The sequence below is a fragment of the Streptomyces sp. NPDC014006 genome (genome assembly GCF_043088925.1).
GTDB lineage: Bacteria > Actinomycetota > Actinomycetes > Streptomycetales > Streptomycetaceae > Streptomyces.
Genome location: NZ_JBICAJ010000001.1, coordinates 592,874 through 704,711, shown reverse-complemented (window position 1 = coordinate 704,711; position 111,838 = coordinate 592,874). Strand labels below are relative to the sequence as shown.

103 protein-coding genes, 1 tRNA gene and 2 pseudogenes (2 of these 106 cut by a window edge) are annotated in these 111,838 nt (G+C 71.2%); 58 read left to right on the top strand and 48 right to left on the bottom strand.

Features of this window, described 5'->3' with window-relative positions:
• Both ACF1GV_RS03195 and ACF1GV_RS03190 read left to right on the top strand, forming a co-directional pair.
• On the top strand, positions 1–791 hold the 3' portion of the coding sequence (locus ACF1GV_RS03195; RefSeq protein ID WP_391677258.1) for a ketopantoate reductase family protein. 121 nt of this gene lie to the left of the window's left edge; the window shows 791 of its 912 coding nt (coding positions 122–912); its start codon lies beyond the left edge, outside the window; its stop codon occupies positions 789–791.
• A gap of 107 nt (positions 792–898) precedes the next feature.
• Positions 899–1,261 carry a hypothetical protein gene (locus ACF1GV_RS03190; RefSeq protein ID WP_391677257.1) on the top strand — a complete coding sequence of 121 codons (363 nt, stop codon included), beginning with the start codon at positions 899–901 and terminating at the stop codon, positions 1,259–1,261.
• Here the strand turns inward: ACF1GV_RS03190 and ACF1GV_RS03185 are convergent.
• From ACF1GV_RS03185 to ACF1GV_RS03175, 3 genes are all read right to left on the bottom strand, one after another.
• Positions 1,258–1,926, bottom strand: coding sequence for a DUF305 domain-containing protein (locus tag ACF1GV_RS03185; protein ID WP_391677255.1), 669 nt, complete (start codon positions 1,924–1,926; stop codon positions 1,258–1,260). The two genes, ACF1GV_RS03190 and ACF1GV_RS03185, sit on opposite strands and share 4 nt — an antisense overlap.
• 89 nt (positions 1,927–2,015) lie before the next feature.
• Positions 2,016–2,417 carry a DUF6153 family protein gene (locus ACF1GV_RS03180; RefSeq protein WP_391678472.1) on the bottom strand — a complete coding sequence of 134 codons (402 nt, stop codon included), beginning with the start codon at positions 2,415–2,417 and terminating at the stop codon, positions 2,016–2,018.
• A 205-nt stretch (positions 2,418–2,622) separates the two neighbouring features.
• A tRNA-Val gene (locus ACF1GV_RS03175) sits at positions 2,623–2,694 on the bottom strand.
• A gap of 325 nt (positions 2,695–3,019) precedes the next feature.
• On the opposite strand from ACF1GV_RS03175, the gene ACF1GV_RS03170 reads away from it, so the two are divergent.
• Complete coding sequence (locus tag ACF1GV_RS03170; RefSeq protein ID WP_391677253.1) at positions 3,020–4,396, top strand: hypothetical protein; 1,377 nt, start codon at positions 3,020–3,022, stop codon at positions 4,394–4,396.
• Between the two features lie 9 nt (positions 4,397–4,405).
• Positions 4,406–4,627 carry a zinc ribbon domain-containing protein gene (locus ACF1GV_RS03165; protein WP_391677251.1) on the top strand — a complete coding sequence of 74 codons (222 nt, stop codon included), beginning with the start codon at positions 4,406–4,408 and terminating at the stop codon, positions 4,625–4,627.
• Between the two features lie 224 nt (positions 4,628–4,851).
• Here ACF1GV_RS03165 and ACF1GV_RS03160 read toward each other — a convergent pair whose 3' ends face one another.
• The 3 genes from ACF1GV_RS03160 to ACF1GV_RS03150 are packed head-to-tail and all read right to left on the bottom strand — an operon-like array spanning position 4,852 to position 9,357.
• Positions 4,852–5,670, bottom strand: coding sequence for an HAD family hydrolase (locus tag ACF1GV_RS03160; protein ID WP_391677250.1), 819 nt, complete (start codon positions 5,668–5,670; stop codon positions 4,852–4,854).
• Entirely contained in the window at positions 5,667–8,174 is a 2,508-nt protein-coding gene (locus ACF1GV_RS03155; protein ID WP_391677248.1) for a phosphoribosyltransferase, read from the bottom strand. Before ACF1GV_RS03155 ends, ACF1GV_RS03160 begins: the two co-directional genes overlap by 4 nt.
• 13 nt (positions 8,175–8,187) lie before the next feature.
• Positions 8,188–9,357 carry an HpcH/HpaI aldolase/citrate lyase family protein gene (locus tag ACF1GV_RS03150; RefSeq protein ID WP_391677247.1) on the bottom strand — a complete coding sequence of 390 codons (1,170 nt, stop codon included), beginning with the start codon at positions 9,355–9,357 and terminating at the stop codon, positions 8,188–8,190.
• A 189-nt stretch (positions 9,358–9,546) separates the two neighbouring features.
• Between ACF1GV_RS03150 and ACF1GV_RS03145 the strand changes: the two genes are divergently transcribed.
• Positions 9,547–10,374: a TerD family protein gene (locus tag ACF1GV_RS03145; RefSeq protein ID WP_391677245.1), complete on the top strand. Its 828-nt coding sequence runs from the start codon at positions 9,547–9,549 to the stop codon at positions 10,372–10,374.
• Between the two features lie 10 nt (positions 10,375–10,384).
• Here ACF1GV_RS03145 and ACF1GV_RS03140 read toward each other — a convergent pair whose 3' ends face one another.
• The 6 genes from ACF1GV_RS03140 to ACF1GV_RS03115 all read right to left on the bottom strand — a co-directional run bounded on the left by ACF1GV_RS03140 (position 10,385) and on the right by ACF1GV_RS03115 (position 14,842).
• The gene (locus tag ACF1GV_RS03140) at positions 10,385–11,122 is read right to left on the bottom strand and encodes a Tellurium resistance (protein ID WP_363268524.1); all 738 of its coding nucleotides are present in this window, start codon (positions 11,120–11,122) and stop codon (positions 10,385–10,387) included.
• Positions 11,123–11,227: 105 nt separating this feature from the next.
• A complete protein-coding gene (locus ACF1GV_RS03135; protein WP_391677243.1) occupies positions 11,228–12,373 on the bottom strand; it encodes a DUF475 domain-containing protein in 1,146 nt (381 codons plus the stop codon).
• Between the two features lie 48 nt (positions 12,374–12,421).
• Positions 12,422–13,000 (bottom strand): TerD family protein, encoded by a 579-nt coding sequence (locus ACF1GV_RS03130; RefSeq protein ID WP_363268526.1) that lies wholly within the window; start codon positions 12,998–13,000, stop codon positions 12,422–12,424.
• A gap of 108 nt (positions 13,001–13,108) precedes the next feature.
• Positions 13,109–13,684: a calcium homeostasis/redox stress adaptation protein gene (locus ACF1GV_RS03125; protein WP_116151371.1), complete on the bottom strand. Its 576-nt coding sequence runs from the start codon at positions 13,682–13,684 to the stop codon at positions 13,109–13,111.
• A 132-nt stretch (positions 13,685–13,816) separates the two neighbouring features.
• A complete protein-coding gene (locus ACF1GV_RS03120) occupies positions 13,817–14,275 on the bottom strand; it encodes a peroxiredoxin (protein WP_391677241.1) in 459 nt (152 codons plus the stop codon).
• A 129-nt stretch (positions 14,276–14,404) separates the two neighbouring features.
• Entirely contained in the window at positions 14,405–14,842 is a 438-nt protein-coding gene (locus tag ACF1GV_RS03115; RefSeq protein WP_361631961.1) for a DUF3052 domain-containing protein, read from the bottom strand.
• Positions 14,843–15,273: 431 nt separating this feature from the next.
• Here ACF1GV_RS03115 and aceE point away from each other — a divergent pair, with 431 nt between their 5' ends.
• Positions 15,274–18,021: a pyruvate dehydrogenase (acetyl-transferring), homodimeric type gene (gene aceE, locus ACF1GV_RS03110; RefSeq protein ID WP_391677239.1), complete on the top strand. Its 2,748-nt coding sequence runs from the start codon at positions 15,274–15,276 to the stop codon at positions 18,019–18,021.
• Positions 18,022–18,124: 103 nt separating this feature from the next.
• Complete coding sequence (locus ACF1GV_RS03105; protein ID WP_391677237.1) at positions 18,125–18,862, top strand: potassium channel family protein; 738 nt, start codon at positions 18,125–18,127, stop codon at positions 18,860–18,862.
• Positions 18,863–18,984: 122 nt separating this feature from the next.
• Here the strand turns inward: ACF1GV_RS03105 and ACF1GV_RS03100 are convergent, their stop codons facing one another.
• A complete protein-coding gene (locus tag ACF1GV_RS03100) occupies positions 18,985–19,296 on the bottom strand; it encodes a small hydrophobic protein (RefSeq protein WP_391677236.1) in 312 nt (103 codons plus the stop codon).
• Positions 19,297–19,606: 310 nt separating this feature from the next.
• Positions 19,607–21,229: an MFS transporter gene (locus ACF1GV_RS03095; RefSeq protein WP_391677234.1), complete on the bottom strand. Its 1,623-nt coding sequence runs from the start codon at positions 21,227–21,229 to the stop codon at positions 19,607–19,609.
• Positions 21,230–21,341: 112 nt separating this feature from the next.
• On the opposite strand from ACF1GV_RS03095, the gene ACF1GV_RS03090 reads away from it, so the two are divergent.
• The 3 genes from ACF1GV_RS03090 (at position 21,342) to ACF1GV_RS03080 (ending at position 24,212) form a co-directional block, all read left to right on the top strand.
• Positions 21,342–22,001, top strand: a complete 660-nt coding sequence (locus tag ACF1GV_RS03090; RefSeq protein ID WP_391677232.1) for a TetR family transcriptional regulator — start codon at positions 21,342–21,344, stop codon at positions 21,999–22,001.
• A gap of 81 nt (positions 22,002–22,082) precedes the next feature.
• Positions 22,083–23,300 carry an alpha/beta hydrolase gene (locus ACF1GV_RS03085; RefSeq protein ID WP_391677230.1) on the top strand — a complete coding sequence of 406 codons (1,218 nt, stop codon included), beginning with the start codon at positions 22,083–22,085 and terminating at the stop codon, positions 23,298–23,300.
• Positions 23,301–23,366: 66 nt separating this feature from the next.
• Positions 23,367–24,212 (top strand): DUF4429 domain-containing protein, encoded by an 846-nt coding sequence (locus ACF1GV_RS03080; protein WP_391677228.1) that lies wholly within the window; start codon positions 23,367–23,369, stop codon positions 24,210–24,212.
• Positions 24,213–24,239: 27 nt separating this feature from the next.
• Here the strand turns inward: ACF1GV_RS03080 and ACF1GV_RS03075 are convergent, their stop codons facing one another.
• The gene (locus ACF1GV_RS03075) at positions 24,240–25,256 is read right to left on the bottom strand and encodes an aldo/keto reductase (RefSeq protein WP_391677226.1); all 1,017 of its coding nucleotides are present in this window, start codon (positions 25,254–25,256) and stop codon (positions 24,240–24,242) included.
• Positions 25,253–25,747, bottom strand: coding sequence for a MerR family transcriptional regulator (locus ACF1GV_RS03070; RefSeq protein WP_391677224.1), 495 nt, complete (start codon positions 25,745–25,747; stop codon positions 25,253–25,255). Before ACF1GV_RS03070 ends, ACF1GV_RS03075 begins: the two co-directional genes overlap by 4 nt.
• Before the next feature lie 96 nt (positions 25,748–25,843).
• Between ACF1GV_RS03070 and ACF1GV_RS03065 the strand changes: the two genes are divergently transcribed.
• Both ACF1GV_RS03065 and ACF1GV_RS03060 read left to right on the top strand, forming a co-directional pair.
• Positions 25,844–26,311 (top strand): GNAT family N-acetyltransferase, encoded by a 468-nt coding sequence (locus ACF1GV_RS03065; protein WP_391678469.1) that lies wholly within the window; start codon positions 25,844–25,846, stop codon positions 26,309–26,311.
• 18 nt (positions 26,312–26,329) lie between these two features.
• Positions 26,330–27,148, top strand: coding sequence for a serine hydrolase domain-containing protein (locus tag ACF1GV_RS03060; RefSeq protein WP_391677222.1), 819 nt, complete (start codon positions 26,330–26,332; stop codon positions 27,146–27,148).
• Between the two features lie 92 nt (positions 27,149–27,240).
• On the opposite strand, the gene ACF1GV_RS03055 is transcribed toward ACF1GV_RS03060, so the two are convergent.
• Positions 27,241–27,903 (bottom strand): pirin family protein, encoded by a 663-nt coding sequence (locus ACF1GV_RS03055; protein ID WP_391678467.1) that lies wholly within the window; start codon positions 27,901–27,903, stop codon positions 27,241–27,243.
• Positions 27,904–28,364: 461 nt separating this feature from the next.
• Here ACF1GV_RS03055 and ACF1GV_RS03050 point away from each other — a divergent pair, with 461 nt between their 5' ends.
• The 5 genes from ACF1GV_RS03050 (at position 28,365) to fabF (ending at position 33,308) form a co-directional block, all read left to right on the top strand.
• Positions 28,365–29,570 (top strand): PucR family transcriptional regulator, encoded by a 1,206-nt coding sequence (locus ACF1GV_RS03050; protein ID WP_391677219.1) that lies wholly within the window; start codon positions 28,365–28,367, stop codon positions 29,568–29,570.
• A gap of 89 nt (positions 29,571–29,659) precedes the next feature.
• Entirely contained in the window at positions 29,660–30,571 is a 912-nt protein-coding gene (locus tag ACF1GV_RS03045) for an ACP S-malonyltransferase (protein WP_391677216.1), read from the top strand.
• 24 nt (positions 30,572–30,595) lie between these two features.
• Positions 30,596–31,597 carry a ketoacyl-ACP synthase III gene (locus ACF1GV_RS03040; protein WP_391677214.1) on the top strand — a complete coding sequence of 334 codons (1,002 nt, stop codon included), beginning with the start codon at positions 30,596–30,598 and terminating at the stop codon, positions 31,595–31,597.
• A 102-nt stretch (positions 31,598–31,699) separates the two neighbouring features.
• Entirely contained in the window at positions 31,700–31,948 is a 249-nt protein-coding gene (locus ACF1GV_RS03035; protein WP_004931691.1) for an acyl carrier protein, read from the top strand.
• Positions 31,949–32,036: 88 nt separating this feature from the next.
• Complete coding sequence (gene fabF, locus ACF1GV_RS03030; RefSeq protein WP_391677212.1) at positions 32,037–33,308, top strand: beta-ketoacyl-ACP synthase II; 1,272 nt, start codon at positions 32,037–32,039, stop codon at positions 33,306–33,308.
• 137 nt (positions 33,309–33,445) lie between these two features.
• Here the strand turns inward: fabF and ACF1GV_RS03025 are convergent, their stop codons facing one another.
• Entirely contained in the window at positions 33,446–33,940 is a 495-nt protein-coding gene (locus ACF1GV_RS03025) for a DUF3145 domain-containing protein (RefSeq protein ID WP_391677210.1), read from the bottom strand.
• 329 nt (positions 33,941–34,269) lie between these two features.
• Here ACF1GV_RS03025 and ACF1GV_RS03020 point away from each other — a divergent pair, with 329 nt between their 5' ends.
• Both ACF1GV_RS03020 and ACF1GV_RS03015 read left to right on the top strand, forming a co-directional pair.
• Entirely contained in the window at positions 34,270–35,154 is an 885-nt protein-coding gene (locus ACF1GV_RS03020; RefSeq protein WP_391677209.1) for an SGNH/GDSL hydrolase family protein, read from the top strand.
• Between the two features lie 36 nt (positions 35,155–35,190).
• The gene (locus ACF1GV_RS03015; RefSeq protein WP_391677208.1) at positions 35,191–36,162 is read left to right on the top strand and encodes an aldose epimerase family protein; all 972 of its coding nucleotides are present in this window, start codon (positions 35,191–35,193) and stop codon (positions 36,160–36,162) included.
• Positions 36,163–36,250: 88 nt separating this feature from the next.
• Here the strand turns inward: ACF1GV_RS03015 and ACF1GV_RS03010 are convergent, their stop codons facing one another.
• Positions 36,251–38,695 (bottom strand): glycoside hydrolase family 3 C-terminal domain-containing protein, encoded by a 2,445-nt coding sequence (locus ACF1GV_RS03010; RefSeq protein WP_391677207.1) that lies wholly within the window; start codon positions 38,693–38,695, stop codon positions 36,251–36,253.
• A gap of 102 nt (positions 38,696–38,797) precedes the next feature.
• On the opposite strand from ACF1GV_RS03010, the gene ACF1GV_RS03005 reads away from it, so the two are divergent.
• Positions 38,798–39,379, top strand: coding sequence for a TetR/AcrR family transcriptional regulator (locus ACF1GV_RS03005; RefSeq protein ID WP_391677205.1), 582 nt, complete (start codon positions 38,798–38,800; stop codon positions 39,377–39,379).
• A gap of 3 nt (positions 39,380–39,382) precedes the next feature.
• Here ACF1GV_RS03005 and ACF1GV_RS03000 read toward each other — a convergent pair whose 3' ends face one another.
• Positions 39,383–39,769: a RidA family protein gene (locus ACF1GV_RS03000; protein WP_391677204.1), complete on the bottom strand. Its 387-nt coding sequence runs from the start codon at positions 39,767–39,769 to the stop codon at positions 39,383–39,385.
• Entirely contained in the window at positions 39,766–40,587 is an 822-nt protein-coding gene (locus ACF1GV_RS02995; protein ID WP_391677202.1) for an NAD(P)-dependent oxidoreductase, read from the bottom strand. Before ACF1GV_RS02995 ends, ACF1GV_RS03000 begins: the two co-directional genes overlap by 4 nt.
• A 58-nt stretch (positions 40,588–40,645) precedes the next feature.
• Between ACF1GV_RS02995 and ACF1GV_RS02990 the strand changes: the two genes are divergently transcribed.
• Positions 40,646–41,578 carry a LysR family transcriptional regulator gene (locus ACF1GV_RS02990; RefSeq protein ID WP_391677201.1) on the top strand — a complete coding sequence of 311 codons (933 nt, stop codon included), beginning with the start codon at positions 40,646–40,648 and terminating at the stop codon, positions 41,576–41,578.
• Between the two features lie 93 nt (positions 41,579–41,671).
• The gene (locus ACF1GV_RS02985; RefSeq protein WP_391677200.1) at positions 41,672–42,922 is read left to right on the top strand and encodes a pyroglutamyl peptidase; all 1,251 of its coding nucleotides are present in this window, start codon (positions 41,672–41,674) and stop codon (positions 42,920–42,922) included.
• Here ACF1GV_RS02985 and ACF1GV_RS02980 read toward each other — a convergent pair.
• Together ACF1GV_RS02980 and ACF1GV_RS02975 are read right to left on the bottom strand one after the other, a co-directional pair.
• Positions 42,873–43,700, bottom strand: a complete 828-nt coding sequence (locus ACF1GV_RS02980) for an EI24 domain-containing protein (RefSeq protein ID WP_391677198.1) — start codon at positions 43,698–43,700, stop codon at positions 42,873–42,875. The two genes, ACF1GV_RS02985 and ACF1GV_RS02980, sit on opposite strands and share 50 nt — an antisense overlap.
• A gap of 141 nt (positions 43,701–43,841) precedes the next feature.
• The gene (locus tag ACF1GV_RS02975) at positions 43,842–44,279 is read right to left on the bottom strand and encodes a MarR family winged helix-turn-helix transcriptional regulator (protein ID WP_391677197.1); all 438 of its coding nucleotides are present in this window, start codon (positions 44,277–44,279) and stop codon (positions 43,842–43,844) included.
• Positions 44,280–44,409: 130 nt separating this feature from the next.
• Between ACF1GV_RS02975 and ACF1GV_RS02970 the strand changes: the two genes are divergently transcribed.
• Positions 44,410–45,438: an NADP-dependent oxidoreductase gene (locus ACF1GV_RS02970; protein WP_391677196.1), complete on the top strand. Its 1,029-nt coding sequence runs from the start codon at positions 44,410–44,412 to the stop codon at positions 45,436–45,438.
• Positions 45,439–45,536: 98 nt separating this feature from the next.
• The gene (locus tag ACF1GV_RS02965) at positions 45,537–45,956 is read left to right on the top strand and encodes an organic hydroperoxide resistance protein (RefSeq protein ID WP_391677195.1); all 420 of its coding nucleotides are present in this window, start codon (positions 45,537–45,539) and stop codon (positions 45,954–45,956) included.
• Positions 45,957–46,074: 118 nt separating this feature from the next.
• On the opposite strand, the gene ACF1GV_RS02960 is transcribed toward ACF1GV_RS02965, so the two are convergent.
• Positions 46,075–47,223, bottom strand: coding sequence for a serine hydrolase domain-containing protein (locus tag ACF1GV_RS02960; protein ID WP_391677193.1), 1,149 nt, complete (start codon positions 47,221–47,223; stop codon positions 46,075–46,077).
• A gap of 129 nt (positions 47,224–47,352) precedes the next feature.
• Positions 47,353–48,174 carry a hypothetical protein gene (locus ACF1GV_RS02955; RefSeq protein ID WP_391677191.1) on the bottom strand — a complete coding sequence of 274 codons (822 nt, stop codon included), beginning with the start codon at positions 48,172–48,174 and terminating at the stop codon, positions 47,353–47,355.
• Between the two features lie 200 nt (positions 48,175–48,374).
• On the opposite strand from ACF1GV_RS02955, the gene ACF1GV_RS02950 reads away from it, so the two are divergent.
• From ACF1GV_RS02950 to ACF1GV_RS02915, 8 genes are all read left to right on the top strand, one after another.
• Complete coding sequence (locus ACF1GV_RS02950; RefSeq protein WP_391677189.1) at positions 48,375–49,532, top strand: mandelate racemase/muconate lactonizing enzyme family protein; 1,158 nt, start codon at positions 48,375–48,377, stop codon at positions 49,530–49,532.
• Positions 49,529–50,533 carry a zinc-binding dehydrogenase gene (locus tag ACF1GV_RS02945; protein WP_391677187.1) on the top strand — a complete coding sequence of 335 codons (1,005 nt, stop codon included), beginning with the start codon at positions 49,529–49,531 and terminating at the stop codon, positions 50,531–50,533. Before ACF1GV_RS02950 ends, ACF1GV_RS02945 begins: the two co-directional genes overlap by 4 nt.
• Positions 50,534–50,685: 152 nt before the next feature.
• On the top strand, positions 50,686–51,654 hold the full coding sequence (locus ACF1GV_RS02940) for a hypothetical protein (RefSeq protein WP_391677185.1): 969 nt from the start codon (positions 50,686–50,688) through the stop codon (positions 51,652–51,654).
• 166 nt (positions 51,655–51,820) lie between these two features.
• Positions 51,821–52,927 carry a multiple monosaccharide ABC transporter substrate-binding protein gene (gene chvE / locus ACF1GV_RS02935; RefSeq protein WP_363269049.1) on the top strand — a complete coding sequence of 369 codons (1,107 nt, stop codon included), beginning with the start codon at positions 51,821–51,823 and terminating at the stop codon, positions 52,925–52,927.
• 32 nt (positions 52,928–52,959) lie between these two features.
• Complete coding sequence (gene mmsA, locus ACF1GV_RS02930) at positions 52,960–54,519, top strand: multiple monosaccharide ABC transporter ATP-binding protein (RefSeq protein WP_391677184.1); 1,560 nt, start codon at positions 52,960–52,962, stop codon at positions 54,517–54,519.
• Complete coding sequence (mmsB, locus tag ACF1GV_RS02925) at positions 54,516–55,763, top strand: multiple monosaccharide ABC transporter permease (protein WP_391677183.1); 1,248 nt, start codon at positions 54,516–54,518, stop codon at positions 55,761–55,763. Before mmsA ends, mmsB begins: the two co-directional genes overlap by 4 nt.
• Before the next feature lie 64 nt (positions 55,764–55,827).
• Positions 55,828–56,994 carry an aldose epimerase family protein gene (locus ACF1GV_RS02920; protein WP_391677181.1) on the top strand — a complete coding sequence of 389 codons (1,167 nt, stop codon included), beginning with the start codon at positions 55,828–55,830 and terminating at the stop codon, positions 56,992–56,994.
• Between the two features lie 106 nt (positions 56,995–57,100).
• On the top strand, positions 57,101–58,489 hold the full coding sequence (locus tag ACF1GV_RS02915) for a pyridoxal phosphate-dependent aminotransferase (RefSeq protein ID WP_391677179.1): 1,389 nt from the start codon (positions 57,101–57,103) through the stop codon (positions 58,487–58,489).
• 13 nt (positions 58,490–58,502) lie between these two features.
• On the opposite strand, the gene ACF1GV_RS02910 is transcribed toward ACF1GV_RS02915, so the two are convergent.
• Positions 58,503–59,471: an arabinan endo-1,5-alpha-L-arabinosidase gene (locus ACF1GV_RS02910; RefSeq protein WP_391677178.1), complete on the bottom strand. Its 969-nt coding sequence runs from the start codon at positions 59,469–59,471 to the stop codon at positions 58,503–58,505.
• Here ACF1GV_RS02910 and ACF1GV_RS02905 point away from each other — a divergent pair.
• The gene (locus ACF1GV_RS02905) at positions 59,470–60,096 is read left to right on the top strand and encodes a DUF397 domain-containing protein (protein ID WP_391677177.1); all 627 of its coding nucleotides are present in this window, start codon (positions 59,470–59,472) and stop codon (positions 60,094–60,096) included. The two genes, ACF1GV_RS02910 and ACF1GV_RS02905, sit on opposite strands and share 2 nt — an antisense overlap.
• Here ACF1GV_RS02905 and ACF1GV_RS02900 read toward each other — a convergent pair.
• Positions 60,050–60,700, bottom strand: coding sequence for a DUF4360 domain-containing protein (locus ACF1GV_RS02900; protein WP_391677176.1), 651 nt, complete (start codon positions 60,698–60,700; stop codon positions 60,050–60,052). The two genes, ACF1GV_RS02905 and ACF1GV_RS02900, sit on opposite strands and share 47 nt — an antisense overlap.
• A gap of 174 nt (positions 60,701–60,874) precedes the next feature.
• On the opposite strand from ACF1GV_RS02900, the gene ACF1GV_RS02895 reads away from it, so the two are divergent.
• On the top strand, positions 60,875–61,555 hold the full coding sequence (locus ACF1GV_RS02895) for a hypothetical protein (protein ID WP_391677174.1): 681 nt from the start codon (positions 60,875–60,877) through the stop codon (positions 61,553–61,555).
• Positions 61,556–61,564: 9 nt separating this feature from the next.
• Here the strand turns inward: ACF1GV_RS02895 and ACF1GV_RS02890 are convergent, their stop codons facing one another.
• From ACF1GV_RS02890 to ACF1GV_RS02865, 6 genes are all read right to left on the bottom strand, one after another.
• Entirely contained in the window at positions 61,565–62,026 is a 462-nt protein-coding gene (locus ACF1GV_RS02890; protein ID WP_363269058.1) for an Rrf2 family transcriptional regulator, read from the bottom strand.
• Between the two features lie 31 nt (positions 62,027–62,057).
• Entirely contained in the window at positions 62,058–63,572 is a 1,515-nt protein-coding gene (locus tag ACF1GV_RS02885; protein ID WP_391677173.1) for an alpha-N-arabinofuranosidase, read from the bottom strand.
• An 81-nt stretch (positions 63,573–63,653) separates the two neighbouring features.
• Positions 63,654–64,619: an arabinan endo-1,5-alpha-L-arabinosidase gene (locus tag ACF1GV_RS02880; RefSeq protein WP_391677172.1), complete on the bottom strand. Its 966-nt coding sequence runs from the start codon at positions 64,617–64,619 to the stop codon at positions 63,654–63,656.
• A gap of 22 nt (positions 64,620–64,641) precedes the next feature.
• Positions 64,642–65,505, bottom strand: coding sequence for a carbohydrate ABC transporter permease (locus ACF1GV_RS02875; protein WP_391677170.1), 864 nt, complete (start codon positions 65,503–65,505; stop codon positions 64,642–64,644).
• Positions 65,502–66,443, bottom strand: a complete 942-nt coding sequence (locus ACF1GV_RS02870; RefSeq protein ID WP_391677169.1) for a carbohydrate ABC transporter permease — start codon at positions 66,441–66,443, stop codon at positions 65,502–65,504. Before ACF1GV_RS02870 ends, ACF1GV_RS02875 begins: the two co-directional genes overlap by 4 nt.
• Positions 66,440–67,789, bottom strand: a complete 1,350-nt coding sequence (locus ACF1GV_RS02865) for an extracellular solute-binding protein (RefSeq protein ID WP_391677167.1) — start codon at positions 67,787–67,789, stop codon at positions 66,440–66,442. The genes ACF1GV_RS02870 and ACF1GV_RS02865 overlap by 4 nt, the downstream gene beginning before the upstream one ends.
• A gap of 264 nt (positions 67,790–68,053) precedes the next feature.
• Between ACF1GV_RS02865 and ACF1GV_RS02860 the strand changes: the two genes are divergently transcribed.
• The 6 genes from ACF1GV_RS02860 to ACF1GV_RS02835 all read left to right on the top strand — a co-directional run bounded on the left by ACF1GV_RS02860 (position 68,054) and on the right by ACF1GV_RS02835 (position 74,431).
• Positions 68,054–68,626 carry a toxin-antitoxin system, toxin component family protein gene (locus tag ACF1GV_RS02860; protein WP_391677165.1) on the top strand — a complete coding sequence of 191 codons (573 nt, stop codon included), beginning with the start codon at positions 68,054–68,056 and terminating at the stop codon, positions 68,624–68,626.
• Positions 68,623–69,855 carry an MAB_1171c family putative transporter gene (locus ACF1GV_RS02855; RefSeq protein WP_391677163.1) on the top strand — a complete coding sequence of 411 codons (1,233 nt, stop codon included), beginning with the start codon at positions 68,623–68,625 and terminating at the stop codon, positions 69,853–69,855. The genes ACF1GV_RS02860 and ACF1GV_RS02855 overlap by 4 nt, the downstream gene beginning before the upstream one ends.
• A 119-nt stretch (positions 69,856–69,974) precedes the next feature.
• Entirely contained in the window at positions 69,975–70,481 is a 507-nt protein-coding gene (locus tag ACF1GV_RS02850) for a toxin (protein ID WP_391678466.1), read from the top strand.
• The gene (locus tag ACF1GV_RS02845) at positions 70,478–71,812 is read left to right on the top strand and encodes an MAB_1171c family putative transporter (RefSeq protein WP_391677162.1); all 1,335 of its coding nucleotides are present in this window, start codon (positions 70,478–70,480) and stop codon (positions 71,810–71,812) included. Before ACF1GV_RS02850 ends, ACF1GV_RS02845 begins: the two co-directional genes overlap by 4 nt.
• Positions 71,809–72,987, top strand: a complete 1,179-nt coding sequence (locus tag ACF1GV_RS02840) for an MAB_1171c family putative transporter (protein WP_391677160.1) — start codon at positions 71,809–71,811, stop codon at positions 72,985–72,987. The genes ACF1GV_RS02845 and ACF1GV_RS02840 overlap by 4 nt, the downstream gene beginning before the upstream one ends.
• Before the next feature lie 28 nt (positions 72,988–73,015).
• A complete protein-coding gene (locus ACF1GV_RS02835; RefSeq protein WP_391677159.1) occupies positions 73,016–74,431 on the top strand; it encodes an FAD-dependent monooxygenase in 1,416 nt (471 codons plus the stop codon).
• A gap of 38 nt (positions 74,432–74,469) precedes the next feature.
• Here ACF1GV_RS02835 and ACF1GV_RS02830 read toward each other — a convergent pair whose 3' ends face one another.
• Both ACF1GV_RS02830 and ACF1GV_RS02825 read right to left on the bottom strand, forming a co-directional pair.
• Positions 74,470–75,321, bottom strand: a complete 852-nt coding sequence (locus ACF1GV_RS02830; RefSeq protein WP_391677158.1) for an SMP-30/gluconolactonase/LRE family protein — start codon at positions 75,319–75,321, stop codon at positions 74,470–74,472.
• Complete coding sequence (locus ACF1GV_RS02825) at positions 75,318–76,091, bottom strand: IclR family transcriptional regulator (protein ID WP_363269073.1); 774 nt, start codon at positions 76,089–76,091, stop codon at positions 75,318–75,320. The genes ACF1GV_RS02830 and ACF1GV_RS02825 overlap by 4 nt, the downstream gene beginning before the upstream one ends.
• A gap of 137 nt (positions 76,092–76,228) precedes the next feature.
• Here ACF1GV_RS02825 and ACF1GV_RS02820 point away from each other — a divergent pair, with 137 nt between their 5' ends.
• Together ACF1GV_RS02820 and ACF1GV_RS02815 are read left to right on the top strand one after the other, a co-directional pair.
• A complete protein-coding gene (locus ACF1GV_RS02820; protein WP_391678464.1) occupies positions 76,229–76,846 on the top strand; it encodes a hypothetical protein in 618 nt (205 codons plus the stop codon).
• 142 nt (positions 76,847–76,988) lie between these two features.
• Positions 76,989–77,168, top strand: a pseudogene (locus tag ACF1GV_RS02815) (PucR family transcriptional regulator); the annotation flags it as partial.
• 64 nt (positions 77,169–77,232) lie between these two features.
• Here the strand turns inward: ACF1GV_RS02815 and ACF1GV_RS02810 are convergent.
• Positions 77,233–77,727 (bottom strand): nuclear transport factor 2 family protein, encoded by a 495-nt coding sequence (locus ACF1GV_RS02810; RefSeq protein ID WP_391677157.1) that lies wholly within the window; start codon positions 77,725–77,727, stop codon positions 77,233–77,235.
• Positions 77,728–77,940: 213 nt separating this feature from the next.
• On the opposite strand from ACF1GV_RS02810, the gene thrS reads away from it, so the two are divergent.
• Positions 77,941–79,974, top strand: a complete 2,034-nt coding sequence (thrS, locus tag ACF1GV_RS02805; RefSeq protein WP_391677156.1) for a threonine--tRNA ligase — start codon at positions 77,941–77,943, stop codon at positions 79,972–79,974.
• 60 nt (positions 79,975–80,034) lie between these two features.
• Here the strand turns inward: thrS and ACF1GV_RS02800 are convergent, their stop codons facing one another.
• The 8 genes from ACF1GV_RS02800 to ACF1GV_RS02765 form a co-directional block, all read right to left on the bottom strand.
• Positions 80,035–81,315, bottom strand: a complete 1,281-nt coding sequence (locus tag ACF1GV_RS02800) for an MFS transporter (protein WP_391677155.1) — start codon at positions 81,313–81,315, stop codon at positions 80,035–80,037.
• A complete protein-coding gene (locus ACF1GV_RS02795; RefSeq protein ID WP_391677153.1) occupies positions 81,312–82,619 on the bottom strand; it encodes a peptide ligase PGM1-related protein in 1,308 nt (435 codons plus the stop codon). Before ACF1GV_RS02795 ends, ACF1GV_RS02800 begins: the two co-directional genes overlap by 4 nt.
• 55 nt (positions 82,620–82,674) lie before the next feature.
• Positions 82,675–83,904: a hypothetical protein gene (locus ACF1GV_RS02790; protein ID WP_391677152.1), complete on the bottom strand. Its 1,230-nt coding sequence runs from the start codon at positions 83,902–83,904 to the stop codon at positions 82,675–82,677.
• A gap of 145 nt (positions 83,905–84,049) precedes the next feature.
• The gene (locus tag ACF1GV_RS02785) at positions 84,050–85,108 is read right to left on the bottom strand and encodes a radical SAM protein (protein WP_391677151.1); all 1,059 of its coding nucleotides are present in this window, start codon (positions 85,106–85,108) and stop codon (positions 84,050–84,052) included.
• Between the two features lie 44 nt (positions 85,109–85,152).
• Entirely contained in the window at positions 85,153–85,587 is a 435-nt protein-coding gene (locus ACF1GV_RS02780) for a GFA family protein (RefSeq protein WP_363269081.1), read from the bottom strand.
• Positions 85,580–86,512 (bottom strand): fatty acid desaturase family protein, encoded by a 933-nt coding sequence (locus tag ACF1GV_RS02775; RefSeq protein WP_391677150.1) that lies wholly within the window; start codon positions 86,510–86,512, stop codon positions 85,580–85,582. The genes ACF1GV_RS02780 and ACF1GV_RS02775 overlap by 8 nt, the downstream gene beginning before the upstream one ends.
• On the bottom strand, positions 86,503–87,459 hold the full coding sequence (locus ACF1GV_RS02770) for a 2OG-Fe dioxygenase family protein (protein WP_391677148.1): 957 nt from the start codon (positions 87,457–87,459) through the stop codon (positions 86,503–86,505). The genes ACF1GV_RS02775 and ACF1GV_RS02770 overlap by 10 nt, the downstream gene beginning before the upstream one ends.
• Positions 87,460–87,534: 75 nt before the next feature.
• Positions 87,535–87,732, bottom strand: a complete 198-nt coding sequence (locus tag ACF1GV_RS02765; RefSeq protein ID WP_391677145.1) for a hypothetical protein — start codon at positions 87,730–87,732, stop codon at positions 87,535–87,537.
• 888 nt (positions 87,733–88,620) lie between these two features.
• Between ACF1GV_RS02765 and ACF1GV_RS02760 the strand changes: the two genes are divergently transcribed.
• The 9 genes from ACF1GV_RS02760 (at position 88,621) to ACF1GV_RS02720 (ending at position 98,370) form a co-directional block, all read left to right on the top strand.
• The gene (locus ACF1GV_RS02760; protein ID WP_391677146.1) at positions 88,621–89,625 is read left to right on the top strand and encodes a LuxR C-terminal-related transcriptional regulator; all 1,005 of its coding nucleotides are present in this window, start codon (positions 88,621–88,623) and stop codon (positions 89,623–89,625) included.
• Positions 89,626–89,932: 307 nt separating this feature from the next.
• The gene (locus ACF1GV_RS02755) at positions 89,933–90,130 is read left to right on the top strand and encodes a hypothetical protein (RefSeq protein ID WP_391677145.1); all 198 of its coding nucleotides are present in this window, start codon (positions 89,933–89,935) and stop codon (positions 90,128–90,130) included.
• 202 nt (positions 90,131–90,332) lie between these two features.
• Entirely contained in the window at positions 90,333–91,247 is a 915-nt protein-coding gene (locus ACF1GV_RS02750) for a phytanoyl-CoA dioxygenase family protein (protein ID WP_391677143.1), read from the top strand.
• 73 nt (positions 91,248–91,320) lie between these two features.
• Positions 91,321–92,697 carry a cation:proton antiporter gene (locus ACF1GV_RS02745; protein WP_391677141.1) on the top strand — a complete coding sequence of 459 codons (1,377 nt, stop codon included), beginning with the start codon at positions 91,321–91,323 and terminating at the stop codon, positions 92,695–92,697.
• A gap of 106 nt (positions 92,698–92,803) precedes the next feature.
• Complete coding sequence (locus ACF1GV_RS02740) at positions 92,804–93,535, top strand: ferredoxin--NADP reductase (RefSeq protein WP_391677139.1); 732 nt, start codon at positions 92,804–92,806, stop codon at positions 93,533–93,535.
• Positions 93,532–94,734: a MalY/PatB family protein gene (locus ACF1GV_RS02735; protein WP_391677138.1), complete on the top strand. Its 1,203-nt coding sequence runs from the start codon at positions 93,532–93,534 to the stop codon at positions 94,732–94,734. The genes ACF1GV_RS02740 and ACF1GV_RS02735 overlap by 4 nt, the downstream gene beginning before the upstream one ends.
• Before the next feature lie 16 nt (positions 94,735–94,750).
• Entirely contained in the window at positions 94,751–96,046 is a 1,296-nt protein-coding gene (locus tag ACF1GV_RS02730) for a trans-sulfuration enzyme family protein (RefSeq protein WP_391677137.1), read from the top strand.
• A gap of 7 nt (positions 96,047–96,053) precedes the next feature.
• Positions 96,054–97,103: an OsmC family protein gene (locus ACF1GV_RS02725; RefSeq protein ID WP_391677136.1), complete on the top strand. Its 1,050-nt coding sequence runs from the start codon at positions 96,054–96,056 to the stop codon at positions 97,101–97,103.
• A 55-nt stretch (positions 97,104–97,158) separates the two neighbouring features.
• Positions 97,159–98,370, top strand: a complete 1,212-nt coding sequence (locus tag ACF1GV_RS02720; RefSeq protein WP_391677135.1) for a hypothetical protein — start codon at positions 97,159–97,161, stop codon at positions 98,368–98,370.
• Between the two features lie 51 nt (positions 98,371–98,421).
• Here the strand turns inward: ACF1GV_RS02720 and ACF1GV_RS02715 are convergent, their stop codons facing one another.
• The 3 genes and pseudogenes from ACF1GV_RS02715 to ACF1GV_RS02705 all read right to left on the bottom strand — a co-directional run.
• Positions 98,422–99,225, bottom strand: a complete 804-nt coding sequence (locus ACF1GV_RS02715) for a class I SAM-dependent methyltransferase (protein WP_363264601.1) — start codon at positions 99,223–99,225, stop codon at positions 98,422–98,424.
• 73 nt (positions 99,226–99,298) lie between these two features.
• Positions 99,299–100,624: a tryptophan 7-halogenase gene (locus ACF1GV_RS02710; RefSeq protein ID WP_363264602.1), complete on the bottom strand. Its 1,326-nt coding sequence runs from the start codon at positions 100,622–100,624 to the stop codon at positions 99,299–99,301.
• Between the two features lie 310 nt (positions 100,625–100,934).
• Positions 100,935–101,150 (bottom strand): annotated as a pseudogene (locus ACF1GV_RS02705) (transposase); the annotation flags it as partial.
• Between the two features lie 98 nt (positions 101,151–101,248).
• Between ACF1GV_RS02705 and ACF1GV_RS02700 the strand changes: the two are divergent.
• A complete protein-coding gene (locus ACF1GV_RS02700) occupies positions 101,249–102,697 on the top strand; it encodes an acyl-CoA synthetase (protein WP_391677134.1) in 1,449 nt (482 codons plus the stop codon).
• Positions 102,690–104,048, top strand: a complete 1,359-nt coding sequence (locus tag ACF1GV_RS02695) for a carboxyl transferase domain-containing protein (protein WP_391677133.1) — start codon at positions 102,690–102,692, stop codon at positions 104,046–104,048. Before ACF1GV_RS02700 ends, ACF1GV_RS02695 begins: the two co-directional genes overlap by 8 nt.
• 257 nt (positions 104,049–104,305) lie before the next feature.
• On the opposite strand, the gene ACF1GV_RS02690 is transcribed toward ACF1GV_RS02695, so the two are convergent.
• A complete protein-coding gene (locus ACF1GV_RS02690) occupies positions 104,306–107,941 on the bottom strand; it encodes a S8 family serine peptidase (RefSeq protein WP_391677131.1) in 3,636 nt (1,211 codons plus the stop codon).
• 157 nt (positions 107,942–108,098) lie between these two features.
• On the opposite strand from ACF1GV_RS02690, the gene ACF1GV_RS02685 reads away from it, so the two are divergent.
• The 4 genes in view from ACF1GV_RS02685 to ACF1GV_RS02670 are tightly spaced (at most 24 nt apart) and all read left to right on the top strand, a layout consistent with a single transcriptional unit that may run on beyond the window.
• Entirely contained in the window at positions 108,099–108,563 is a 465-nt protein-coding gene (locus tag ACF1GV_RS02685; RefSeq protein WP_391677129.1) for a CU044_2847 family protein, read from the top strand.
• On the top strand, positions 108,560–110,209 hold the full coding sequence (locus ACF1GV_RS02680; RefSeq protein ID WP_391677128.1) for a trypsin-like peptidase domain-containing protein: 1,650 nt from the start codon (positions 108,560–108,562) through the stop codon (positions 110,207–110,209). The genes ACF1GV_RS02685 and ACF1GV_RS02680 overlap by 4 nt, the downstream gene beginning before the upstream one ends.
• 24 nt (positions 110,210–110,233) lie before the next feature.
• A complete protein-coding gene (locus tag ACF1GV_RS02675; protein ID WP_363264609.1) occupies positions 110,234–111,244 on the top strand; it encodes a MoxR family ATPase in 1,011 nt (336 codons plus the stop codon).
• Positions 111,234–111,838, top strand: the start of a protein-coding gene (locus ACF1GV_RS02670; RefSeq protein ID WP_391677127.1) for an SAV_2336 N-terminal domain-related protein. 3,709 nt of this gene lie beyond the right edge of the window; the window shows 605 of its 4,314 coding nt (coding positions 1–605); the start codon lies at positions 111,234–111,236; its stop codon lies off the right edge, out of view. The genes ACF1GV_RS02675 and ACF1GV_RS02670 overlap by 11 nt, the downstream gene beginning before the upstream one ends.

Here is a 111,838-nt window from a genome sequence, read left to right as displayed (position 1 = left end):
GCACGGCTGGCACGCTGCGCGCGACCGGTATCAGCGTCCGCAGCGGCCGGTTCGGCGACTTCACCGTCCCGGTGGAGGCGGACACCGAGCTGCGCGAGCCGGTCGACGCCTGCCTGGTCGCCGTCAAGCACACCGCGCTGGACGCGGCCCTCACCCGTGTCCCGCCCTCCGCCCTCGGCGACGGTCTGCTGGTCCCGCTCCTCAACGGCGTCGAGCACCCGGAGCACCTGCGCGAGCGCTACCGGCCCGACCACGTCGCCCCGGCCGTCATCCGCGTCGAGTCGACCCGGACCGCCCCCGGCATGATCGAACACGGCACCGACTTCGCCGAGGTCGACCTCACCGGCGACCCGGTACCGCAGGACCGCCTCACCGCACTCGCCCGGGCATTGTCGGACGCCGGGATCACCGCGCGCGTACTGACCGACGAGGCCGCCACCCTGTGGGCGAAGCTGGCCTTCCTGGCTCCCATGGCCCTGCTGACCACCCGCCACGGCCTGCCGATGGGCGAGCTGCGCACCCGCCACCGCGACGAGCTCACCGCCCTCGCCGAGGAATCGGCGGCGGTCAGCCGTGCCTGCGGCGGCCCCGGCGACGCGGTGGCCTCCCTCGCCCGTTACGACAGCTTCCCGGCCGCCACGAAGTCCTCCATGCAGCGTGACGCCGAGGCGGGCCGCCCGCTCGAACTCGACGCGATCGGCGGCGCCTTGCTGCGTGCGGCACAGTGGCACGGTGTGCCGGTCCCGGTGGCGGCGCGGGTGGTGCGGGAGCTGCGGGAAGCGGGGCACTGAGCACGGCGGCGGGAGGGGAACGCACGTACCGGAGCCTCGTGCACTCATTCGAGTGAAGCCACGGAAGCAGCTCGCTGCCTCAATTCGAACAGGCGTAGCATTGTGCCGTGGCTACGACCTATGAATTCCCCAGTGACCTCCTCGCCGGCCAGGAGGAGCTGCATCAGGTCCGGGCCGAACTGTCGGCCCTGCTCAAGCGGCTCCCCTGGTCGGTCGAGCCGCTGGACGGCTTCAGCGACGACAACGGCTGGCGCAGGCTGGAACGCCCCGCGTCCCCCGGCTGGACCGCCGACGAGCAGGCCGAGGTGGAAAAGCTCCGGCGCCGCGAACACGAGCTGGCGGTGTTCGTCACCACGCACCGCTTCTGGTCCGAAATAGCGCCCGAGAGCCGGATGGAGGCCCGTTCGCGGCTCAAGCACGCGCACGAGACTCCACCCGGCGAGGGCGAGGCCCGGACCGAGGGCTACTAGCGGAGCAGCCCGTTCATCTCCGCGATCTCGGCACTCTGGCCGGTGACGATGTCACCGGCCGTCTTCTTCGCGGGCCCGTAGGCGCCCTTGGCCTGTTCGGCCTTGGCCATCTCCAGGGCACCCTTGTGATGCTCGACCATCATGGTCAGGAACAGCCGGTCGAAGTCCTTGCCCGAGGCCTTCCGCAGCTCGGCCATGTCCTGCTCGCCCATCATCCCGGGCATCTCCGCCATGCCGGACGCACCGGAGTGCGACGAGTGGTGCTCCATACCGGGCATGTCCGAGCCGCCGCCGTCCTGGGGCACGTCCTCGCCCCAGGCCCGCAGCCAGCCGCTCATGGTCCGGATCTCCGGGTCCTGCGCCTTCTCGATACGCGCCGCGAGGTCCTTGACCTGCGCCGACGACCCCCGCTCAGCGGCGAGCCGCGCCATCTCCAGCGCCTGCCGGTGGTGCGGGATCATGCCCTGCGCGAAGGCCACGTCCTGCGCGTTGTGCGCCCCGGCGCTCACGCCCCCGGAGGCGGAGGCAGAGGCGGACGGGGCGGCGTGCCCCTCGTGCCCGCCGTCACCGCTGCCGCCCCCACAGGCGGCGAGAAGCAGCGCGGCACTCACGGCCGCGGCGACGAGACCGGCGCGGCGCGCGAGGGTACGGGTGGTGTTGCTCATGGATGAACTCCTGCAGGTGGAAAGTGGATCTGCCGACACGCGGACGCACCGCACCGCGGAAGGAAACGGCGGCGCGGTACGGGAGGTGTCTAGATCCGCAGGAGTTGGAGTTCGGCCAGAGAGGGCGGCGCACGGGCCCCGTCGGGCGGGGCACCGACATACGCACACCCGGTCCCGGGCGGTACGACGACGGGGCCCGGGGCGGCGACCGGCGCGGGCAGCTCGGGGCCGCCGCTCACCGCAGCGGAGGCACAGGTGACGTCGGCATGGTGCACATGCCCTCCGCCACAGTGCCCGTCACTCCCCGCACACCCGTCCCCGGCGACCACGCCGGCGACGGCCGGGGCGCTCATGTGCCCATGCCGCTCCGGCACGACCCCACCGGGCGCGAGCGCGTGCATCCCCAGCAACCCGGCCAGCAGTCCGAGCACGGCAACCACCCGCCGCCACCGCACCCGCGGCACAACGGAAAGCCCCACCTCGAACCGGATCACGCCCCACATCGTAGGCAGCCCGCCCCGACGACACGACGAAGGGCCCCGGAGCGTCACCGCACCGGCGGCGGGAGCTGTCCGGCGAAGGAGGAGAAGACCCAGGCGCAGGAGTGACCGGGCGCTGACAAGCGCAACGACTTGACGCGCCGCCCGGGACACGACAACGGCCCCTCGGAGAATCCTCCGAGGGGCCGGCGATCAGTGGGCGCGGACGGTTTCGAACCGCCGACATCCTGCTTGTAAGGCAGGCGCTCTACCCCTGAGCTACGCACCCGAGACGAGTCGACAGCCTACCTTGCCTGGGGCAGTGCACGGCAAACCCGTAACAAGGGGCTGCGTGCCGTACCGGACCGGGTCGAGGCCGTCCTACGCGAGGGGTCGGTGACGGCCGGCGCTGCCGTCGGCCCGGTACAAGGTCTTCGCCCCCGTCCGTGCCGCGGGGCGGCTTCGGTGGGCGGGTCGTGTTCGCGGGGAGCGGTGACGCTGAGCGGTGACGGGAAAAACACCGGGGGCACGGCGAACTGACCGGCCCGTGTGTTCGTCTTCAACCGGTGGGAGAATGACAGCGGTCAGGGCCGAACGCAGCACGGGAGAGGGATGTGACGGCGACACCAGCGCAGCCGTACTCGTCGCCGTCGGTGTCGTACGCGCGCGCCCTGCGGGACACGCTCACCTTGGTGGGGCTGCCGCTGGTCGCGGTGCTGGCGCTGCCCGCGGCCTTCGCCGGCGGCGGCACGCGGCGGTGGTTCGGCGGGCGGGCGGAGAGCCAGCGGGCCGAGGCGCAGGCCGCGAAGGACGCCGCCGCCGCGGCTTTCTACGAACTGGACACCGCCCAGCGGGACCTGCGGATCTCCGTCGAGACGATCGCGGCCGTGGACGACTCCCCGGCCGCCCGGCGCGCGATCGGCGATTTCGAGGCGCTGGGGCGGCGCATCGACGAGGTCTCGCAGCAGTACATCGCGGCCGTGGACGCCCACGAACTGGACCGCGACGACCTGGAGGCGTCGGCCGCCACGCGGGCGCGCACCGAGCTGAGCGGGGCCAAGGACGAGCTGGAGCGGGTCAAGCGGGAGCTGGAACGGTTCGGCGAGGGGCTCGGGCCGCTGCTCGGCAAGGCCGAGACGCAGCTGGCGCGGGTCGCGCCGGCCGTGGAGCGGGCCCGGCAGGCGCTGCTGGCGGCGACGGGCGCGCTGGACGCCGTACGGCAGTCGGGGCTGAAGGCCGATGATCTCGCGGCGCGGCTGGCCGCGCTGTCCCCGGAGCTGACGAAGCTGCATCAGGGGGCCGGGCAGCACGGGGTGGCGCCGACGCTGGAGCGGGCCGAGCGGGTAACGCGGGAGGCGGAGGCGGTCCGGGCGGAGGCCGGGCGGCTGCCGGAGCGGGCGGCCGAGATCGACCACCGGCTGGTGTCGCTGCGGACCCGCGCACAGGCGCTGACCACCCGGGCCGGGCAGGTCGAGCCGGTGCTGAGCGAGTTGCGGCGGCGGTTCACGGTGGCCTGCTGGCAGGACCTGCAGCCGGTGCCGGAGCAGGCCGCGGAGAACGTGCGGCAGGCGGAGCTGAAGCTGCGGGAGGCGCAGGGCGCGCGGGACGGGCAGCGGTGGGCCGACGCGACGGCGCTGCTGTCGACGGTGCGGGCGCTGCTGAACGCCACCGACGAGGCCGTGTCGGCCGCTGGTGACCGGCTGCGGCGGCTGAACGCCGTGCAGAAGGATCCGCGGCAGGAGGTCGAGCGCACCCGGTTCGCGATCCGGGACGCGCAGCGGCTGGCGATGACGGGCCGTACGACGCCGGATCCGCGGCACGCCCGGCCGCTGGACGACGCGGTGGCGCGGCTGGACCGGGCGGTCGCCGGTCTGGAGGGCGGGCGCCATCCGGACTACTGGCACTTCCTGACCGAGACGGAAGCGGTACGGCAGTCGGTGGCCCGGGTGGTGGCGCAGATCCGCGAGGAGCGCGGCCACGGTGCCGGTTAGTCTTCTGTCATGCCTCGCTATGAGTATCGGTGCCGTACCTGTGGTGACACTTTCGAGCTGAGCCGGCCTATGGCGGAGTCGTCCGCGCCGGCGCAGTGCCCTGCCGGGCATGACGACACGGTGAAGTTGCTGTCGACGGTGGCTGTGGGCGGTGCGGCCTCCGCGCCGGCGCCCGCCCCTGGTGCGGCGGGCGGGGGCGGCGGTTGTTGTGGTGGGGGTTGCTGCGGGTAGGCGGCGTCCAGGCCCTGTCGTTTGGATCACCCCGGCATCGCAGGGCCTGGCACGCACTCCCCCGAGCTCTTCGAGCAGGGGGGACCCCCAGCCGCGTCGTCGGTTGCCGACTCCCCCAAGCTCTTCGAGCAGGGGGACCCCCACCGCGTTGGCGCCCTCCTCCGCCTTGCAGCCGCACGCACCAGACCCCGCTCCCTGATCCGGCCTGATCCAAACGAGAGGCCCTAGGGGGTTGCGCTCCTGGTTGACTTCAGGAACTCCCGTACGATCCTCTCCCCCGCCAGCACCCCGCGCTCCGGCAGTGCCGTGATGTGCGGGGCCGTCCAGCCCTCGTCGGCCAGTTCGCCGTGGCCGGGGCGCCAGCCCCGGTCGGCGGCGAGCAGGAGGTCGGCGTCCAGGAGGGAGTCGCCGGCGGCCAGGGTGAGGTCCGTGCCGGTGCGGCGGGCGACCTCGCGTACCGCCGCGCTCTTGGTCAGCGGCTGGGGGACGGCGTAGATCTTGCGGCCTTGCAGGGACACCGTCCAGCCGCGGGGTTCCGCCCAGGTGGCGAGTTCCTTCACCCATTCCTCGGGCAGCAGTTCGCGCTCGACGACGAGGTAGGCGAAGAGGTCCTCGGCGGTGCGGTGCTTGCGGACCCAGACGGGGTCGGCGGTGCGCATCAGGTGGTCCTGGATCTCGGCGAGCGGCGCGCACTCGTCGGCGAGCCGTGCCTGTACGCCCGCGTGCCAGTCCTCGTCGGTCACCCCGTCGACCAGCAGATGGCCGCCGTTGGCGCAGATCGCGTATGCCGGGGACGGTCCGGGCAGGTTGATGCGCAGGTACTGCTTGCGGGTGCGTGTCGTCGTCGGGACGAAGACGGCCGTGTCGCCGAGGTCGGTCAGCAGCTGGGCCGCGGTCTCCGTCAGGTAGGACAGCGGCTTGCTCTCGTGGACCTCCACGCACAGCAGGCGTGGGGCCCGCGCGTCGGGCATGGTCAGGGCGAGGGCCGCCGAGGAGTAGATCAGCGTGCGGTCGAGGTCGCTCGCCACCAGCACCGGCGTCACAGGGTCACCGCCTTGCCGTCGGCGCCGGTCGCGCCGCGCGTGTACCGGGGGTGGATCAGGCCGACGCAGGTGTAGGGAAGGTCGCCGACCTCCTCGAGGGGGACGCCGCGCTGCTCGGCGAGCAGGCGGACGTGGTCGAGGTCGGCGCCGGCCCCTTCGCGGGCGAGGATCTTCCACGGCACCCGGCGCAGCAGCACCCGGGTGGTCTCGCCGACGCCGGGTTTGACGAGGTTGACGTCGTGGATGCCGTACTCCTCGCTGATCCGCTCGACGGCGTCCCAGCCCGCCCAGGTGGGGGTGCGGTCGCTCGCGAGGAGTTCCTTGACCGCCGTGTCGACGGTGTCGGCGACCTCGGGGTAGCGGGCGGCGACGGCGTCGAGGAAGGCGTTCGAGAGGTCTGCGCCGGCGAGTTCGCGGTAGAACTTCGCGCCGTGGAAATCGTGCGGGCCGACCAGGTCGGCGCGCAGTACGGTGCGGGAGATCAGGCCGGAGACGGTGGAGTTGAGGCAGGCGGAGGAGATGAGGAAGTCCTCGCGGGTGCCGTAGGTGCGCACGCAGGAGCCGGGGTCGGCGAGGACGGCGATCTCCGGATCGAAGCCGGTGATCCCCTCCTGCGTCTCGAACTTTTCTATGGCCTGGGCGAGTTCGCGGGTGATGGCGCCCTTGCCGGTCCAGCCGTCGACGAAGACGATGTCGGCGGGGTCGTGGTGGGCGGCCAGCCAGCGCAGCGCGTTGGCGTCGATGCCGCGCCCGCGCACGATGGACACGGCGTAGTGCGGCAGGTCGAGGCCGTGCCGGTACTGCGCCCAGCGGCGCATGAGGATGCCGACGGGGGTGCCGGCGCGGGCGAGCGAGACCAGCACGGGGCGGGGCGAGCGTTCGGCGAGGACGCTTTCGGTGACCACGCCGACGGCGTGCGCGATGCGGGCCGCGGAGACGTCCAGGGCCTGGTGGAAGAGGTTCTGGTACTGCTCGCTGGGCTGGTACTCCACCGGCAGCGACTCGGCGTAGTGGGCGCCGCCGCTCTGGATAGCCTCCTCGCGTTCCTCGGTGGGCGCCTCCAGCGTGACGTCCGAGAGGTCCTGCAGCAGCCAGCCGACCTCCTCGGGCGCGTAGGAGGAGAAGGCGGGGCCACGGAGTGGCTCGGGCAGCATGGCGGGCCTTTCGGGGGCGGGCGCGGGCTCGGGGACGTACGACGGTACGACGGTGAGGAGCACGTGCGGCGTGTGCGCGGCGAGCCGGTCGAGCAGTCCGCCGGGTGCGTGCAGCGCGTCCGTGTCGCCGGCGGAGTCGACGACGGCGACGACGGCGTCGAAGCCGGCGCCGGCCACGTTGTAGGCGTAGCGCTCACCGGGGCCGTCGGCGGGGTTGTCGTGGGCGGGGAAGACCAGGCGGGTGCGGATGGCGTAGCCGGGGTCGTCGACGGCGAGGACGGGTGAGCGGGTGGTGGTGGAGAAGCGGACCGCTGCCGAGGGCAGCAGGTGTTCCAGTTCCCGGGCGAGCTTGAGCGGGGTGTACATCAGCTCTTCGTTGCCGAGGACGAGGACTCGGCGCACATCACAGGGCAGTGCTTCGGCCAGGCGGGCCGCCATGGCCGGCAGGGCGGCGTCCAGTCGTCGGCGGTGGGCGGGGGTGAAGCCGTGCCGGCCGCCGTCGGGGAGGCCGTGGGGCCAGTGCAAGTCGACCCGGGTGACATGGCCATCCGGCGTCTGCGAGCCGGTGGGCGTTGATCGCGCCCACGTGGCGGAGCCGCATATGTCACCGCCCCGCGCCCCCAGGTGGGCGTCCTCATACTTCTTTACAAGGTCCCGCCCCTTTTCCAGCACCCCTTCGGGCAGCTTCACGGTGCCCGACGCCGCTGCCACCAGGTCCACGCGCGCGCCGATCTCCCGGGCGAAGTCCTCCAGGCGCGCCGTGTCCTGCGGTGAGCGCATGTCGACCAGGGCGACGACCACGTACCGTCGCCGCGGATAGCGTGCGTGCAGGTCGCGGATCGTGTTGAGGACCGTGCTGCCCGTGGAGAACTCGTCGTCGACCAGGACCAGTGGGCCCGGCCCCGCCAGCAGGGACGGGTTCTCGGGCAGCAGCAGGTGGGTGGTGGCGTGGGAGTGGGACTCCTCGAAGCCGCCGGCCCGGGCGACGCCGGGCACGGGGCGGCGGGTGGAGTGCAGGCAGGGCGCGGTGCCGAGGCCGTCGGCGACGGAGTGGCCGAGTCCGGTCGCGGTTTCCGCGTAGCCGAGGACGACGGCGCGGCCCGCCTCGTCGGCTCCGAGCAGTTCCCGGACCCTGCGGCCGAGCGCCAGGCCGGAGCCGTAGACGACCGATGGTGACTGCGGGACGTGCTTGCCGAGCACGTGGGACACGAGCAGGTGCGCGCGCTTGGGGTTGCGGCGCAGCGCGAGTCCCAGCAGCTCGGTGAGCCCGTCGTCGCCGACGAGTTCGACGCCGAGCCGCTCGGCGACCCAGGTGCCGGACCAGACCCCGTTGTTCACTGCTTTTTTCATCCGTCCTTGTGTTTCATCGGCCGGGTATGCCGGCGGCGAGCAGTTCCACGAAGCTGACGCCCTCGTCCGCGACGCCGAAGACCTCGGCGCGCAGCAGGGTGCGTTCGGCCCAGGCGCGGTGCGGCTTCACTTCGTTCATCTTGTTGGTGTAGGCCGATCTCAGGACGCCCCCGCCGCCGCGTTCGGGCTTCAGGATGTCCTGGGCGTCGCTGTACTCCTCGTGGCTGACGACGGACAGCGCGTGCACGGGCAGCACGTGGGAGGGGTGGATGCAGGTCTTGCCGAGCAGGCCGTTGGCCTGGTCGAGGGAGATCTCCCGCAGCAGTCCGTCCATGGCGTGCTCGATCAGTGTCTCGCGCAGTTCGACGGCCTGCCCCTCCAGGAAGGGGCTGGTGCGCAGCATCGGCTTGAACATGCGCTCGGAGACGCGGAAGTACTCCCAGACGGGGCCGGTGACGGTGAAGCCGGTGCCGTCGGCGCGGGCGAGCATGTTCACGACGTCGGCGATGACGGAGGCGACGATCTGGACGTCGTAGGCGGTCATGTCGGGGGCGCGGCGCAGACCGTAGGAGGAGCAGAAGTCGGTGACGCCGAGGCGCAGGGCGAGGACCCGGTCTCGGTACTTGTCGACGGCGCGGAAGATGCCTTCGAGGGTCTCCACGCGGGACTCGCGGTAGAGCAGCTCGGGGGATTCCAGGACCGGCATGGCGAACAGGCGGCGGCCGCAGCCGGCCTCGGCGACGGCGAGGGCCTCGAGGAAGGGGATGCCGCGTTCCTCGGTGAACTTCGGCAGCACGAATCCGGACAGCAGACGGACGGTCGCGCCGAGGCGGCGCACCAGGTCGGGGATCTGGCGGGGGGTGCGGACCCGGATGAACAGCAGGGGCCGGTCGCCGTCCGGGAGGCCGGCGAGATCGGCGAACTGGCGGACGAGGTTGTCCTCGCCGTGCGCGACGTCCTCGTCGCCGATGGAGTCCTCCAGGCACAGCACCATGGACACGACTCCGCGTGCGGCCTGCTTGACGATGTCGTCGGCCAGGTGGGGGCGGGTCGCCGGGCTGTACAGGGTGGCGCCGAGGGCGGCGGACAGCAGCCGGGCCGGGGAGTCGGCGGTGAACTCGCAGGGCTGGCGGTGGAACAGGCGCTGCCGCACCTCAGGGGCGATGTGCCCGAAATGACGCATGTATCTCCCCCGGGGCGCAAGGTTCTGGCCTGTGGTTGCGGTAAAAGGTGGCCGGTAATAGTACGTACGGACCCATGTCCTGAGTTCCCGCGGGGCATGAATTTCCGGTAACACACCCGAGGCAGCGCCGTGTCGGCGCGGGACCACCCCGCATTGTCGTGAACAGGACCCAGAAGGCAGGATGACGGCATGACGCACGCGATGCTGAAGGGGTCGAACGTCCCGGTCGAGGCCGCGACGGTCCGTGCCGTGCTGCGCTGGTCGCCGGGGCAGGGTGTGCCGGACGTGGACGCCTCGGCGCTGTTGCTGGGCTCCGACGGCCGTGTGCGCTCGGACGAGGACTTCGTGTTCTACAACCAGCCCCGGCATCCGTCGGGGGCGGTGTGGGGGCTGGGCAAGAAGCGGCTGGCCGAGGGCCTGACCGACACGATCCAGACGGACCTCACGGGGGTGGAGGCGGAGGTCTCGCGCATCGTGCTGGTCGCCTCGGCGGACGGGGTCGCCTTCGACCGGGTGCGGGACCTGACCATCCTTCTGTACGACGCGGCGGTGGACGGGGAGGCGCTGGCGTCCTTCGCGATCCGGCCGGAGACCGGCGAGGAGACGGCGCTGATCTGCGGGGAGCTGTACCGGCGGGGCGAGGGCTGGAAGTTCCGCGCGCTCGGCGAGGGCTACTCCAACGGTCTGAAGGGCCTGGCGACGGACTTCGGCATCTCGGTGGACGAGTCGGAGGAGGCGGCCGGGGAGCAGCCGGCGGCCACCGCACCGCCGTCCCAGCCCCTGCCCCCGGAAGCGCCGTCGGCGGTGCCGGCCCAGCCGGGGTACGGCTATCCCCAGCAGCCGCCGCCCACGGCCCCGCTGCAGCCGGCGTACGGCTATCCGCAGGCGGAGAGCCGGCCGGCGTACGGCTACCCCCCGGCGGCAGCGGACGGCTACGGCTATCCGCAGCCGGTGACGGGCGCCCCGGACCCGGACTTCCGTCTGCCGCCGATGGGGCCGCAGTTCGTCGGGCGGTGACGTCGCCCGGCTACCGTTCGGCCTTGGCCTTGTAGCCCCTGCCCCACTGCAGCCCCCAGCCGTACAGCCGGTCGATCTCGCCCTGGAAGCCGTACACGAACTTCACCTCGCGCCGGACGACCAGTTCCCCCTTCACGTTCTCGATCATCACCACCGCGCAGGAGCGGGCCTGCGGGTGCCGTTCGTCGAGGCCGATCTCGATCCGCGGCCCGTTGCTGGGGTACAGCGTGACGATGGCGTGCGTACGGTCGAAGGCCGGTGTCTGGTCGTAGATGTAGACGAAGACCAGCAGCCGTTTGATGGCCTCGCGGTGGTCGAGGTTGACGTACATCGTCTCCCCCGATCCCGAGCCGAACCGGTCGTCGCCGCTGAGTTTGACGTACGGCGGTGCGTTGACGTCGCCGAGATAGCCGCCCAGCGGCTGGACGACCCCCTTCGTGCCGTCGGTCAGCTCGTACAGGCAGCCCAGGTCGAGGTCGACGTTGACCATGGACTGGCTGTGTTCGAGTACCTCCGGTGGCTTGAGGGCCTGGAAGGGGTGGCGCAGCAGGCTCTCGCGCTGGGAGCCGCCGATGTCGGAGGTGCGCATCCGCCAGGCCAGGTTGATCCGCAGGTTGCCGGTGGCCGCGCCCTGCTTGGTGAGGGAGACCTGGCGGTGCCGTTTGGTCAGCTCGATGGCGTTGGTCGCGGCGTTGCCCGAGTCGAAGTCGGCGGCGCGTCCGCCGAGCAGCCCGTCGAAGAGTCCCATTTCCCGCCCCCAGGTGTCACAGCACAGACCGGCGGGACGGCTGTCCGGGAGGAGTCGTCCTCCGCAGCCGCCCCGCCGTGAAGCGTTCCCTCGCCGGGGAGGTCGTCACACCCCGGAGGGGACCTCCGTCTTGTCGTCGGAGCCCGCGTCTCCCCCGGCCGCCGCGAGTGCCTTGTTGCGGCGCACGGAGGACCAGAAGGACCAGGCGATCAGCACGACGCCGACGAGACCGGTGATGACCTCGTTGATCTCGTACTGGATGGTGACCATGAGGATCACAGCGAGGGCGCCGATGGCGTAGTGGGCGCCGTGCTCCAGGTAGACGTAGTCGTCGAGGGTGCCCTGGCGGACCAGGTAGACGGTCAGCGAGCGGACGTACATCGCGCCGATGCCGAGGCCGAGGGCCATCAGGACGATGTCGTTGGTGATGGCGAACGCGCCGATCACGCCGTCGAAGGAGAAGGACGCGTCCAGGACCTCCAGGTAGAGGAACATGAAGAACGCGGCCTGGCCGGCCAGGGTGACCGGGGAGCGCTTCCTGCCGGTGCGGGCGGCCTCTTCCTCCTCCTCGTGCTCGCGTTCCTCGTCTTCCTCCAGCTTGTCCTCGAAGTAGCCGGACAGGCCGCCGACCACCATGTAGGTGATCAGGCCGGCGATGCCGGCGATGAGGACCGTCTGTGCCTTGTCGGCGTGCGCGCCGCCGTGCTGGTGGGCGTGGGTGGCGAAGGTGAAGGAGGTGATCAGCAGGACGATCAGGGAGATGCAGACCGACAGCATGTCGACCTTGCCGAGCTTGGCCAGCGGCCGCTCGATCCAGCGCAGCCACTGGATGTCCCGGTCCTCGAAGATGAAGTCGAGGAAGATCATCAGCAGGAACATGCCACCGAACGCGGCGATCGCCGGGTGGGCGTCGGTGACCAGCTGCTGGTAGCGGTCCTTGTTGTTGAGCGCGAGGTCGACGGCCTGCAGGGGGCCCATCTTGGCGCTGATCGCGACGATGACGACGGGGAAGACCAGCCGCATGCCGAAGACGGCGATGAGGACACCCACCGTGAGGAAGATCTTCTGCCAGAAGGCGCTCATCTTCTTCAGGATTCCGGCGTTGACCACCGCGTTGTCGAACGACAGCGAGATCTCGAGGATGGAGAGGATCGCCACGACGCCGAAGGCCTCCCACCCCCCGTAGAAGACCGCAGCGACCAGGCCGAGCGCGGTAATCGCGAACGACCAGCCGAAGGTTTTCAGAAGCACTGGCTACCCAATCCGTAGGTACGGGTCTCCCCCGCGCCGTACTCGGCTTTACGAAACGTTGACCCCGAAGTCTAGAGCGATGCCCCGGAGCCCCGACGCGTACCCCTGCCCCACGGCTCGGAACTTCCATTCGCCCTGGTAGCGATAGACCTCGCCGAAGATCATGGCCGTCTCGGTGGAGGCGTCCTCGCTGAGGTCGTAGCGGGCGAGTTCCTGGCCGTCCGCCTGGTTGACCACACGGATGAAGGCGTTGGAGACCTGGCCGAAGGTCTGGCCGCGCTCGTCGGCCATGTGGATGGAGACCGGGAAGACGATCTTCTCGCAGTGCGCCGGGACCTTGGCGAGATCGATCAGGATCGACTCGTCGTCGCCCTCGCCCTCACCGGTGAGGTTGTCGCCGGTGTGCTCCACCGAGCCGTCCGGGCTCTTGAGCTGGTTGTAGAAGACGAACCACTCGTCGCCCAGCACCCGGTTGCCGGCGCCGCACAGCAGGGCGCTGGCATCGAGGTCGAACGGTGCGCCGGTGGTGGAGCGCGCGTCCCAGCCGAGTCCGACCATGATGTGGGTGAGGTTCGGTGCGGCCTTGGACAGGGAGACGTTGCCCCCCTTGGCGAGCGTGACGCCCATGATGCTGGTCCTCCCCTGGTGGTGCCTGTGTGGTGGTCCTGCGCGTCCGGCGCCGCGCGCAAACCGCGCGGCGCCGGACGGTGACGTTCAGGCGGGTGTGTCTGCGGCTCAGACGTTCACGCCGAAGTCCTGCGCGATGCCGCGCAGACCCGAGGCGTAGCCCTGGCCGATGGCGCGGAACTTCCACTCGGCACCGTGCCGGTAGAGCTCGCCGAAGACCATCGCCGTCTCGGTGGAGGCGTCCTCGCTCAGGTCGTACCGGGCGATCTCCTGCTCGCCCGCCTGGTTGACGACGCGGATGAAGGCGTTGCGGACCTGACCGAAGGACTGCTGGCGGTTCTCGGCGTCGTAGATCGACACCGGGAAGACGATCTTCTCGACGTCCGCCGGGACGCCGGCGAGGTTGATCTTGATCTGTTCGTCGTCGCCCTCGCCCTCACCGGTGATGTTGTCGCCCGTGTGCTCCACGGAGCCGTCCGGGCTCTTGAGGTTGTTGAAGAAGACGAAGTGCTGGTCGCTGGCGACCTTGCCGGAGTTGTTCAGCAGCAGCGCGCTGGCGTCGAGGTCGAAGTCCGTGCCGGTGGTCGTGCGCACGTCCCAGCCCAGACCGACGATGACCGCGGTCAGGCCCGGGGCCTCCTTCGTCAGCGATACGTTGCCGCCCTTGCTGAGGCTGACTCCCACGAGTCCTCCATTGGTGTTCGGGGGCGGGGAGCCCCGTCGTGCTGTGACATCGGATCAACGAACCGATCCTAGTAACGGGTTCCCGCACCCCGCAGGCCCTGGAGAGCAACAATCGCCGGGTGTCGGCCCGGATCAGAGGGTGTCGAGGGCCTTGACGTACTCGCTCAGGTCCCGGGCGTCGGGCAGGGCGTTGACGACGCTCCAGCGCACGACGCCCTCCTTGTCGATGACGAAGGTGCCGCGCACCGCGCAGCCCTTGTCCTCGGCGAAGACGCCATAGGCGCGGGAGGCCTCGCCGTGCGGCCAGAAGTCGCTGAGCAGCGGGTACTCCAGGCCCTCCTGCTCGGCGAAGACGCGCAGGGTGTGGATGGAGTCGTTGGAGACGGCGAGCACCTGGGTGTCGCGGTCGGAGAACTGCGGCAGGTTGTCGCGGACCTCGCACAGTTCGCCGGTGCACACGCCGGTGAAGGCGAACGGGTAGAAGATCAGGACGACGTTGCTGCTGCCGCGGAAGTCGGACAGCTTCACGGTCCGGCCGTGGTTGTCCTTCAGCTCGAAGTCGGGGGCCTTGTCGCCGACCTGGATCGCCATCGTCGTTACGTCCCTTTCGGTGCGCTGTTCGGGTGAGAACGCTCGGTTCCACCCTACGAGGCGATCACCTGGGGGCGACGGCAGGCCTGCGGGCGGGCCGGCGTCGGCCGGCCCGCCCGGGCACTTGGTTCATCGCTTCGACTTGGCCGCCTTCGGCGTGGCAAGCCGGCTGCCGCTCCAGTCCTTGCCCACGCTGACACTCTTGGACGCCGTCAGCCCTGCCGTGGTGGCGGCTTCCGAGATGTCGCTGGGCTCGACGTATCCCGAACGGCCGGTCTTCGGCGTGAGGAGCAGGATCGCCCCGCCCTCCTCGATGTACGTGGTGGCATCCACCAGCGCATCCGTCAGGTCGCCGTCGTCGTCACGGAACCACAGCACAACGGCGTCGGCCACGTCGTCGTAGTCCTCGTCCATCAGGTCGCCCTCGATGGCTTCCTCGATGGCCTCGCGGAGCTCCTGGTCGACGTCGTCGTCGTAGCCGATCTCCTGGACCACCTGCCCGGGCTGGAACCCCAGCCTGCCGGCAGGGTTCGTCCGCTCCTCCGCGTGGTCCGCGGTCGCGCTCACGGGTTGCCTCCTGATCATGTCTTGGTCGGGGGTACCCCCTGCTCCTCAAGAGCTTGGGGGATTTCTCAGCCACGCGCGTGCGCGAAGCATTGGCCGTAGTCCACACGGGCGGGACGGATCGCGCAAGTACCCGGCGGTTCGGACCGCCGAAACGGTGACGTTCCAGGCCGTGTCGCCGCAACTTACGGCACAGGATCTCAGACCCGGGTGATGCGCACCACACCTTTCTGCCCCCTTTGGGCGTTTGGGAACCACGCGTGGGTACGAGACTCGAATGAGTTTCCCACCCCGGCCGACCCTCGGATTACCTCGCGGTAGTGACGGCGTCGGAGATGACGTGCGCCCCACCCGGGGTGGACGATGGGGGCGGCGGCAACACGGCCAGGTGGACAGGTTCCTTTCGACAGGTCCCTCGACAGGTAAGGATCAGCGTGGCTCCCGGATCCGATCGCACCCCGATCATCATTGGCGGCCTTCCGAGTCAGGTCCCCGACTTCGACCCAGAAGAGACCCAGGAGTGGCTCGACTCGCTCGATGCCGCCATCGACGAGCGCGGCCGGGAGCGGGCGCGCTATCTGATGCTGCGGCTGATCGAGCGGGCCCGCGAGAAGCGCGTGGCCGTGCCCGAGATGCGCAGCACGGACTACGTCAACACGATCGCCACCAAGGACGAGCCGTTCTTCCCCGGCAACGAGGAGATCGAGCGCAAGGTCCTCAACGCCACCCGCTGGAACGCGGCCGTGATGGTCTCGCGCGCCCAGCGCCCGGGCATCGGCGTCGGCGGGCACATCGCCACGTTCGCCTCCTCCGCCTCGCTCTACGACGTGGGCTTCAACCACTTCTTCCGCGGCAAGGACGAGGGCGACGGCGGCGACCAGGTCTTCTTCCAGGGGCATGCCTCGCCGGGCATCTACGCGCGCGCGTACCTGCTCGACCGGCTCACCGAGGAGCAGCTGGACGGCTTCCGCCAGGAGAAGTCGAAGTACCCCAACGCCCTGTCCAGCTACCCGCACCCGCGCTCGATGCCGGACTTCTGGGAGTTCCCTACGGTCTCCATGGGCCTCGGCCCGATCGGCGCGATCTACCAGGCGCGCATGAACCGCTACATGGAGGCGCGCGGCATCGCCGACACCTCGGGCTCGCACGTGTGGGCGTTCCTCGGCGACGGCGAGATGGACGAGCCGGAGTCGCTCGGCCAGCTGTCCATCGCCGCGCGTGAGGGCCTGGACAACCTGACCTTCGTGGTGAACTGCAACCTGCAGCGCCTGGACGGTCCGGTGCGCGGCAACGGCAAGATCATCCAGGAGCTGGAGTCGGTCTTCCGCGGTGCCGGCTGGAACGTGATCAAGCTCATCTGGGACCGCACCTGGGACCCGCTGCTCGCCCAGGACCGCGACGGTGTGCTGGTCAACCGGATGAACACGACGCCGGACGGGCAGTTCCAGACGTACGCCACCGAGTCCGGCGCCTACATCCGCGAGCACTTCTTCGGTGACGACCACCGGCTGCGCGCGATGGTCGAGAACATGACCGACGACCAGATCCTGCACCTGGGCCGCGGCGGCCACGACCACCGCAAGATCTACGCGGCGTTCAAGGCGGCCAAGGAGCACAAGGGCCAGCCGACGGTCATCCTGGCCAAGACGATCAAGGGCTGGACGCTGGGCCCGAACTTCGAGGGCCGCAACGCCACGCACCAGATGAAGAAGCTGACGGTCGACGACCTCAAGGGCTTCCGCGACCGGCTGCACCTGCCGATCTCCGACAAGGAGCTGGAGAGCGGGCCCCCGCCGTACTACCACCCGGGGCGGGACACCGAGGAGATCCAGTACATGCACGACCGGCGCAAGTCGCTCGGCGGGTACGTCCCGACCCGCCTCGTGCGCTCCAAGCCGCTGTCGTTGCCGGACGAGAAGACGTACGCGACCGTGAAGAAGGGCTCCGGTCAGCAGTCGATCGCCACGACCATGGCGTTCGTACGGCTGCTCAAGGACCTCATGCGGGACAAGGAACTCGGCAAGCGCTTCGTGCTGATCGCGCCGGACGAGTACCGCACGTTCGGCATGGACTCCTTCTTCCCGAGTGCGAAGATCTACAACCCGCTGGGCCAGCAGTACGAGTCCGTGGACCGCGAGCTGCTGCTCGCCTACAAGGAGTCGCCGACCGGCCAGATGCTGCACGACGGCATCTCGGAGGCGGGCTGTACGGCGTCGCTGATCGCGGCGGGCTCGGCGTACGCCACGCACGGCGAGCCGCTGATCCCGGTGTACGTCTTCTACTCGATGTTCGGTTTCCAGCGCACCGGCGACCAGTTCTGGCAGATGGCCGACCAGCTGGCGCGTGGTTTCGTCCTGGGCGCGACCGCCGGGCGTACGACCCTGACCGGTGAGGGGCTGCAGCACGCCGACGGCCACTCGCAGCTGCTGGCCTCGACGAACCCGGCGTGCGTGGCGTACGACCCGGCCTTCGGGTTCGAGATCGCGCACATCGTCAAGGACGGGCTGCGCCGGATGTACGGCAGCTCCGAGGAGCACCCGCACGGCGAGGACGTCTTCTACTACCTCACCGTCTACAACGAGCCCATCCAGCACCCGGCCGAGCCGGAGAACGTGGACGCCGAGGGCATCGTCAAGGGCATCCACCGGTTCGCCGAGGGCAGCGCCGGCTCGATCCCGGCGCAGATCATGGCCTCCGGCGTGGCGCTGCCCTGGGCGATCGAGGCGCAGAAGATCCTCGGCGAGGAGTGGAACGTCAAGGCCGATGTGTGGTCGGCGACCTCCTGGAACGAGCTGCGCCGCGAGGCGGTGGCCTGCGAGCAGCACAACCTGCTGCACCCGGAGGAGGAGCAGCTCGTGCCGTATGTGACGCGCAAGCTGTCCGGGGCGCAGGGGCCGTTCGTGGCCGTCTCCGACTGGATGCGGTCGGTGCCGGACCAGATCGCGCGGTGGGTGCCGGGCACATACCAGTCCCTCGGCGCGGACGGGTTCGGCTTCGCGGACACCCGGGGCGCCGCCCGGCGGTTCTTCCACATCGACGCGCAGTCGATCGTGGTGGCGGTGCTGACCGAGCTGGCGCGTGAGGGCAGGATCGACCGGTCGGTGCTCAAGCAGGCCGTCGACCGGTACCAGCTGCTCGACGTCACGGCGGCGGACCCGGGGGCGGCGGGCGGCGACGCGTAACCCCTTCCGCGGCGAGGCGCGGTGGGGCTCGGGGCTCCGCCGGACCTGAGGGCGGTGGAGCTCGAGTCTCCACCGCCCTTACGGGTTCTTTACGATGCGTGGCATGGACGCACAAACGGCGCAGACCCGCTGGGAGCAGCGCACCCAGCGGCCGCTGCTGGCGCTCGCCGTGCTGTTCGCCGTCGCCTACGCCGTGCCCATCGTGGACGGTTCCGCCGGGCGGCCCGTGACCTACGCCTGCACGGTGGTCGAGTGGGTGGTGTGGGGGGCGTTCGCCACCGACTATCTCGTCCGGCTGGTGCTCGCCCCCGACCGGATGCGCTTCGTGCGCAGGCACTGGCTGGACCTGTGCGCGGTCGTGGTGCCGGTGCTGCAGCCGCTGCGCCTGCTGCGGATCGTCGCGACCCTGCTGCTGGTGGGCCGGCGGGCGCGGATGGCGAACCAGATCCGGCTCACCACGTACGTCGTCGGGGCGGTCGTCGGGCTGCTGATGTTCGGCTCGCTGGCGGTGCTGTCGGCGGAGCGGTCGGCCCCGCACGGGAACATCCGGACGCTGGGTGACGCGCTGTGGTGGTCGTTCACGACGATGACGACCGTGGGGTACGGGGATCACGCGCCGACGACCGGACTGGGGCGGCTGATCGCGGTCGGGCTGATGCTGTCCGGGATCGCGCTGCTCGGTGTGGTGACGGCGAACATCGCGGCGTGGTTCATCGCCCGGTTCGAGAAGGACGACGTGGAGGAGCGGCGCCAGACGGAGGCGATCGAGTCCCTGACGCAGGAGGTCCGGGCGCTGCGTGCGGAGGTCGCGGAGTTGCGGGAGCTGTCGGGGCGCGGATGACCGGGTGGCCGTCGCGGCCGTCCGCGCAGGGGTGGGCCCCCGGCCGGTGCCAGGGGTCCTTCCCTTTTCCTTCCGGTTCCTCCCCGGCTTTCTTCGCCGGTTCGCTCCCGGTTTGTCCCCGGTTACAGCAGACCGTTGCCCGGGGTGGTCGCTCCGATCAGCCACAGCAGGGCCAGGAGCGTGTCGATGGCGCCCAGCACGAAGGCGACCAGGGCCGGGGTCTGGCGGGAGGCGCCCGACCAGGTGCGGCCCAAGGAGAGCCATCCGCAGGCCATCGCCGCGGGACCGAGGACGATCCCCAGGGTGAAGAAACCGGCGACCGCGCAGACGGCTCCGATGATTCCGAGCGTCGCGCGGTCCGGCCCGGTCCGTGACCACATCCGGCCACGTGACCGGGGGTATCCGCGCGTTCCGTCGCCGAAGCTCGTCATCATCAACTCCCAGAACCCCGGGGTAAGTTGGAGTGCATCGGGGTTCTGTCGCTTCGGGTAACCCGGCTTGGCGCGGTCATGCCGCCGGGAGTTCGGATTTCAAGAAAAGACCCGGGCGTCGGCGCGCTGTCCCCCTCCGGCAGCGCGGCGACGCCCGGGGCCGCCTTCCGGAGGGGGCGCGCACATGCCGGGCGAGGATGCCCGGAGAACGTGCCGTACCGGAGGGCTTGACCCAATGTGACGTGTGCCCGGCGCCGGAGGGGCGGGATCCTCCGCGCTGTCACCCTGATGAGCGAACTTTCCTGACGATTTGTCAGATGTGGGCCGCACCCGCACCCGCGTCGGCGTTCTCGCCGCGCTTGGTGAGGAAGGCGACGAAGACCGCGACCACGGCCACGCCGGCGGCGACCAGCGACGCGAGGCTCATGCCGGAGATGAAGGTGTCGTGCGCGACGCCGGCGATCTTCTCGCCGATCTGCGCCGGGGTGCCCGGCGGGACCGGGGCCACGCCTACCTGGACGGCCTCGGAGGCCTGGCCGAGCTGTTGGCCGGTGAGCGGCGGCAGGCCGGCGTCCTTCCAGTTGGCGGGAAGGTCGCTGTCCACCTTGGAGGCCATCACGGCGCCCAGCACGGCCGTGCCGAGGCTGCCGCCGATCTGCATAGCGGCCTGCTGGAGACCGCCGGCGACGCCGGACAGCTCCATGGGCGCGTTGCCGACGATGACCTCGGTGGCGCCGACCATGACCGGGGCGAGGCCGAGGCCCAGCAGGGCGAACCAGAGCGACATCAGACCGCTGCCGGTGTCCACCTTCAGCGTCGACATGCCGTACATGGCGATCGCGGTGACGGCCATGCCGCCCGCGAGCGGGACGCGCGGGCCCAGCTTGGTGATCAGCGCGCCGGCCAGCGGCGAGCCGACGATCATCATGCCGGTGAGCGGCAGCAGGTGCAGGCCGGCGTCGATGGGGCTCATGCCGTGCACGTTCTGCAGGTAGAAGGTGACGAAGAACAGGCCGCCCATGAAGGCGATGGCCATGAGGACCATCAGCACCACACCCGCGGACAGCGGCACCGAGCGGAACAGCTTCAGCGGGATGAGCGGTTCGGCGACCTTCGTCTCCCAGAGGGCGAAGAGGCCGAAGCCGAGTGCGGACGCGCCGATGAACAGCCACGTCTTCCCGTCGCCCCAGCCCCACTCGGGGGCCTTGATCAGCGCCCAGACCAGGCAGAACATCGCGCCCGACAGCAGGGCGATGCCGAGGATGTCGAAGGAGCGCGGGGCGTTGGCGGCGCGGTGGTCCAGCAGGATCAGCAGGCCGAGGAGCAGGGCGAGGACACCGACCGGCACGTTGATGAAGAACACGGACTGCCAGCTGACGTGCTCGACCAGCACACCGCCGAGGATCGGGCCGCCGGCGGTGGAGGCACCGATGACCATGCCCCAGATGCCGATCGCCATGTTGAGCTTCTCGGCCGGGAAGGTCGCCCGCAGCAGGCCCAGCGCGGCCGGCATCAGCAGCGCGCCGAAGAGGCCCTGGAAGACCCGGAAGGTCACGACGAGCGCGATGGAGTCGGACAGGCCGATCGCACCCGAGGCGGCGGCGAAGCCGACGACACCGATCAGGAAGGTCTGCCGGTGACCGAAGCGGTCACCGAGCTTGCCGGCCGTGATCAGCGAGACGGCGAGGGCAAGGAAGTAGCCGTTGGTGATCCACTGCACCTGCTGGAACGTGGCGCCGAGGTCCTTCTGGATCGCCGGGTTGGCGATGGCCACGATCGTGCCGTCGAGGGCCACCATCATGACGCCGACCGCGACGGTTATGAGGGTGAGCCACGGATGGCCGCGCAGGCCGCTGGCGCCCGGCGCCTGCCCCGACGCGTCCGACGGGCCGCCGTCCCCCGGTCCCGTCTTGTCGAGGGTGATCTGACTAGTCATGTGTTCGAGGCTAGTGACAGTCACTGACAATTGACAAACGAATTCACAAGTCGGTAACTGACACGACACTGACGGATAGCCTGAACTGGGGCAACCGTTGTGAAGGAGGACTGTGGGCACGCTCGGGACCCCGCGCACGGCACCGCGGCCGGGGCTGCGCGAGATCAAGAAGCAGCGCACCCGGGACGCACTGGTGCGGGCCGCCCTGGAGCTGTTCACCACCCAGGGCTACGAGCAGACGACCGTCGACGAGATCGCCGAGGCCGTCGACGTCTCGCAGCGCACCTTCTTCCGCTACTTCGCGAGCAAAGAGGACGCCGCCCTCGCCCTGCAGGCCATGACGGAGGCCTACTTCCTGGAGGCCGTGCGCGGCCGCCCGCCGCACGAGACGCCGATGCAGGCGCTGCGCCAGGCGATCGTGGAGGGCTGGGACCGGATCGGCGAGTCCATCGAGGCGGTCGTCCCGGTCGAGCTGTACCTGCGCATGTACCGGATGATCGAGTCGACCCCGGTGCTGCTCGCCGCGCATCTGCGCCGCTCCGCCGAGACGGAGGAGAAGATCGCGCGAGTGCTGGCCGACCGTGAGGGCATCGACGTGGACGCCGACCCGCGGCCGCGGCTCGTGGTGGCCGTCTTCGGCGGGGTGATAAGGGTCACCGAGCGGCAGTGGAGCGTGGGCGAGGACGGCAGCGTGGAGGCGATGCGCGAACTCACCGCCCGGTACCTCGATCAGGTGGGCCCGGCCATCAGGGGTCACTGGCGCGCCACTTGAACCCCGCGGCGCGTTCACGAAACGTGATCCCCGTCACTCGGTTCACGCGAGACCCTCTCGTTCTCCTAGTGTGTCCTCCCAGTGACTTCCTTCGACACCTCCCCACACCTGAACGTCTGGCGCACGCTGCTCGCGCTGGCCGTCGTCTTCGTGATGCTGGCGACCACCGGCTGGACGGCCCTGCGCCACGGGCCGGAGAGCACCGCGCTGCAGGCGTCGCTCTCGGACTGGGAGCACGGCCGGGTGCACGGCCACCGGCTTCCCGACCCGGCCGCCGGCCCCGCCCGCCTCACGCGGTTCTTCACCTCGCTGACCGCGCAGGAGCGCGCCTCGCTGGCCCGCCGCTATCCGCTCGCCGTCGGCAACATGAACGGCGCCCCGGCCCAGCTGCGCTACCACGCCAACCGCGTCGCGCTCGCGCAGGCCGCGAGCACCGAGCGCGAGCGCATGCACGACACCCGGCTCAGCAGGGCCGGGCAGCAGGCGGCGGGCAAGCGGATGCACCGGTACGAGTCGATGCTGCGCGACGGGCGGCAGATCCTCGCCTTCGACCCGGACGGCTCCGGCCGCGCCGCCGAGGTCTTCGGCGACCTCGACAAGGCCGAGCGCATCTCGGTGATCGTCCCCGGCGTGGACACCGACCTGTCCACCTTCCAGCGCACCTACCGCAGATACTCGGCCCCGGTCGGCATGGCCGGCTCGCTGTACGCCGCCGAGCGGGCGGCGAGCCCGTCGACCCGTACGGCTGTCATCGCCTGGGCCGACTACACCGCGCCCGCCGGCCTCGGCATCGACTCGGCGACCGCGATGCGCGCCCAGGACGGCGCCGTACGCCTGAACGCGCTGGTGCGCGCGCTGCCCGGACGCTCGCCGGTCTCGCTGTTCTGCCACAGCTACGGCTCCGTGGTGTGCGGGGTCGCCGCGCACACGCTGCCGGGCCGGGTGTCCGACATCGCGGTGGCGGGCAGCCCCGGCATGCGGGTGACGAAGGCGGCACAACTGGGCACCTCCGCCCGGGTGTGGGCGATGCGGGACGCCACCGACTGGATCCAGGACGTGCCGTATCTGGAGTTCGGCGGTCTCGGCCACGGCGCGGACCCGGTGTCGTCGGCGTTCGGCGCGCGGGTGCTGTCGGCGCGGGACGCGGACGGACACGCGGGCTACTTCGAACCCGGCACGGACAGCCTGCGCAACTTCGCCGACATCGGCGTCGGCGCATATGACTCGGTGAGTTGCGGTGACGACGACGGCGCCTGCCGGGTGGGTTTGTCCGGTGCCTCGATGGCCGGACGCGCGTAGAGACAGCAGGAAGTGCGGTCTGCGGGGGGATGGGCCGAAGAAGCGGAGCCGCTTACGATGAGCCGCATGGGTGACGTACTGGCCGGATTTCATGCCGCCTGGGAGTTCGAGTCCGACTCCGTGCTCATCCGTTACGAACGGGGGATTCGAACACCGAAGCTGTTCCAGGCGCTCGGCGAGCGGCGCGTCCCGCTCGCGGCGCTGGAGTCGGTGACGCTGACGCCCGGCAAACGGGGCACGGTCGTACTGCGTGCCGTGCCGCGGCCCGGGGCCGATCCGCTGCTGGAGGCGGCCGACGGTCAGCTGAAGGAGGCCGGCGACCCCTACCGGCTGGTGCTGCCGGCCGAGAAGGAGACGCTCGCCGAGTACTACGCCGACGAGCTGCGCGGCCTGCTGACCGAGTCCGGCCCGGCCGGGCGGTTCCTGATCGAGGCGCCGGGACCGCCGCGGGCGTTCAAGGCGTACGACGCGAAGGCGTCCTTCGACGGGACGACGGTCCGTTTCCGCTGGTCGTGGACGGGTGCGTCGTCGGCGAAGTGGAAGGCCGGCGATCAGAGCTTTCCGGTGGACGGCCTCAGCGGGGTGGAATGGCGCTCCCCCGAGGTCTTCGAGGGGCACCTGCGGCTGATACCGAGGGACGGCGACACCGGGGCATCCGTCCCCCCGGATCAGGATCCGGCCGCGGTCGTGTTCGGACTGGGGTACGGGCCCGTGCACGAATCGCTGCCGTTCGCGGCCGCCGTACTGACCGCGGTGCGGGACCGCCGGCCGGCGGTGTCGGTGCCGGCCGCTCGGCGTGACCCTGCGGATATCGCCGAGCGGATCCGGCACCTCGGGGAACTGCATCAGGCGGGGCTGGTGACCGACGAGGAGTTCTCCGTGAAGAAGGCGGAACTGCTCTCCGAGCTGTAGGCGCCTTCTCGTCCGCGGGTGTCCCCGCTACTCCCTGCCCGCCGACGTGAACGTCATGTCCGCGTACCTGTCGCCGGCGACCTTCGCCGCGATCGGGTCGAGCAGGGACAGCTCCTCGTCCGTCAGCGTGATCCTCGTCGCCGCCGTGTTCTCCTCCACCCTGCTCCGCTTGCGCGTGCCCGGGATCGGGATCACCGGGAGACCGTGGACGGCCGCCTGCTGCTGGACCCAGGCCAGGGCGACCTGGCCGAGGGAGACGCCGTGAGAGGCGGCCACGGTGCGGACCGGGCTCAGCAGGGCCGCGTTGGCTGTGGCGTTGTCGCCGGTGAAACGGGGCTGCTGACGGCGGAAGTCGTCGGCACCGAGGTCCTTGTCGGCGCTGGTGAAGGCGCCGGTGAGGAAGCCCCGGCCGAGCGGGGAGTACGGCACGAGGGCCACGCCCAGCTCGCGGGCGGCCGGCACCACCTTCGCCTCGATGTCCCGGCTGAACAGCGACCACTCCGACTGCACGGCCGCGATCGGGTGGACGGCGTGCGCGGCGCGCAGCTCGTCGGCGGTGACCTCGCTCAGGCCCAGGTGCTTGACCTTGCCCTCGCGCACCAGCTCGGCCATGGTGCCGACGCTGTCCTCGATCGGTACGTTCAGATCGCGCCGGTGCATGTAGTACAGGTCGATCACGTCGACGTCGAGGCGCTTCAGGCTCGCTTCGACGGCCTGGCGGATGTAGGGCGGGTCGTTGCGGATGATCCGCTTCGTCGGGTCGTCCGGCGGGATCGACAGGGCGAACTTGGTGGCGATGACGAGGTCGTCGCGGTGCGCCTTGACGAAGGGGGCGAGGAAGCGCTCGTTGTCGCCGTCGCCGTAGGCGTCCGCCGTGTCGTACAGCGTGACGCCCAGGTCCAGCGCCCGTTCCAGGGTGGCCCTGGCCTCCTCGGCGTCGGTGGGGCCGTAGGCGAAGCTCATGCCCATGCAGCCGAGCCCCTGTACGCCGACCTCGGGGCCGTGGTCGCCGAGTCGTGCCGTGGGGATCCTGGGGTCGGTCATCGTGTCCTCTCCGCCTCGCGGGGCCGTCCGGCCTCCGCGTAGAAACCGATCTTCCTGTCGAGCACCGCGAGGGTGTCGTGCAGCTCGGCGATCCTGGCCAGGACGTCCTGGCGGGTCGCCTCGAGCAGCTCGTGGCGCTCGGCGTACGTGCTGTCCCCCTCGCGCACGAGCTGCGCGTACCGGACCATGTCGGCGACCGGCATCCCGGTCAGCCGCAGCTTGCCGACGAGGTCGAGCCAGTCCAGGTCGCGGTTGCTGTACCGGCGCTGGCCGGTGTGCGAGCGGTCGATGTGGTCCATCAGTCCGATCCGCTCGTACCAGCGCAGGGTGTGGGCGGTCAGGCCGGTGAAGGCGACGACCTCGCTGATCGTGTAGCGGTCCTGCCCGTCGGGGCGGGGGTGCCGCGGGGGCGGGGCGGAGCAGATGTTCGTTCGGGTGGCTGTGTCCTCGGCCTCCTGAATGGCCGTGACCGTGGTCTGCATCACCGTCATGACCCCCACGCTATGGCCTTGGAGTGCACTCCAAGCAAGCGGATTCCGTAAGAAAACAGGGGGACATGAGCGCGCGATGTAAGTACCGTAGGCCGTATTAGCCTAGTACGCCGTGCTGTGGCGGAGGACGCCGGGGAGTTGCTCCGGCTGCGCCAGGTGATGATCGACGCCGTGCGCCGCGAGCCCGCCGCCGACTGGCACGCCGAGTCGCTGCCCGGTCTGCGGGCGCGTCTGGCCGACCCGGACGGGGACTTCGCCGCCTTCGTCGTGGACCACCCCGAGCGGCCCGGCGCGCTGGCCGCGCTCGTCGTGGGCACGCTTGAGTACCGGATCGGGCGGGCGGGTCATCCGCGCGGGGCGGCCGGGTTCGTCTTCAGCGTGGCGACCGACCCGGACGTGCGCAGGCGCGGGTACGCGCGCGCGTGCATGGAGGAGCTGCTGGCGTGGTTCCGGGAGCGGGGCGCGGGCCATGTGCATCTCACGGCGTCGGCGGAGGCGGAGCCGCTGTACGCGTCGATGGGCTTCGTCCGCAAGCCCGACCCCTTGATGGAGCTGACGCTGTGAGCGCTTAGGCTCGTCGGCATGTCGCTGAACAGCCTCGCGTTGATCGAGAACTGGCCGGTTCCCACCGCCGCGGCGGGCGTCGTACGGGCCGACGGGACGGTGCTCGGCACCCACGGGCCGGCCGACCGGCGCTTCCCGCTCGCCTCGGTGACCAAGCCGCTCGCGGCGTACGCCGTGCTCGTCGCCTACGAGGAGGGCGCGATCGAGCTCGACGAACCGGCCGGTCCCGCCGGGTCGACGGTGCGGCATCTGCTGGCGCACACCTCCGGTCTCGCCTTCGACGAGCACCGGGTCATGGCCGCGCCCGGGGAGCGGCGGCTGTACTCCAACGCCGGGTTCGAGCAGCTGGGCGACCATGTGGCCAAGGCGACGGACATCCCGTTCGCCGAGTATCTGCGGCAGGCGGTGCTGGAGCCGCTCGGCATGACGGCGACCTCGCTGGAGGGCTCCCCGGCCAAGGACGGCGTGTCGACGGTCGCGGACCTGCTGCGCTTCGCCGCCGAGGTGCAGGCGCCGCGGCTGCTGGATCCGCGCACGGTCGCCGAGGCGATGACCGTGCAGTACCCGGGGACCAAGGGTGTGCTGCCGGGCTACGGCCACCAGAACCCGAACGACTGGGGTCTCGGCTTCGAGATCCGCGACGGCAAGTCGCCGCACTGGACGGGCGCCTCGTCGTCTCCGCGCACCTTCGGGCACTTCGGGCAGTCGGGGACGTTCGTGTGGATCGACCCGGACGCGAGCGCGGCCTGTGTGGCCCTGACGGACCGGGCTTTCGGGCCGTGGGCGACCGAGGCGTGGCCGGCGTTCACGGACGCGGTGCGGGGGGAGCTGCGCTAGGCATCTCCGGCGGGCATCCGGCGGGCATCTCCCGCGGGTCATTTCCGACGGGCCGTCCCCGCAGCCCATCTCCCGCGGTTGTCTGCCGCTGGTCATCTGCCGCTGGTCATCTCCCACAGCAGTACCTCCGCGGCCGACTCCGCCGGAAGCCGAAGGTCCTTCGCGTCCGTGACGCGGGCCGCGTCGCCCGGCCCCAGCCGCTCCTGCCCGAGCCGGACGTGGCCGCGCACGACGTGGACGTACACATGAGCCGCGTCCGGCACCGCGGTGCGCTCCCCCGCCGCGAGGCGCCGCACGTGCAGCAGCGCGCCGGCCTCCGGTACGGCGTACGGGGTGGAGTCGGCGATGCCGCGGACGATCTCGTACGACGGCTGGCCGCCCGGCTCCAGCGGGGCCAGCCACATCTGCACGAAGGTCAGGGGCGCGGTGCCGTCGTTGCGTTCCACGTGCCGCACGCCCGCGGCCGAGCTGAGGCGCTGCACGTCGCCGGGGCGCACCCGCGTCTCGTGACCGGTGGAGTCGCGGTGCGTCAGCTCGCCCTCGACGACCCAGGTGACGATCTCGGTATGGCTGTGCGGGTGCTCGTCGAAGCCGGCGCCGGGCGCGAGGCGCTCCTCGTTGCAGGCGATCAGCGCGCCGAAGCGGAGGTTGTCCGGGGCGTAGTGCGGCCCGAAGGAGAAGGAGTGCCACGACTCGATCCCGACCGCCGGATCCCCACCGGGGTAGCGCGCGCCCGCACGCTGTACGTCCACCATCACGAACCCCACGGTAGCCCTGCCGGGCGACACCGGACGGCATCGACGGGCGCCTCCCGGGGCGGGCCGCGAAAAGGGGCGATGCGCCGCCCAGGGGGCCGTGGCGGGGGGCGAGCGCAGGGGCTGCGGATTGGGCGCTCGCCTGGCCCCTGGCGTGTGATCGCCTCGGCGGCGACCGGCCCATGGGCACGCGGGCGTGCCGGCCCGAGGGCATGCATGGGGCTGCCTCGGGGCATCGGCGCCACGGACCCTGACCGCCGGACTTCGGGCAGCGGTCCGTGGGCAGCCCGGGCACCGGGCCGAGGGCCGTCAGGCACCAACCCGTGGGCACCCCGGGCGCGGCCCCGAGGGCAACCCCCGGAGCAGGGGCGGCGGGCCGCGGGCGGCCGTGGGTGTCGTCGGGTGGGGGTGAGCGGACCCGGCGGCACACGTCGGCGGCCCGATAAGGCAGTCTTGTCCCCGTGCCCGAACCCGAATCCCGTCATGCCGACCCCGTGCCGCGCCCCGTCCATCCGCACGCCGCGACGCTGAAGCGGCTGGAGAAGTCGTCCGGTTCGCTCGCCGCGCAGGCGATCGCGCGGATGGACGAGACGCTGCCCTGGTACCGGGCGATGCCCCCGGAGAACCGCTCCTGGATCGGGCTGGTCGCCCAGGCGGGCATCGCCGCCTTCACCGAGTGGTTCCGGCACCCCGAGACCCCGCAGGCGATCTCGACGGACGTCTTCGGCACCGCGCCACGCGAGCTGACCCGGGCGATCACGCTGCGCCAGACGGTGGAGATGGTGCGGACCACGATCGAGGTCATGGAGTCGGCCATCGACGAGGTGGCCGCCCCGGGTGACGAGAGCGTGCTGCGCGAGGCGCTGCTGGTGTACGCCCGCGAGATCGCCTTCGCCACCGCCCAGGTGTACGCGCAGGCCGCCGAGGCACGCGGTGCCTGGGACGCCCGCCTGGAGTCGCTCGTCGTCAACGCCGTGCTGAGCGGGGAGGCCGACGAGGGCGCCGTCAGCCGGGCCGCGGCGCTCGGCTGGAACTCGCCGGAGCATGTGTGCGTGGTGCTGGGCACCGCGCCCGACGGGGACAGCGAACTGACCGTGGAGGCGATCCGGCGCGCGGCACGGCACGCCAAGCTCCAGGTGCTCACCGGGGTGCTGGGCAGCCGGCTGGTGGTCGTCGCGGGCGGCAGCGACAACCCCCTCGCGGTGGCGAGGTCGCTGATCGGCCCCTTCGCGGCGGGCCCGGTGGTGGCCGGCCCGATCGTGCCGGACCTGCTGGCGGCGACCCGGTCCGCGCAGGCCGCGGCGGCAGGCCTGAAGGCCTGCTCGGCCTGGCAGGACGCACCGCGGCCGGTGCTCGCGGACGATCTGCTGCCGGAGCGCGCGATGGCCGGTGATCCGATGGCGCGCGAGCAGTTGGTGGAGGAGATCTACAGACCGCTGGAGGAGGCGGGTTCCGCGCTGCTGGAGACGCTCGCCGTCTACCTGGAACAGGCGAGCAGTCTGGAGGGGGCCGCCCGGATGCTGTTCGTTCACCCCAACACCGTGCGCTACCGGCTTCGACGTGTGACTGACGTCACCGGCTGGTCGCCTTCCGATGTACGCTCGGCGTTCACCTTGCGCATCGCACTGATTCTGGGACGTCTGGCCGACGGTGATCCCCAGACCTAACGTTTTGTCGGGGGCCCACAAAACCCCCTCGTGTTCTTCGTCCTTGTCCCCACGGGCGGCCACGGCCGTCCCCAAGAGAGAGTGTGAGAGTGCTCGTACTCGTCGCTCCCGGCCAGGGCGCTCAGACGCCCGGCTTCCTGACTCCCTGGCTCGACCTGCCCGGCGCGGCCGACCGCGTCGCCGCCTGGTCCGAGGCCATCGGACTGGACCTCGCCCACTACGGCACGAAGGCCGACGCGGAGGAGATCCGCGACACCGCGGTGGCCCAGCCACTGCTGGTGGCGGCCGGCATCCTGTCCGCCGCGGCACTGGGTGACGTGAGCCCCGGCGCGGTCGCCGGGCACAGCGTCGGTGAGATCACCGCGGCCGCCTTCGCGGGCGTCCTGGACGACACCGCCGCCCTGACCCTGGTGCGCACCCGGGGTCTCGCGATGGCCGAGGCCGCCGCGATCACCGAGACCGGCATGTCGGCGCTGCTCGGCGGCGACCCGGAGGTCTCGGTCGCGCACCTGCACCAGCTCGGTCTGACCCCGGCGAACATCAACGGCGCCGGCCAGATCGTGGCGGCCGGCACGCTGGAGCAGCTCGCCGCGCTGAACGAGGACAAGCCCGAGGGCGTCCGCAAGGTCGTCCCGCTGAAGGTGGCCGGTGCCTTCCACACGCACCACATGGCCCCCGCGGTCGACAAGCTGGCCGAGGCCGCCAAGGCCCTGACGCCCGCCGACCCCTCGGTCCCCTACGTCTCCAACAAGGACGGGCAGAGCGTCACCACCGGCGCGGAGGTCCTGGACCGCCTGGTCGGCCAGGTCGCCAACCCGGTCCGCTGGGACCTGTGCATGGAGACCTTCCAGCAGCTCGGCGTCACCGCCCTGCTGGAGGTGTGCCCCGGCGGCACCCTGACCGGCCTGGCCAAGCGTGCCCTGCCCGGAGTACGAGCGTTCGCCCTGAAGACCCCCGACGACCTCGACGCGGCCCGCGAGCTCATCGCCGAGCACGCCTGAGACGCCCAAGGAGCCGAATCGAACATGTCGAAGATCAAGGCCAGCAAGGGCGCCCCGTACGCGCGCATCGTCGGCGTCGGCGGCTACCGCCCGATCCGCGTGGTTCCCAACGAGGTCATCCTCGAGACGATCGACTCGTCCGACGAGTGGATCCGCTCACGTTCCGGCATCCAGACCCGGCACTGGGCGAACGACGAGGAAACCGTCGCCGCGATGTCCGTCGAGGCGTCCGGCAAGGCGATCGCGGACGCCGGGATCTCCGCCGAGCAGATCGGCGCGGTGATCGTCTCCACCGTCTCGCACTTCAAGCAGACCCCGGCCGTGGCCACGGAGATCGCCGACAAGCTCGGCACGAACAAGGCCGCCGCCTTCGACATCTCCGCGGGCTGCGCCGGCTTCGGCTACGGCCTCACCCTCGCCAAGGGCATGATCGTCGAGGGTTCGGCCGAGTACGTCCTGGTCATCGGCGTGGAGCGGCTGAGCGACCTGACCGACCTGGAGGACCGCGCGACGGCCTTCCTGTTCGGTGACGGCGCCGGCGCGGTCGTGGTCGGCCCCTCGCAGGAGCCGCACATCGGCCCGACGGTCTGGGGCTCGGAGGGCGACAAGTCCGAGACCATCAAGCAGACGGTGCCGTGGACGGACTACCGCGAGGGCACGGTCGAGAAGTTCCCCGCCATCACGCAGGAGGGCCAGGCGGTCTTCCGCTGGGCCGTGTTCGAGATGGCCAAGGTCGCCCAGCAGGCGCTGGACGCGGCGGGCATCACCGCGGCCGAGCTGGACGTCTTCATCCCGCACCAGGCCAACGAGCGGATCATCGACTCGATGGTGAAGACCCTGAAGCTGCCGGAGACGGTCACGGTCGCCCGTGACGTGCGCACCACCGGCAACACCTCGGCAGCCTCGATCCCGCTCGCGATGGAGCGGCTCCTGGCGACCGGGGAGGCGAAGAGCGGCGACACCGCGCTCGTCATCGGATTCGGGGCGGGTCTCGTCTACGCCGCGACGGTCGTTACCCTCCCCTAGGCACTCCGTGCCGGATCATCGTCTCCGGCACGGCGCAGCACCACCCTGCCGCTCCCGCGGCGGGCGCCACACACTGAAGAACACCAACGAAGGAGCGCCATCATGGCCGCCACTCAGGAAGAGATCGTCGCCGGTCTCGCGGAGATCGTGAACGAGATCGCCGGGATCCCGGTTGAGGACGTCCAGCTGGACAAGTCCTTCACCGACGACCTGGACGTCGACTCGCTGTCCATGGTCGAGGTCGTCGTCGCCGCCGAAGAGCGTTTCGACGTCAAGATCCCGGACGACGACGTCAAGAACCTCAAGACCGTCGGTGACGCGACCGACTACATCCTCAAGCACCAGGCCTGAGTCCCGCTCGGGCCGGACAGCTCCGGCCCCGCCACCCGGCGGTGGCGCCGTGACGAATCCTCGTTCAATCGTTGGAGAAAGAATTCCCGTGAGCTCGACCAATCGCACCGTGGTCGTCACCGGTATCGGCGCAACCACACCGCTGGGTGGCGACGCGGCCTCGACCTGGGAGGGTCTGGTCGCCGGACGTTCCGGCGTCAAGCCCCTGAAGCAGGACTGGGCGGCCGACCAGGCCGTCAAGATCGCGGCCTCGATCGCGGTGGAGCCCACCGAGGTCATCCCGCGGCCGCAGGCCCGCAAGCTGGACCGCTCGGCGCAGTTCGCGCTGATCGCGGCTCAGGAGGCCTGGAAGGACGCAGGGTTCGAGGCCAAGGCCGGCGAGGACCCGGCCATCGACCCCGACCGGCTCGGCGCGGTCATCGCCTCCGGCATCGGCGGCGTGACGACCCTGCTGGACCAGTACGACGTGCTGAGGGAGAAGGGCGTCCGCCGCGTCTCCCCGCACACCGTCCCCATGCTGATGCCGAACAGCCCCTCGGCCAACGTGGGTCTGGCGGTGGGCGCCCGGGCGGGCGTGCACACGCCGGTCTCCGCGTGCGCCTCCGGCGCCGAGGCCATCGGCTACGCCATCGAGATGATCCGCACCGGCCGTGCCGACGTCGTCGTCGCCGGCGGTACGGAGGCGGCGATCCACCCGCTGCCCATCGCCGCGTTCGGCAACATGATGGCGATGTCCAAGAACAACGACGACCCGCAGGGCGCCTCGCGTCCCTACGACGTCGCCCGCGACGGTTTCGTCCTCGGCGAGGGCGCCGGTGTGCTCGTCCTGGAGTCGGCCGAGCACGCCGCCAAGCGCGGTGCCCGGGTGTACGCCGAGGCGGTCGGCCAGGGCATCTCGGCCGACAGCCACGACATCGTGCAGCCGGAGCCGGAGGGCCGCGGCATCGCGCACGCCCTGCAGAACCTGCTGGACCGCACCGACCTGGACCCCGCCGAGATCGTGCACGTCAACGCGCACGCCACCTCGACGCCGGCCGGTGACATCGCGGAACTGAAGGCGCTGCGCAAGGTCTTCGGCGACGACGCCGACCACATGGCGGTCTCGGCGACCAAGTCGATGACCGGTCACCTGCTCGGTGGCGCCGGTGGTGTCGAGTCCGTCGCGTGCGTGCTCGCCCTGTACCACCGGGTGGCGCCGCCGACCATCAACGTCGACAACATCGACCCCGAGGCCGAGGCCAACGCGGACGTGGTCCGCGGGGAGGCGCGCAAGCTGCCCGTCGAGGGCCGTCTCGCCGCGCTGAACGACTCGTTCGGGTTCGGCGGTCACAACGTGGTGCTGGCGTTCCGGACGGTCTGATCTACGCCGTTGACGGCGATGGCCCGGGATTCCCTTCGGGGGGTTCCGGGCCATCGCCGTTCTGTCTTCGGTTCTCCGCCGGGTGCGGGCCGTCCTCGGTTGCTCGCGCAGTTCCCCGCGCCCCTTTCGGGGCGCCTTCACACGACCTGGTGCAGCCAGCGGACCGGGGCTCCTTCGCCCGCGTACCGGAACGGCTCCAGTTCGTCGTCCCAGGGCTTGCCGAGGAGCTTGGCGATCTCGGCCTCGAGGTCGGTCTCGTCGCGCTGTGAGCGCAGCAGCGCGGCGCGCAGGCGGTCCTCGGGGATGAGGATGTCTCCGTGGATGCCGGTGACGGCGTGGAAGATGCCGAGGTCGGGGGTGCAGGAGTAGCGCTCGCCCTCGGCACTCGCGCAGGGCTCGGCGGTCACCTCGAAGCGCAGCAGGTGCCAGCCGCGCAGCGCGGAGGCGAGTTTGGAGGCGGTGCCCGCCTCGCCCTGCCAGGAGAACTCCGAGCGCCAGGTGCCGGGCGCGGCGGGCTGCCGGATCCAGTCGAGGTTGACGCGCGTGCCGAGCACACCGGCGACGGCCCACTCGACGTGCGGGCACAGCGCGCGCGGCGCGGAGTGCACGTACAGAACTCCACGTGTCGTCACCGGGACCTCCGGGCAGGCGGGTCGTCTTGCGGGCGGGCGGCGGCCGTCAGGCCACGTTGAGGGCGAGGCTACCGTGCGGCGCCGCAAGGAGTGTGACGTACCGTCGGTCCCGGCGCCGTCAAACGCCCGCCATTCACCCGGGGGGACGCTTGTGGACGGGCCCGGTGGATCGGCGGCGGGCACGGCTCGCACGGGCGTGCCGTGGCGTAGGCCACCCGCCGGGCAGGCCCGAATGGTGGGTGTGAGCGGTCGCACGGCACGGTGGGGAACTCCCGTGCGTTGTCATGCTGGGAGGAGTCTGCCGGACGAGGTGAGGGGAACTGCTGCGCATGCGGAAGCGAAGCCATCGGGCGCGGGCCGTCGCGGCGGCCGTAGCGGCCGTCGTGCTGGGCGCCGCGGGCTGTGACGCGGTCGGCGGGGACTCCCCCGGCGGTCGGGCGCACTCGGCGCGTCCGTCGCCGGCGCCGTCGTGGAACACCAGACCGGACTCGGTCGCGGCGGTGGGTGACTCCATCACGCGCGGTTTCGACGCCTGCTCGGTGCTGTCGGACTGCCCGGAGGTGTCCTGGGCGACCGGCAGCAGCCCGGGCGTGGACTCGCTGGCCGTGCGGCTGCTGGGCAGGGAACGGGCGGCCACCCACAGCTGGAACTTCGCCGTGACGGGCGCGCGGATGGCCGACCTGCCGGCCCAGATGGCGCAGGCGGCGGCGCACAGACCCCAGTTGGTGACGGTGATGGCGGGCGCCAACGACGCCTGCCGGGACAGTACGGCGGCGATGACGTCGGTGGCGGACTTCCGCGCCCGGTTCGAGGAGGCCCTGCACACGCTGCGTGAGACCCTGCCCAAGGCCCAGGTGTATGTGGCGAGCGTGCCCGATCTGAAGCGGCTGTGGTCGCAGGGGCGCACCAACGCGCTCGGCAAGCAGATCTGGAAGCTCGGCATCTGCCCGTCGATGCTGGGGGACGCGGACTCCTTCAGCGCGGCGGCGATCCTGCGCCGGGACACCGTGCAGGACCGGGTGGAGGCGTACAACGCGGTGCTGAAGGATGTGTGCGCCAAGGACCGCTCCTGCCGCTTCGACGGCAACGCGGTGCACGACTTCCGGTTCGGCACGGCGCAGTTGAGTCACTGGGACTGGTTCCACCCCAGCACCGACGGCCAGGCCAGGCTGGCGGAGATCGCCTACCGCACGGTGACCGCGAAGAGCCGGTGACGTGAGATCCGTACGACAGGGCCTAGGGTTTCCCACATGGGTGAACTTTTCGGCACACTTTCCGACGGCACACCGGTGCACCGCTGGACCCTGGAGCGTGCGGGGGTGCGGGTGCGGGTCCTGTCGTACGGCGGGGTCGTGCAGTCGGTGGAGGTCCCGGACCGTCAGGGGCGGGCCGGGAACGTGGTTCTGGGATTCGACGACCTCGAAGGGTATCTCGCCCATCCCGAGCCGCATCTCGGTGCGCTGATCGGGCGGTACGCCAACCGGATCGCCGGCGCCCGCTTCACCCTGGACGGGCGGACGTACCCGCTCGTGGCGAACGAGGGCCGCAATACGCTGCACGGCGGTGAGCGCGGCTTCGACAAGCGCGTGTGGGACGTCGAGCCGGTGGAGCACGGGCTGCGTCTGACCCGGGTCAGCCCGCGCGACGAGGAGGGCTTCCCGGGCCGCCTGGAGGTCACGGCGACGTACACCCTGGACGCCTCCGGTGCCCTGCACCTGGCCTACGAGGCGGTCACCGACGCGCCGACCGTGGTGAACCTGACCAACCACAGCTACCTCAACCTGGCCGGGTCGGGGCACGCGGGCGGGCACGAACTGCGCCTCGCGGCCTCCCGCTACACCCCGGTCGACGCCGCTTCGATCCCGACCGGCGAACTCGCGGACGTCACCGGCACCCGCTTCGACTTCCGTACGCCGCGCAAGACCGGCTCCGGCTACGACCACAACTTCGTGCTGGACAAGGGCGTCACGCGGGCCCCCGTGGAGGTGGCCGAGCTGTACGACCCGGCGTCCGGGCGGGTGCTGACGGTGGCGACGACCGAGCCGGGTCTGCAGCTGTACACCGCAGACCACCTGGGTGAGCCGTTCCTCCCCGGGGGCGGCGTCGCGCTGGAGACGCAGCACTTCCCGGACTCCCCGAACCGGCCGGAGTTCCCGAGCACGGTGCTCAGGCCGGGCGAGGTGTACCGCTCGCAGACGGTGTACGGGTTCTCCGCACGCTGAACGGCGTGAGCCCCGGTCCGGGCGTCAGGTCCCGGACCGGGGCTGCTGGTGGGGGGCCGCCCCCCGTCAGGTGGGGCGGCGTCCCGGATCAGACGTTAATCGTGGCGGCGATGCGGCGGTCGGCGATCGAGCGTCCGGCCTGGATCTCGTACGAACCCTTCACAAGAGACCATGAGTTGGTCGTCTCGTCCCAGATCTCGAAGGCGCGGCGCGGCAGTTCGACGACCGCCTCGGCGACCTCGCCCGGCCCGGCGTCGACGCCCGCGAAGCCGGCCAGCCACCGCGCCGGGCGGCTCGCGTCGGGCTCGACGGGCGCGAGGTAGACCTGCACGACCTCGTGCCCGGCCCGGGTACCGCGGTTGCGCACCCGCACGGTCACCGTCGTCCCGTCCGTCTCGACCGCCTCGTAGGTCCAGTCGGTGTAGCCGAGGCCGTGGCCGAAGGGGTACGCCGGGGTGCGGCCCTCCTTCTCCCAGGCGCGGTAGCCGATGAACACGTCCTCGTCGTAGTCGAGCCGGCCGTCGGTGGGCACGACCCGGGTGACGGGCGCGTCCTTCAGGGAGCCCCAGGTGGTGGGCAGCCGGCCGCCCGGCTCGTGCGCGCCGGTGAGCACGTCGGCCAGGGCGGCCCCGCCCTCCTGGCCGGGGAACCAGCTCAGCAGGACGGCGGCGACCTGGTCGCGCCAGGGCAGTTCCACCGGGGAGCCGGAGTTGACGACCACGACGGTGTCGGGGTTGGCGGCGGCGACCGCGCGCACCAGGTCGTCCTGGCGGCCGGGCAGTGCCAGGTCCGTGCGGTCGAAGCCCTCGGACTCCACGCGCTCGGTGGTGGCGACCACGACGACGGCGGTGTCGGCGGCGCGGGCCGCCTCGACGGCCTCGGCGATCAGCTCCTCGGGGTCGCGCTGCGGCGCCTGGTGGGCGAGCGCGAACAGGACGGCCCTGATCGGCGAGCCCTCCGGCTGCTCGACGATGTGGATCAGGGAGACCTCGACGGGCTCACCGGCCCTCAGTTCGGGCTGGGCGCGCGGTACCGGGGAGCCGAAGAAGGCCTCGAAGGGGTCGCTGTCGGCAGCCGGGGGCTGGTGGTCGTCGAAGTACGTCGTGCCGTCGACGCGGAGGGTGAAGGTGCCGGTGCCGCGGATGCCGAAGGTGTGCGGGCCGCTCTCGCGCGGGGTGAAGGTGCCGGTCAGTTCGACGGAGTGCAGCGTGTCGTAGGTGACGCCCTCGGGCAGGTCCGCGCCGAGCCACTGCAGCTGCCCGTTCGGCGCGGACGCGGTGCCGATGACCTCGCCGCCCGCGTCGCGGCAGACGGCGCGCAGCTCGAAGCCCTGGTCGGCGACGGAGAGTTCGGTGGCCGGGTCGGCGCCGAGGGCGTAGCGGACGGCGCCGTCGGGCAGGGCGGCGGTGAGGCCGTCGAGCGGGGAGACGACGTGGGCCGGGAAGACGGTGGCGGAGCCGCCGCCGAGGACGCGGGCGTCGCGGGCGGCGGCGCCGATGAGGGCGACGGTGCGGCCGGGCTTCAGCGGCAGCGCGGCGTTCTCGTTGCGGACCAGGACGAAGGAGCGGCGGGCGATCTCGCGGGCGAGGACGTCGCCGTCGACGGTGCCGGGGAGTTCGGCGACGGCCGGCTCGGCGCCGGTGAGGACGCCGACCCGCGCGGCGAGCCGCAGGACTCGGCGTACGGCGTCGTCGACGGCGCTCTCGGTGACCTCGCCGTCGCGTACGGCCTGGGCGAGTGCCTCGCCGTAGACGGTCTGCGGGCCGGGCATCGCCACGTCGAGGCCGCCGGTGAGGGCGCCGGTGGTGTCGCGGGCGGCGAACCAGTCGGAGACGTTGACGCCGTCGAAACCCCACTCGCCGCGCAGCACCTCGTTCACCAGGTGGTGGTGCTCGGTCATGGTGGTGCCGTTGACGGTGTTGTAGGCGGTCATGATGCCCCACGGGCGGGCGTTCTCCACGATCACCTCGAAGGGCGCCAGGTACAGCTCGCGCAGGGCGCGCCCGGAGACGCGGTTGTCGACGGTGAAGCGGTCGGTCTCGGCGTCGTTGGCGACGAAGTGCTTGACGGTGGTGCCGACGCCGCCGGACTGCACGCCCTGGACGTAGCCGGTGCCGATGCGGCCGGTGAGGTGGGGGTCCTCGCTGTAGGCCTCGAAGTGGCGGCCGCCGAGCGGGGAGCGGTGCAGGTTGACGGTGGGCGCGAGCAGCACGTGGACGCCCTTGCGGCGGGCCTCCTGGGCGAGCAGCACGCCGGCCCGGCGGGCGAGCTCCGGGTCCCAGGTGGCGGCGAGCGCGGTCGGGGAGGGCAGGGCGACGGAGGGATCGTCGGCGCTCCAGCGCACGCCGCGCACACCGATCGGCCCGTCGGACATGACGAGGGACGCAAGAGAGATCTCGGGCAGTGCGGGCAGGGACCACATGTCCTGGCCGGCCAGCAGCCGGGTCTTGGCGTCCAGGTCGAGCTTGCCGAGTGCGGACTCGACGGCCGCCTCGCGGGCCTCGTCGGCCGGGGTGCGCTGGGTTCCCGCCATCGCGGTGCCTCCTCGTTGCCACTGTGCAGGTGGCCCCATGGTGCACCGGCCACCTGTAGAGCGGTAGGTTTCGTTATCCTGCCGTGACGATCGAGAGGCGGCATGCCGTACGGTGACGCCATGAACGCAAGGGTCAGGAGCGAGGAGCGGCGCGCGGAGATCGTGCGGGCGGCCCTGGAGGTGATCGCCGAGCGCGGGTACCGGGGGGCGAGCCTGGCCGCGGTGGCGGAGCGGGTGGGACTGACCCAGCAGGGGCTGCTGCACTACTTCCCGACCAAGGACGCGCTGCTGGTCGCGGTGCTCAAGGAGCGGGACCAGTGGGACGCGGTGCCGGACAGCCAGTGGCGTCTGGACCTGCTGGCCTCCCTGGTCGAGTACAACGCGATGCGGCCAGGCATCATCCAGACCTTCTCGGCGCTGCTCGGCGAGAGCGTCACGGAGGAGCACCCGGCACGCGCCTACTTCACCGACCGCTACCGCCGGGTCCGGGAGAACATGGCGGCCGTCCTGCGCACCGAGTACGGCGACCGCCTGCCAGGCGGCCTCACCCCCGAACGCACGGCCCCGCTCCTGGTCGCGGTGATGGACGGCCTGCAGTACCAGTGGCTGCTGGATCCGGAGACCGTGGACATGCCGGGCGCGTTCCGGGACTTCCTGCGCCTGCTGGGCGAGGACGTGGGCTGACCGCTAACGGGCGGGGACGGCGGCCACCACCTCGATCTCGATCAGCGCCTCGGGCGTGAACAGGCGGGAGGCCTCGAACGTCATGCTCGTCGGGGCCGTGCCGGTGAGGAACTCCCGGCGTACCGCGCCGTATTCGTGCAGGCGGGAGATGTCGGTGAGGCAGGTGCGGATGTTGACGACGTCCGTCAGGGCCGCGCCGTGCGCCCTCAGCAGGGCGTCCAGCGCCTCGAAGATCCCACGGGACTGCTCGGCGACCGTGGCGCCCTCGGCGATCTGGCCGGAGACGAACAGCAGGGCGCTGCCGTCGGCGTGTTCGACGCGGGCGACCTGGGAGTAGTAGGCGTTGGCGGGCTGCGGGGCGTCCGCGGGGTTGTCCAGGGTGACCTTCATCGTGCTCCTTCGGCGGCGCTCAGACGGGTGACGGCACGTGCGATGTCGGCGCCGGCGAGGGCGGGGTCCGCCGCGGCACGGCGGAACTGCTCCAGCAGCGCCCGGATGGCGGGCAGTTCGGCGGCCTGCGTGGCGATTCCCAGGTCCTTCACGGCCAGGTCCGTGCCGAAGTGCACCCCCTCGGCGAAGGCGCGGGCCACCGCTCCGGCGAGCGGGCTGCCGGCGAGAGCGTCGCGGGCGGTGGCGGGGTCGAGGCCGAGCGCGCCGGCCAGCCGCAACGCCTCCGCGACGATCCCGACACCGCCGATGACGGCCGTGTTGACGACGAGTTTGAGGGCCGCGCCGGAGCCCAGGGGCCCGGTGCGGGTGACGCCGCCGAGGCGGGCCAGCACCGGCTCGACGGCCGCCGCGTCCCCGCCCGCGAGGATGCCGAGCGTGCCCTCGGCGGCCCGGTCGGTGCTGCCCATGACCGGCGCGTCGACCAGGGTGACCCCCTGTGTCAACCGATCGGCGAGCTCCCGCACGGCGTCCGGCCCGACGGTGGACATCTCTACCCAGGTGACACCCGGCCGCAGCCGCGGCGCCACGGCGTCGGCGACGGCGGCCAGCGCCCGCGGTCCCGCGAGCATCGTGATCACCACGTCGGCGTCCCGCACCGCGCGCTCCGGAGAGGCGGCCGGAACGGCGCCCTCGGCGGCGAGCGGTTCGGCGCGGGCCGCCGTGCGGTTCCACACGGTGAGCGGGTGACCGGCGGCCAGCAGCCGCCGGGCCATGGGCTCGCCCATGCGGCCAAGGCCCAGAAACGCGATCTTCTCCATGGCGTCGACGCTAGGCCCGGGTGCGTCATGCGACAAGCGAGTGTCTAGCATCGGTGCCATGCCGACTCCGCATGGCTCCGGGGACGTACCCGACCTCGCCACCGTCTGGCTGCGCGTCTTCCTCGAGGTCGCCCGGCACGGCTCGTTCACCGTGGCCGCGCGCACCCTGGGCTGGACCCAGTCCGCGGTCTCCCGGCAGATCTCCTCCCTGGAGTCGGCCCTCGGCGGCGCCCCGCTCTTCGACCGGCTGCCCCGGGGCGTGGGACTCACGGAGGCGGGCCGCACGCTCCTGCCGCACGCCGAGGCCGTCACCGAGACGCTGCGCGACGCCGCGCGCGAACTGGCCGACCTGCGCGAGGCGGCCGGCGGGCGGCTGCGGTTCGGCGCGTTCGCGACCGCCGACGCGGCGCTCGTCCCGCAGGCCCTGGCCGCGTTCCGCGCCCGCCACCCCCGCGTCCGCGTCACGCGCGAGGAGGGCCTGTCCCCCGGCCTGCTGGACCGTCTCACCGCCGGGGATCTCGACCTGGCCGTGGTCTCGACGACGGGCCGCGCCCCGCTGGACGGGTACGACCTGCACCACCTGCTCGACGAAGCCCTGTACGTCGCCGTTCCCGCCGGTCACCCGCTCGCCGCCGCCGGTGCGCCGGTGCGGTTGGCCGAGCTGGCCGACGCCGACTGGATCGCCGGCAGCCCCCGCCCGGAGGGCACCCTGCTCGCCGCCGTGCGGCAGGGCTTCCGGCCGCACGTCGCCCATGTCGTCGCCGAGTGGACCGCCAAGCAGGGCTATGTGGCCGCCGGTCTCGGCGTCACCCTCGTTCCCGCTCTGGCCGCCGCATCCGTACGGCCCGACATCGCCCTGCTGCGGGTGCGCGCCGAGGACGCCCCGGCGCGGGCGGTGTACGCGGCGGCCCCACGGGGGCGGTCACTGACCCCGGCGGCCCGTGCCTTCGTCGCCGCCCTGCGGGAGGCAGCCGCCCGCGTTCAGGTCTGACCGACAACCCCATGGCGTACGCCACTTCCGTCACGCGATACTGCGCCGGTCCCGCAAGTACGCACCCACGGCGACGGAAGGACGACAACCGCCTTGCTGCCCTCACGCGTTCGCGCGGCCGCCCTCGGGCTGGCCCTCACCGCGGCCCTGGCCGCCCCCACCACCGCCTCGGCCGCGCCGGCCGCGCCCCTCGCGCCGACCGTCGAGGAGCAGCGCCTCGGCCAGGCGGCACCGCAGGAGATCCTGCGGCGGTCCGGATTCGACACCGTGGCACCGGAGTTCAGCCGGGCGCTGAGCCGCGCGCACTCCTCCGCGCAGGCGCGCCGGATCGTCGTACGGGAAGGGGCCGCGCTGTGGCGGCGGGCCGTGGAGCGGGCGCAGGGGCGGGGGCCGGCGGGTGGGGATCTGAGCCGGGACGACGACCGGCCGCTGTACTGGGCGCGGCTGGGCATGACACGGGAAGTGCGGGGGTGGGAGCCGCAGTTCGCGCTCGGCGAGGCGGAACGGGCGGCGCTGCTCGACGACTTGGAGCGCAGCTCGCGCGGGCAGAGCGACGTCCGGTACCCGCGGGAGGCGAAGGGCATCAAGCGGGTCCTGGTCACCGGGTTCGACCCGTTCACGCTGGAGAGGGACATCCGCATCTCCAACCCGTCCGGCGCGTCCGCGCTGGCCCTGGACGGCACGCTGATCGAGACGGCGAGCGGTCCGGCGCGGGTGGAGACCGTGGTGTTCCCGGTGCGCTGGCGGGACTTCGCGCAGGGGACGGTGGAGCGGGCGCTGCGGCCGTATCTGCCGCGGGTGGACCTGTTCACGACGGTGAGCCAGGGCCGCGTCGGGCGCTTCGACATCGAGCGCACCAACGGGGCCTGGCGGGGCGGCTCCCCGGACAACGACGACACCGGAACGGCAGGGCCCGTCCCGGTCGGCGATCCGGCGACGCAGCCGCAGTGGACGACGACGACCCTGCCGTACGCCCGGATCACGGCGGCGGACACGGGCCGGTTCCCGGTGTACGACAACACGTCCGTGACCGAGATTCCGGCGGGTGGCGGTGAGCCGGTGGTGCGGCCGGACGGGCCGACGCCCGGGTCGGCGGCGCGGGCCGGGGGCGGCGGGAACTACCTGTCCAACGAGATCGCCTACCGGGCGACGCTGCTGCGCGACCGACTGGGCCTGCACGCCACGCTGCCCGGCGGGCATGTGCACACCCCGGTGCTGCAGTTCGGCGCGGGCAACACCGACCCGGCGACGGGCACGGTCACGGACCCGGAGTTCGTCCGCAACCGGCTGGACATCATCGCCCAGGTGCGGGCGATCCTGTCGGTGGCTGCGGGAACGGTGTAGCGGCCTCGTCACCGTCGCGCTCCCCCTCCTCGATCTCCTCGCCCCGCAGGTCGCGCGCCAGCAGCGTGGCGCCCGCGACCGCGCCCGGCATCAGGAACACGGCGACGAAGGGGACCAGGAAGGCCAGGCCCAGGGGGGTGCCGAAGCCCCAGACGAGGAGCTTGCGCGAGCGCAGCAGGGCGAGGCGCTCGCGCAGGGCGACGCCGCGCCGCTCCAGAGCGACGGCGGCCAGTTCCTCGGTGAGGAAGAAGCCGGTGACGAAGAAGCCGATCACCGGGACCACGGTCTGGCCGACGACTGGCACGAACCCGAGGGCGAAGAGCAGCACGCCCCAGAGCGCGGCCCGGACCAGGATGCGCAGGCTGTCGCGGGCGGAGATCCACAGCTCGCGCCACAGCGGCAGCCCCGACTCGGGCGCGGTGCCGTCGCGGGAGACGTCGCGGTCGACCTGCTCCGAGAGGTTCTCGTAGAAGGGCTGGCCGATCAGGAGCGTGACGGCGGTGAAGGACAGGACGGCGAGGAGCAGGCTCAGCGCGAAGAGCACGGCGGTGAGGAAACCGCGGAACAGGCCGAGCCACGGGCTGGACCAGTCGTCGGCGAACGGCGTCGCCCACGTGACGAAGTCCTCGCCCCACAGCGCCAGGGCGACGAGCGCCGCGGCGTACAGCACGAGCGTCACCAGGCCGGGCAGCAGCCCGAAGCCGTAACTCCTGCCGTGCCGGACCACCCATCGCTGGCCTTTGAGCAGATAGCCGAAGCCCACCCCGAGATCACGCATGACAGCACTCTAGCGAGCGCCGCTCGGCGAGCTTCGCGGCGCCGGTCGACAAGCCCTTCACGGCAGCTGCCGCGGCGGGGGCGGGGCCCGCGAGCGTCCGTCCACTCGCGCCCGGCAGCTCCCACCGCGGGTCAGTCCGGGTCAGTCCGTGAGCATCCTGCGCAGCAGGTCCCGCAGGGATGCGCGTTCCGTGTCGGACAGGCCGGCCAGGGGCTCGCGGGCGAAGCGCAGGCCGTCGCGCAGGTCCCGGGCGACCCGGCGGCCCTCGTCGGTGGCCGCGGCCAGCTTCACCCGGCGGTCGGCGGGATCGGGGCGGCGCTCGACCAGGCCGCGCGCCTCCAGCCGGTCCACGATCCCCGTGACGTTGGACGGCTCGCACTTCAGCTTCTGCGCCAGCTTGCGCATCGGCAGCGGCTCCAGGGACAGCAGGCTGAGCAGGCGCGCCTGGGCGCCGGTCAGCGCGTGCTGGCCCGCCGCCTCCTCGTAGTCCGCGTAGAAGCGGGCCACGACGTCCCCGATGAGCTCGACGACCTCGAGGGTCAGCGGGTCGGGGCGGCGGGTCGTGTGTGGAGTGGACATGGATTCCAGGGTACCCGCTTACTTGACAACCTGAAATATTCAGGAGCATCGTTGTTTCAGGTACTGAAGTAATTGTCCTTGAAGTGATCGCCCCTGAGGCAGTCACCTGAACCACACCGAAAGGCCCGTCATGATCAACCGCGAATGGCACCTGCTCAGCCGTCCCGTCGGCTGGCCGAAGCCCGAGGACTTCGCCCTGGTCGAGGCGGAGGTGCCACAGCCGGGTGAGGGTCAGGTCCTGGTACGGAACAAGTACCTCTCCGTGGACCCGTACATGCGCGGCCGGATGAGTGCCGCGAAGTCCTATGTCGCCCCCTTCGAGCTGGGCAAGGCCATGCAGGGCGGCGCGGTCGGCGAGGTGGTCGCCTCCGGCGCCGAGGGCATCGCGGTCGGCGACCACGTCCTGCACTTCTTCGGCTGGCGCGAATACGCCCTGGTGGACGCCAAGCACGCGGTCAAGGTGGGCCCGACCGCCGTCCCGTCCGTCAAGGTGGACCCCGAGGGCGTGCCCCTGTCGGCCTACCTCGGCGTCCTCGGCATGACCGGTCTGACCGCCTACGCCGGCCTGCTGCGCACCGCGTCCTTCAAGGAGGGCGACGCCGTCTTCGTCTCCGGCGCGGCCGGCGCCGTGGGCAGCCAGGTCGGGCAGATCGCCAAGCTCAAGGGCGCCTCCCGGGTCATCGGCTCGGCCGGCTCCGACGAGAAGGTCAAGCTGCTGGTCGACGAGTACGGCTTCGACGCCGCGTTCAACTACAAGAACGGCCCCGTGGGCGAGCAGCTGCGCGCCGCCGCCCCCGACGGCATCGACGTGTACTTCGACAACGTCGGCGGGGACCACCTGGAGGCCGCGATCGGCTCCCTGAACGAGGGCGGCCGGATCGCGGTCTGCGGAATGATCTCGGTCTACAACAACACCGAGCCCGCCCCCGGCCCGCGCAACCTCGCCCGCCTCATCCAGACCCGGGGCCGGATCGAGGGCTTCCTGGTCGGCGACCACTACGACCTGCAGCCGCAGTTCGTCCAGGAGGTCGGGCCGTGGGTCGCCTCGGGTGCGCTGAAGTACCGGGAGACCGTGGTCGAGGGCATCGAGAGCACCCTGGAGGCGTTCCTCGGCGTACTGCGCGGCGACAACATCGGAAAGATGGTCGTCAAGCTCTAGCCTTTCGGCACTTTCCGGTATGCGGTAACTTCTTTCCGAAATCCGTCGTCGATCGTGGGCGCGAGTCGCGGCGGACCGAGGAGGAGGAAGACAACCACATGTCCATCCAGCAGTCCGACGTCCTGTACACCGCCGTCGCCACCGCCGAGAACGGCCGCGACGGCCGGGTCGCCACCGACGACGGCAAGCTCGACGTCGTCGTCAACCCGCCGGTCGAGATGGGCGGCAGCGGCGCCGGCACCAACCCGGAGCAGCTGTTCGCCGCCGGCTACAGCGCCTGCTTCCAGGGCGCGCTCGGCGTCGTCGCCCGTCAGGAGGGCGCCGACGTCTCCGGCTCGACCGTGACCGCGAAGGTCGGCATCGGCAAGAACGACGACGGCTTCGGCATCATCGTCGAGATCTCCGCGGACATTCCGAACGTGGATGCGGAGACGGCCGCGAGCCTGGTGAAGAAGGCGCACGAGGTGTGCCCGTACTCCAAGGCCACGCGCGGGAACATCACGGTGACGCTCGTCTGAGTCCGGGGTGCCGCCTGCCGGGTGCGGTCATGTGCCGGGTGCGGGTCGCGGGGGGCTGCTCGCGCAGTTCCCCGCGCCCCTTTCCGTTGGTCACCGCGCCCGGCATTCCCCTGTCGCGTCAGTTCATCTCCAGCGCCGCCCGGTGTACGGCCCTGACCAGGGGCTCGTTCTCCGGTGCCGCGCCCGCGGGGTACGCCATCCGGCGGCGGGTGTAGCCGTAGGCCAGGCCGCTGCGGGGGTCGGCGAAGGCCTGGGTGCCGCCCGCGCCGCTGTGGCCGAAGGCGCCGGCGCCCAGGAACGGGTACCAGCGGTCCGAGGTCGCCTGGAAGCCGAGGCCGAAGGCCCTGTGGGTGCGGGTCACCAGGTCGTAGCCGACGGAGTGGATCTGGCCGACCTCCGCGACGGTGTCCGGCTTCAGCAGCGGAGGCCGGTCGTCGACCTCGCTGATCGCCGCCGCGTACATCTTCGCCAGACCGCGCGCGGAGGCCACCCCGCCCGCCGACGCCGGTCCCTTGGCGCGCACCAGGCGTGAGTTGGCATGGCCCTCCGGGGGCCCCGGCTCCGGCACATGGGTGTTGAAGGCGATCGAGGCCAGGGTGTGCGGTCCGGACGGCCGGGCATCCAGCAGCGCCCGCTGCTCCGGCGTCGGGATCATCGGCTGCACGGACCTGAAGCGCGGCTCCTGGGACTCCGGCAGCCCGAGGAAGAAGTCCAGGGCGTACGGGGCGCGCACCCGCTCCTCGTACACCTCCTGCAGGGTGTGTCCCGTGGCCCTGCGGACCACCTCGCCGGCGAGGGCGCCGATGACGAGAGCGTGGCAGCCGAAGGCGGTACCGGGCCGCCAGTACGGCTTCTGGTCCGCGAGCCGTTCGGCGATGGCCCGGTCGTCGGCCAGCTCCTCCGCGGAGAATCCGGCGTCGATCCCGACGAGGCCGGCCCGGTGGGTGAGCAGGTCCCGCAGGGTCACCGCACCCTTGCCCTCGGCGCCGAACTCGGGCCAGTAGTACGTCACCTTGCGGTCCAGTTCCAGGGTGCCGTCCTGGACCAGGATCGCGGCCACGAGATGGGCGGCGCCCTTGGTGGACGAGAACACGCCGTACAGGGAGTCGGCCGCGTTGCCCGTCCACAGGTCGACGACCCGGCGTCCGTGCACATACGCGCACAACTGGCCCTCGTAGTCGGGGCGTTCGGCGGCGACGAAGGCCGCGAACTCCTCCCGCACAGCTTCGAAGCCGTCCGCCACGGCGCCGTCGATCTCCTGACCCATCCGCTCTCCTCCCCTGGACTCCGCCTCCCATGGTGCCCGACGGAGATCATGCCGGTGGTGCTCCACGCCGGTTACGCGCGCAGACGGGTACGGCGACGGGCGCCCGTTCGACTCAACGGCCGTCCGTGCTCAGGTGCACCACCACAGGAAACGGTTGCAGGTCTGCGACGGCTCGGGGGCCGGGGCGGGGGGCTGGGTCGTCGGTGCGGGCGGACGGGTGGGCTGCGGGGCGGGGCCTTCGGTCCGGGTCGCCGAGGGGGCGGAGCGAGGTGTGTCGTGTGCGGTCGGGGCGCCGCTGGTCTCGGTGGCGCGGGCGCTCGGGGTCGGCGCGCTGTCCGACGGGGACGGCGAGGCGGACGCGGAGGGGTCAGGCGAGGTGGACGCGGTGTGCGTGTCCGACGCCGGGACCTGGTGCGGGCCGGACGACTCGTCCGTGCCGGGCTGCGCGTCGCCGCCGGCCGCGCCGTCCGGCGACTGGTCACCGGCCGCCGCCGGGTCGGGGGCGGAGAAGCCCGGTGCGTCGGTGCCGAGCTCGGCGAGGCTCAGCCCGCCTGCGGCCAGGACGAACCCGGCGGCGATGAGCAGGGTGCGGCGGCGGCGCCTGCGGTGCGCGGCGGCCTTGCGGTCCCGGCGGCTCCCGCCCTCCCCGCCTCCTTCGGCGGCGGCACGGCGTGCGGGCCGCCCTCCGGCGGCCGGGCGGTCCGCGGCGCGGAGCCGTCGGCCGGCGGGCGCGTCCAGCCTGGCGTCCGGCGTGTCGTCCGGCGCATCGTCCGGCGCGTCCCCGTCCGGCGGATCCTCCGCACCCTGCTCGCCGTGGTCGTACGTCCCGTAGGCGTACTCCTGCCCCGTGGGCTCCTCAGTGTGGGTGCGCAGTTGGTCCACGGGCACGCCGCAGCCGGGGCAGGCGAGGGCGCCGTTGAGGTGGCGGTGGCAGGAGTGGCAGAAGTCCATGACGCGGGAAGACTAGGTGCGCCCTGGGTAACGTTCCTAGGCACCGCTGTGAAGGTTGTGTGGGAAGGCAAGGGTCCGCTCACCGAAAGTCTCGAAACCGTTACGCGTTGAACCCCTTGACGCTGACGGCGCCCCGTCCTTACTGTCACGCCAGCATTTCGAACGTGTGACGAAATCTCGAACAGCGGAGGGCAACTGCCGTGCGCATCACCGGAATCAGCACACACGTGGTCGGCACGCCGTGGCGCAACCTGACCTACGTCCTGGTGCACACCGACGAGGGGCTGACCGGAGTCGGAGAGACCCGGATGCTGGGCCACACCGACGCCCTCCTCGGCTACCTGAAGGAGGCCGAGACCAACCACATCCTGGGCTCCGACCCGTTCGCCGTCGAGGACCTCGTCAAGCGGATGAAGTACGGCGACTACGGGCGGGCCGGCGAGATCGTGATGTCCGGCATCGCGGTCGTCGAGATGGCCTGCTGGGACATCAAGGGCAAGGCCCTCGGTGTACCGGTGTGGCAGTTGCTGGGTGGCAAGGTCACCGACAAGGTCAAGGCGTACGCCAACGGCTGGTACACCACCGAGCGCACCCCGGAGGCGTACCACAAGGCCGCGCAGGGCGTCGTGGAGCGCGGGTACAAGGCGCTGAAGATCGACCCCTTCGGCACCGGGCACTTCGAGCTCGACCACCAGCAGTCCCTGTACGCGGTCTCGCTGATCGAGGCGGTGCGGGACGCCATCGGTCCGGAGACCGAGCTGATGCTGGAGATGCACGGCCGCTTCTCCCCCGCCACCGCGGTGCGGCTCGCCAAGGAGCTGGCGCCCTTCCAGCCGGCGTGGCTGGAGGAGCCGGTGCCGCCGGAGAACCTGAAGGCGCTGGAGAAGGTGGCCGCCAAGGTGGACATCCCGGTGGCCACGGGTGAGCGCATCCACGACCGGATCGAGTTCCGGGAGCTGTTCGACAGCCAGGCCGTGGACATCATCCAGCCGGACCTCGGCCACATCGGCGGCATCTGGGAGACGCGCAAGCTCGCCGCGACCGCCGAGACCCACTACATGCTCGTCGCCCCGCACAACGTGGGCGGTTCGGTGCTCACCGCGGCCTCCCTCCAGGTCGGTTTCACCTCGCCGAACTTCAAGATCCTCGAGCACTTCAACGACTTCGCCGACGCCGAGATCAAGAAGGTGGTCAAGGGCGCGCCCGAGGTCGTCGACGGCTACTTCCACCTGTCCGACGCGCCGGGACTCGGCGTCGAGCTGGACGTGGACGCTGCCGCCGAGTTCCCGCAGCAGCAGGCCCGCTTCGACCTGTGGGCCGAGGGCTGGGAGAAGCGGCAGCCGAAGGGCGCGCAGTGACCGTCCACGTCGTCATCGAGGCGCCCGGCGAGCACCGGCTCACCGCGCACACCCCGCGTGAGCCGGGGGCCGGCGAGGCGCTGGTGCGGGTGCACTCGGTCGGGATCTGCGGCAGCGACCGCGAGGTCTACCAGGGCAACCGGCCCGAGGGGTACGTCCGTTACCCGCTGACGCCGGGTCATGAGTGGTCCGGGACCGTCGAGGCCGTGGGCCCGGGTGTCCCGGCGGGTCTGACCGGCCGCAAGGTGGTCGGCGAGGGCTTTCGCAACTGCCAGGTGTGCGACCGCTGCCACGCCGGCGAGACCACCCTGTGCACCGACGGCTACGAGGAGACCGGGTTCACCCAGCCCGGCGCGATGGCGCCGACGCTGACCCTGCCGGCCCGCCTGCTGCACGTGCTGCCCGACGACGCCGACCTGACGGCGGCCGCCCTCCTGGAGCCGGCCGCCTGTATCGCGGCCGCCGCGCTGAAGGCGAACGCCCGGCCCGGCGAGCGGGTCGCGGTGGTCGGCACCGGGACGCTCGGCATGTTCGCCGTGCAGTTCCTGCGCGCCGGCTCCCCGGCCGAACTGCTGGTCGTGGGCACCAGGAGGGACCGGGAGGCGCTGGCGCGGCAGTTCGGCGCCACCGACTTCCGCACCAAGGAGCAGGAGCTTCCCGGCGACTTCGACGTCGTGATCGAGACCGCGGGCTCCGCCGACGCGGCCCGCACGGCCGCCGCGCTGCTACGGCGCGGCGGGCGGCTGGTGCTGACGGGCATCCCGGCGCCGGGCGCCGACGGACTGGACCCGACCGATCTCGTCGTACGGCAGCTGGAGGTGCACACCGTCTTCGGGGCCTCGCCGGACGCCTGGTCGCACACCGTGCGGGTGTTCGCGGCCGGGCTGCTCGACCCGGTGCCGCTGGTGACGCACGAACTGTCGCTCGCCGAGTTCCCGCGGGCCATGGAGCTGGTGGGGTCCGGCGATCCGAAGGTGGGCAAGGTTCTTCTGCACCCCTAGTACACCGCTCCGCCGAAGACGTACGCCGGTACGGGGGCGACCTGACGGTCTCCGTACCGGCGTACCACCAGCTCCGCACGCCATGAGCCGCGAACCTCGTCCGACATATCGAACGTCCAGCTCTGCTGGACACCAGGACACTAAGGACAACTGTGACCGACGCTTCCGCCACGGCAGCCCGTCGCCCCGGTGAGCCCGCGCTCACCGCGCTCGGCCTGGGCGCGCCCGCCCCCGACCCCGCCGACGCCTCGCCGTACACCTTCCCCGGCGGCGGCCGCTGGCGCACCGAGATCCCCTCGTGCGAGGGCCCCGAGGCACTGGCGGTGGTGCTGAAGGAGGCCTCGCGGCTGGACGTGCCGATCCACCGCATCAGCCAGGGCAGCGGAGTGTGGATGCTCAGCGACGCCGAGATCACCGAAATGGTCGAGGCCACCGCCGAACGCGACATCGAACTGTGCCTGTTCACCGGGCCGCGCGGCACCTGGGACATCGGCGGCTCGACCCGCACCGACTCACGCGGGGCCGGGTTGCGCGCCCGCGGCCACGACGCCGTGGCCGGCTGCGTGGAGGACGCGGTCCGCGCCACCGAGCTGGGCGTCAAGTGCCTGCTGGTGGCCGACGAGGGCGTGCTGTGGACACTGCACCGGGCACGCGTGCAGGGCGTCATCCCGGCCGACACGACCCTGAAGGTCTCGGCGCTGATCGGCCCCGTCAACCCGGCGGCGTACGCCGTCTACGAGCGGCTGGGCGCCGACTCGGTCAATGTGCCGAGCGATCTCACGCTGGACCACCTCACGGAGATCCGGCGCGTGTCGGGGGCCCCGATGGACATGTACATCGAGGCGCCGGACGACCTGGGCGGTTATGTCCGGATGTACGAGGTGGCCGAGCTGATCCGGCGCGGCGCTCCGCTGTATCTGAAGTTCGGCCTGTCCAAGGCGCCCGCGATCTACCCCTACGGCCACCACCTGCGGGAGGTCACGCTGGCCACGGCCAAGGAGCGGGTGCGGCGCGGCCGGCTGGCCCTGGACCTGCTCGCCCGGCACGGAGCCGGCGACGACATGGCTCCGCTGGGGTCCCGGCTGCCCGGCGAGCTCCAGCGGTTCGAAACACGTTCATAAATTTTCGCAACTGCCTCTTCACAGAAGACGACGTAGCCGAACACAATCCCACACGTCTGTTCGTCCCCTCTCCCCGCACCACCGTTCGCCGGTTCCCCCCGCACCACCTCCTCACAGCGTTGCCGCACAGCCGCCGTCGGCCGTGCTCGACATCAAGGAAGACGCCATGCGCAACCGCAGAGCCGCACTGACCGCGATAGCCGGAGCCGCCTCGCTCGCCCTCACCCTGACCGCCTGCGGCCAGAGCGGCGAGGGCGGCAGCAAGGAGGACTCGGGGTCCGCCAAGGGAGGCACGATCGGCATCGCGATGCCGACGAAGTCCTCCGAGCGGTGGATCGCCGACGGCAACAACGTCAAGAAGGACCTGGAGTCCAAGGGCTACCAGACCAAGCTGGTCTTCGGGGAGGACGACCCCGACCAGCAGGTCTCCCAGATCGAGAACCTGATCACGCAGGGCGTGAAGGCCCTCATCGTCGCCGCCATCGACAACAAGTCCCTGGGCAATGTGCTGCAGCAGGCCAAGGACGCGAACATCCCGGTCATCGCCTACGACCGGCTCATCCTCGGCACGGCGAACGTCGACTACTACGCCTCCTTCGACAACGAGAAGGTCGGCCAGCTCCAGGCGAACTACATCGCCGACAAGCTGGGCCTGAAGAGCGGCAAGGGGCCGTTCAACATCGAGCTGTTCGCCGGCTCCAACGACGACAACAACACCAAGTACTTCTTCAACGGCGCGATGAGCGTGCTGAAGCCGTACATCGACAGCAAGAAGCTCGTCGTGCGCTCCGGCCAGACCTCCCTGAACCAGGTCACCACCCTGCGCTGGGACGGCGCGACCGCCCAGCGGCGCATGGACGACATCCTGACCAAGTCCTACAAGAGCGCCCGCGTCGACGCCGTCCTCTCGCCGTACGACGGCATCTCCATCGGCATCCTGTCGGCGCTGAAGTCCGACGGCTACGGCTCCGCGGGCAAGCCGCTGCCGGTGCTGACCGGCCAGGACGCCGAGCTGGCGTCGGTGAAGTCCATCATCGCCGGGCAGCAGACGCAGACCGTCTACAAGGACACCCGCCAGCTCGCCAAGGTCGCCTCCGGCATGGTCGACGCCGTGCTGAACGGCAAGAAGCCCGAGGTCAACGACAGCAAGACCTACGACAACGGCGCCAAGGTCGTGCCCGCCTATCTGCTGCAGCCGGTGAGCGTCGACAAGACCAACTACGACAAGGTCCTGGTCGCGGGCGGCTACTACACCGCCGGCCAGCTCAAGTAACCGGGCACCGAGAAGGATTGGAAGGCACGACCATGGCGGGACCCGTCCTGGAAATGCGCTCGATCGTCAAGACCTTTCCCGGTGTCAAGGCGCTGTCCGACGTCACGCTGACCGTCCGCCAGGGCGAGGTCCACGCCATCTGCGGGGAGAACGGCGCCGGGAAGTCCACCCTGATGAAGGTGCTCTCCGGCGTCCACCCGTACGGCAGTTACGAGGGGGACATCCTCTTCGAGGGAGAGGTCTGCCGGTTCAAGGACATCCGGGCGAGCGAACAGCACGGCGTCGTCATCATCCACCAGGAGCTGGCGCTGGTGCCGTATCTGTCCATCGCCGAGAACATCTTCCTGGGCAACGAGCACGCCCGGCGCGGCCTCATCAACTGGAACGACACCCTCAGGCACGCCACCGAGCTGCTGCGCCGGGTCGGTCTCGACGAGCACCCCGAGACCCGCGTCGCCGACATCGGCGTCGGCAAGCAGCAGCTGGTGGAGATCGCCAAGGCGCTGTCGAAGAAGGTGAAGCTGCTCATCCTCGACGAGCCGACGGCGGCGCTCAACGACGAGGACAGCGGCAAACTGCTCGACCTGATCCTTCAGTTGAAGGACCAGGGCATCACCTCGATCATCATCTCGCACAAGCTGAACGAGATCCGCAAGGTCGCCGACTCGGTCACCATCATCCGCGACGGGCGCTCCATCGAGACCCTGGACGTGAAGGCGGCGGAGACGACCGAGGACCGGATCATCAGTGGCATGGTCGGCCGTGACCTGGACAACCGCTTCCCCGAGCGCACCCCGCACGAGCCGGAGGCCGGCGCGGCCCCGGCGCTGGAGATCCGCAACTGGAGCGTGCACCACCCGATCGACCAGCAGCGCAAGGTCGTCGACGACGTGTCGATCCAGGTGCGCCGCGGAGAGATCGTCGGGATCGCCGGCCTGATGGGCGCGGGCCGCACCGAGCTGGCGATGAGCGTCTTCGGTCGCTCTTACGGCCGTTACGCCGGCGGCACGGTCCTGAAGGACGGCAAGGAGATCCGCACGAAGACCGTCGCGGAGGCGGTCGAGCACGGCATCGCGTACGTCACCGAGGACCGCAAGCACTACGGCCTCAACCTGATCGACACGATCAACCGCAACATCTCGCTGACCGCGCTGAAGAAGGTCGCCAAGCGGGGCGTGGTCGACGAGCACGAGGAGCGGCAGGTCGCCGAGGGCTTCCGGAAGTCGATGAACATCAAGGCGCCGACCGTCTTCGAACCGGTGGGCAGGCTGTCCGGCGGCAACCAGCAGAAGGTCGTCCTCAGCAAGTGGATCTTCGCGGGTCCGGACGTGCTGATCCTGGACGAGCCCACGCGCGGTATCGACGTGGGCGCCAAGTACGAGATCTACACGGTCATCGACCAGCTGGCGGCGCAGGGCAAGGCGGTCGTCTTCATCTCCTCCGAGCTGCCCGAGCTGCTCGGCATGTGCGACCGGATCTACACCATGGCCGCCGGGCGGCTCACCGGCGAGGTCCCGCGGGCCGAGGCCACGCAGGAAGTGCTGATGCGCCGGATGACGAAGGACACCCAGGACGAAGAGGTGACGCGATGAGCACCGAAGTGACCAAGAGCCCGGTGGCCGCACCGCCGGGCGGCGGCCCGGCCCAGGGCGCGGCGAGCCAGAACCTGCTGCAGCTGGTGGTGGGCGGCCTGCGCCGCAACATGCGCCAGTACGGCATGCTGCTCGCGCTCGGCCTGATCGTCGCCGTCTTCGCGGTGTGGACCGACGGCGACCTGCTGCTGCCGCGCAACGTCTCCAACCTGGTGCTGCAGAACAGCTATGTGCTGGTCCTCGCGATCGGCATGATGCTGGTGATCATCGCCGGTCACATCGACCTGTCGGTGGGCTCGGTCACCGCGTTCGTGGGCGCCTTCGCGGCCGTGCTGACGGTGGAACACCATGTGGCGTGGCCCGTCGCCGTGGTGCTGTGCCTGCTGGCGGGCGCGGTGGCCGGCGCGGTACAGGGCTACTTCATCGCCTATCTCGGCATACCGTCGTTCATCGTCACCCTCGCGGGCATGCTGATCTTCCGCGGTTTCACGGAGATCCTGCTCCAGGGGCAGACCCTCGGTCCATTCCCCAACGGCCTGCAGAAGATCGGCAACGGCTTCCTGCCGGAGGCCGGCCCGCACACCAACTACCACAACATCACGCTGCTGCTGGGCATCGCGCTGATCGTCTTCTCGGTGGTCCAGGAGGTCCGGGACCGCAGGCGGCAGCGGGAGTTCTCCCTCGACGTGGTGCCGCGCAACCTCTTCCTGCTGAAGCTGGTCGCCATCGTCGCAGCGATCCTCGTCGTCACGATGCTGCTCGCCAGCTACAAGGGCGCCCCGATCGTGCTGCTGATCCTGGGCGTGCTGGTCGTCGGCTACGGCTACGTCATGCGCAACTCGGTGTTCGGCCGGCACATCTACGCCATCGGCGGCAACCTGCCCGCGGCGAAGCTGTCGGGCGTCAAGGACAGGAAGGTCACCTTCTTCGTCTTCCTGAACATGGGCGCGCTCGCGGCCCTGGCGGGGCTGGCGATCGCCGCCCGGCTGAACGCGGCGTCCCCGAAGGCGGGCCTGAACTACGAACTCGAGGCGATCGCCTCGGCGTTCATCGGCGGCGCGTCCATGAGCGGCGGTGTGGGCACCGTCCTCGGCGCGATCATCGGTGGTCTCGTCCTCGGTGTGCTGAACAACGGCATGAACCTCCTGAGTGTCGGCACCGACTGGCAGCAGGTCATCAAGGGCTTCGCCCTGCTGGCTGCGGTCGGGTTCGACGTGTGGAACAAGCGCAAGTCCGGTTCGTGAGTCACCGGGGCCCCGCCGCACCGGCGGGGCCCCCTCCTTTGACGTCGTATGAGGAGCCGCACCTATGGAACTGAACAGACGCACGGTCATCGCCTCGGCAGCGGCCGCGGGCATCGCCGCGACGGCACTCGGCGGCACCGCCGAGGCCGCTGCCACGGGATCCGCCTCCGCAGGCCGCAGGCCGGTGAAGGAACACTTCGGCACGCTCGCCGACGGCACGAAGGTGTACCGCTGGTCGCTGGAGAACGGCGGCACCCACCTGAAGGTCCTGTCCTACGGCGGGATCGTCCAGTCGCTGGAGATACCCGACCGGCACGGCCGCCGCACCAACGTCTCCCTCGGCTTCGACAACCTCGACGACTACGTGGCGTCGAGCCCGTACTTCGGCGCCCTGATCGGCCGCTACGGCAACCGCATCGCCAAGGGCCGCTTCACCCTGGACGGCACGGACTACCAGCTGTCCGTGAACGACGGCGAGAACAGCCTGCACGGCGGCGCCAAGGGGTTCGACAAGCGGGTGTGGGACGTGGAGCCCTTCGCCTCCGGCTCCGACGTCGGGCTGCGCCTGCACCGCACCAGTGACGACGGCGAGATGGGCTACCCGGGCACGCTGCGGGCGACCGTGACGTACACCCTCACCCGGGGCGGCGACTGGATCATCGACTACGCGGCCACCACCGACAAGGCCACCGTCGTCAACCTCACCAGCCATGTGTACTGGAACCTGGCCGGCGAGGGCAGCGGCAGCATCGAGGACCACGAACTCCAGATCGCCGCCTCCCGTTTCACGCCCACCGACGCGGGCCTGATCCCCACCGGCGAGCTGGCGAAGACCGCGGGCACCCCCTTCGACTTCCGCCGCGCCAAGCCGGTCGGCCGGGACATCCGGGCCGGGCATCCGCAGCAGGTCCTCGCCAAGGGCTACGACCACAACTGGGTTCTGGACAAGGGCATCACCGCCGATCCCGAGCACGTCGCGACGCTGCGCGACCCCTCCTCCGGGCGCACCCTGAAGATCGCCACCGACCAGCCGGGCCTGCAGTTCTACTCCGGCAACTTCCTCGACGGCACCCTCACCGGCACGTCGGGGCGCACCTACCGGCAGGGTGACGCGCTCTGCCTGGAGACGCAGCACTTCCCGGACTCCCCGAACCAGCCGGCGTTCCCGTCGACGATGCTGCGCCCGGGCGAGACGTACCGCACGCGGACGGTCCACCGCTTCTCCGCGTGAACCCGGCGCTGTGGCGGGGGCGTTGAACAGCGCCCCACCGGCCTGCGTACACAAGGGCGGCCCGTGCTCCTCCGGCACGGGCCGCCCTTGGACACGGAGGCCTCCCTTGGCAGACAACGTCACCTCGCTGTTCCGTGAGCACGCCGCGCACAGTCCCTCGATGGCGGCGCTGACGCGGGAGAGCGACGGGGCGGGACCACTGGACTTCTGCATCCCCTGCAATCCGTACTTCCCCACCCCATCGATGTTCGAGGAGCTGGCGGCCCGGCTCCACGAGATCCTCACGTACTACCCGAGCGGCGCGGAGACGATCACCGCCGAGCTGTGCGATCTGCTGCGCCTGCCGCCGAGCTGCGTGGCCATGGGCAACGGCTCCACGGAGCTGATCACCTGGATCGACCATCTGCTGGTCCGCGAGTCCCTCGCGGTGCCGGTGCCCTCCTTCGGCCGCTGGACCGACCAGCCGATGGAGACCGGCAAGCGGGTCGACATGTTCCCGCTGCAGGAGGCGAACGGCTTCGCCCTCGACCTGTCCCGTTACGCCGACTTCATCCGCACCCGCGGCAGCCGCGTGGCGGTGGTGTGCAACCCGAACAACCCGGACGGCGGCTACCAGCACAAGCAGGCGCTGGTGGCGTTCCTGGACGCGATGGCGGACCTGGACCTGGTGGTCGTGGACGAGTCGTTCCTCGAGTTCGCGGACGCGGAGGCGGACCCCTCCGTCGTCCAGGAGGCCGTGCTCCGCCCGAACGTGATCGTCCTGCGCAGCCTGGGCAAGAACTTCGGGCTGCACGGCGTCCGCTTCGGCTACCTGGTGGCCAACCCCGCGCTGGCCGGCCGGGTCAGATCGATGCTGCCGAAGTGGAACCTCAACTCCTTCGCCGAACACGTGGTGTTCATGCTGCGGGAACACGGCCGGGAGTACGCGCGCAGCCTTCAGCAGGTCCGCCGCGACCGCCAGGAGATGACGGCCGCGCTGTCGGCCCTGCCGGGCCTGACGGTCTACCCCTCCCAGGCCAATTTCCTCTTCGTGCGCCTGCCCGTGGGCGCCGAGGGCACCGTGGTGCGCGACCGGCTGCTCACCGGGCACCGGGTCCTGGTCCGCGAGTGCGGCAACAAGATCGGTTCCTCCAGCCGCTTCCTGCGGCTCGTGGTGCGCCCCGAGGCGGACGTGCGCCGGCTGGTGTCCGGCCTGGAACAGGTGCTCTACGGGACGACGTCCCGGGAGGAGTCCGCCGCGCCCGAGCCGTTCACCGGGAACGGCTACAGCTCGGGCACGGCGGCGGTGGACCGGCTGGTCGGGCAGACCAACGGCACGGGCGTGCCGCTCCCGCCGGCCCAGCCGTGGCCCCAGCCGCTGCCCCCGGCGGGGGTCCCGGCCCAGGGCGGCCTCACGGCGGCCCAGGTGCGCGGTACGACAGGCCTGCCGGACGGCCTGACGGCGGCACCGGCGGCGGGCTGGCCGAACGCGGCGGGAATGGGCCGGGCGGGCTGAACCGCCGGCCGCGTCAGTAGGCGACGGGCCAGCCGCTGCTCCAGTTCAGCAGGTTGATGCCGAGCTTCGGGGTGCCGTTGTCGTTGCCGTCGTAGTAGTGGTAGACGATCAGGTCCCCGTCGACGTCCTTCATGACGGACTGGCCGCCGGGTCCGATGACGCTGCCGTGGGACTCCAGCACCGGCGTCCCCCCGTTGTTCATGAGGGCGACGCCGTTCTTGTCGTAGTACGGCCCGGTGACGGAGGTGGCCCGGCCGACCTTGACCTTGTAGGTGGAGCCGGTGCCGGCGCAGCAGGTGTCGTAGGAGGCGAAGAGGTAGTAGTACCCGTTGCGTTTGACGACGAAGGGCGCCTCGACGGCCTTGGTCCCGGTGGGCCGGGAAGCGAGGGAGTACCGGGTGGTGTCACCGGCGTACTGCTTCCCGGTGGCCGGATCGACACGGATCATCTTGATCCCCGTCCACCAGCTCCCGAACGACAGCCACCACTTCCCGTCGTCGTCGACGAAGAGGTTCGGGTCGATGGCGTTGTAGTCGCTGGAAGTCGTGGAGGTGTAGACGACGCCGTAGTCGCTCCAGGAGCCGGGGAGACCGGTGGTGGAGGCCGCGAGCCCGATCGCGGAGGTGTTGTACCCGAACTTCGAGACGGCGTAGTACATCAGGTACTTGCCACCGTGGTAGGAGATGTCCGGCGCCCAGGCCTCGGTGTTGTACGACGACCACCAGGCGGGCTTGGTGGCGAACGCGTCGGCACCGGCCGTGAACGCGGTCCGGTCGGTGGAGGTCCGGTACGCGAGCCCGCCCCCGGTGGCGTACAGCAGATAGCGCCCGCCGGACGTACGGACCATCGAAGGGTCGTGCACGACGGTGCTGCCGGAGACGGTGCCGGGGTTGGGGTACGCGGAGGCGGTGCCGGGGACGAGGGCGAGGAGGAGGGCGGCCGGGACAGCGAGGAGGGCGGCTCTCCGGGACGTGCGGCTCATGGGGACGCTCCTTCGGTGGGGTCCGCCGTTCGACATTACGAACGACGATCGCGTCATCGGACGGGACCGTAGAGTCGAAGGCGTTGCGCGTCAATGGTTCACGCAGCAACGAAAGTTCGGCCCGGACCGTCTTGCCGGGCGGCGGGTCCCGGTCCACCACGTCCCACCGCTGGGCGAGCGCTTCGACGAGCAGAAGCCCGCGCCCGGTGTCGGCCGGCGGCGAGGCCGGCGGGACAGGGCCGGGCGGGGGCGGCTGGGTTTCGGAGCGGGTGTCACTGACCTCGATCCAGAGCCGGCCGTCACCGAGGACGAGCCGCACCTCGAAGTCCCGCCCCGTCCCGGACTCCGTGAGCCTGTTGCGGCGGATGCGCGCAGCCCCATGAGCACCAGCGAGCTGACCTGGTTCCAGTCGAGCTGCAGCAGCGGCGGCGACGGTGACTGCGTCGAGGTCGCCCTCGCCCCCGCCCGCGTTCACGTCCGGGACTCCAAGGACCGCGACGGGGGCGACTTCGCCGTGTCCGCCGGGTCCTGGGCCGAGTTCCTCAGCTACGTGAGCGAAGGCTGGACGCCTCAGCGCCTCAGGAGTTCGGGCACTCCTTCCACGCCAGGTGGTAGACGGTGCTGATGTCGCCGTCCGTCGAGTCCATCGTCATGAAGCTGACCTTGCCGGGCGCCGACGTGCCGGCGCTCACCCGCAGCTCCGTGTTGATGTTGAAGTTGCGCTGGACGCCGCAGGGGGCCCACACCAGCTGGGCCCAGTCCGTGGTGTCGGTGGCCTGCCAGTTGTCGTTGTAGGGGCCGGTCAGCGGGTGGTTCCGGTAGACCGTCTGCGAGGAGCCCTGGAAGTAGTACGAGGCTCTCTGCGCGCCGCTCGCGCCCTGCTGGAGTGCGGCGAAGCCGCGGTAGTCGGCGCTGGCGACGGCGTAGGTGAAGCCCTGGGGGACGTGCACGAGGAGGTTCAGCTGGCAGTTCTTGCGGAACGCGGTCGGGTCGGAGTTGCCGCCCACCTGCGCCAGGTAGTCGCTGTAGGTCACGGTGAAGGCCGTGTTGTCCTCGGAGACGGCGACCGCGGTGGTGCCCTGGGGGCAGCCGGAGCCGTTCACCGTGGCGACCTTGATGACGATCTTGTCCGGGGGCGGGTCGGTGAACCCGGAGGACGGGTGCTGTGCCGGTAGTGCCGTGCCGAGCAGAGCGGCGAGGACGCCGCTCAGAAGGAGTCCACCGGTCATGGTCTCTCCGTCCGTTCGCTGGGGGGTGGCTGTGTCGCACTGACTGTCGGGGATGTGTGAGGGATCCGTGAAGGCGGCCTCCGGCCATTCGCGGCGTCCTCCTGTGACACGGCTGTGACCGGAGTTATGGCTTCCACCACAGCCGGGGGCCGGGGCGGGCTTCAAGATCAGCGGATGCGCGGACCCCGCTTCCCCTCCTCCTCCGTGACAGGTGCCCTCGTCACCGCCCTCGCCGCCCTGGGCGTCGTCGGGGGGGTGCTCGTCGGGTGGGGCGGGCTCGACACCGTCAACGGGTGCGGGTATCCGGACAACCCCTATCCGTCCGAGACCGCGCGGGACTGGGTGACGTACGCCGACGTCGTGGTCGTCGGGCAGGCCGTGGGCGAGCGGGAGAGCGGGCGGCGGGAGCTGCCCCCGGGCCCCTACCGGTACGCCGTCGAGCGCACCGTGCGCATCCGCGCCGAGTCCGTGCCGTACGAGTCGCGGGAGCGGTCGCACCCGGCCGTCGGCGCAGCCTTCGACTACGTGGCGCCCGGCTGGAAGATCACCCGCGGCAGCCGGGCCCGGGTGGACGTGCTGACCGGAGACGCGCCCCGGGTCGTGCCCGGTCACACCTACATCCTCGCCCTGCGCCACCGCGAGGGGCGGTGGGTGGCCCTCGGCGAGGGCGGCGTCGTGCCGTTCGACGGGCATGTGGTGGGGCGCGGGGAGTGGTGCGGGCAGGTCGTCGGCACCGACGGGTTCGCCCACGGGGAGCGGCTCGACCGGCGCGACGACCACAGCCTGGAGAAGGCCCTGCTGGGACAGGGCGACCAGGCGCTCGTCCGTACCCTGCGGGACGCCCGGCGGCGCTAGCTCAGGACCTCACGGGTTCTCCCACGCCGCCGGCTCCGCCGCCAGCTGCCGTACCGGTTCCGGGAGGGCGTCGGCTGCGATGTCGGCGACCGTGACGCCCTCGAGGATCCTGCGGACGTTGGCGCGCAGGGCGATCCACAGCGGGAGCAGGGGCTGGGCGCTGCCGGTGTAGGTCAGGCCGGTGGGGCGTTCGCCGCGGACCGAGACGATCGGGCCGTCCACGGCCCGGATGACGTCCGCCACCGTGACCGCGGACGCCTCCCGGGCCAGCCGGTAACCGCCGCCCCCGCCGCGCCGGCTGTCCACGATGCCGGCGCGGCGCAGGTCGCCGAGGATCCCCTCCAGGAACTTGTGCGGGATGGCCTGGGCCGCGGCGATGGCCTCCGCCTTCAGCGGGTCGTCGCCCTCCTGCCGCACGGCCAGTTCCAGCACCGCCCGCACCGCGTAGTCCGCCCGCGCCGAGATCCTCATGCGTTCATTGTGGCGCGCGGAGCCGTCGTTGCTACGCCAGCCTGATCACGTTCCACGACAGCGGCTCCAGTACGGCCGTCAGCCGGCCGTCGGCGAGAGTCGTGCCGTCGACCCGGTGCGGGACGACCCGCTCGGGCTCGGTGAGCGTGTTGCGGGCGTCCGGGTCGGCGTCGGCGAGGGCGCTGTGCTCGACGACCCGGGTCAGGTCCAGGCCGCTCAGGGCGACGTGCAGCGGCAGCGGCTCGGTGCGGCCGCGGTTGACCGCGAAGACGGTGACGGTGCCGTCCTCGGCGCGCACCGCGGTGGCGTGCAGCAGGTCGGCCTCGCCGTACTTGGCCGTCGTGTACGTCGGCGAGTCGACGCGGACGTCCAGCACCTGCCCGCGGCCGTACTTCGACGCCTGCGCGAAGGGGAAGTACGTCGTCTGGCGCCAGGCCGGGCCGCCCGGCTCGGTCATGATCGGGGCGATGACGTTGACCAGCTGGGCGAGGCAGGCGACGGTCACCCGGTCCGCGTGCCGGAGCAGGGCGATCAGCAGGGAGCCGAAGACGACGGCGTCGGTGACGCTGTAGTTGTCCTCCAGCAGACGCGGCGCCTCGGGCCAGTCCTTAGGCGCGAAGTTCTTGGCCCGCTCTTCCCAGCGGGTCAGGTACCAGACGTTCCACTCGTCGAAGGACAGGTTGATCTTCTTCTCGGACTTGAGCTTGGCACCGATGTGGTCGGCGGTCGCGACGACGTTCTCGATGAAGGACTCCATGTCGACCGCGGAGGCCAGGAAGGAGTCGACGTCGCCGTCGAGCGGCTCGTAGTAGGCGTGCAGGGAGATGAAGTCGACCAGGTCGTAGGCCTCCTGGAGCACCTCCGCCTCCCACGCGGCGAAGGTGGGCATGGCCTGGCTGGAGGAACCGCAGGCGACCAGTTCGACGGACGGGTCGATCTGGCGCATGGCGCGGGCGGTCTCGGCGGCGAGGCGGCCGTACTCGGCGGCGGTCTTGTGGCCGGTCTGCCAGGGGCCGTCCATCTCGTTGCCGAGGCACCACAGCTTGATGCCGTAGGGCTCCTTGTCGCCGTGGGCGGCGCGCAGGTCGCTGAGCGCGGTGCCGGAGGGGTGGTTGGCGTACTCCTGGAGCTGGAGCGCCTCGGCGACGCCCCGGGTGCCGAGGTTGACGGCCATCATCGGCTCGGCCTGGGGGCCGATCTTCTTCAGGAAGGCGATGTACTCGGACAGGCCGAAGCGGTTCGACTCCGTCGAGTGCCAGGCGAGGTCGAGGCGGCGGGGGCGGTCCTCAACGGGACCGACGGAGTCCTCCCAGCGGTAGCCGGAGACGAAGTTGCCGCCGGGGTAGCGGAGGGCGGTGACGCCGAGTTCCTTCACGAGCTCCAGTACGTCTGTGCGGAGGCCTTCGGCGTCCGCGGTGGGGTGGTCCGGTTCGTAGATGCCGGTGTAGACGCAGCGGCCGAGGTGTTCGACGAAGGAGCCGAAGAGGCGGGGGTTTACTTCGCCGATGGTGAAGGCGGGGTCCAAGGTGAATCGGGCGGAGTGCAATGTTCGCCTTTCCGAGTGAGTGGTTCTGTTGCGTGGGCGACCACCGGTTCGTTGTGGCTGGTCGCGCAGTTCCCCGCGCCCCTACCGGAGTTCGGGCCAGCCGGAGTCCCAAGACACCTTGTTCAGGCCCAGCTTGGGTGTGCCGCTGTCCGTCGCGTCGTAGTAGTGGTACGCCAGCCAGTCCTGGCCGGCGTCGCGGAAGACAGACTCGCCGCCCGTGCCGACGTAGCGGCCGTGGCCGGCGAGGAGGAGGTCGCCGCCGCCATCCAGCAGGGACTTGCCGGTGCTGTCGACGTACGGGCCGGTGACGGACGTGGAGCGGCCGACGCGGATCTTGTAGGTGGAGTTCACGCCGGCGCAGCAGGCGTCGTAGGAGGCGAAGAGGTAGTAGTAGCGGCCGTGGTGGACGACGTACGGGCCTTCGACGGCGTAGGGGGCGTCGGGGCGGGTGGCCAGGTGACGGACCTCGGCGCCGGGGATCGCCTTGCCGGTCTTCGGATCGAGCTGGACCATGCGGATGCCGGTCCAGTAGGAGCCGAAGGCCATCCACAGCTTGCCGTCGGCCTTGACGACCGCGGGGTCGATCGCGTTCCAGGCGTCGGTCTTCTCGGAGCTGAAGACCTTGCCGTGGTCGGTCCAGGTTCCGGGCAGGCCGGTGGGAGACGTGGCGACGCCGATCGCGGAGTGGTTGGTGCCCCAGGAGGAGACGGCGTAGTAGAGCCAGTAGCGGCCGTCGCGGTAGGAGATGTCGGGGGCCCAGGGGTCGCCGGTGTCGTTGTACTCGTACCACCAGCTCGGCGGGGTCGCGAAAGCGTTGCCCGCGTCGTCCCACTGCTCGCGGTCCTTGGAGACGCGGGCGCCGATGACGCCGCCGGTCGAATAGGCCACGTAGCCGCCGGACTTGAGGCGGATGACGGTGGGGTCGTGGATGATCTGCTGGCCCGTGACGGGCTGGGGATCGGGGTAGGTGACGTCCGCGCTTGCCGTGGCCGGGATCAGGGCGATGACGGCGGTGGCGACGGCCGTCGCGAGTCGCGTGCGCTTCAACTCAAGTGCTCCTCGGGAGTTCTCACTGTCCGGCGAGGCCGGTGTGCGCGACACCCGCCACGATCTGGCGCTGGAAGAAGACGAAGACGACGATCAGCGGCAGGCCGGCCATCAGGCCGCCGGCCATGAGCTGGGCCCACTGGATGCCGTAGGAGTTCATGACGGTGGCGATGCCGTTGGGCATGGTCATCAGGTCGGGGTTGTTGGTCACCATGTAGGGCCACAGGAAGTTGTTCCACGAGGCGATGAAGGTGAAGATGCCGACCGCGGCGAGCGAGGAACGCGACAGCGGCAGGACGACGGTGAAGAAGACCCGCCAGCGGCCGGCGCCGTCGATGAAGGCGGCCTCCTCGAGTTCGCGCGGGATGCCCTGGAAGAACTTGTAGAGGATGTAGACCATCGCGGCGGGCGCGCACTGCGGCAGGATCATGCCCCAGTAGGTGTCGACCATCCCCATCTGCTGGACCGTGGTGAACAGGGGCACGCCCAGCACCGCCGGGGAGACCATCAGCCCGGCCATCACCACGCCCATCAGGACGCTCTTTCCGCGGAACTCGGTGCGGGCGAAGCCGTATCCGGCGAGCGCGCTCACCATGAGCACGATCGCGGTGACACAGACGGAGACGACGAGGGAGTTCACCAGCCAGTCGGTGATGTTGCCGGTGTCGAAGAGGGCCTTCCATGCCTGGCCGGTGAAGTGCTCCGGCAGCCAGTGCGGCGGGATCTCGGCGGCCTCGGCCTCGGACTTCAGCGAGGTGAGCAGGGCCGCGACGATCGGCGCCACGAAGAGCGCGGAGACGGCGACGCCGAGCAGGGTGAGGACGATCTGGCTGGGGGTCCAGCGCTTGCGGACCCTGGTGCGTACGGTCGACGTGGCGGTGGTCATCGGCCGCCCTCCTCACGGTTGCGCAGCAGCCACATCCGCGCCAGGGCGACGACTGCGATGATCACGAAGAAGATGATGGAGATCGCGGAGGCGTAGCCCACGCGGTAGCTGGTGAAGCCCTGTTCGAGGGTGTACTGCACGAAGGAGCGGGTGCTGAGCTCGGGTCCGGGGCCGAAGTCCATCATCACGACGGCTTGGTCGAAGAGTTGCAGCGAGGCGAGGATCTGGAGCGCGACGACCAGGCCGGTGATGTGGCGCAGCATCGGCAGGGTGATGTGGACCATGCGGTGCCAGGCGTTGGCGCCGTCGAGCTTGGCGGCCTCGTACAGGTGGGCGGGGATGCCCTGAAGGGCGGCGAGGTAGAGCAGGAAGGAGAAGCCGACCGTCCACCACAGCGTCTCGATGACGATGGCGAGCATCGCGTACGACTTGTCGGTCAGCCAGGGCGTGTCGATGCCGAGGGTCTGGTTGAACAGGCCGATGCCCTGGGTGAACAGCCACTGCCACATGTTTCCGGCGACCGTCGACGGCAGCAGGAACGGGGCGAAGAAGCACAGCCGCCACAGCCACTTGCCGCGCTCGATGTGGTGGGCGAGCATCGCCAGCAGGAAGGCGAGGACGGTGATGCAGGGGACGACGAGGAGGGTGAAGTACGCGCTGTGGCCGAGCGCGTCCCACATGGCGGCGTCGTTGAGGGCCTCGCGGTAGTTGCCGAGGCCGAGGAAGTGGGCGCTCTCGCCGGAGACGTTGGCGTCCGTGAAGCTGAGGTAGATGCCGCGCAGCAGCGGCCAGATCACGAAGAGCACGAAGAGCGCCAGGAACGGGGCGACGAACCAGCCGCCGTGCTGGAAGCCCTGCTTGCGGCGGACGGTCGCGCCGGCGGTGGCGGTCGTCGCCCGCACCGGGGAAATGACGGATTCTGCGCTGGTCGTCGTCATGCGACGGCACCTCCCTGCGCGGCGGTGTGGCCGTCCATCGGGTTCTTCGAAGCGAGGAGCTTGACGAGTTCGGTCTTCATCCGGCGCGCGACCGTGTCCGGCTTGGCGGAGCCCATCGTCGAGGAGACGACCATCGGGCCGAGGTCCTGGGCGAGGATGCCGGTGGAGCCCGCGAACCACACCTTCGGCTCGTTGGCCTGGTGGTCCATGGCGCTGACGTACTCGTGCTGCGGGGTGAGCTTCTGGTACGCGGCCGTGGACAGCGTCGGTGTGTAGGCGGGGATGTGGCCGCCGGCCGCCCACTGCAGGGCGTGCTTGACGACGTACGCGGCGAGCCGGTGGGCCCCCTCGTTGGTGGCGCCGCCGCGGCCGGACTGGTGCGGCAGCACGAAGGAGTGGGACTCGGCGTGGGTGGCCCGCTTGCCGAAGACGGGCGGCAGCGGGGTCGCTCCGTAGTCCAGCTCGGCACCGGAGAAGACCGGCACCGACCAGTTGCCCTCCCAGGTGAAGGGGGCGCCGTTGACGAACTGCTCGCCGGTGGGGGCGCCGGGGATGACGTATCCGTCGGTGACGTGGCGGCGCAGGAACTCCAGGACTTCGGTGGCCTTGTCGGCGTCGAAGGTGACCTCGGTGTTCTCGGCGTTGAACCAGGTGCCGCCGAGCTGGGTGTAGAAGGCGACGAAGAACCACCACTGGAAGTTCTGGTCGTTGGTCCACAGGCCGATGGTCTGCAGGCCGCCCTTGGTGACCTTCTTCGCCTTCTTCAGGACGTCGAACCACTCGGTGGTGGAGGTGACGGGCACGAGCCGGCCGTCGTCGCCGAGCAGGTCCGCCTTCTTCAGCACGTCCTTGCGGTAGAAGCAGAGCTGGACGTGGATGTCGAGCGGGAGGGCGTAGAGCTTGCCGTCGATGACGGCGCGCTTCCACAGGGCGGGGTTGAAGTCCTTCTCGTGAACGCCGTACTTGGCGAGCAGGCCGACGTCCCACGGGTCGAGCAGGCGGCCGGGCGAGAAGCCGGTGACACGGCCGAGGTGCATGACGCCGAGTTCCGGTGCGCGGTTGCCGGCGGCCGCCATGGCGAGCTTGGTGTAGAAGGGGTTGCCCCACTGGAGGGTGGAGTCCTTGACCGCGACGTCGGGGTTCTCCTTACGGAAGGCGTCCAGCATGGCGATCATGTTGGAGCCGTCGCCGCCGCTGAAGAGGTTCCAGTAGCGCACGCGGGTGCGTGCGCCGGCGGCGAGCGCGTCGGCGCCCGTGCCGAGGGCCGCGAAGCCGAAGCTCCCCGCGACGGCGAGGCCGCCCGCGGTGGCCAGAAGGTGCCTGCGATTCAGGCCAGGTCGTCCCATTGCCTGCCCTTACGTTTCGAGGGCGTCGTGCCCTTTTGCCCGCAGCGCCATCCCCGATGTTCGATATTTCGGATGACGCTCGTAACTTCGAACGGGACCGTAAGGTCGGAGCGCCGGGACGTCAATGGTTCGGACAGGACTTCCATCCGGTTGTCGAAACGTGATCACTCCGCGCCGCGCTCCTGGCCGGTGGATCGCGTGACGCGGACACGCCCGGCCACGTAGGCTCGAACAGCCCTGAAAGCGGCGGCGGAAGGAGGCGGGATGGACATCACGGCGCTGCTGCGGCACTCACGGCACCGCTCGTCCATGCGCGCTCTCGCCGCATCCCTCACCACCGCCGTACGCCGGGCCGGTGAACCCCCGGGCGATGTGCGGGACCTGTGCCGGGCACTGTGCGCGGCGATGACACAGCGGCGCGGCGGACGGCCGGTCGAACTGCGCTTCGAGAGGTTCCCGGACGGCATCGGGGTCACCGGGCTGTGGGTGGAGTTCCAGGCCTTCGACCTGGTCATCGTCGAGGAACGCGCCGAGGAGGTGCAGCAACTGGTGGTCCTCGGGCACGAGTTGTGGCATCTGCACGCCGGGCACCGGCACCAGGTCGCCACCCCCGCCGCGGCCCGGGCGCTGGCCGGGCGGCCCGGCTGGCAGGACCTCGCGCTCGGCGCCGCCGCCCGCGGTGGCTCCCGCTCGCGTGACGAGGCCGACGCCGACGACTTCGGGCACCGGCTCGCCGCGCTGTGCCGGGACCTCGTCACCGGCTCCGCCGACCAGCGCACGGCCGACCCGCTGCAGCGCTCCCTCGGCTACCACGGGCGCCCACGGAGACCGCGGTGACGGTACGGCTGGCGCTCACCCCCTCGGCGTTCGTGACCGACTTCTACACCTCGTTCTGGTGGATCCCGACGCTGGTGCTCGCCTCCGCGCTGGCCGTCAAACTGCCCACCATCGTGCGGCTGTGGAAGGACCCGCTACTGCGCGCGGTCGGCGGACTGCTCCTGCTGGCCTGCTCGGTGTTCGTGTTCGTCGCGCCGTCCACGATCGCCTGGACCAACCGGGTCACCGGCGTGCCCAACATCGCCGCGCCCCTGGTGTATTCGCTGCTCACCGCGTTCTGCGGATCCTGCCTGCTGCTGATCATCGCCTGGCGCAACGGCCTGTCCGAGCACGCGCCGACCACCCGCCGCGCCCGGCGCCTGGTCGTCACCTCTTACGGCGCGGTGATCGTCGTCCTGTGGATGCTGTTCGCCCTCGCCGACGTGCCCGTGGAGCGGCTGCGGGACCTCGACACGTACTACGCCACCACGCCGTTCATGCGTGAGGAGATCCTGCTCTATCTCCTCGCGCACTGCGTCGCCGTCCTGATCACCTCGCGGCTGATCTGGAACTGGGTGCGCACCGACGGCCTCGACGGCTGGCTGCGCTGGGGGCTGGTCTTCCTCGGCGGCGGCTACGCCATGAACCTCGTCTTCGACGCCGCGAAGCTCACGGCCGTCGCCGCCCGGTGGACCGGGCACGACCTGGACTGGCTCTCCACCAAGGCGGCACCCCCGGTCGCCGGGCTGTCCGCCGTGCTCATCGCGGTCGGCTTCATCCTGCCGCACATCGGGCAGTACCTCCAGGATCGCTGGCGGGTCCGGCTCGCCCACCGCGAACTCGCCCCGCTGTACCAGCTGATGCGCTCCGTGCAGGGCCGCGGTGTGCCCCGCGTGCTGCGCGCCGCGCCCGAACTGCGGCTCATCCGGCGCGAGACGTACATCCGCGACGTCCTGCTCCCGCTGGCCCGCCACCTCGACGAGGACCTGCGGCGCCGCGCCGAGGACGCCGCCCTCGCCCTCGGGCACCCACCGGAGCGGGCGCGGGCGCTCGCCGCCGCGGTGGCCCTCCTGGAGGCCGTCGAGGCACGGCGCGGCACCGAGGGCGACGAGGAGGCGGCAGACGGCGTGGACACCGCCCGGCTGCTGCGGGAGATCGGCGCCGTCTCGCGTGCGCTGCGCCGCCGGGACGCGGTGGCGCAGGTGCGCGCCCGCGCCGCCTCTCTCGGCTCCGCGCAGGGCACGAGGTAGCTGAGGGGCCGCAGGGGTTGGCATAGTGCACGGCGGGGGGCTGGCAAGGTGCACGACGACCGCACGAGCACACCGGGACGGTGCCGAGGACAGTGCGTATCTGGCGTACGAGCAAGGAGATGCGTCGGCTCGCCGACGCCCTCATCGACCCCATGCAGGTGCCCCTGCCCACGGACCCCGAGACGCTGTTCGCCGCACTCGTCGACTCCGTGAGCGCCTGGCGTGGCCGGGAGGTCACCGTCCACCGCGAGGTCTTCCCGCCGCACACGGCGAGCGGGCTGTGGCTGGAGCGCGAGGGGCAGGACATCGTGGTCGTCGACCGGCGGGCCGCCGTGTGGCACCAGATCGTGATCTTCTGCCACGAGGTGTGGCACATGAACCGGCGGGACGACGAGGCCGCGGCCCGTGGCGAGCTGCCGCAACCGGTCGCCGCGCGCACCGACTTCAGCCTCGCCGAGGAGCAGGAGGCGGACCGTTTCGGCATGCTGATGGGCCGCCGGCTGCGAGCCTGGCTGGAGGCGTCCCCCGACTCGGTGTTCGCCGCCGACAGCGCCGACACCGGCGGCCCCCAGGATCTCGCCGGCCGGATCGGGGCCGCGCTCAACTACCGCGGGACACCCAGATGAACGGCCTGACCAACTACCTCAGCTGCGGCGTGCTGTGGCTCGGACTCGCCCTGAAGGCGCCCGACCTGGTGCGGCACCGGCACGACCCCTATCTGCGGGCCATCTGCGCGGTACTGGGCCTGGCCGGCCTGTGCTTCTTCCTCGGCGCGCCGCCCACCATCGGCACGGTCAACCGCCTCAGTGGTGTCGCCAACCTCGCCGCGCCGCTCACCTACTCGGCGATCACCGCGTACGGCGCCGCCTCCCAGGTGCTGATCGTGCGCTGGCGGGGCGGTCCCGGTGTACGGCGTACCGCGCGCCGGTGGATCGTCGCGTACACCGGTGTGGCGCTCGGCATCGGGGCGGCGTTCGCGCTGGGCGACGCGCCCGTGGAGCGCCGTACCGACCTGGACACCTACTACGCGACGACACCGTTCATCGCCGAGATGATCGTGCTGTACCTGGTGGCGCACCTCGTCGCCGCCACCGTCACGCTGGTCTCCGCGCTCGCCTGGGCCCGCCGGGTGACCGGCTGGCTGCGCGCCGGGCTGCTCGTGCTGGGCGTGGGCACGCTGTGCGGCGCCGGTTACAGCGCCGCCAAGCTCGTCGCGGTGGGCGCCCGCTGGACCGGGCACGACTGGTCGCCGCTGGACACCGCCGTCTCACCGGCCGCGGCGGGGCTCGGCGCCCTGCTCACCTCGGCCGGCATCCTGGTACCGCTGGCCGGACCCCGGCTGGCTCAGTGGCATCGGGCGTGGCGGGCGTACGCACGGCTCGCGCCGCTGGAGCGGGAGCTGGACGACGTCCTCACCCGCCGCGCCCTGCGCCTGCCCCGGCCACGCTGGGCCACCCCGCCCACCCGCCTGATGTGGCGCCAGACCAGCATCCACAACGCCCTCGGCCACCTGGACAGCGCCTACGACCCGCTCCTGTACGCCCGCACCCACGAGGCCGCGCTCGAGGCCACCGGCGACCCCGCCCACGCGGCCGCGACGGCCTGGGCGACGGTGATCGCGGCGGCGGCGGAACGGGACCGGGAGGACCGGGAGGACCAGGGCGACCGGGCGTTGGCGCCGTCGCCCGCCGACCCGCACGCGCCGCCGCCCGACGGCACACCCGGCCGGCACACGGCACCGGCCGCCCGCACGGCACCGGCCGCCCGCACGGCGACGGCTCCACGGCTCGCGGCAGCGGCCGAACCGGCTCCCCCGGCTCCCGTACGGCTCGCGGCGGTGGCCGGCGACCCGGTGGCCCTTCCCCCGGGTGGTCCCGTCGATCTCGCCCGGATCGCGGACGCGCTCGGCGGGGTGCGCGGGCCGGGGCGGGGCGTGGACGGAGTGGGCCCGCGATGAGTCTCGTCGTGTATCTGGCGGCCTGTGTGTTCGGACTGTCCTCCGTGCTGCTCTTCCGCCGGCCCCGCACCGCCCTGCGCAACCCGCTGACGGTGTCCACGTGCGCGGCGATCGTCCTCGGCTCGCTCGTCTTCGTGTGCGCCGCCCCGCTCACGCTCGCCGCGGTCAACGACCTCACCGGCATCCCCAACTTCGGCGCCCCGCTCACCTACGGCATGCTCAGCGCGTACAGCTGCTCCCTGCTGATCCTGCTGATCAACTGGCGCGGCGGCTCCCGGGAGCGCGTGCGGCGGCTGGTGCTGCGCTGCGTCGCCGCCTACGGCGCGGTGATCGTCGCCATCGTCGTGCTGTTCGCCCTCGCCGACGCCCGCACCGAGCGGCTCACCGACCTCGACACCTACTACGCGACCACGCCCGGCCTGCGCGAGATGATCCTGCTGTACCTGCTGGGGCACAGCGCGGCCATGCTCGCGATGTGCGCGGTGTGCGTGAAGTGGGGCCGCGAGGTGACCGGCCTGCTGCGCGCCGGGCTGCGCCTGATCCTGACCGGCGCCCTGCTGGACCTGCTGGGTTTCCAGGCCGCCAAGTACGCCGCCGTGGTGGCCCGTTGGTCCGGTCACGACCTGGACTTCCTGTCCACGACCGTCGCCCCGCCCATGGCCTCCCTCGGCGCGCTGATCTGCTCCGCCGGGTTCGTGCTGCCGAGGCTGCTGCCGGCGGTCGTGGCGCAGTGGCGCGGTTACGGCGAGAACCGCACGCTGCGCCCGCTGTGGACCGCGGTGCGCTTCGCCTCCACCGCGCCGAAGCCGCAGGCCCGCTGGTGGTGGCTGCCGCAGGAACGGCTGCGCTGGCGCGAGGTGTCCATCCACGACGCGCTGCTCGCGCTGGCCCCGTACTTCGACGAGCGGGTCCGCCTGCGCGCCCTCGACGAGGCGCTGCGGGCCGGCCGCTCAGCGCACCGCGCCCGGATCGACGCGGAGGCCGCCATGCTGGCCGCCGCCACCCGCCGGGCCGCCGCGCAGGAGCCGCCGCTGGACGCGCCGAGCCCCTACCGGCTGCACGCCACGGAGGTGCCCGGCACGAGCGGCCTGGTGGAACTGGCGCGTGCGCTGTCCCGTTCCCCTCTCGACACGGGATGGCGCGCGGGTACGGTAAGGGCCGCCTCCCCCCGCTGAACTCCTGTTCGCCGACCCAAGGAGCCCCATGCCGCACAGAGCTGTCGTCATCGGAGCCGGCCTCGCCGGGATGCTGGCCGCGGCGGCGTTGTCGGCCACCGTGGCGGAGGTGGTCGTGGTGGAGCGGGACGACCTGCCCGACGGTCCCGACCACCGCAAAGGGCTTCCGCAGGGGCGGCACGCCCATCTGCTGATGCCGGGCGGCCTCGCCGCGATGGAGGAGCTGATACCGCGGGTGAGTGTGCGTCAGGCGCTGCTGGCGGCCGGCGCGCACGAGGTGCCGCTCGGCTCCGGCATGCTGGCGCTCACCCCGGAGGGCTGGCTGCGGCGCTGGCGCGACGGCGGGCCCCGCATGATCACCTGCAGCCGGGCGCTGCTGGACTGGGTGGTGCGGGACCTGGTGCTGGCGCACACCGGCGTACGCATCGAGCGGGGCCGGGCGCTGGAACTCACCGGCTCCCGCGGCCGCGTGCGCGGCGTACGGGTCGAAACGGACGCCGGGCAGGAGGAGTTCACGGCGGACCTGGTGGTCGAGGCGGGCGGGCGCGGCTCCCGGGTCGTCGAACGGCTGGAGCGGCTGGGGGTGTCCGGGATACGGGAGAAGACGGTGGACGCCGGGCTCGTCAACGCCACGCGGGTGTACCGCACGCCCGAGGGCGCCGAGGATTTCCCGCTGACCGTCGTCCAGGCCGACCCGTATGTGTCCCGGCCGGGCCGCAGCGGCATGGTGCTGCCCATCGAGGGCGGCCGCTGGATGGTCAGCCTGGCCGGCACCCGTGGCGGTGAGCCGCCGGCGGATCCGGAGGGTTTCCTGCGGTACACGCTCGACCTGCCGCACCCGATCGTGGGCCGGCTCATCTCCGGCGCCGAGCCGCTGGGCGACGTGTATGTCAGCCGCAGCACGAAGAACTCCCGCCGCTATCTGGAGCGGGTGCGGGAGTGGCCGGAGGGTCTGGTGGTGCTCGGGGACGCGGTGGCGACGTTCAACCCCGCCTACGGTCAGGGCATGTCGGTGGCCGCGCTGGGCGCCGCGGGGCTGCGCCGGGAGCTGGAACGCGGCGGCCCCACCGCGCCCGGCCTGGCACGCCGGGTGCAGCGCGGGGCGGCCCGGGCGGTGGAGGCGGCCTGGGCGTCGGCGGTCGGCCAGGACATCTGGTTCCCGGACGTACGCGGCGGCCGGCCCGGCGTCGCCGACCGCCTCGTCACCCGCTACTCCCGCCGCCTGACGGGCGCGGCGACGTCGTCCCACGACGCGGCGCGGGTCCTGTGGGACCTGACGAGCCTGCGCACGGGCCCGACCCGCCTGCTGCGCCCCGACGCGGTCCTGGCGGCCGTGGCGGGCCCCCTGCTCCCGCCCCTGTCGGGACCACCGCTGACCCCGACGGAACGCAAGATCCTTACGGAACTGGATCACACGGGGCGGGAGGAGCGGGGGCGCGCGTGAGCGCCGCGTGGAGCCGGCAGGCCCCGTGGGTTGCCGGATCAGCCCGTGAACGTCGGCTGCGGCAGGCCCTTGCCCGCGTCGGGTACGACCAGCAGGGAACCGGCCATCGGATGCGGTGCGGTCAGACCGACGCGGGCCGTCGTGACGTACAGGTCCGTCAGGTCCGCCCCGCCGAAGGCGCAGGCCGTCACCCTCGGCGTGGGCAGCGTGATCGTCCGGTCCAGGCGGCCGTCGGGCGTGTAGCGGCGTACCGCCGCGCCGTCCCACAGCGCCACCCACACGCAGCCGTCGGCGTCGACCGTGAGGCCGTCGGGGAAGCCGGCGCCCTCCTCGATCTCCGCGAACGGGCGCCGGTCCGCCACGCGCCCCTCGGCGTAGGAGAAGACGTCGACGCGGCGGGTCGGGGAGTCGATGTAGTACATCAGGCGGCCGTCCGGGCTCCAGCCGGTGCCGTTGCTCACCGCCACGTCGTCCAGGACCACTTCGGCCGCGCCGTCACCGGTGAGCCGGGACAGGGTGCCGCCGCCCGGCGCCTCGTCGTAGCGCATGGTGCCCGCCCACAGGGCGCCGTCGGGGGCCACGGCCGCGTCGTTGGCGCGGCGGCCCGGCACCGGCTCGCGGCGCAGCCAGCGGAAGGCGCCGTCGGGGTCGAGCAGGCCGACGCCGTCGCGCAGGTTCAGCACCAGGCCGCCACCGCTGCGGGGCTTGGCCGCGCCGACGTGCTGTTCGGTGGTGCGCACCGTGCGGCGGCCGGTGACCGGGTCGTAGGTGTGGACGCGGCAGCCGAGGATGTCCAGCCAGATCAGCCGGCCGGCGGCCGCGTCCCAGGTCGGCCCCTCGCCGAGGGCCGCCTCGGCCCGTACCGCGACCTCGTACGCCGGGCCGCTCATACCGCGCTCCGGTGGCCGAGGTGCTCCGACAGCTCGGCGGCGCCCTTGGCGGCCAGCTGCTCCAGCTCGGCCCGGCGCTCCTCGCTCCAGCGGATCATGGGCACCGAGATGGACAGCGCGGCCACGACCCTCCCGGTGCGGTCGCGCACGGGCGCGGCCACGCAGGACACGTCCGGGTTGGACTCGCGGGACTCCACCGCGATGCCGCGCGCACGGATCTCGGCCAGGGCCTCGCGCAGGGCGGCCGGATCGGTGATGCTGTTCGGGGTCATCGCGACCAGCTCGGCGTCGTCCGGCAGGCGGGAGGCGAGCTCCTGCTCGGGGAGGGAGGCCAGCAGCATCTTGCCCACCGAGGTGCAGTGCGCGGGCAGCCGGCGGCCGGCCGCCGACACCATCCGCACCGCGTGCGTGGAGTCCACCTTGGCGATGTAGATGACGTCGGTGCCCTCCAGGATCGCCACGTGCACGGTCTCGTCGCAGGTCTCGGCGACGTCGCGGGCCACCTGCTGTCCCTCGGCCGCGAGGTCCAGCTGCTCGGCGTAGCGGCTGCCGAGCTGGTACGGGCGCACGCCCAGCCGGTAGCGTCCGGGCTGACCGGGGACGGGGACCAGGTACTGGCGGGCGGCGAGTGTGGTGACCAGCTCGTGCACGGTGGTGCGCGGCAGCTGCAGCTTGCGCACGATGTCGGGGGCGGAGAGCGTGCCGTCCCCGTCGAGGAAGAGCTCCAGAATGTCGAGAGCCCGGGTCACGGCAGGTACGAGGCGTCCCACGAGGCGGCCCCCTCCCTTGGTTGGTCAAAAGGCCTGCGTTCGAGATTTCAACAGGCGGTCGGCATGACGAACACAGGCTAGTCACATACCGTTCGCCCCGGCAATGGTGCGGACATGCGCGGATGGACTGGGGAACGATGGAGCACGTGCCGCCCTCTTCCCAGCGCCCTTCGTCCCGGCGCCCCGCCGCCCCCTTCACCCGCCGTGACTTCCAGCTGGTCCTGCTGCGCCGCATGGCCGACCACAACCCGGAGCTGGTGGACGACGCCCGCCGTACCCTCGGCGTCTCCCTGGCCGAGATGCGCGAGGCGAACAAGCGCTGGCAGGCGATGATCCGCTCACCCCGGGCCCGCGCGGCGGCCTCCCGGTACCGCTCGGTCCTCGGCCCCCCGGAGTCCGAGGGCAAGCGCACGGTCGGCGACCTGGAGTGCGCCGCCTGGCAGTGGCCGCTCCCCCTCTGGCCCGACCTGCGCTTCGAGGTGCTCGTCGGCCCGCACGGCGCGGTCTGGAACGAGTGGCTGGTCCGCGCCCCGGACGCCCCGGCCCCCGGCCTGCGCACCCTGGAAGACCTGACCCCCTGGTCGTGCACGGTCGACGAGGCGGCCCGCGCCTTCGCCCCGGCCCGCCCCCTGGAGGGCACGGCTCCGACCCGCTGGGGCCTGGCCTTCACGGCGCCGGACGCGAGCGGAGCGCGGCACGAGGTGGTGGCGGAGTTCACCTGGGGGCTACTGCAACGCACGGCGGTCGCTCAATAGGCGCAATGCGAGCGGGGCTGAAGCAAGGCCATGAACAGGCCGGCGTCTGAGAGGTACCTCCTCTGTGGACCCGGCTCCGGTGTGGCTGGTGGCTGGAGATCCTCCGGCTCACTCTCGGTCGGGTTGAGCCGGGCCGTACCTGCGCAGTCTGGCCGTGTCTGTCCTCGGCGCTCTCGGCGCGCTCACCACGGCTCGCGGCGGCGTCGAGCCGCTCCTCGACACGCTCAGCGCCTGCTTCGACTCCGGCTGCGCAGCCGCCGAGGCCGCGCACCGCCACACGCTGGTGACCGCGGTCAGCGGTGCCCGGCCGCTCGACTTGCCGGCCCCCTCTCCCGGAGGGCTGGTGCCGGGCGTGGGCGCGGTTCGGCAACCGCGAGGGAGGCATGTCACGCCGGGCCGGTGTCCGGCTCGGGCATGCCGCCGGCTTCCCACACCTCTTCGTGGAGGTGCACGATGCGCCACACGGCAGAGCTTCGACGCAGTACGGCCGTGTTGCGCACCCGTTCCGGGCGCAGCGGCGTGCCGTCCGCCGCCGGTACGTAGTCGACACGGAGCCAGTAGCGCACCAGGGCCATGCGCCCGGACACGTCGATCAGGGGGTCGTGGGCGCAGTAGGCCGCTACCTCAGGACCGGTTCCAGCGACATCCCGCCCGGCGCGCAGCCGGTCGAGGTCGCCCTTGCCGAGCAGCAGCGCTTCCGCCTCCGAGTGCCAGATCGTGGCCTCGGGATCCAGCCGTTCGTCCACCCGGCCCACGTCTCCGTACGCGTGGGCCGCGTAGAGCCCGGTCACGACCGACCAGACGGTTTCGGCCTCCTTCTGTCCGGATCCGGACAGGCCGAAACCGGAAGCGGAAGAGCTGTGCGAAGCGGGTACGGGCATGGGCCACCTCCTGGCAGCAACGGTCGATCCGAGAGGAAGTGCCTGGTCAGGGACCTGTGCACAAGACTGGTGACGACCTTAACCCGTCATGCGAGAAGCGGAGAGGGCCTCCGGGCGCCACCCTTTCGCTCGGTACTGCCGTGGTTAGCATCGCCAGGAAATGCCGATCCTTTTCGAGGAGCCTTCGTGTCGCAAGCAGTTGCTGTCCAGTCCGTGATCCCACCGAGCCTGACGGTGCCGGCCGGGACTACCGCCGGCACTGCGCTCCGCGATGCGGGAGTACTGCCGAAGGGCCCCCAGGCGGTCGTCGTGGTACGGGACGCCGAGGGGCGCTTGCGCGACCTGTCGTGGGCTCCTGAGTCCGAGACCGTCGTCGAGCCGGTCACCGCGGACAGCGAGGAGGGGCGCAGCGTCATCCGTCACTCGTGTGCCCATGTGCTGGCTCAGGCGGTTCAGCAGGAGTTCCCCGAGGCCAAGCTGGGCATCGGCCCGCCGATCAAGGACGGCTTCTACTACGACTTCCAGGTGGACCGCCCCTTCACCCCTGAAGATCTCGTCACGCTCGAGCGGCGTATGAAACAGATCATCAAGAGTTCCCAGCGGTTCTCCCGTCGTGTCGTCGGCTCCGTGGAAGCCGCCAGGGAGGAACTCGCCCACGAGCCCTTCAAGCTGGAGCTGGTCGACCTCAAGAGCGAGGTCGACGACGCCGAGGTGATGGAGGTCGGCGGCGGCGAACTCACCGTCTACGACAACGTCGATCCCCGCAGCGGGGAGACGGTGTGGGGTGACCTGTGCCGCGGCCCGCACGCGCCGACCACCAAGCACATCCCGGCCTTCAAGCTGATGCGTACGGCGGCCGCCTACTGGCGCGGAGACCAGAACAACCAGCAGTTGCAGCGCGTCTACGGCACCGCATGGGAGTCCCAGGAGGCGCTCGACGCCCATCTGGAACTGCTCGCCGAGGCCGAACGGCGGGACCACCGCAAGCTGGGCACCGAACTCGACCTCTTCTCCTTCCCCGACGAGATCGGTTCCGGTCTCGCCGTGTTCCACCCCAAGGGCGGCATCGTCCGGATGGAGATGGAGAACTACTCCCGGCAGCGTCACCTCGCCGCCGGCTACTCCTTCGTCAACTCGCCGCACATCGCGAAGGGGAACCTCTTCAAGACCTCGGGGCACCTCGACTGGTACAAGGACGGCATGTACCCGTCCATGCATCTGGACGCCGAGCTGGACGCCGACGGCAACGTGCGCAAGCCGGGGCAGGACTACTACCTCAAGCCGATGAACTGTCCGTTCCACGACTTGATCTTCCGTTCGCGGGGGCGGTCCTATCGTGAACTCCCCCTGCGCATGTTCGAGTTCGGTTCCGTCTACCGTTACGAGAAGTCCGGCACCATCCACGGCCTGACCCGGGTGCGCGGACTCACGCAGGACGACGCCCACATCTTCTGCACCGAGGACCAGGTACAGGACGAGCTGAAGTCGCTGCTGGACTTCGTCCTCGGCCTGCTGCGCGACTTCGGCCTGGACGACTTCTACCTGGAGCTGTCGACCCGTGACGACGAGAAGTACGTCGGATCGGACGAGATCTGGGAGAAGGCGACCGAGGCGCTGCGCACGGCTGCCCAGGAATCCGGCCTGGAGCTGGTGCCCGACCCGGGCGGCGCCGCCTTCTACGGGCCGAAGATCTCCGTACAGGCCCGGGACGCGCTCGGCCGGACCTGGCAGATGTCCACCATCCAGCTGGACTTCAACCTGCCGAACGCCTTCGACCTGGAGTACTCGGCCGCCGACGGCTCCCGGCAGCGCCCGGTGATGATCCACCGTGTGCTGTTCGGCTCCCTGGAGCGGTTCTTCGGTGTGCTCACCGAGCACTACGCGGGGGCGTTCCCGGCATGGCTGTCACCCGTGCAGGTGGTGGGCATCCCGATCTCCGACGAGCAGATCCCGCATCTGCGCCAGGTGGACGAGGCGCTGCGGCTCAAGGGCCTGCGCACCGAGCTGGACGTCTCCGACGACCGCATGCAGAAGAAGATCCGCAACCACACCACGCAGAAGATCCCCTTCATGCTCCTCGCGGGTGCGAAGGACGCGGAGGCGGGGGCGGTGTCCTTCCGGTTCCGTGACGGCAGCCAGGTCAACGGCGTGCCGGTGAGCAGGGCCGTTCAAGCCATCGCCGACTGGGTCCAGCGGCGCGAGAACGCCTCGCCGACGGCGGAGCTGTTCCCCGGCCTCAAGGACTGACGGCTCTGCGCACCTGACACTCGGCGGCCCGTATCAGGAGGTGATACGGGCCGCCGTGTGTCAACGGGCGATACGACCGTCCGCCTTGCCGTCGACCGGACGGGCGTCGCGGGCTGCGTCCCGCCGCGGCTCGGGCCGCTCTTCCTCGGTCGCGGCGAGGAAACGGCGCACCCCGGGCACGAGCAGGGTGGCCGCACACGACCCGCCGACGAGCAGCGCCGATGTCGTCAAGGTCGTCCCGGTCCCCCACGCCTCGGAGGCGATGGGCGCCACGAGGTAGCCGACTGGCATGGCGCCGAGGGACATGAGCCAGTCGTACGAGACAACGCGGGCCAGGACGTGTTCGGGGATCGTGTTCTGCAGCGTGGTCTCCCACACCGGGCCGAGGAAGCCCAGGCCGGCCATCGCCACCCCGTAGGCACCGATGACGACCGGTGCGGGGGCGGGAACGGCCAGCGTGGCCAGGGGGAGGGCGTAGAGACCGGCGGCGAGGTTTCCCGCCGCCACCGGCCGGCGAACCCGGAGGCGCCCGGCGAGCAGCGCGCCGACGAGAACACCGACGGAGCCGCTCTGCAGGACTGCGACCCAGCTGCCCTCGCCGCCCAGCGAGCGGACGGCGATCACCGGGCCCAGGACCATGAACACCGCCGCCGTGAGGTTCCAGATGCCGTGCGCGACGAGGCTGGTCCAGTACCAGTCGCGACTGCGCACCTCGGCCCAGCCCTCCGTGAGGTCGGAGCGGAAGGACCGTTTCGGCAGGGGAACATGGGCGACCCGGATACTGAGCAGCAGTGTCGCGCTGGCCGCGAACGTCACCGCGTCGAGAACGAACGCCCACCCCGGCCCCGCCGACCAGATGAGCAGTCCGGCGAGGGCGGGCCCGCCCAGGCGTGCGACGCTTCCGGCCGTTCCCAGCAGGGAGTTGGCACGCTGTCGGTCCTCGTTGCCGACCGTGGCGGTGACGAGCGGGGACAGCGCGGGAGTGGCGAATGCCGACGCGGCGCCCCCCACCACCTCGGCCGCCGCGATGAGCCCCACCGACGGTTCGTTTCCCAGGAGTTGCAGACCGACCAGCAACTGCATGCCGCAGCGGACGAGATCGGTGCCGACGGCGACCGTCCGGGCGTTGAAGCGGTCCGCGACGACGCCACCCACCGGGAGCAGGAGAAGCTTCGGAACCATCGCACATCCGAGCACGAGCGCGAGCGACGAGACCGAGCCTGTGGCACGCAGCAGCGCGAGGGCGAGAGCGGCGGGAACCACGGCGTCACCGAGCAAGGAGAGCGACCGCCCCAGGAAGAACCTGCGGAAGGCGCGCCGGCGCAGCGGACTCGCACTCATGCCAGGGCCTTCCTCAGCCGCGCCTCGATCTCCCGTGCACGGTCCCTCGTCGCGCCGACGACCAGGCACTCCAAGTTGTTGACCAGCAGCGGGTCGCAGGCGAGGACCAGCACGCCCTCACTCGTGTCATGACTGAAGTGGAGTTGCTCCTCTCCAAGGGTCCGCAGGACGGCCTCCAGGGGAGCCGGCGGCACATCCCGGAGGGTCGCGGCCACATGGTGGTCGGCGTACCCCTTGCCGAGCAGTCGTTCGCAGATGCTGTGCGCGACCAGGCCCCCGCCCCAGCGCGCGTTGATCTCGTTGAAGACCAGGTCCCCGGAGGCGGTGGCGATGGCATCGATGTTGATGTGGCCCCGGTAGCCGATCTGCGCGGTGAGCGAGGCCAGGCGCAGGGAGTGGTGCATCGCCTCGGCGGCGAGGGCCGGGGGCAGAGCTGCCGGTATGTCCAGGCCGACCCACACGAGTTCGGTCGACTCGGGGTCACTGTCCGGCCGCAGCCGGATCTCGCCACTGTCCAGGAAGGCGGGTACGCCGTCGTCGCCGATGGCGTACTCCAGATAGAACTGGTACGCGGAGGCGTGGTAGCTCTCCACCACGAGACCGTGGCTCAGGTCGTCGGCCAAGGCGGCCCAGACCTCGTCGGCCAGCGCGGGAATGTCCTCGCCGACCTTGCGGGTCTCGCGCGATCCGGGCAGCGGCGTCGTCTCGCCCCGCGTCAGGCAGAGATTCCCCAGACCGCCCGCCCCGTCGTCCTGCTTCACGATCACGGTGCCGGTGCACGGCAGATGCCGTTCGATCGCGCGGGCCAGCTCGCGTGGTGTCCGGGCCACCGAGCCCTGGGGCAGTGGCAGGCCGGCGCCGGCGGCCAGCTGGCGGAAGTGGGTCTTCCGGTTCAGCAGGTCGGAGCCGCGCTGGTCGGCGAAAGCGAGTCCGGCGCGCGCGTCGATGCCGAGAAGCGAGGCCAGCTCAGCGACGCCCGGCGTCCAGAAGCACGGCATCAGCCGCCATGGGGAGCCGCCGCCGGTCAGCTCGCGCAGTTCTTCGAGGACGTCCCCGGACAGCAGGAACTCGTCCGTGACCAGCCGGTCGCGGCTGAGGACGGTGACGGTGCCGGGGTCGAACCCCATCGTTTCGCCCAGGTATCCCAGGAAGTCCTCGTCCACGGCCACGGGGCTGACGATGACGTCCCCCTCCTCGGCGAACCAGGCGTGCCGCCAGCCCGATCTGGTGATGGGGTGGGTGCTGGAGGCGTGATCACCGAGCGCGTGCGCCGTCCCCACGTTCAGGATGATGATTTTCGGCATATGTCAGGTCGCTCTTCTCATGTTCTTCTGTGGGCGGCTCGGAGCCCGGACACCGTCAGCGGGCTTCGGGCTCGAAGAAATCGACCGTCGGCAGCGACGAACGGCCGGTCCCGTCCCAGCCGGCGTTCAACATCCGGGCCCGCAACAGCGGGGGGCGTTCTGTCTGGACGAGGACCAGGTCGGGTTCGAGCTCCCGCAGAAGCCGGCCCTGCATCGCGTAGGTCGCGAACTTGCGTACGACGATGCCGGCGAGAACGTCGTCATCGGGCTCGGGCAGCCCCTCGTAGTAGGAGCCCGGCGCCCACAGGCCCCGCATGATGGCCATCTCGGCCTCGATGTCCTGCCGGTCGAAGTACGCGAACGGATCCGCCAGTACGGAGGCGTACACATTCCGGCACTGTGCCGAAGGCGCTTTTGCGGAGAGCCGCTCGACGGCCAGGGCCGCACCGCGGAAAACCCTCGGCTGCCCGCCGCGGGCACCGGGGACCTCCTCGGTCAGGTAATGCGTGACCGCTGCGATGAGCGCCTCCCTGCGGGCGTCCAGCGCCAGACGGTCCAGGTGTGAGGGCGCGGGCACGCCGTACCAGAGGTAGTCGTCCTCGTCCGTATCACCGATCAGGGTGCGCAGTTCCACGTCGACCTCCGCACCCTCCAGGCCGCGGAACAGCTCCCGCAGGCGACCGGCCAGGCGGCTCAGGACGCTGCCATGCATGTGATGGCGCAGATACAGCTCGGGCTGGTCGCCGTTGATCCGGGTGAAGTCCACGGGCGGGCAGACGAAGAGGCCGAGTCTGATACGGCCGTCCCGCTCGACGCTTCTGAGCAGACTCTCGGTGAGCTCCCTTGCAGGGCCCTCGTGCGAGGCATCCCATGCGGCGAGCACGATGAGCGCGGCCGACACCCGCTCGTACGTCGCGGTGCGATAGCCGGGTGAAGCGTCCGCCAGTGCCTCGGCGAGACCCGCGACGGGTTCGTAGGCAGCGGCGCATTCCTCGAGCGCGTCATGCAGCCGGCGTGCCACCTTCTTCAGACGCTTGCCGCCCACCGCGAGACGGACGGACTCCTCGCCGTTGAAGACCATGGCCATAAAGGGATCGAGGTAGGTGCGCAGCACCGCGTTCGCGTGATCTTGCAGTGCCCGGCGGTCGTCGGGGGCGGGAGCCACCTCGGGAAAAGCACCCGGCACCCCGGCGAGGACCGCGTGGATCACCTCGTGTGCCTCTTCGACGCGCCGGCGCAGCAGGCTGCGGCTCTCCGCCAGGGCGTCCCCGAATCCGCGGATCACGGGGACAGGCGTGGGCGGCCGGGGCGGAGCGAGCAACGACCCGCCACGCCGTCCTCTCGGGCTCACGACGAGGGAGTGGTAGAGAATCGATTCCGCGATCATTTCCGCCGCCGCTCCCGGACGGGGCGGCAGTGACCTGCCGGACTCATGCCGCACCCCTCCGTCGTGCGATCCGCAGCTTGTCCGCGGCCGACCCGTAGCGCCGGTCGAGCAGGCGTGTGACGCGCGCCCAGTCCTCGAGGCTGCGAATGGAGTTGCGCTGCTGCGACACGAACGGGTCGTTGCGCCAGTCGAGCGCCCGGCGCCACAGGACGTCCAGGGGCTCCTCCAGGACGCTGCCCACCTTGGCCTCGTAGTTCGTGACGGCCCTCAGCTGGCCGCTCGCCTCGATGTGCGCGATGGTCTCGCCCTCTGCGCTCAGCGGTGACGTCGGAAGGAACAGCCGCGCGTCGGTGACCGAGACGTGCGCCGCGCTCCTGGCGTGGGAAGCCAGTTCCGCTTCGGATTCGCTCAGTTCCACCAGCTGCTCGTCGGTGAGCAGCTCGCGCGAGGCGAACCTCTCCTCCTGGGCCAGTCCCTCCGGGATCACCGCCCCGAAGGTGATGTAGTCGACCTCGGGGAACCGGGAGGTGATGTCCTCGACGAACCGCTCCTTGCCCTCCCACCCGCTGCGCGTGACCGTGTACTCGACGCCGAGCCGATAGCAGCTCTCCCCGCGCTCCCGGCGCTCCCGCTTGATCCGGTCGAGATGCTCCAGGGAGGCCATGGACTTCTCGAACGAGCCGGCGCGCCCGCGAATCAGGTCGTGCACCTCCCCGCCGGGACCGTCGACGCTGACCGCGACGCCGGTGGCGGAATCGGCCAGCCTGCGGGCTATCGCCTCGTTCATCAGCCAGCCGCTGGTGAACATCGTGGTCGGGATCCCGGCTGCGGTGAGCCGCCGGGTTGCGTCCTCCCACCACGGTGCGAGGAGCGGCTCGCCACCCCCGATCGACAGGCGCTTCGGCCGGGCGCCGATGATGACGTCGGCGACCGCCAGGGCGTCCTCACGGCGGAGCATGCTTGCCGGGCGCCGGCCCGACTCGGAGAGACAGTGCTGGCAACGCAGTGGACAGGCGTAGGTCAGGTCCCACACGAAGCGCTCGATGGGTGTCGTTTCCGGTGTCTGCCGCACCGGCTGAACGGGTGAGTTCGCTATTTCCATGGTTTCTCACAAGATCTTCGTGGAACGAATGCGCGGACCGGGGGCTATTCCGTCAGGACATGCATTCCTGCGGCGATGCTCTCTTCCCAGTTCTGCCCGTCGAATTCGACGTAATCGATGTTCTCCGCGGCACCCAGGTCGAGGCAGCGGGCGTTGACGCTGAAGAAGCCGGTCGGGTGCGAGCGCGGACGATAGAACGGCATGATTCCGCACACAGCGCAGAACGTGTGATCGGCGATCTTGTTGCCGAAGCGGTAGGGCTTGAGGAACTCCTGTCCCTGGTGGAGCTCGAACCGCTCCTCCGGGATCATCAGCTCCTGATGCCCCGACATGAAGCAGATCCCGCAGTTGCACAGGGTGATGGTGAGGTTGCGGCTGGCGGTGGCCGAGAACTTCACTCCGCCGCAGTGACACTGTCCGTGGTACCGGACACGCTCGATCGGATCGGTGGTGGAGGCGGGGGCCACCTGCTCAGACATCGGATTGGGGTCCTTTCAGCGAACTCTGATCCTTCGCGCTGATGGCCTTCACCAGCTTGGCGTGGAAGCCGAGATAGGACTTCTCCTGAATGGGATGAGGGACGGGCATGGCCCGGTGCAGTCGGTGCAGATTGAGAGTGGCCACGGCCGGATAACGGTGGTGTTCGGCATGGTAGTTGGCATTCCACAGCAGGAATCTGGCCAACGGATTGGACCTGACCGTGCGCGTATTGCGCGTCACCTCCGGGGAGCCGTAGAGCCCGTAGTGCTCCGGCAGGGCGAGAAAGATGATCGCCGGCCCGGAGAAGTACAGCGGAAGCCAGTACGCGAAAAGGAGTTCGCGCGGGAAGACGACGGTCAGCGCCGCCATGAGGACGAGCCAGCAGGCGATCGCCACGTCGTCCTGTCGCGCCTCCCTGCGGCGCCCCGCGGAGTTGACGCTCGCCGGAAACCTGCCCCGGGAAGACTCCAGCAGGCCGGCCAGGGTGTGCCGCCACAGGGCGATGCCGGTGAGCGCGTAGAGGTAACCGCCGACCGTGGCATAGGTGCGGTGGGACTCGGTGTCCCCCTCCACCGCCGTGAATCGGTGATGGACCAGGTGCTGGTACCGGTAGACACTGAAGTTGACCAGCAGCGGTGTGGACCACACGGCGCCCATGACACGGTTGCCCCGCTTGGAGCGCAGGTGCGAGCGGTGCAGACAGTCGTGTGCCGCGTTCAGGAAGCCGGCCAGCACCGTGCCCAGCACGATGGAGCTCAAGAGGGCCGCGCCGTAGGCGAAACCGAAGTGCACGGAGACGGCGACGCCGACCGCGTAGACGGCAAGGATCAGGAAGGCCCGGACGGCGACCCGGCGCCTGCTGGCCGCGGCCAGCTGCCTCAGCAGCGCGGTGTCGAGCCGCCGTTCGGTCGTGGTCACGTCCATGGCGCCGTGCCTCCGGCGACGGGGGATCCGGCCCCGACCAGCTCCCTCCTGGCCACCGGCGAGGGCAGGCCGATCGCCATGGGGAGCCGCTCATGGACCTTGAGGGAGTCGTACGGGTGCGAGATGTGCCCTTCGAGCACGGGCTTACGGGTGAAGAAGATGAGCATGTCCCGGGTGGCCGGCAGGCGCTTGTCGACGGCCGAGACGGGAGACAGACTGTGCTTGCGTTCGTGGTCGACCACGATCAGGGTGTCGAGGAAGTGCCGATGCCGGCACTGCCCCAGCACCAGCTCCGGGTCCGTCTCGTTCCAGCGGGTGGCGTTCCTCTCCCGCATGTCGTGGAGGAACGTGACGGCGCTGTCGTCCGTCATGTTCTCGCTGCCGAGGAACGTGGTCATGGTGTGATCCACGCCGTCGCTGTGCACCCCTTCCAGGGCCGGTTCCCCCACGAGGTCGGGAGTGCTGACGGTCCGGAGGTTGAAGACCGTACATATCCAGCTCGGGTTGTCGTAGTCGAGCTTCGCCCTGGGTGCGGTCGGCACCTCCCGGAAGATCATCGACTTGAAGGCGAGGAGCGCCCGGAAGGCCGAATTTCCTTGGAGATCGTTGCCGATCTCCTCGAAGATCCGGGTCTGACCGGAGTCGTGTCGTACGAAGTCTTCTTCCGCCGACAGCGCGAAAGGCTGGGACTCGAGGCGATACACCGTCGAGTGGTCGAAGTCGAAACAGAACCGGCCGTTCTTGGATTCCCGGAAGGGCAGGGTGGGATCCGGCGCCAGATGGTCACTGACGAGCCTGATCTTTTCCAGGTCCTCGTCCGTGGCGCCGAGCGTCTGCAGAATACGCACCATTCGGGCGCCCTCGACGAAGACCGAGCGGTCTTTGACGTATTGCTCCCTGATCTCCAGGACTTCCGCTATGGCATCGCTGAATGTGGAGTCGTGCATCGAGTCAACCTTTGGCGAGCTGGGCGTTGGGGGATCCGTACCGTCGGGGCAGCCTTCCGACGGGCTGCAGGGCTGTCACTGCCGGCCGGTGGTGTCCTCGACGGTGGCCGGGGTCGGGGACTGCCAGCCGGTGGTGGAGCCGAGGGCCTGGGTACGAGTGGCGGGGTGGCTGCCGGTGCCCTCGGTGGTCGTGGCGGTGACGGCGAGGGCGGCGCAGGAGGCGAGGAGGGTCGCGGCGAGGGCCTTGGCGGTGCGGTGGCGTGCGAAGGACATGGCTGCTCCTGGGGTGCGTCGTGCGGTGGTTCCGGGAGGCCGGTACTGGCCGGAAGGGGCCCGTCGCGGTTGCGCAGCGGTCCCCGTTCCGGTGAGGCAGGTGGTCAGTGGTCTGCCTCGTGGCCCCGTGAGCAGCACTTTTGCCGACCCGACCGGGCGTTGTCACCGTTCTTCGCTGTCCTGATCCGGCGGTGTCATAAGCAGTCCACCCCCTGGGAGGGCCGCCGCCAGCAGTCGCTCGTAATAGGGCACGAGCAAGGGGGTGCTGCAGCGGACCACGGACATGCCCGCGTACTCCGGGCGCCGGTCCAGGGCTCGCCGGACCACGCCGTAAGCCGTCAGCTCCGCACTTTCCAGGGACTCCGCGGCGAGAAAGAGACCGACCGTCGGGGGAGGCCCTTCGTGGACCATCACATGTTCGAGGCAATCCTCGTCAGTTGCGCAAGACATGATGAACGATGAGAAATCGGACTCAATATGCACATGGGGTCCGTCAAGGCGTACGTGAACAAGTCGCATACCTGGGAGCATCGATGAGCCGCATCCCATTCACCAGGGATTGACCGGGCCACATGCGGACGAGGACGGAAGAGGACGCGCGAGCCGACGACAACTCCGTTTCAAATCAGGCGAGTTGATGGACCGAGACGACCCTGCGTTGCGCTGAGCCAATGGCTGAAATTCAACCCCGAGGTCCGCCGATAATCGTTGGCCCTTAAATCATCACAACAGGCAACCAAGCTCTTGCATGCACCCTCTGACCAGCGGGATGTGAGATGCAAGGCAACTGGGCACCGGAACCCGGGAGTCAGCCTCGCCCTCATGTATTCTCGGTACACCTGTGTCGGTAAGAAATTACCGGTTGCACTGAAAGAAATGGGCACTAAAATGCCGGAAATACTAGGCATAGAAGGGGCGACCGAGCTCGTTTACCGAACGATGCTCGCCCACCCGAGCGAGGGATTCCATCGGATAAGAGAACTCACCGGTCTCTCCGAAGCCGAACTGAGAACCCAGCTCGACCGGCTCAGCGCACTGGCCCTCGTCCGCCCTGCAGCCGACGACCCCAACCGGATGCACGCCGTCTCCCCGCAGATCGGCATGAAGGTTCTGCTGGCCGAGCGGCAGGCCAAACTCGCGGCCGCACAGCAACAGCTGGAAGACGCGAGATACGCTGCCGAGAAAATCATGGCGGAATTCTCACAGGTACAGGACACCGGAAACGGCGAGATAGAACGGCTGTACCGCCTCGACGAGATCCGGGATCGAATCCGTCTGCTGTGCGCCGAGGTCAGGGAGGAGGTGATGGCGTTCACCCCCGATGGTGCACAGACAGCGGAGAACATGGAGGCTGCAAAGCCCCAGGACGCCGACCTCCTGCGACGCGGCATCAGAATGCGCACCCTGTACCTGGACAGCCTCCGCAACAATCCGCCGACGGTCGCCTATGCCAACTGGCTGGCGGAGCAGGGCGGCCAGGTCCGCACGGTGCCGTCGCTTCCCATCCGCATGCTGATCATGGACCGGACAACGGCTCTCGTTCCGGTCACACGTGACGACAGCTCCACGGGCGCCGTGGTCCTGCGCGGCGAAGGCATACTCGCGGCCCTGTGCGGGCTCTTCGAATCGACGTGGGAGCGGGCCACCCCCCTGGGGTCCAACAAGGCCCTGGAACGTGACGACCGGGGACTGACTCCGGCAGAGGCAGAGGTTCTGAGGCTGCTGGCCAAGGGACACACGGACGAGAACATCGCCAAGCGCGTCGGGGTCTCCTCACGTACCGTCCGTCGTATCGCTGCCGACCTCATGGACAAGATGGACGCCCGCAGCCGCTTCCAGGCCGGCGCGAAGGCCGCTCTGCGGGGATGGATCACCATGGACGACGCCACGTAGACGGCATGGCCGAGTCGGGCCGGAGGCCGGGTTGTGCCGAGGAATCACCTCGGCACAACCCGGCCTCCCCGCATGTGCGGGCGGATCCCGGCTGCACGGTGGACTGCTTATGACACCGCCGGATCAGGACAGCGAAGAACGGTGACAACGCCCGGTCGGGTCGGCAAAAGTGCTGCTCACGGGGCCACGAGGCAGACCACTGACCACCTGCCTCACCGGAACGGGGACCGCTGCGCAACCGCGCCGGGCCCCTTCCGGCCAGTACCGGCCTCCCGGAACCACCGCACGACGCACCCCAGGAGCAGCCATGTCCTTCGCACGCCACCGCACCGCCAAGGCCCTCGCCGCGACCCTCCTCGCCTCCTGCGCCGCCCTCGCCGTCACCGCCACGACCACCGAGGGCACCGGCAGCCACCCCGCCACTCGTACCCAGGCCCTCGGCTCCACCACCGGCTGGCAGTCCCCGACCCCGGCCACCGTCGAGGACACCACCGGCCGGCAGTGAGCCGAGCGCGGGCAACGACGGCCCGCGTGCGGCTCCCCGCTCCCCGCTCACCGCTCGCCGCTCACCGACAGCGGCCACATCGCCGGGTCCGCACAGTGCGTGCGCTCGTCTGCCGCGCATCCCGCGCCCCGTCCGCCGTAGTTTCCGCGCCCCACACCGCGCCATCCCTGTTCACACACTTCACACCAGTGGGGGTTTTCCCATGTCCGAGATCGACACCGCGGCCGTCCTCAACGAATACGAGAAGAACGGCTTCGCGATCCTCCGCAATGTCCTCGACCAAGACCTCATCGCCGAAGCGCGCGAGCATGTCGAATGGCTCGGCCGCCGCTACCCGCACCTCCGGCCGGAGGAGTACCACCACCCCCTGATGCGCAACGACGCCTTCTGGGTCCGCTTGGTCACCGACGAACGCCTGGTGGACATCGCGGAGTCGGTCCTCGGGCCCGACCTCGCGTGTTTCACCTCCCACTACGTCTGCAAGCCGCCGCGCGACGGCCGGCCCGTGCTGTGGCACCAGGACGGCGCCTACTGGAAGCTGCGGCCCATGGAGGCGCTGACCGTGTGGGCGGCCATCGACGAATCCACCACCGAGAACGGCTGCCTCCGGATCATCCCCGGCAGCCATGAACTGCCCATCCACGCCCCGTCGGTGCGCACCGACGTCGCCAACATGCTCTACTCCGAGACCCGCGAGGAGATCGTCCGCGACTGGGCGGAGAAGGCCGGCGTCGTCGACATCGAACTGCAGCCGGGCGACGTCTCGATCCACCACCCGAACATCCTGCACTGTTCCGAGGCGAACACCTCCGAGAAGCGGCGCTGCGGCCTGGACATCGGTTACATCGCCACATCCACGCTCGTCGCGAACGAGGGCCTCTACCTCGACCCGGTCCTGGTCCGCGGCAACAGGGGCGCGGCGGCCAACCAGTACCGCAAGTGGCCGGCCTACTCGCCCGAGGAGTCGATCGCCTTCCGCGGTCACGAGGAGTGGAACGCCAGGGTCTCCGAGATCAACGAGCGAGGCGGGTTCACCGAGCCGTCCCTCGCCGAGACCCCGCTCGAGACGACACGCCGCATGGTGCAGCGCCTGGAAGAGGGCACCGTCAGCCGCTGAACCAGAACGGCCGAGGCCGTCTTCAGCGAGTACCACGCGTCTTGTGAACGAAAGGGCGGAGGTCGTCGGACCGATGCACGACCCCAAAATGCAACTCCTGCTCGCGGTGACCGCGGCTCTGTGCGTCATCATGCTGGCCGCCCGGATATTCGGACGCCTCGCCACCAGGATCGGTCAGCCGGCCGTGGTGGGTGAAATGGTCTCCGGCATCGTCCTGGGCCCCACCGTGCTCGGCGCCCTGGCGCCGGACTTCAGCGGTTATGTCTTCTCCACCACGGTCAAGCCGACGTTGTACGTGATCGCCATGGTCGGACTGTGCCTGTACATGTTCCTGGTCGGGCTCGAGCACGAGTACCACCCCGGCAGCCGGAGGGAGAAGGCGCTGCCGGTGGTGCTCGCCACCGCGGGCATCGTGGTCCCGCTCCTCGTCGGCGCGGGCACCGCCTGGTACATCGCGGACGACTACCGGCCCTCCGGTGTCAGCCTGTCGCTGTTCATGCTCTTCGTCGGCGGAGCGCTCTCCCTGACGGCTTTCCCGATGCTCGCCCGGGCGCTCCAGGAACGAGACATGATGCACACCGCCTTCGGTGGTGTCGCGGTCCGTGCGGCGGCGATCGACGACGCGGCAGCCTGGTGCATCCTCGCGGTGGTGAGCGCGCTGTTCGTCCACGGCAGCATCCTTGCCTCCTGGGCGACCATCGTTCCTGCCGTCCTGTTCTTGGGTGCCGCTTTCCTCCTGCTGCCGAGGCTGTTCCGCGCGCCCATGGAAAAGGCGGTGCGTGACGGCCGGATAGGCGACCACCTCTTCGTGGCCCTGCTCGGGACGGTCCTCGCGGCGGGGTGGTTCACCGACTACATCGGCATCTACTCGGTGTTCGGCGGCTTCGTCTGCGGCGTCGCCCTGCCGCGCGTCCCGGGCTTCGCGCCCCTGCTGAACCTACGGCTGATGCAGGTGGTGAGGTGCGTATTCCTGCCGGTGTTCTTCGCCTTCTCCGGCCTCAACACCGACCTCACGGGCGCCTTGAACGGCACCTACCTCTGGACCCTCGGCGTGCTGTTCGTGGCCGGCTTCGCCTCGAAGTTCCTCTCCGCGCTGACCGTCCTGCGCTCCTTCCGATGGGGCCGGGGGGAGTCGGTCGCGATGGGCGGGCTGATGAACGCCCGGGGGCTGATGATCCTTATCTTCATCAACATCGGGCTCTCCCTCGGCCTCATCGACAAGGAGCTGTTCTCCATCCTGGTCCTGATCGCCGTCCTGACTACCGCGCTGGCGATGCCGCTCTACCGGCTGCACTTCACACCGGGCCGCGAGGAGGACGCACGGCGCGCATGGACGGCGAAGCGCCTGCCGTCCGCGCCGCAGCCGGCCACGGCGTCGGCCGGTCCTGCCCCTGCGTCCGGTGTTGGCAGCCCAGCAGAGGACCTGACCGGTGCGCGCAGCGCTGCTTGAGCACCGGCCGGGCCCCCGGCGCTGTCGCGACGTTCACCCCGGGCGTCCCGACAGCGCCGGGGCTGCCGAAGGCACAGATCCGTTCTCCGATCAAGGAAGTCCGTCCATGAGCCGATCAGCGGACGCTCCACTCGTCCACGTCAGCATCGACCACATCGTCGAAGAGGGAAGGAACGTCAAGACCTTCGTCCTCGAGCCCGCCCCGGGCTCGGCTGCCGGGCTCCTCACCTATCGCGCCGGACAATTCCTCACCCTGAGGCTGCCCGCCCGCGCCGACCGGCCCGTCATGCGCTCGTACTCCATCTCCACCTGCCCTGTCTCCGACCCCGGTCTCGCGGTCACGGTCAAGGACAGCCCCGGCGGAGCCGGCTCCAACTGGCTGTACGAGAAGGCCGTGCCGGGCATGACGCTGGAGGCTCTGCCGCCGGCCGGCGGGTTCACCCTCGACGAGTCCGACAGCGACATCCTCCTTTTCGCCGCCGGGGTGGGCATCACGCCGCTCTACTCACTGTGCAAATACGCTCTGGCCTCCTCCCGCCGGAAAGTCCATCTGCACTACTCGGGCCGTCACCGTGACACCACCCCGTTCATCGCCGCACTGGAGCAGCTGGAGCACGCGTACCCGGATCGCATGCGCCTCGATCTGCGCCTGACCGGATCGGAAGGCAGGCTGGACGCCGTCGCGGTCCGGGACGTCGTCACGGCGGTGGACACGCCCACCACCTACGTCTGCGGACCGCCCGCCTACCAGACCATGGTGATCGACGCCCTGCTGTCCGCCGGACGACCACCGGCTTCCATCAGGACCGAGTCAGGCCGCCCTTCCCGTACGCGATGAACGGCGACGAGATCACGGTGGAGTCCCTGCGCGATGCGGGGCACTTGAAATGGACGGTCTCCGGCCCCGGACTCCTCGGGGCCTGTGCCGCCGAGATGGACTACGGCACAGCACCACCGGTCACCGCCGCACTGACCGAAGCGCTCCGCAGAGATCTCCTCGGCTACCTTCCCCCCGGACTCGCGAGCGGACTGAGCGAGGCGTGTGCCGACTGGCAGCGCCACGCCTACGGGTGGAACGTGGCGCCGGACGACGTACGGCTGCTGCCCGACGTCATCCGCGCCTTCCATGTGGCCGTCGAGCACTTCTCCCGGCCCGGTTCACCCGTCATCGTCCCCGTTCCGACCTTCACCCCGTTCCTCACCGTCCCCGGCCTGCTGGGCCGCAGGGTCATCCAGGTGGAGCTGGTGAGGTCGGGCAACAGATACGTCTACGACCTCGACGCCCTCGACCGGGCCTACCGCGAGGGCGGAGACCTGCTGGTGCTGTGCAACCCGCACAACCCCCTGGGCAGGGTGCTGGACACCGGGGAGTTGAGGGCCATCAGCCACGTGGTCGACCGGCACGGCGGGAGGGTCTTCTCCGATGAGGTGCACGCCCCGCTCGTGTACGCGGGCCACCGTCACGTGCCGTACGCGTCGACGTCGTCCACCGCGGCGCACCACACCCTCACTGCCGTGTCCGCCTCCAAGGCATGGAACATCGCGGGCTTGAAGTGTGCCCAGATGGTGCTCACCAATGACGCCGACCGTGCGCGCTGGGAGGGACTCGGCCGCCTGGCCACCGACGGTACGTCGGTCCTGGGCGTGGTGGCCGGCACGGCGGCCTACCGCGAAGGCCAGCCGTGGCTGGACGGTGTACGCGCCCGCCTGGACCGTAACCGGCACCTTCTGCGGGAGCTGCTGCACGAGCACCTGCCGGGCGTTCGCTACCTGCCGCCCGAGGGCACGTACCTGGGCTGGCTGGACTGCCGGGAGCTGGCCCTGCCCGGCCCCGACCTGGCCGGCTTCTTCGTCTCCGAGGCGGGCGTGACGACCGTGGACGGCGGCACCTGCGGTGCACCGGGCCGGGGCTTCGTACGCCTCAACTTCGCCACCACCGAACCGATCCTCGACCGGATCGTCCGGCAGATGGCCGACGCGGTGCATCGGCGCATGCCGAGGCGCCGACGCCGGGACCGAGAGATCGCGCACCACTGACCACGTGAGGAGAACCGTGAGCGAGCAAGACCGCACAGCAGTCGGCTTCCAGGCCGGCCTGGAAGCCGACGCACACTGGCTCAACGACCTGAAGCGACGCCGTAATCCCGGCCCGCGGTCGGTCCACCACCGGGCCGTCGATCCCTCGCTCGGGGCGGCGACCGTCGCCGTCCACGGCGGAACGTACGAGGACCCGGTCACCGGCGCCGTGGGCACCCCCGTCTTCCAGACGAGTACCTTCCTTCTCGACGAGCTGAGTTACTCGGCCTTCGAGCGAGGCGCCACCCGTGACGTACCCATCTACACGCGGTACGGCAACCCGTCGCAGTGGTCGGTGCAGGAGAAGATGGCCGCCCTCGAGGGCGCCGAGAGCGCCGTGGTCACTTCGTCCGGCATGAGCGCCATCGCCAGCACGATCTACGCGCTCACCAACAGCGGCAGCCACATCATCACGGCGTACGACGTGTATGGCGGCACCTACAACCTGATGCGTGAGGACATGCCCTCGGCGGGCCGCGAAGTGACCTTCGTCGACTCCACCGACCTGGCCGCCATCGAGGCCGCCATCCGGCCCGAGACCCAGCTCCTCTTCTTCGAGAGCCTGACCAATCCGCTGCTCAAGGCGCCCCGGCTGCGCGCGATCGCCGAGATCGCCAAGAGGCACAACGCCCTCCTCGTCGTCGACAACACCTTCCTCTCGCCCGTCAACCTCCGGCCGTTGGACCTCGGCGCGGACATCGTGGTGCACAGCGCCACGAAGTACCTCAACGGACACAGCGACGTGACGGCCGGAGTGGTGGCCGGAAGCAGGAAGTTCGTCGACCGGATCTGGGCTCAAGCGCTCCGGTTCGGCGGAACGATGGAACCGCTTGCGTGCTATCTCCTGGAACGCGGTCTGAAGACGCTCGCACTGCGCATGCAGGCGCACAACGCCAACGCCGGCGCGCTGGCCGCCTTCCTCGACGGACACGAGAAGGTCCTGGCCGTCCACCACCCGTCGCTGGAGCACTACCCCCACCAGCACCTCGAAGCCGATGTCCGCGGATACGGCGGGATGGTCGCCTTCGAGGTGGCGGACGGGGACACCGGCGCCCTGAAGTTCTGCGCCGCCCTGGAGATCCCCTACGTGGCCACCAGCCTCGGCGGCGTCGAGTCACTGGTCAGCCTGCCCTTCAACACCTCTCACTGCTCGCTGACCACCGCACAACGTGCGTCCATCGGGATTCGACCGGGGCTGGTCCGCTACTCGGCGGGCGTGGAGCGCGCCGAAGACCTCATCGCGGACATCGCCCGGGCCCTCGAATCGATCTAGGACAGACATGCGCAACGGTTTCAACGTCTCCAGCTCCGGCGAATTCGTGAACGAGATCCGCGAAGACGCCCAGGAAGCACAGTTCCGCTATCACGCCACCGCACGCTTCAGGCCGGGGCGGGGGCTGCGCGCGTGGACGCGTCCGGCCCTTCTCGGGCGGGTCAAGTCCGCGCGCCGGTTCGAGCTGGATCTCGCCGACGGGTGGCAGGATCACCAGGCCGGCCCCCAGGTACAGGAACACACGCCTCTCGATCTCGCGCTCGCCGCCGTAGGGGTGTGCTCGCTCAAGACGGCCATCGCGGGCGGCACTGCCCGGGGCATCACCTTCGACACCATCGAGATGGTGATCTCCGCGGATGTGCTGCCGAGGGACGAGGTCTCCCTGTCCACCGCCCGGGTGCGCCGGCTCGCCTACGACATCAGCACGCGCTCCGACGCGGACGCCGGCCTGATCGAGGAAGTGACCCGGCAGATCCTGGACCGCAGCCCCAACCACCGCACGGTCAAGGACGACACCGAGCTGCACTTCCACACCGCTGAGCAGGAACTCACCTGGCACCTCGAGGAGGCCCCGGCCGGTGCACCCGGTGCGCGGACGGTCCGCCGCCATGTGAAGTGGATCAGTGGCACGCAGTTCGAGTCCGCGGGCCTCGACTTCGACGGGTGCCGGCTGCCCCTCCGCGTCGACGAGGCGAAGCAGTTCGCCGGTGTGGACTGGGCTCCGAATCCGCAGGAGTACGTCGTGATCGCTCTCGCCGCCGAGCTGGCGGCGCTGGCGGCGCGAAAGCAGGCGGCCGCCACCGGAAGCGCCGGGGAGTGGACGGTGAACGCACAGGGACGACTGGACCTGCGCGGACTGATGCTGGTCGATCCCTCCGCCGCGGTCGGTTTCCAAACGATCAGCTGCACCGTCGAGGGACCGGCCGGCATCACGTCCGCGGAGACCGAAGAGTACTTCCGCGCCGCGGTGGAGGCTTCGGCCCTCGTCGAACTGCTCGCGTTGCCGCACCCCGTCGAGGTACGGCTGTCCAGCGGCGAGCAGGACACCGCGGCCTGAGGCACGCCGTGGAGATACGTGATCGGGAACTCGTCGACATGCAGAGGAAGCTGAGGTGCGCGCGGTGAGTGGCGTGCTGTGCCAAGTGATCGGATGCGGCCCGGCCGCCCTGGGCCTCGCCCTCGCGGCAGACCGCAGGGGCGAGCTGCCGCGGCTCGTGTCCGAGGGGCTCGCGTTCCTCGACCGTGCACCGACGCCCGCGGCCCTGAGCGGCCTCCGCTTCCCCTTCCTGATCGACGCCAACTCCGTCGGCAAGGACTTCCTCGCAGGCGTTCGCCCCGACGGGATCTTCGCCACGGCGTTGCACGGCCGGGCGGGCGAGCTTCTGCGGGAGCGACATGACCGTCAGGTTCCGCTGGCCCTGGTCGGTGAGTTCATGAACGATCTCTCGCGGGCGGTCGAGGCCGTCCTTCCGGACGGGTTCACCTACGGGGCGGATGTCAGGGAGATCCGCCGCAACCGCGACGGCTCCTGGACGAGCGTGGACAGCGCCGGGTCCGCACTCGTCACCTCAGGGGCGGTCGTGCTCGCGACCGGCGGCTACGAGGACACCCAGCAGGCGTCCCACCGGTACGGCATACCGCCGGGCCGGCTGATCGGCTCGGCACAGCTGATGTCCGGGCGCCTCGACGAGGCCGCTCGGGTGCTCCGGGCAGGTGGCAGGATCGCCATCCTCGGCGGCTCGCACAGCGGTTTCGCAGCCGCCGAACTCCTCCTCGACCGCTTCGGTGACGGGATACCCGAAGGTGGCCTGGTCCTCGTCCACCGCAGCATCTCGCTCGCCTACGCCGATCGGGCCGAGGCCGACTCCGTGCCACCGGCCCTTGCCGGCCGGCTGGAGACCTGTCCGGAGTCCGGCGTGATCAATCGCTTCCACGGACTGCGTTCCGGACCACGTGAGCTGTGCCTGCGGGCGCTCCAGGGCCGCGAGCCGCGGCTCACCCTGTGCCACACCGGCTCCGACGACGCACGAGGGGTGCTCGCCGAGGCGGGCCTGGTCGTCCACGCCCTGGGATACCGCACGCGGGCGGTGCCTGTGTTCGACCAGTGGGGCGAGCGGATACCGATGGCCGACGGAGCAGTCCAGGTCGACGACGAGTGCCGCATCGTGGATGCGGGTCACCACGCCGTGCCGGGGGTGTTCGGCATCGGACTCGGGTACGCGCGCTGCGATGCCTGGGGCCGACGACGGGTCGGCATCAACACCTTCCACGGCGAGGACGGCGAGCGGATCGTGGTGGCGATGCCGGCACCGGCCGGGGTGTGAAGAGCAGCGCCCGCCCGGTGGGTGCCGGACGGGCGCTGAGAACCGCAGGGCTCAGATCTTCCTCGCGATGACGAGGCAGTGGCTGCTGGCGCCTCGCTGCGAGGGCTGCGAGCAGGTCGTGAGGTGGTACGCCCGGTAGTCCAGGAACCGGCGCTCGTCGAGACCCTCCAAGGTCTCCGGGAAGAAGCCGCAGGCTCCGTCCGTGCCGGCGTGCTCCACGATCTCGAAGCCGGCGCCCCGCAGTTCGGCTTCGACCGCCTCCTGCGTGGAGAAGTGCGTGACGTTGAAGAACTCGTCCGGGTAGTCGACGCGCTCGTCATCAGGGTCGGTCAGCGATGCGTACTGGTCGGCCGTGAGCGGTGTGCCGTTCTTGAGCAAGTAGTTCACGGCGAAGACACGGTTGATGTAGGAGACGGCGACGATGCCGCTGTCACGCACCACTCGCCTGCATTCGAGCAGGCAGCGGCGGCGCAGTGCACGCGTCCGCAGGTGATAGAAGGGGCCGAGGCACAACACGGAGTCGTACACACCGTCGCTGATGCCTTCGAGGCTCGTCGCGTCGGCCTGGCGGATGTCGACCGAGTCGAGGCCCTCTTCCTTCGCCAGGGCGAGCATCGCTTCGACGTTGACGCCGACGAGGTCCGTCGCGGTGACATGGTGGCCCTGCCGTGCGAAGCGGAAGGAATAGGCCCCGTGACCCGCACCGAGCTCCAGGATGGCCGATCGGGGCGCGAGGTGTCGGTCCAGCACGTGGAGGGTCGTGTCGTGTTCGAGACGGCGGACTCGCGATTTCCGCAGCCGCGGCCCTTCGCTGAAGGACTCGTAGTGCCGGGAGACGAGGGAGTGGTCGATCATGATGCCTCTTCGTTGAGCGGACCTGACGACGCCCGCCGCCGTGCGGACGGCGACGGGCGGGGCGAAGAACCGGTCAGCGGATGCCGCCGTCCTTCCACGGCACCCGCAGGCCCAGCAGAAGGGCGAGATGACCGTCATAACCGAACATGCTCCCCGGCCGGCCCGCGCCGTCCGTGAGCAGCACGGGGCCGGTCTCCTGGTAGAGCTTCACGTACTCCTCCAGACCGCCCAGCGGGGTCTCACGGGTCGCCATCTCCCAGAAGGGCGTGCTCAGACGGTTGTTGAAGCGGTAGTGCAGGGCGAGGAAGTCACGGATGTCCTCCCACTGCAACTGGACCGCCTCGTTGTAGTCCTCCGCGAGGTGGGGGTCGTCGAGGCCGCCGGCGTTGATGGCCTTGGCGAGCCGTTCCGCGTGCATGCAGATGACCTGGATGTTCGTCGCTTCCAGCGGCTCGACGAAGCCACACGCGTTGCCGATGGCCGCAACGTTCTTCACCCACGGCCGACGGACGTGACGTGCCTCGAACGGCACCACCCGCAGGCTGCTCCCGTCGATCTTCGGGTTCTTGCGCACCAGTTCGTCGGCCGCCTGGTCGGCGCTGATGTGCGCGCTGCTGTAGACGTATCCGCGGTTGATGACGTTCTCGTGGTCGATGCGCCAGCACCAGCCGGCGTCCATGGTGTCCATCGTCGTGTACGGCTGGATGGGCTCGTCCTGCCTCGTCCAGCCGCCCACCACCGCCTTGTCGCAGAACAGGTGGTCGCGCATGCTGACGAACGGCTCACCGAGGCCCTTGTGGATCAGTTCGGCCCGGAAGCCCGAAGCGTCGACGAAGAAGTCCGCCGTGTACCGCTCCCCCGAATCGAGGACCAGCCCCTCGACACCGGCCTCGCCGGTCTCGACCGCCGCCACCTTGGCATCGAGGAGCTTCCCGCCGAGCTTCGTGAAGTGCTGCTCCAGGTACTCAACGAACGGCTGGTTCTCGATGTGGTAGCCGAAGTTCTTCGCAGGCGCCTTGCCCGTGACAGCGGCCGGGAGCGAGCCGCCTTCGTACTCGTCCAGGTGGTAGTAACCCCAGGACTTGTGCTGAGAGGGCAGAATCTGGTTGTCGAACTGCTCGTTGAAGGGGTAGTCGAAGTACGGCCTCCGGCCCCAGCTGAACCGCACACCGAGCTTCCAGACGGGGTTGACCTTGGCGTGGAAGTCGTCCTCCGGGATGCCGAGGACGCCATGCAGATAGCTGGGCGTGTTCGCGAAGGTGCCCTCGCCGACCATGATGTTGCCCAGAGCGGTGGAACGGATGACGGTGACGTCCGCGTCCGGACACGAACGAGTAAGGGTGATGGCGGCGATCAGACCTGCCGTGCCACCGCCGACGACGATGATTTCGCGCTTCACGCTTGAGCCCCTCCGATGGTGGGTCGTTCCCGTGACCAGCAGGTTCTCCCACCACCGGAGGCCGTGTCAGCGATCTCGGCTGGCCTGATCCGGACCTGGCATAAGGAGTCCACAGGACCGGCCCCGTCGTCGCTGCCGCCTCCGCCCCATGCGTCGGTCGCCTGCCGGGCCCGGGCCTCCTCGGCGTTCCCGCCCGCCGGTTCGTCGAGCGTCCGGATCCGCGCCAGGGCGCCGGTCTGCTTCTGCCCGGCTCGCTCCTCGGCCGGCCGCTGTCCGCGCTTCACGCGTCCGAGTCGGGTTTCGTGCGGGCAGTCCACTCGGTGAACCGGCGGTGAGCCGTCGCTGCGGACGGTCCGAACGAAGTGGTGGGCAGCTGCTGCCACGTGCAGCCTGACGTCGACACGAACACGATCGCGCCCAGTACCTCACGGTCACCGTGCCGACGCCGACCGCCACCCTGAGGCCGAGTCGGGGCTTCAGGCACCACCCGCTGGCCTGTGCGGCTCCGCCGCGTGGGCGCGACCAGCCACGGACCGCCCGCACCCGCCGACGATCAGAAACCCCGCAGACGAGACCGCGCCGCGGGGTAGGAAGGACTCGCAGCCCCCGATCAAAGGAGCCCCCGTGCCCTCCCTCTTCCCCGCCCTCACCGACCACCCGGGCGAGCAGGAAGCCCTCCGCTTCGGTGACCGCGTCCTGACCTACGCGCAACTCGCCGCCGCGGCCGGCGCCGTCGGGGAGCGGGTGCGCGGCCGTGGCCCGATCGCCGTCTGGGCAACCCCCGCGCTGGAAACCGCCGTCGGCGTCGTCGGCGTACTCCTCGCCGGTGCCGCCGCCGTCCCGCTCAACCCTAAGTCGGGCGAGAAGGAACTGCGGCACATCCTCACCGACAGCGCGCCCGCCCTCGTACTGGCCGCCCCCGGTGACGATCTCCCGGCGGCCCTGGACGGGTACGAGCGCGTCGACGTCGACGTACGCGCCGCCGGACCCGTCCCCGACGACCGGGCCGCAGGCGAGGCAGACCCCGCGCTGGTCGTCTACACCTCCGGCACCACCGGCCCGCCCAAGGGCGCCGTCATCCCGCGCCGGGCGATCGCCGCGACCCTGGACGCGCTCGCCGACGCCTGGCAGTGGACGGGCGCGGACGTGCTGGTGCACGGGTTGCCGCTGTTCCATGTGCACGGGCTGGTGCTGGGCGTGCTCGGCCCGCTGCGCCGCGGCGGCTCGGCGCGCCATCTCGGCAGGTTCAGCACCGAGGGTGTGGCCGGGGAGCTGGGCGCGGGCGCCACCATGCTCTTCGGCGTGCCGACCATGTACCACCGCATCGCCGAGTCGCTGCCCGCCGACCCCGAGCTGGCGAAGGCACTGGCCGGGGCACGGCTGCTGGTGTCGGGGTCGGCCGCGCTGCCGGTGCACGACCACGAGCGGATCGCGGCGGCGACCGGGCGGCGGGTCATCGAGCGGTACGGCATGACGGAGACGCTGATGAACACCAGTGTCCGCGCCGACGGGGAGCCCCGGGCGGGGACGGTCGGCGTGCCGCTGCCGGGCGTGGAGCTGCGGCTCGTGCAGGAGGACGGCTCCCCGGTCGCCGCGTACGACGGGGAGACCATCGGTGAGATCCAGGTGCGCGGCCCGAACCTGTTCACCGCGTACCTGAACCGGCCCGACGCCACCGCCGCCGCGTTCACCGGCGACGGCTGGTTCCGCACCGGGGACATGGCGGTGCGCGAGGCGGACGGATATGTGCGGATCGTCGGACGCAAGGCCACCGACCTCATCAAGAGCGGCGGCTACAAGATCGGCGCCGGGGAGATCGAGAACGCGCTCCTGGAGCACCCGGGCGTGCGGGAGGCGGCCGTCACCGGGGAGCCCGACGCGGACCTGGGCGAGCGGGTGGTGGCGTGGATCGTCCCGGCGGACCCCGAGGCGCCACCGTCCGCCGAGGAGCTGGCCGGCCATGTCGCGGACCGGCTCGCCCCGCACAAGCGTCCCCGCGCGGTCCGCTACCTCGACGCGCTCCCCCGCAACGACATGGGCAAGATCATGAAGCGGGCGCTGGCCCATGACTGAGCGCCCGTCCGCCCGGGCGGCCCTCGCCCTGGTCACCGACGACTTCACCGAACTGCCCGCCCCCGAGCGGCATTCGCGGCCCGACGGCCCGCTCGGCTGGCAGGGTTACGACGACGCCCGCGCCCGCGCCGCCGAGCGCACCGGCGAGCAGGAGTCCGTCGTCTGCGGCACGGGCACCGTCGAGGGCACCCGGGCGGTGCTGATCTCCTTCGAGTTCGGCTTCCTCGGCGGCTCCCTCGGTGAGCGCACCGGCGACCGGCTGGAGCAGGCGTACACCCATGCCCGCGCCCACCGGCTGCCCGTCGTGCCGCTGGTTGCCACCGGCGGCAGCCGGATGCAGGAGGGCATGCTCGCGCTCACCCAACTGCAGCGGGTGGCAAGGCAGTCGGCGCTGACCCGGGAGGCGGGTCTGGCGCAGATCGCCGTCCTGCGGGATCCGACGACCGGTGGCGGCTGGGCGACGCTCGGCGCGGGCGCCGACGTGGTCCTCGCGCTGCCCGGCGCCCAGGTCGGCTTCGCGGGCTCCCGGGTGCGGCCGCCGGACGCCGACCCGGCCGCGTACACGGCCGAGGCGCAGGTGGCGGCGGGGTCGGCGGACGCGGTGGTGGAGCCGGGCGAACTGCGGGCGGTGCTGGGGCGCTGGCTGCGGCTGCTGACGCGCCCGTCCGAGGCGCCCGCGCCGGTGCCGGCCGCGCTCGGGGCGCGCGAGCTGCCGGTCTCGGGCTGGGACGCGGTCAAGCGGGCCCGGGACCCGCGACGCCCGCGTGCCCAGGCGTACTTGGAGGCCTATTTCACCGAGCGCGTGTCGGTCTCCGGCGACCGCTGCGGCGGCTTCGATCCCGACGGGATGCTCTGCGGCTTCGGTGAGCACGGGGGGCGGACGGTCGCGTACGCCGCCCAGACCGGCACGGCGACCCGGCCGGCCGGTTACCGCACCGCTGCCCGGCTGATCCGGCTCGCGGACCGGCTCGGCATCCCGGTGCTGACGCTGGTGGACACGCCGGGCGCGGCCAACGACGCCGAGGCCGAACGGCAGGGCGCGGGCCCGGCCATCGCGGACGTGTTCGCGGCGGTCGCGTCGGCGCGGACCCCGGTGACGACGCTGGTGATCGGCGAGGGCGGCTCCGGCGGCGCGCTGGCGCTCGCGGCTCCCGGCACCACGTGGGCCACCCCGGACAGCTACTTCTCCGTCATCGCGCCGGAGCTCGCCGCCGCCATCCTCAAGCGCCCGCCGCAGGAGACCGAGGCGACGGCGGACCAACTCCGCATCCGCCCACAGGACTTGGCGGAACTGCGTGTGATCCGAACAGGCAAGCAGTTGTTCCCTGGAACAGGTGATCGTCACTCCTGAGAGCGACTGCGACGGGCGGGAGCAGCGATACTTACGGTGTGCAAGCGACGGGCTGCAGACCGTAGTTGACGCACAGGTCCCACACGATGCACCACCGCAAGGAGAAGCACGATCATGAACCTGCTCACCAACGTCCTCGCCGGCCTGGTCCACTTCATCGGCTGGCTGGTCTGAGGGCGAAGGCCCGAGGCAGCAGACAGCGGCGCCGTCTCCCCGTCCCAGGGAGGCGGCGCCGCCGTCCGTGTATCCGTACCGGGCTACTTCACACCCACCGCCCGGAGGATCTCCTGGCGCACCGAGCCGCCGCGGTCGTCACGGGCAAAGGCCCGCAGCGAGAGGGAGGCGGCGCCGCGCGGCACGGTGAGCGCGCCGCGCCAGGACGCGCCGGAGCCGTCGAGGGGCACCTGACTCCAGGTCTTCCCGTCGTCGTACGACACCTCGAGGCGGCCGCCGCCGAGCGTGCCGGCACCGGGCGCGCCCTCGACGTAGGAGGCGCTGAGGCCCACCGGGACGCGGCCGCCGCCCCGGACGTCGCCGGTGAGGTCGGTGCCGACGTCGTAGGAGAGGTTGATCAGCGGCAGGAAGGTCTGCCGGTCCCCGGGGGTCGCGGCCGAGCGGAAGGTCCACTCGGAGCGGCCCCGCGTGGCCCTGCCCCAGCGGTCGGCGTCGAGGGCCGTCTCGGTGACGACGGTGTACTCGTGCTCGTCGGCCGGGGCGTCCCACACGTAGGCGGCGGAGCCGCGGCCCTGGTCGACCAGCGTCCCGTCGAGGTACACGGAGGTGGTCTGGCTCATGCCGCTGTCCTCGCTCCACACGTCGCCGAAGCCGGTGTGGTCGGGCCCGGAGTCGCCCCAGCCGGGCGTGTTGAACTGCAATCGGCTGCCGGTGCGCTGCTGCCCCCAGCCGAGCCCGGTGCCGAGCCAGGGGTGCCACACCGGCCGGAACCAGTTGAGCTCGGGCCGGGTGCCGCCCCGGTAGGCGACGAGCCCGCTGCGCTCCTCCAGCGCCCCGTCGGCGGCCGTCACCGACTCGTGCCACAGCTGACCGGGGCCGGTGGAGACGTAGTCGGTGCGCTCGGCCGGGAAGTCGGCGCGCTCCTGGAAACCGATGCCCACCGGAAACGTGCCGGTGATCGAGTACCGGAACTCACCGCCGGAGACCGGCTTCGCCGCGTGGAACCTCACCCCGACCGAGGCGAGTTGCCGCGTTCCGGGCGCGTAGGTGAGGTCCCGGTCCGGGATCGCGCCCGGGTGTCCCTCGGACAGGTCGTACACATACGGCGTGTCGCGTGTGACGGTGAGGTCGACGCGTCCCGCCTGACGCAGCCGCCGCGCGTCGGCGGTGTTCAGCGTGGCGATCGGGAAGGGCCGGTCGCCGCCGTCGTCGGCGCCCCACCAGGCGTTCAGGCGGCCGGGTGCGGCGTCCGTGACGAACAGCGCCTTGGCGCCCGCGTCCTGCGCGGCCTGCACGAGGGCCGCCGGGTCGGTGCCGTCGGTGAGACGGACGAGGACCGCCCTGCCCGCGACGCCGGTCAGCGGACCGTCACCGACGTCGGCCAGCGGCAGCCGCAGCCGTCCGTCGGTGAGCGCCCCGCCGGGCTGCGCGAGGGCCTCCCCGATCCCGCGGACTTCCATGAGCGGCTTGCCGAGCCGCCACACGGTCCGGTACTCGAAGGTGCCCTGAGCGACCTTCCGGGTGGGCGCCGCGAACACGCTGTCGAAGGTCACCGGCACCTGGACCGCGCCGAACAGGTCGGAGCCGCCCGCGTCCCGGTCGTACTCCATGAGCAGCTGCCGGGTCTCGGTGCGCCGTCCGGCGTCCGCCCTCACCTCCCGCAGGGTGCGCCCGTCGAGGGTGACCTCGCGGTCGCGGTCGAGGGTGACCTCGGGGGCGGCGAGGAAGCCGAGGCCGAGGGAGTCGGCGCCCGGGCTGCCGCGCACGTCGAGGAAGGATGTCAGGCTGTACGACCCCGGCTTCAGCCGCAGCTTCAGGGTGCCGGAGTCGCCGACCCGGGCGGGGAACGGGTCGGTGCCGGACGCGAGGTGTTGCACGGTGAGGTCGGCGGCCGTGGGCGCGCCGTCGCGGTCCTTGACGTGCACGGTGAGCGTGTACCGCTCCTCCTCCTTGACCAGCCCGAACGCGGTGTGCGCGACGGGCGTGCCGGACGCGTCGGCGGCCACGATCTGCCCGCTGGTGGTGCCGACGGGGGCCTTGGCGCCATCCCCCGTGACGGTGGTGGAGGCGGTCCCGTGCGCGGGGACGGTCAGGGTGGCGTCGGCGAGGGTGGCGACACCGACCGGCGCGCCGGTCACGGAGAGCTTCAACTCGGCCGGCGTGGCGCCTGAGTTTGTGTAGGTGAGCGTACGGGTCACCGGCCTGTTCGCGTCGTACGGCCAGCTGCAGTAGCCGAGGTCGGCGCTGCCGGTGGCGGTGACGGTCGCGTCGATCGCGTCGGGCACGCTGACCCGTCCGCTGCCCAACGCATAGGCCGACGCGATCAGTTGCCTGGATGTGGACATCAGCGCGTCCTTGAGCTGTGCGCCGGTCCAGTCCGGATGCCGCTGCGCCAGCAGCGCGGCCACGCCCGCGACGTGCGGGGTCGCCATCGACGTCCCGCTCATCGTGGTGTACGGCCCGCTGCCCGCTGTGAGCCGGGAGCGGGCGGCGAGGATGTCGACGCCGGGCGCGGAGATGTCGGGCTTGAGGGCGTTGTCGCCCAAGCGGGGCCCGGAACTGGTGAAGTACGCGGCCTCGTCGGCGGAGTCGACGGCGCCGACGGTGAGCGCGGCGTCGGCGGCGCCGGGCGAGCCGATGGAGGAGGGCGCGCCGGTGTTGCCGGCGGCGATCACGAACAGGGCGCCGGTCTCGCGGGTGAGCGTGTTCACGGCCTGGGCCATGGGATCGGTGCCGTCGCTCGGCTCGGTGGAGCCCAGGCTCATGGAGACGATCTTGGCGTGGACGTCCTTCGCGGCCCACTCCATGCCGGCGATGATCTGCGACTCGCTGCCCGAGCCCTGGTCGCCGAGCACCTTGCCGACCGCGAGCGTGGCGTCGGGTGCGACCCCCTTCTCCCGGCCGTCGGAGGCGGCGCCGCTGCCGCCGACCGTGGAGGTGACGTGGGTGCCGTGGCCGTTGCGGTCGGCGACCTCCTGCCCCTCGATGAAGCTCTTCGTCGCGGTGACCCGGTCCGCGAGGTCGGGGTGGGTGAGGTCGACGCCGGTGTCGAGGACGGCGACGGTGACGCCCTTGCCGGTCAGCCCGGCCTCCCACGCCTTCGGTGTGCCGATCTGTGCGTTGCTTTCGGCCATGTCGGCCGTGACCCGCGCGTCGAGCCACACCTTCTCCACGCCGCCCTGCCGGGTGACCGCCTGCCAGAAGGCGCGCCCCTTGGGCGCCCGCACGGCGTCGCCCCGCACGCTGGGCAGCGCCCGCACCCGTTCGGCGCCCCGCGGCAGTGCAGCGCGTACCTGCTTGCCGTAGGTGACGATCAGCGGCAGCGCGCCCGCCTTGTCGTCGGTGAGCCCCTGCCGGATCAGCGCGCCGACGTCGAACAGCCGCCGGTCGAGGGTGCCCGCCCGCAGATACGGCAGCGCCTCGTCGGGTACGACGCTGATCTCGCCGTTCGCGCTCTGGGTGCGCACGGCGCCGCTCGCGCCCCGGGGCCGCTGCACGGTGACCGTCCGCTTGCCGCCGCCGAGGTCGGTGACGGTCACCCGGTCGCCGGTGACGAGGGTGACGGTACGGGCGGCGTCCGCGGTACGGGCGGCGTTCGCGGCGGGTGCGGGGGTGGCCGTCGTCCCGCCGGCCGCCGCGCCCGCACCCGCGGGCAGCAGGGCGATCACGAGCCCGGCCGACAGGAGACTCGCCCCGCGTCTGACTGGTCCTGTGCTCATCCACGCCTCATTTCGTCGTGTGTCCGACGAGTGTCACGGGGCTTGTGAGCACCGGGAGTTGACGGGAGGCGGCGGAAAGGTGCCTGGCGGGTTTCCGCCAGGCACCCGGCGACCGGCGGCGGAACCGGGTACACCGCACCCGGCACCGTCGGCAACAATGAGTGCAGGCAAGGTCACCACGGCACGGGGGAGTTGGCGCGCGATGGAACCACTGGTGGAGTTCACGACCACGGACGGCGCCCATGTCATGGTGGAGGGCGTCGACGACGAGGCCGGTGCGCGGCTCGTCTCCCGCGGCGGGACGGCCCGGGCCACGCGTACCTTCGAGGACTCCCTGACGGGCGTCCGCACGGCGGCCGAGTCCGCGCTGCGGGTGCTGCGCGGCGGCGCGCTCAGACCGGACGCGGTGGAGCTGGAGTTCGGCGTGAAGATGAGCGCGGAGGCGGGAGCCGTCATCGCCAAGGGCGCGGCGGAGGCCCACCTGGTGGTCAAGCTGAGCTGGTCGCCGGGCGGTGAACGGCCGGTGCCCGGGCAGGCGGACGCCCAACGGGCCGACGCTCAGCCGGAAGACGTTCGCCACCCCGACCCGCGGCGGCCTGATCCGGAGCAGATCTCGTCATGAGCGGCACCGCCTGGCATGCGCGCGTCGCGTGCGGCGCCGAGGTCGGCGCCGGGTTCCTGGTCTCCGCGCGCCATGTCCTCACCTGCGCGCACGTGGTGCGGTACGCCGGCACGGCCCCGGTCGGCGTGACCTTCCCCAACTGGCGCCGGCTGGGCGAGTTACCGGCCACCGTGGCCGTGCGCGGCGGCTGGCGGGGCGGCGCCGCCGACCCCGGCGACCTCGCGGTGCTGGAGCTGTCCGAGGACGTGCCCCTCGCCCCGGCCCGGTTCGCGCCGCCCGGCGCCGAGCGCGGCGGCCGGCAGCTCGTCGCCTATGGCTTCCCGCGCGGCTACGACGAGGGCATGCTCGCCTCCTACCGGGCCCTGCCCGGCCCCCGGATCTCCGACGAGTGGGTGCAGCTGGAGGCGCTGACCGGGCACGGGCAGCCGCTGGCGGCCGGGTTCAGCGGGGCCGCGGTGACGCTGGAGGACGGTTCGGTCGTCGGCATGGTCACGGCGGTCGCGGGCGGCCGGGACGTACGGGTGGGGCGGATGCTGCCCACCGAGGTCATGGCCCGCTACTGGCCGGGCCTCGGCGAGCTGGTGCCGACCGGTCACCGGCCCGAGACGCTGCGCCGGCTGTACGCGCTGGTGCGGCGGGCCGAGGCGCGGGGCGAGGCGTGCGACGCGAACCGGCTGTACGGGGACGCGGTGGGCGCGTTCGGGCCGCCGCTGCCCCCGGGCGGCTTCGCCTCGTTGTCCGCTGCGGCGGCGTACGTGCAGTGGGAGGTGCCCGAGCCGGAGGCCGCGACCCGGCTGGCCGACCGGCTGGAGGAACTCCTCGACGGGGCGCTGCCCACGCAGCCGGCCGCCGTCTGGTCGCCGGTCGTGGTGGAGATCGATCACAGCGGCGAAGGGCCCGACCAGGTCACCGTCGAGGTGTCGGCGTACCGCGACGGGCGGCGGCGGCCCGTGGCGGTACGCCGGCTGCCGAGGAGCGCGGTGCGCGCCTACGTGCAGCAGAGCCTCGACGAGGCCGCCGACCAGCTCGCGCCGGACGCCGAGGAGCTGGTGACGTTCGTCCTGCCGCGCGAGTGGCTGAACGAGCCGGTGGCGCAGTGGGAGTGCAGCGCGGACGACAGTACGCCGCTGGGCTGCGCCTATCCGCTGGTGGTGACCGACCGGGCGCGGCACCGCAGCGGCCGGCTGCGTCACCAGCTGCGCAAGAAGTGGCAGAAGCTGGACGCCTCGCCGGGCGCCACGGTGCACCGCGTGGAGTGCGGCATCCGGGAGCGCCCCGGCGGGCTGCGCAAACGGCTGTGGGACGGGGACGCGCACCTGGCGGGCTTCGCCGCGCCGCCCACGGCGGCGGCCGAGCACTTCGCGGTCTCGCTCACCGTCCCGGTGCCGGTCCTGCTGTGGCGGCGCACCGGCTGCCCCGTCGCCGGGCACGACGGGCCGTGCGCGGGCACGGTGTTCCTCGACGAGCTGACGGCGTCCCTCACCGGCGTACCCCCCGCCGAACTGCCCCGGCATGTGCAGAAGTTGCGGCTGACCGCGGACGCCGAGGACCCGGACGGGCACTGGGCGCGCGAGCTGCAGCTGCTGTGGGACGACCCGCGCTGCTTCCCGGAGCCCGCCGCGAGCCTGCACACCCCGGTCGCCTGAGAAAACCCTGGAGCCAAGGAACCCATGCCTTTGTGGCCCGTCTACACCGGCACCGGCCAGCCGCACGACGGCGTCGACCGGCTGCCGCCGCCCCCGCCCTGGCGCGCCTTCGACGGCGGCCCGGTGCTGCCGGTGCCGGACGAGCGCGCGGACGCCGCCGCCGTCTCCCCCGACCGCGCCCACCGCGCCGCCACCTACCAGGCCACCGGGGAGACCGTCCAGCTGGTCAACGCGGCGCTCTATCTGCGCCGCCCGCTGCTGGTCACCGGCCCGCCCGGCACCGGCAAGTCTTCGCTGGCGTACGCGGTGGCGCGGGAGCTGCGGCTGGGCCCGGTACTGCGCTGGAATATCACCAGCCGCTCCACCCTGCACGACGGCCTGTACCAGTACGACCCGCTGTCGCGGCTGTACGCGGCACGGCAGGGGCCGCAGGCCGCGGACGCCGGGATCGAGCACCATCTGCGCCTCGGCCCGCTCGGCACCGCCCTGCTGCCGTACGCGCGCCCCCGCGCCCTGCTCATCGACGAGATCGACAAGAGCGACCTGGACCTGCCCAACGACCTGCTGAACGTGCTGGAGGAGGGCCAGTACGAGATCCCCGAACTGGTGCGCTCCGCCCGGCACTCGCCCGAGGGCCGCGCCCAGGTGATGATCGACGGCACCGACGAGCGGGTGCCGGTGGAGCGGGGCCGGGTGCGCTGCCGGGCGTTCCCGTTCGTGGTGCTGACGAGCAACGGTGAGCGCGAGTTCCCGCCCGCATTCTTGCGCCGCTGCGTCACCCTGCGGCTGCGCCAGCCCGACGACGGGCATCTCGCCGAGATCGTACGGGCGCACCTGGGTGAGCCGGACGAGCGGGCGCGGCGGCTGATCGACCGGTTCCTGTCCCGGGCGGGCGCCGGCGACCTGGCCACCGACCAGCTGCTGAACGCGATCTACCTGGCCCGTTCCGCCGATCTGGACGCCACGTCCCTGGACGAGCTGGCGGAGCGGCTGATGCCGTACCTGGGCCAGGGCGCGCAGGCCGATGTCTTCTGAGTCCTCCCCCGCCCCGCCGGCCCTGCCGGCGGCCCTGGGCCACCTGGCGGACGTGCTGGCCGAGGCGGCGGGCGGCCCCCGGCCGACCGCGCTGGAACTGGCCGAACTGCTGTGGCTGGCCCGGCAGATGGAGGACGGCGGCGAGGAAGAGCCGCTGACGGAGGAGCCGCCGGCGGCGGGCGCCCGGCCGCTGCCCGCACCGGACGACCGGCCGCTCCCGGCGCCCGCGCCCCGGACGGAGCCCGCTCCCACTCCACCCCGCGCCCCACTGCATCTGCCCGTCGCCGGACCGGCGCCCGGCACACCGGCCGCACCGCACGCCTCGCTGCTGGCGCCCGCGCCGCCGATGCTGCCCCGCCCGCTGGCCCTGCAGCGCGCCCTGCGCCCGCTGGGCCGCCGCGTCGACGCCCCCACCGGCCGTGAACTCGACGAGCGGGCGACCGCCGAGCGCATCGCCCGGCTGGGCGCGGACCCACAGTGGTGGCTGCCGGTGCTGCGCCCGGCCCGCGAGCGCTGGCTGCGCCTGCACCTGGTGCACGACGCCGGGCCGACGATGCCGGTGTGGCGGCCCCTGGTGCGCGAACTGCACACCAC

What these genes read in the sequence shown, in the direction of transcription:
- ACF1GV_RS03185 (WP_391677255.1), bottom strand. Translation starts at nt 1,926, where the DNA reads ATGAGCAACACCACCCGTACCCTCGCGCGCCGCGCCGGTCTCGTCGCC.
- ACF1GV_RS03165 (WP_391677251.1), top strand. Translation starts at nt 4,406, where the DNA reads ATGCCTCGCTATGAGTATCGGTGCCGTACCTGTGGTGACACTTTCGAG.
- ACF1GV_RS03155 (WP_391677248.1), bottom strand. Translation starts at nt 8,174, where the DNA reads ATGAAAAAAGCAGTGAACAACGGGGTCTGGTCCGGCACCTGGGTCGCC.
- ACF1GV_RS03150 (WP_391677247.1), bottom strand. Translation starts at nt 9,357, where the DNA reads ATGCGTCATTTCGGGCACATCGCCCCTGAGGTGCGGCAGCGCCTGTTC.
- ACF1GV_RS03145 (WP_391677245.1), top strand. Translation starts at nt 9,547, where the DNA reads ATGACGCACGCGATGCTGAAGGGGTCGAACGTCCCGGTCGAGGCCGCG.
- ACF1GV_RS03140 (WP_363268524.1), bottom strand. Translation starts at nt 11,122, where the DNA reads ATGGGACTCTTCGACGGGCTGCTCGGCGGACGCGCCGCCGACTTCGAC.
- ACF1GV_RS03130 (WP_363268526.1), bottom strand. Translation starts at nt 13,000, where the DNA reads ATGGGCGTCACGCTCGCCAAGGGGGGCAACGTCTCCCTGTCCAAGGCC.
- ACF1GV_RS03120 (WP_391677241.1), bottom strand. Translation starts at nt 14,275, where the DNA reads ATGGCGATCCAGGTCGGCGACAAGGCCCCCGACTTCGAGCTGAAGGAC.
- ACF1GV_RS03105 (WP_391677237.1), top strand. Translation starts at nt 18,125, where the DNA reads ATGGACGCACAAACGGCGCAGACCCGCTGGGAGCAGCGCACCCAGCGG.
- ACF1GV_RS03100 (WP_391677236.1), bottom strand. Translation starts at nt 19,296, where the DNA reads ATGATGACGAGCTTCGGCGACGGAACGCGCGGATACCCCCGGTCACGT.
- ACF1GV_RS03095 (WP_391677234.1), bottom strand. Translation starts at nt 21,229, where the DNA reads ATGACTAGTCAGATCACCCTCGACAAGACGGGACCGGGGGACGGCGGC.
- ACF1GV_RS03080 (WP_391677228.1), top strand. Translation starts at nt 23,367, where the DNA reads ATGGGTGACGTACTGGCCGGATTTCATGCCGCCTGGGAGTTCGAGTCC.
- ACF1GV_RS03075 (WP_391677226.1), bottom strand. Translation starts at nt 25,256, where the DNA reads ATGACCGACCCCAGGATCCCCACGGCACGACTCGGCGACCACGGCCCC.
- ACF1GV_RS03070 (WP_391677224.1), bottom strand. Translation starts at nt 25,747, where the DNA reads ATGACGGTGATGCAGACCACGGTCACGGCCATTCAGGAGGCCGAGGAC.
- ACF1GV_RS03060 (WP_391677222.1), top strand. Translation starts at nt 26,330, where the DNA reads ATGTCGCTGAACAGCCTCGCGTTGATCGAGAACTGGCCGGTTCCCACC.
- ACF1GV_RS03055 (WP_391678467.1), bottom strand. Translation starts at nt 27,903, where the DNA reads ATGGTGGACGTACAGCGTGCGGGCGCGCGCTACCCCGGTGGGGATCCG.
- ACF1GV_RS03040 (WP_391677214.1), top strand. Translation starts at nt 30,596, where the DNA reads ATGTCGAAGATCAAGGCCAGCAAGGGCGCCCCGTACGCGCGCATCGTC.
- ACF1GV_RS03035 (WP_004931691.1), top strand. Translation starts at nt 31,700, where the DNA reads ATGGCCGCCACTCAGGAAGAGATCGTCGCCGGTCTCGCGGAGATCGTG.
- ACF1GV_RS03020 (WP_391677209.1), top strand. Translation starts at nt 34,270, where the DNA reads ATGCGGAAGCGAAGCCATCGGGCGCGGGCCGTCGCGGCGGCCGTAGCG.
- ACF1GV_RS03015 (WP_391677208.1), top strand. Translation starts at nt 35,191, where the DNA reads ATGGGTGAACTTTTCGGCACACTTTCCGACGGCACACCGGTGCACCGC.
- ACF1GV_RS03010 (WP_391677207.1), bottom strand. Translation starts at nt 38,695, where the DNA reads ATGGCGGGAACCCAGCGCACCCCGGCCGACGAGGCCCGCGAGGCGGCC.
- ACF1GV_RS03005 (WP_391677205.1), top strand. Translation starts at nt 38,798, where the DNA reads ATGCCGTACGGTGACGCCATGAACGCAAGGGTCAGGAGCGAGGAGCGG.
- ACF1GV_RS03000 (WP_391677204.1), bottom strand. Translation starts at nt 39,769, where the DNA reads ATGAAGGTCACCCTGGACAACCCCGCGGACGCCCCGCAGCCCGCCAAC.
- ACF1GV_RS02995 (WP_391677202.1), bottom strand. Translation starts at nt 40,587, where the DNA reads ATGGAGAAGATCGCGTTTCTGGGCCTTGGCCGCATGGGCGAGCCCATG.
- ACF1GV_RS02990 (WP_391677201.1), top strand. Translation starts at nt 40,646, where the DNA reads ATGCCGACTCCGCATGGCTCCGGGGACGTACCCGACCTCGCCACCGTC.
- ACF1GV_RS02980 (WP_391677198.1), bottom strand. Translation starts at nt 43,700, where the DNA reads ATGCGTGATCTCGGGGTGGGCTTCGGCTATCTGCTCAAAGGCCAGCGA.
- ACF1GV_RS02975 (WP_391677197.1), bottom strand. Translation starts at nt 44,279, where the DNA reads ATGTCCACTCCACACACGACCCGCCGCCCCGACCCGCTGACCCTCGAG.
- ACF1GV_RS02970 (WP_391677196.1), top strand. Translation starts at nt 44,410, where the DNA reads ATGATCAACCGCGAATGGCACCTGCTCAGCCGTCCCGTCGGCTGGCCG.
- ACF1GV_RS02965 (WP_391677195.1), top strand. Translation starts at nt 45,537, where the DNA reads ATGTCCATCCAGCAGTCCGACGTCCTGTACACCGCCGTCGCCACCGCC.
- ACF1GV_RS02960 (WP_391677193.1), bottom strand. Translation starts at nt 47,223, where the DNA reads ATGGGTCAGGAGATCGACGGCGCCGTGGCGGACGGCTTCGAAGCTGTG.
- ACF1GV_RS02955 (WP_391677191.1), bottom strand. Translation starts at nt 48,174, where the DNA reads ATGGACTTCTGCCACTCCTGCCACCGCCACCTCAACGGCGCCCTCGCC.
- chvE (WP_363269049.1), top strand. Translation starts at nt 51,821, where the DNA reads ATGCGCAACCGCAGAGCCGCACTGACCGCGATAGCCGGAGCCGCCTCG.
- mmsA (WP_391677184.1), top strand. Translation starts at nt 52,960, where the DNA reads ATGGCGGGACCCGTCCTGGAAATGCGCTCGATCGTCAAGACCTTTCCC.
- mmsB (WP_391677183.1), top strand. Translation starts at nt 54,516, where the DNA reads ATGAGCACCGAAGTGACCAAGAGCCCGGTGGCCGCACCGCCGGGCGGC.
- ACF1GV_RS02920 (WP_391677181.1), top strand. Translation starts at nt 55,828, where the DNA reads ATGGAACTGAACAGACGCACGGTCATCGCCTCGGCAGCGGCCGCGGGC.
- ACF1GV_RS02905 (WP_391677177.1), top strand. Translation starts at nt 59,470, where the DNA reads ATGGGGACGCTCCTTCGGTGGGGTCCGCCGTTCGACATTACGAACGAC.
- ACF1GV_RS02910 (WP_391677178.1), bottom strand. Translation starts at nt 59,471, where the DNA reads ATGAGCCGCACGTCCCGGAGAGCCGCCCTCCTCGCTGTCCCGGCCGCC.
- ACF1GV_RS02900 (WP_391677176.1), bottom strand. Translation starts at nt 60,700, where the DNA reads ATGACCGGTGGACTCCTTCTGAGCGGCGTCCTCGCCGCTCTGCTCGGC.
- ACF1GV_RS02895 (WP_391677174.1), top strand. Translation starts at nt 60,875, where the DNA reads ATGCGCGGACCCCGCTTCCCCTCCTCCTCCGTGACAGGTGCCCTCGTC.
- ACF1GV_RS02890 (WP_363269058.1), bottom strand. Translation starts at nt 62,026, where the DNA reads ATGAGGATCTCGGCGCGGGCGGACTACGCGGTGCGGGCGGTGCTGGAA.
- ACF1GV_RS02875 (WP_391677170.1), bottom strand. Translation starts at nt 65,505, where the DNA reads ATGACCACCGCCACGTCGACCGTACGCACCAGGGTCCGCAAGCGCTGG.
- ACF1GV_RS02870 (WP_391677169.1), bottom strand. Translation starts at nt 66,443, where the DNA reads ATGACGACGACCAGCGCAGAATCCGTCATTTCCCCGGTGCGGGCGACG.
- ACF1GV_RS02865 (WP_391677167.1), bottom strand. Translation starts at nt 67,789, where the DNA reads ATGGGACGACCTGGCCTGAATCGCAGGCACCTTCTGGCCACCGCGGGC.
- ACF1GV_RS02860 (WP_391677165.1), top strand. Translation starts at nt 68,054, where the DNA reads ATGGACATCACGGCGCTGCTGCGGCACTCACGGCACCGCTCGTCCATG.
- ACF1GV_RS02850 (WP_391678466.1), top strand. Translation starts at nt 69,975, where the DNA reads ATGCGTCGGCTCGCCGACGCCCTCATCGACCCCATGCAGGTGCCCCTG.
- ACF1GV_RS02845 (WP_391677162.1), top strand. Translation starts at nt 70,478, where the DNA reads ATGAACGGCCTGACCAACTACCTCAGCTGCGGCGTGCTGTGGCTCGGA.
- ACF1GV_RS02840 (WP_391677160.1), top strand. Translation starts at nt 71,809, where the DNA reads ATGAGTCTCGTCGTGTATCTGGCGGCCTGTGTGTTCGGACTGTCCTCC.
- ACF1GV_RS02835 (WP_391677159.1), top strand. Translation starts at nt 73,016, where the DNA reads ATGCCGCACAGAGCTGTCGTCATCGGAGCCGGCCTCGCCGGGATGCTG.
- ACF1GV_RS02830 (WP_391677158.1), bottom strand. Translation starts at nt 75,321, where the DNA reads ATGAGCGGCCCGGCGTACGAGGTCGCGGTACGGGCCGAGGCGGCCCTC.
- ACF1GV_RS02820 (WP_391678464.1), top strand. Translation starts at nt 76,229, where the DNA reads ATGGAGCACGTGCCGCCCTCTTCCCAGCGCCCTTCGTCCCGGCGCCCC.
- ACF1GV_RS02810 (WP_391677157.1), bottom strand. Translation starts at nt 77,727, where the DNA reads ATGCCCGTACCCGCTTCGCACAGCTCTTCCGCTTCCGGTTTCGGCCTG.
- ACF1GV_RS02800 (WP_391677155.1), bottom strand. Translation starts at nt 81,315, where the DNA reads ATGAGTGCGAGTCCGCTGCGCCGGCGCGCCTTCCGCAGGTTCTTCCTG.
- ACF1GV_RS02795 (WP_391677153.1), bottom strand. Translation starts at nt 82,619, where the DNA reads ATGCCGAAAATCATCATCCTGAACGTGGGGACGGCGCACGCGCTCGGT.
- ACF1GV_RS02785 (WP_391677151.1), bottom strand. Translation starts at nt 85,108, where the DNA reads ATGGAAATAGCGAACTCACCCGTTCAGCCGGTGCGGCAGACACCGGAA.
- ACF1GV_RS02780 (WP_363269081.1), bottom strand. Translation starts at nt 85,587, where the DNA reads ATGTCTGAGCAGGTGGCCCCCGCCTCCACCACCGATCCGATCGAGCGT.
- ACF1GV_RS02775 (WP_391677150.1), bottom strand. Translation starts at nt 86,512, where the DNA reads ATGGACGTGACCACGACCGAACGGCGGCTCGACACCGCGCTGCTGAGG.
- ACF1GV_RS02770 (WP_391677148.1), bottom strand. Translation starts at nt 87,459, where the DNA reads ATGCACGACTCCACATTCAGCGATGCCATAGCGGAAGTCCTGGAGATC.
- ACF1GV_RS02765 (WP_391677145.1), bottom strand. Translation starts at nt 87,732, where the DNA reads ATGTCCTTCGCACGCCACCGCACCGCCAAGGCCCTCGCCGCGACCCTC.
- ACF1GV_RS02760 (WP_391677146.1), top strand. Translation starts at nt 88,621, where the DNA reads ATGCCGGAAATACTAGGCATAGAAGGGGCGACCGAGCTCGTTTACCGA.
- ACF1GV_RS02755 (WP_391677145.1), top strand. Translation starts at nt 89,933, where the DNA reads ATGTCCTTCGCACGCCACCGCACCGCCAAGGCCCTCGCCGCGACCCTC.
- ACF1GV_RS02750 (WP_391677143.1), top strand. Translation starts at nt 90,333, where the DNA reads ATGTCCGAGATCGACACCGCGGCCGTCCTCAACGAATACGAGAAGAAC.
- ACF1GV_RS02745 (WP_391677141.1), top strand. Translation starts at nt 91,321, where the DNA reads ATGCACGACCCCAAAATGCAACTCCTGCTCGCGGTGACCGCGGCTCTG.
- ACF1GV_RS02740 (WP_391677139.1), top strand. Translation starts at nt 92,804, where the DNA reads ATGAGCCGATCAGCGGACGCTCCACTCGTCCACGTCAGCATCGACCAC.
- ACF1GV_RS02735 (WP_391677138.1), top strand. Translation starts at nt 93,532, where the DNA reads ATGAACGGCGACGAGATCACGGTGGAGTCCCTGCGCGATGCGGGGCAC.
- ACF1GV_RS02725 (WP_391677136.1), top strand. Translation starts at nt 96,054, where the DNA reads ATGCGCAACGGTTTCAACGTCTCCAGCTCCGGCGAATTCGTGAACGAG.
- ACF1GV_RS02715 (WP_363264601.1), bottom strand. Translation starts at nt 99,225, where the DNA reads ATGATCGACCACTCCCTCGTCTCCCGGCACTACGAGTCCTTCAGCGAA.
- ACF1GV_RS02695 (WP_391677133.1), top strand. Translation starts at nt 102,690, where the DNA reads ATGACTGAGCGCCCGTCCGCCCGGGCGGCCCTCGCCCTGGTCACCGAC.
- ACF1GV_RS02690 (WP_391677131.1), bottom strand. Translation starts at nt 107,941, where the DNA reads ATGAGCACAGGACCAGTCAGACGCGGGGCGAGTCTCCTGTCGGCCGGG.
- ACF1GV_RS02685 (WP_391677129.1), top strand. Translation starts at nt 108,099, where the DNA reads ATGAGTGCAGGCAAGGTCACCACGGCACGGGGGAGTTGGCGCGCGATG.
- ACF1GV_RS02680 (WP_391677128.1), top strand. Translation starts at nt 108,560, where the DNA reads ATGAGCGGCACCGCCTGGCATGCGCGCGTCGCGTGCGGCGCCGAGGTC.
- ACF1GV_RS02675 (WP_363264609.1), top strand. Translation starts at nt 110,234, where the DNA reads ATGCCTTTGTGGCCCGTCTACACCGGCACCGGCCAGCCGCACGACGGC.